The sequence below is a fragment of the Streptomyces sp. Ac-502 genome, from assembly GCF_045222935.1.
Classification (GTDB): Bacteria; Actinomycetota; Actinomycetes; order Streptomycetales; family Streptomycetaceae; genus Streptomyces; species Streptomyces monomycini.
In genome coordinates this window covers 8,941,802-9,056,035 of the sequence record NZ_JBHFFO010000001.1, presented here as the reverse complement: position 1 = coordinate 9,056,035, position 114,234 = coordinate 8,941,802, and the positions used below count along the sequence as shown (strand labels likewise).

The 114,234-nt window shown below is 73.2% G+C and carries 86 protein-coding genes and 14 pseudogenes (2 of these 100 only partly in view); 58 read left to right on the top strand and 42 right to left on the bottom strand.

Annotated features, from left to right (window positions below; all coding sequences use genetic code 11):
- The 7 genes and pseudogenes from ACEXOX_RS41245 to narI all read left to right on the top strand — a co-directional run.
- On the top strand, positions 1 to 604 hold the 3' portion of the coding sequence (locus tag ACEXOX_RS41245; protein ID WP_406525790.1) for a PLP-dependent aminotransferase family protein. 497 nt of this gene lie to the left of the window's left edge; 604 of the gene's 1,101 nt are visible here — the last part of the coding sequence; its start codon lies off the left edge, out of view; it ends in the stop codon at positions 602 to 604.
- Between the two features lie 66 nt (positions 605 to 670).
- Positions 671 to 906: pseudogene (locus tag ACEXOX_RS41240) on the top strand (coagulation factor 5/8 type domain-containing protein); the annotation flags it as partial.
- Positions 907 to 1,152: 246 nt separating this feature from the next.
- Complete coding sequence (locus ACEXOX_RS41235; RefSeq protein ID WP_406525789.1) at positions 1,153 to 1,641, top strand: acetoacetate decarboxylase family protein; 489 nt, start codon at positions 1,153 to 1,155, stop codon at positions 1,639 to 1,641.
- A 558-nt stretch (positions 1,642 to 2,199) separates the two neighbouring features.
- Positions 2,200 to 5,916, top strand: a complete 3,717-nt coding sequence (locus ACEXOX_RS41230) for a nitrate reductase subunit alpha (protein WP_406525788.1) — start codon at positions 2,200 to 2,202, stop codon at positions 5,914 to 5,916.
- Positions 5,916 to 7,517 (top strand): nitrate reductase subunit beta, encoded by a 1,602-nt coding sequence (gene narH / locus ACEXOX_RS41225; RefSeq protein WP_406525787.1) that lies wholly within the window; start codon positions 5,916 to 5,918, stop codon positions 7,515 to 7,517. The genes ACEXOX_RS41230 and narH overlap by 1 nt, the downstream gene beginning before the upstream one ends.
- The gene (gene narJ, locus ACEXOX_RS41220; protein WP_406525786.1) at positions 7,514 to 8,128 is read left to right on the top strand and encodes a nitrate reductase molybdenum cofactor assembly chaperone; all 615 of its coding nucleotides are present in this window, start codon (positions 7,514 to 7,516) and stop codon (positions 8,126 to 8,128) included. Before narH ends, narJ begins: the two co-directional genes overlap by 4 nt.
- Positions 8,125 to 8,799: pseudogene (gene narI / locus ACEXOX_RS41215) on the top strand (respiratory nitrate reductase subunit gamma); the annotation flags it as partial. The gene narJ and the pseudogene narI, both read left to right, overlap by 4 nt.
- A 209-nt stretch (positions 8,800 to 9,008) precedes the next feature.
- Here narI and ACEXOX_RS41210 read toward each other — a convergent pair.
- Positions 9,009 to 9,883, bottom strand: a pseudogene (locus ACEXOX_RS41210) (RNA polymerase sigma factor SigF).
- Between the two features lie 284 nt (positions 9,884 to 10,167).
- Here ACEXOX_RS41210 and ACEXOX_RS41205 point away from each other — a divergent pair.
- From ACEXOX_RS41205 to ACEXOX_RS41185, 5 genes are read left to right on the top strand one after another with little or no spacing between them, the layout of a single operon-like run.
- The gene (locus ACEXOX_RS41205; protein WP_406525785.1) at positions 10,168 to 11,052 is read left to right on the top strand and encodes an STAS domain-containing protein; all 885 of its coding nucleotides are present in this window, start codon (positions 10,168 to 10,170) and stop codon (positions 11,050 to 11,052) included.
- On the top strand, positions 11,049 to 11,459 hold the full coding sequence (locus ACEXOX_RS41200; RefSeq protein WP_406525784.1) for an STAS domain-containing protein: 411 nt from the start codon (positions 11,049 to 11,051) through the stop codon (positions 11,457 to 11,459). Before ACEXOX_RS41205 ends, ACEXOX_RS41200 begins: the two co-directional genes overlap by 4 nt.
- Entirely contained in the window at positions 11,443 to 11,931 is a 489-nt protein-coding gene (locus ACEXOX_RS41195; protein WP_406525783.1) for an ATP-binding protein, read from the top strand. Before ACEXOX_RS41200 ends, ACEXOX_RS41195 begins: the two co-directional genes overlap by 17 nt.
- Positions 11,932 to 11,945: 14 nt before the next feature.
- Positions 11,946 to 12,947, top strand: a complete 1,002-nt coding sequence (locus ACEXOX_RS41190) for a SpoIIE family protein phosphatase (RefSeq protein ID WP_406525782.1) — start codon at positions 11,946 to 11,948, stop codon at positions 12,945 to 12,947.
- Entirely contained in the window at positions 12,944 to 14,671 is a 1,728-nt protein-coding gene (locus ACEXOX_RS41185; RefSeq protein WP_406525781.1) for a PP2C family protein-serine/threonine phosphatase, read from the top strand. Before ACEXOX_RS41190 ends, ACEXOX_RS41185 begins: the two co-directional genes overlap by 4 nt.
- On the opposite strand, the gene ACEXOX_RS41180 is transcribed toward ACEXOX_RS41185, so the two are convergent.
- Positions 14,663 to 15,100, bottom strand: a complete 438-nt coding sequence (locus tag ACEXOX_RS41180) for an ATP-binding protein (RefSeq protein WP_406525780.1) — start codon at positions 15,098 to 15,100, stop codon at positions 14,663 to 14,665. The genes ACEXOX_RS41185 and ACEXOX_RS41180 overlap by 9 nt on opposite strands.
- A 312-nt stretch (positions 15,101 to 15,412) precedes the next feature.
- Between ACEXOX_RS41180 and ACEXOX_RS41175 the strand changes: the two genes are divergently transcribed.
- Positions 15,413 to 15,838 carry an SRPBCC family protein gene (locus ACEXOX_RS41175; protein ID WP_406525779.1) on the top strand — a complete coding sequence of 142 codons (426 nt, stop codon included), beginning with the start codon at positions 15,413 to 15,415 and terminating at the stop codon, positions 15,836 to 15,838.
- Between the two features lie 75 nt (positions 15,839 to 15,913).
- On the opposite strand, the gene ACEXOX_RS41170 is transcribed toward ACEXOX_RS41175, so the two are convergent.
- Together ACEXOX_RS41170 and ACEXOX_RS41165 are read right to left on the bottom strand one after the other, a co-directional pair.
- The gene (locus ACEXOX_RS41170; protein WP_406525778.1) at positions 15,914 to 16,330 is read right to left on the bottom strand and encodes an STAS domain-containing protein; all 417 of its coding nucleotides are present in this window, start codon (positions 16,328 to 16,330) and stop codon (positions 15,914 to 15,916) included.
- A gap of 184 nt (positions 16,331 to 16,514) precedes the next feature.
- On the bottom strand, positions 16,515 to 17,048 hold the full coding sequence (locus ACEXOX_RS41165) for a MarR family winged helix-turn-helix transcriptional regulator (protein ID WP_406525777.1): 534 nt from the start codon (positions 17,046 to 17,048) through the stop codon (positions 16,515 to 16,517).
- 81 nt (positions 17,049 to 17,129) lie between these two features.
- On the opposite strand from ACEXOX_RS41165, the gene ACEXOX_RS41160 reads away from it, so the two are divergent.
- The gene (locus ACEXOX_RS41160) at positions 17,130 to 18,338 is read left to right on the top strand and encodes a PP2C family protein-serine/threonine phosphatase (protein ID WP_406525776.1); all 1,209 of its coding nucleotides are present in this window, start codon (positions 17,130 to 17,132) and stop codon (positions 18,336 to 18,338) included.
- Between the two features lie 82 nt (positions 18,339 to 18,420).
- On the opposite strand, the gene ACEXOX_RS41155 is transcribed toward ACEXOX_RS41160, so the two are convergent.
- Positions 18,421 to 18,657 carry a hypothetical protein gene (locus tag ACEXOX_RS41155; RefSeq protein WP_406525775.1) on the bottom strand — a complete coding sequence of 79 codons (237 nt, stop codon included), beginning with the start codon at positions 18,655 to 18,657 and terminating at the stop codon, positions 18,421 to 18,423.
- A 335-nt stretch (positions 18,658 to 18,992) separates the two neighbouring features.
- Here ACEXOX_RS41155 and ACEXOX_RS41150 point away from each other — a divergent pair.
- A pseudogene (locus ACEXOX_RS41150) lies at positions 18,993 to 20,302 on the top strand (phytase).
- Between the two features lie 91 nt (positions 20,303 to 20,393).
- Positions 20,394 to 20,633 (top strand): annotated as a pseudogene (locus ACEXOX_RS41145) (DUF2252 family protein); the annotation flags it as partial.
- A 69-nt stretch (positions 20,634 to 20,702) separates the two neighbouring features.
- Here ACEXOX_RS41145 and ACEXOX_RS41140 read toward each other — a convergent pair.
- The 6 genes and pseudogenes from ACEXOX_RS41140 to ACEXOX_RS41115 form a co-directional block, all read right to left on the bottom strand.
- Positions 20,703 to 20,846 (bottom strand): hypothetical protein, encoded by a 144-nt coding sequence (locus tag ACEXOX_RS41140; RefSeq protein ID WP_406526709.1) that lies wholly within the window; start codon positions 20,844 to 20,846, stop codon positions 20,703 to 20,705.
- Between the two features lie 91 nt (positions 20,847 to 20,937).
- Complete coding sequence (locus ACEXOX_RS41135) at positions 20,938 to 21,165, bottom strand: helix-turn-helix domain-containing protein (protein WP_406525774.1); 228 nt, start codon at positions 21,163 to 21,165, stop codon at positions 20,938 to 20,940.
- Entirely contained in the window at positions 21,165 to 21,302 is a 138-nt protein-coding gene (locus ACEXOX_RS41130; RefSeq protein WP_406525773.1) for a hypothetical protein, read from the bottom strand. Before ACEXOX_RS41130 ends, ACEXOX_RS41135 begins: the two co-directional genes overlap by 1 nt.
- Before the next feature lie 80 nt (positions 21,303 to 21,382).
- Positions 21,383 to 21,661, bottom strand: a pseudogene (locus ACEXOX_RS41125) (DUF2975 domain-containing protein); the annotation flags it as partial.
- 60 nt (positions 21,662 to 21,721) lie between these two features.
- A complete protein-coding gene (locus tag ACEXOX_RS41120; RefSeq protein ID WP_406525772.1) occupies positions 21,722 to 22,504 on the bottom strand; it encodes a hypothetical protein in 783 nt (260 codons plus the stop codon).
- A 672-nt stretch (positions 22,505 to 23,176) separates the two neighbouring features.
- A complete protein-coding gene (locus ACEXOX_RS41115) occupies positions 23,177 to 23,893 on the bottom strand; it encodes a class I SAM-dependent methyltransferase (protein ID WP_406525771.1) in 717 nt (238 codons plus the stop codon).
- A 237-nt stretch (positions 23,894 to 24,130) separates the two neighbouring features.
- Between ACEXOX_RS41115 and ACEXOX_RS41110 the strand changes: the two are divergent.
- Positions 24,131 to 24,936: pseudogene (locus tag ACEXOX_RS41110) on the top strand (SDR family oxidoreductase).
- A 30-nt stretch (positions 24,937 to 24,966) separates the two neighbouring features.
- Here ACEXOX_RS41110 and ACEXOX_RS41105 read toward each other — a convergent pair.
- Entirely contained in the window at positions 24,967 to 25,953 is a 987-nt protein-coding gene (locus ACEXOX_RS41105; protein WP_406525770.1) for an alpha/beta fold hydrolase, read from the bottom strand.
- Positions 25,954 to 26,115: 162 nt separating this feature from the next.
- Complete coding sequence (locus ACEXOX_RS41100; RefSeq protein ID WP_406526637.1) at positions 26,116 to 28,518, bottom strand: HelD family protein; 2,403 nt, start codon at positions 28,516 to 28,518, stop codon at positions 26,116 to 26,118.
- A gap of 309 nt (positions 28,519 to 28,827) precedes the next feature.
- Between ACEXOX_RS41100 and ACEXOX_RS41095 the strand changes: the two genes are divergently transcribed.
- The 3 genes from ACEXOX_RS41095 to ACEXOX_RS41085 all read left to right on the top strand — a co-directional run bounded on the left by ACEXOX_RS41095 (position 28,828) and on the right by ACEXOX_RS41085 (position 32,133).
- Entirely contained in the window at positions 28,828 to 29,469 is a 642-nt protein-coding gene (locus ACEXOX_RS41095; RefSeq protein WP_406525769.1) for an ArsR/SmtB family transcription factor, read from the top strand.
- Positions 29,466 to 30,809, top strand: a complete 1,344-nt coding sequence (locus ACEXOX_RS41090) for an MFS transporter (RefSeq protein ID WP_406525768.1) — start codon at positions 29,466 to 29,468, stop codon at positions 30,807 to 30,809. Before ACEXOX_RS41095 ends, ACEXOX_RS41090 begins: the two co-directional genes overlap by 4 nt.
- A gap of 268 nt (positions 30,810 to 31,077) precedes the next feature.
- A complete protein-coding gene (locus ACEXOX_RS41085) occupies positions 31,078 to 32,133 on the top strand; it encodes a chitinase (RefSeq protein WP_406525767.1) in 1,056 nt (351 codons plus the stop codon).
- 94 nt (positions 32,134 to 32,227) lie between these two features.
- Here the strand turns inward: ACEXOX_RS41085 and ACEXOX_RS41080 are convergent, their stop codons facing one another.
- Positions 32,228 to 32,410: a hypothetical protein gene (locus ACEXOX_RS41080; protein WP_406525766.1), complete on the bottom strand. Its 183-nt coding sequence runs from the start codon at positions 32,408 to 32,410 to the stop codon at positions 32,228 to 32,230.
- 476 nt (positions 32,411 to 32,886) lie between these two features.
- On the opposite strand from ACEXOX_RS41080, the gene ACEXOX_RS41075 reads away from it, so the two are divergent.
- The 6 genes and pseudogenes from ACEXOX_RS41075 to ACEXOX_RS41050 all read left to right on the top strand — a co-directional run bounded on the left by ACEXOX_RS41075 (position 32,887) and on the right by ACEXOX_RS41050 (position 37,721).
- Positions 32,887 to 34,620 (top strand): ABC transporter permease, encoded by a 1,734-nt coding sequence (locus ACEXOX_RS41075; protein WP_406525765.1) that lies wholly within the window; start codon positions 32,887 to 32,889, stop codon positions 34,618 to 34,620.
- Positions 34,621 to 34,690: 70 nt separating this feature from the next.
- Positions 34,691 to 35,124 (top strand): annotated as a pseudogene (locus tag ACEXOX_RS41070) (ABC transporter ATP-binding protein); the annotation flags it as partial.
- Positions 35,113 to 36,000, top strand: coding sequence for an AAA-associated domain-containing protein (locus tag ACEXOX_RS41065; protein ID WP_406526636.1), 888 nt, complete (start codon positions 35,113 to 35,115; stop codon positions 35,998 to 36,000). The pseudogene ACEXOX_RS41070 and the gene ACEXOX_RS41065, both read left to right, overlap by 12 nt.
- A gap of 107 nt (positions 36,001 to 36,107) precedes the next feature.
- On the top strand, positions 36,108 to 36,362 hold the full coding sequence (locus ACEXOX_RS41060; protein WP_406525764.1) for a hypothetical protein: 255 nt from the start codon (positions 36,108 to 36,110) through the stop codon (positions 36,360 to 36,362).
- 53 nt (positions 36,363 to 36,415) lie between these two features.
- Complete coding sequence (locus tag ACEXOX_RS41055; RefSeq protein WP_406525763.1) at positions 36,416 to 37,318, top strand: endonuclease/exonuclease/phosphatase family protein; 903 nt, start codon at positions 36,416 to 36,418, stop codon at positions 37,316 to 37,318.
- 73 nt (positions 37,319 to 37,391) lie between these two features.
- Positions 37,392 to 37,721, top strand: a complete 330-nt coding sequence (locus tag ACEXOX_RS41050) for a DUF3140 domain-containing protein (RefSeq protein ID WP_361150507.1) — start codon at positions 37,392 to 37,394, stop codon at positions 37,719 to 37,721.
- A 92-nt stretch (positions 37,722 to 37,813) separates the two neighbouring features.
- Here ACEXOX_RS41050 and ACEXOX_RS41045 read toward each other — a convergent pair whose 3' ends face one another.
- Entirely contained in the window at positions 37,814 to 39,019 is a 1,206-nt protein-coding gene (locus ACEXOX_RS41045) for a helix-turn-helix domain-containing protein (protein ID WP_406525762.1), read from the bottom strand.
- 372 nt (positions 39,020 to 39,391) lie between these two features.
- On the opposite strand from ACEXOX_RS41045, the gene ACEXOX_RS41040 reads away from it, so the two are divergent.
- The 3 genes from ACEXOX_RS41040 (at position 39,392) to ACEXOX_RS41030 (ending at position 43,090) form a co-directional block, all read left to right on the top strand.
- The gene (locus ACEXOX_RS41040; RefSeq protein WP_406525761.1) at positions 39,392 to 40,462 is read left to right on the top strand and encodes an esterase/lipase family protein; all 1,071 of its coding nucleotides are present in this window, start codon (positions 39,392 to 39,394) and stop codon (positions 40,460 to 40,462) included.
- Positions 40,463 to 40,574: 112 nt separating this feature from the next.
- Positions 40,575 to 41,276 (top strand): ribonuclease H, encoded by a 702-nt coding sequence (locus tag ACEXOX_RS41035; RefSeq protein ID WP_406525760.1) that lies wholly within the window; start codon positions 40,575 to 40,577, stop codon positions 41,274 to 41,276.
- A gap of 440 nt (positions 41,277 to 41,716) precedes the next feature.
- Positions 41,717 to 43,090, top strand: coding sequence for a hypothetical protein (locus tag ACEXOX_RS41030; RefSeq protein ID WP_406525759.1), 1,374 nt, complete (start codon positions 41,717 to 41,719; stop codon positions 43,088 to 43,090).
- On the opposite strand, the gene ACEXOX_RS41025 is transcribed toward ACEXOX_RS41030, so the two are convergent.
- Both ACEXOX_RS41025 and ACEXOX_RS41020 read right to left on the bottom strand, forming a co-directional pair.
- A complete protein-coding gene (locus ACEXOX_RS41025) occupies positions 43,066 to 44,142 on the bottom strand; it encodes a helix-turn-helix domain-containing protein (protein ID WP_406525758.1) in 1,077 nt (358 codons plus the stop codon). The genes ACEXOX_RS41030 and ACEXOX_RS41025 overlap by 25 nt on opposite strands.
- A gap of 124 nt (positions 44,143 to 44,266) precedes the next feature.
- On the bottom strand, positions 44,267 to 44,800 hold the full coding sequence (locus ACEXOX_RS41020) for a 2,4'-dihydroxyacetophenone dioxygenase family protein (protein WP_406525757.1): 534 nt from the start codon (positions 44,798 to 44,800) through the stop codon (positions 44,267 to 44,269).
- Positions 44,801 to 45,048: 248 nt separating this feature from the next.
- On the opposite strand from ACEXOX_RS41020, the gene ACEXOX_RS41015 reads away from it, so the two are divergent.
- Complete coding sequence (locus ACEXOX_RS41015; RefSeq protein WP_406525756.1) at positions 45,049 to 45,465, top strand: SRPBCC family protein; 417 nt, start codon at positions 45,049 to 45,051, stop codon at positions 45,463 to 45,465.
- 116 nt (positions 45,466 to 45,581) lie between these two features.
- Here ACEXOX_RS41015 and ACEXOX_RS41010 read toward each other — a convergent pair whose 3' ends face one another.
- The gene (locus tag ACEXOX_RS41010; RefSeq protein ID WP_406525755.1) at positions 45,582 to 45,794 is read right to left on the bottom strand and encodes a hypothetical protein; all 213 of its coding nucleotides are present in this window, start codon (positions 45,792 to 45,794) and stop codon (positions 45,582 to 45,584) included.
- Between the two features lie 176 nt (positions 45,795 to 45,970).
- Here ACEXOX_RS41010 and ACEXOX_RS41005 point away from each other — a divergent pair, with 176 nt between their 5' ends.
- Entirely contained in the window at positions 45,971 to 46,357 is a 387-nt protein-coding gene (locus tag ACEXOX_RS41005) for a VOC family protein (protein ID WP_406525754.1), read from the top strand.
- A gap of 234 nt (positions 46,358 to 46,591) precedes the next feature.
- Here the strand turns inward: ACEXOX_RS41005 and ACEXOX_RS41000 are convergent, their stop codons facing one another.
- The gene (locus ACEXOX_RS41000; RefSeq protein ID WP_031000187.1) at positions 46,592 to 46,765 is read right to left on the bottom strand and encodes a CsbD family protein; all 174 of its coding nucleotides are present in this window, start codon (positions 46,763 to 46,765) and stop codon (positions 46,592 to 46,594) included.
- Between the two features lie 256 nt (positions 46,766 to 47,021).
- Between ACEXOX_RS41000 and ACEXOX_RS40995 the strand changes: the two genes are divergently transcribed.
- The 5 genes and pseudogenes from ACEXOX_RS40995 to ACEXOX_RS40975 all read left to right on the top strand — a co-directional run bounded on the left by ACEXOX_RS40995 (position 47,022) and on the right by ACEXOX_RS40975 (position 51,954).
- Positions 47,022 to 48,098 carry a type I phosphomannose isomerase catalytic subunit gene (locus tag ACEXOX_RS40995; RefSeq protein ID WP_406525753.1) on the top strand — a complete coding sequence of 359 codons (1,077 nt, stop codon included), beginning with the start codon at positions 47,022 to 47,024 and terminating at the stop codon, positions 48,096 to 48,098.
- Positions 48,099 to 48,594: 496 nt separating this feature from the next.
- Positions 48,595 to 49,482 (top strand): polyprenyl synthetase family protein, encoded by an 888-nt coding sequence (locus ACEXOX_RS40990; RefSeq protein WP_406525752.1) that lies wholly within the window; start codon positions 48,595 to 48,597, stop codon positions 49,480 to 49,482.
- A gap of 79 nt (positions 49,483 to 49,561) precedes the next feature.
- On the top strand, positions 49,562 to 50,461 hold the full coding sequence (locus tag ACEXOX_RS40985) for a UbiA family prenyltransferase (protein WP_406525751.1): 900 nt from the start codon (positions 49,562 to 49,564) through the stop codon (positions 50,459 to 50,461).
- Positions 50,462 to 50,507: 46 nt separating this feature from the next.
- A pseudogene (locus ACEXOX_RS40980) lies at positions 50,508 to 51,109 on the top strand (ATP-binding cassette domain-containing protein).
- Positions 51,106 to 51,954: a hypothetical protein gene (locus ACEXOX_RS40975; RefSeq protein WP_406525750.1), complete on the top strand. Its 849-nt coding sequence runs from the start codon at positions 51,106 to 51,108 to the stop codon at positions 51,952 to 51,954. The pseudogene ACEXOX_RS40980 and the gene ACEXOX_RS40975 overlap by 4 nt, the downstream one beginning before the upstream one ends.
- Here ACEXOX_RS40975 and shc read toward each other — a convergent pair.
- The 4 genes from shc to ACEXOX_RS40955 form a co-directional block, all read right to left on the bottom strand.
- On the bottom strand, positions 51,951 to 53,939 hold the full coding sequence (shc, locus tag ACEXOX_RS40970; protein WP_406525749.1) for a squalene--hopene cyclase: 1,989 nt from the start codon (positions 53,937 to 53,939) through the stop codon (positions 51,951 to 51,953). The genes ACEXOX_RS40975 and shc overlap by 4 nt on opposite strands.
- Positions 53,940 to 54,158: 219 nt before the next feature.
- On the bottom strand, positions 54,159 to 54,461 hold the full coding sequence (locus ACEXOX_RS40965; RefSeq protein WP_406525748.1) for a DUF2752 domain-containing protein: 303 nt from the start codon (positions 54,459 to 54,461) through the stop codon (positions 54,159 to 54,161).
- Positions 54,462 to 54,463: 2 nt separating this feature from the next.
- A complete protein-coding gene (locus ACEXOX_RS40960) occupies positions 54,464 to 54,874 on the bottom strand; it encodes a CD225/dispanin family protein (protein ID WP_406525747.1) in 411 nt (136 codons plus the stop codon).
- 201 nt (positions 54,875 to 55,075) lie between these two features.
- Positions 55,076 to 55,837 carry a hypothetical protein gene (locus tag ACEXOX_RS40955; RefSeq protein ID WP_406525746.1) on the bottom strand — a complete coding sequence of 254 codons (762 nt, stop codon included), beginning with the start codon at positions 55,835 to 55,837 and terminating at the stop codon, positions 55,076 to 55,078.
- A 195-nt stretch (positions 55,838 to 56,032) separates the two neighbouring features.
- On the opposite strand from ACEXOX_RS40955, the gene ACEXOX_RS40950 reads away from it, so the two are divergent.
- From ACEXOX_RS40950 to ACEXOX_RS40930, 5 genes and pseudogenes are all read left to right on the top strand, one after another.
- Positions 56,033 to 58,828 carry an AAA family ATPase gene (locus ACEXOX_RS40950; protein WP_406525745.1) on the top strand — a complete coding sequence of 932 codons (2,796 nt, stop codon included), beginning with the start codon at positions 56,033 to 56,035 and terminating at the stop codon, positions 58,826 to 58,828.
- A gap of 170 nt (positions 58,829 to 58,998) precedes the next feature.
- The gene (locus ACEXOX_RS40945) at positions 58,999 to 59,826 is read left to right on the top strand and encodes an ANTAR domain-containing protein (RefSeq protein ID WP_406525744.1); all 828 of its coding nucleotides are present in this window, start codon (positions 58,999 to 59,001) and stop codon (positions 59,824 to 59,826) included.
- A gap of 203 nt (positions 59,827 to 60,029) precedes the next feature.
- On the top strand, positions 60,030 to 60,644 hold the full coding sequence (locus tag ACEXOX_RS40940) for a GMC family oxidoreductase N-terminal domain-containing protein (protein ID WP_406525743.1): 615 nt from the start codon (positions 60,030 to 60,032) through the stop codon (positions 60,642 to 60,644).
- A 16-nt stretch (positions 60,645 to 60,660) separates the two neighbouring features.
- The gene (locus ACEXOX_RS40935) at positions 60,661 to 61,647 is read left to right on the top strand and encodes a GMC family oxidoreductase (protein WP_406526635.1); all 987 of its coding nucleotides are present in this window, start codon (positions 60,661 to 60,663) and stop codon (positions 61,645 to 61,647) included.
- Positions 61,648 to 61,809: 162 nt separating this feature from the next.
- Positions 61,810 to 63,270: pseudogene (locus tag ACEXOX_RS40930) on the top strand (peptide ligase PGM1-related protein); the annotation flags it as partial.
- A 138-nt stretch (positions 63,271 to 63,408) separates the two neighbouring features.
- Here the strand turns inward: ACEXOX_RS40930 and ACEXOX_RS40925 are convergent.
- Positions 63,409 to 64,317, bottom strand: coding sequence for a LysR family transcriptional regulator (locus tag ACEXOX_RS40925; protein ID WP_406525742.1), 909 nt, complete (start codon positions 64,315 to 64,317; stop codon positions 63,409 to 63,411).
- A 115-nt stretch (positions 64,318 to 64,432) separates the two neighbouring features.
- Between ACEXOX_RS40925 and ACEXOX_RS40920 the strand changes: the two genes are divergently transcribed.
- A complete protein-coding gene (locus ACEXOX_RS40920; protein WP_406525741.1) occupies positions 64,433 to 65,290 on the top strand; it encodes an EamA family transporter in 858 nt (285 codons plus the stop codon).
- Positions 65,291 to 65,322: 32 nt separating this feature from the next.
- Here ACEXOX_RS40920 and ACEXOX_RS40915 read toward each other — a convergent pair whose 3' ends face one another.
- Positions 65,323 to 67,311, bottom strand: a complete 1,989-nt coding sequence (locus tag ACEXOX_RS40915) for a sigma-54-dependent Fis family transcriptional regulator (RefSeq protein WP_406525740.1) — start codon at positions 67,309 to 67,311, stop codon at positions 65,323 to 65,325.
- A gap of 300 nt (positions 67,312 to 67,611) precedes the next feature.
- Between ACEXOX_RS40915 and ACEXOX_RS40910 the strand changes: the two genes are divergently transcribed.
- The gene (locus tag ACEXOX_RS40910) at positions 67,612 to 68,019 is read left to right on the top strand and encodes a hypothetical protein (protein WP_406525739.1); all 408 of its coding nucleotides are present in this window, start codon (positions 67,612 to 67,614) and stop codon (positions 68,017 to 68,019) included.
- Positions 68,020 to 68,092: 73 nt separating this feature from the next.
- Here ACEXOX_RS40910 and ACEXOX_RS40905 read toward each other — a convergent pair whose 3' ends face one another.
- Together ACEXOX_RS40905 and ACEXOX_RS40900 are read right to left on the bottom strand one after the other, a co-directional pair.
- Positions 68,093 to 68,251 carry a hypothetical protein gene (locus ACEXOX_RS40905; RefSeq protein WP_167745392.1) on the bottom strand — a complete coding sequence of 53 codons (159 nt, stop codon included), beginning with the start codon at positions 68,249 to 68,251 and terminating at the stop codon, positions 68,093 to 68,095.
- A 103-nt stretch (positions 68,252 to 68,354) separates the two neighbouring features.
- Positions 68,355 to 68,528 carry a DUF5133 domain-containing protein gene (locus ACEXOX_RS40900; protein ID WP_406526634.1) on the bottom strand — a complete coding sequence of 58 codons (174 nt, stop codon included), beginning with the start codon at positions 68,526 to 68,528 and terminating at the stop codon, positions 68,355 to 68,357.
- A 266-nt stretch (positions 68,529 to 68,794) separates the two neighbouring features.
- Here ACEXOX_RS40900 and ACEXOX_RS40895 point away from each other — a divergent pair.
- The 12 genes and pseudogenes from ACEXOX_RS40895 to ACEXOX_RS40840 all read left to right on the top strand — a co-directional run bounded on the left by ACEXOX_RS40895 (position 68,795) and on the right by ACEXOX_RS40840 (position 82,191).
- Positions 68,795 to 69,435, top strand: a pseudogene (locus ACEXOX_RS40895) (SDR family NAD(P)-dependent oxidoreductase).
- Positions 69,436 to 69,467: 32 nt separating this feature from the next.
- Entirely contained in the window at positions 69,468 to 70,784 is a 1,317-nt protein-coding gene (locus ACEXOX_RS40890; protein WP_406525738.1) for an erythromycin esterase family protein, read from the top strand.
- A gap of 255 nt (positions 70,785 to 71,039) precedes the next feature.
- Positions 71,040 to 72,173 carry a helix-turn-helix domain-containing protein gene (locus tag ACEXOX_RS40885; protein WP_406525737.1) on the top strand — a complete coding sequence of 378 codons (1,134 nt, stop codon included), beginning with the start codon at positions 71,040 to 71,042 and terminating at the stop codon, positions 72,171 to 72,173.
- 313 nt (positions 72,174 to 72,486) lie between these two features.
- The gene (locus ACEXOX_RS40880; RefSeq protein ID WP_030018608.1) at positions 72,487 to 73,248 is read left to right on the top strand and encodes a DeoR/GlpR family DNA-binding transcription regulator; all 762 of its coding nucleotides are present in this window, start codon (positions 72,487 to 72,489) and stop codon (positions 73,246 to 73,248) included.
- Positions 73,249 to 73,553: 305 nt separating this feature from the next.
- Positions 73,554 to 74,873 carry an ABC transporter substrate-binding protein gene (locus ACEXOX_RS40875; RefSeq protein WP_406525736.1) on the top strand — a complete coding sequence of 440 codons (1,320 nt, stop codon included), beginning with the start codon at positions 73,554 to 73,556 and terminating at the stop codon, positions 74,871 to 74,873.
- Positions 74,854 to 75,849, top strand: a complete 996-nt coding sequence (locus ACEXOX_RS40870; protein WP_406525735.1) for a carbohydrate ABC transporter permease — start codon at positions 74,854 to 74,856, stop codon at positions 75,847 to 75,849. The genes ACEXOX_RS40875 and ACEXOX_RS40870 overlap by 20 nt, the downstream gene beginning before the upstream one ends.
- Positions 75,846 to 76,712, top strand: coding sequence for a carbohydrate ABC transporter permease (locus ACEXOX_RS40865; RefSeq protein WP_406525734.1), 867 nt, complete (start codon positions 75,846 to 75,848; stop codon positions 76,710 to 76,712). Before ACEXOX_RS40870 ends, ACEXOX_RS40865 begins: the two co-directional genes overlap by 4 nt.
- A complete protein-coding gene (locus tag ACEXOX_RS40860; RefSeq protein WP_406525733.1) occupies positions 76,709 to 77,701 on the top strand; it encodes a zinc-dependent alcohol dehydrogenase family protein in 993 nt (330 codons plus the stop codon). Before ACEXOX_RS40865 ends, ACEXOX_RS40860 begins: the two co-directional genes overlap by 4 nt.
- A gap of 196 nt (positions 77,702 to 77,897) precedes the next feature.
- Positions 77,898 to 78,923, top strand: coding sequence for a GNAT family N-acetyltransferase (locus tag ACEXOX_RS40855; protein WP_406525732.1), 1,026 nt, complete (start codon positions 77,898 to 77,900; stop codon positions 78,921 to 78,923).
- Complete coding sequence (locus tag ACEXOX_RS40850; protein WP_406525731.1) at positions 78,920 to 80,239, top strand: extracellular solute-binding protein; 1,320 nt, start codon at positions 78,920 to 78,922, stop codon at positions 80,237 to 80,239. The genes ACEXOX_RS40855 and ACEXOX_RS40850 overlap by 4 nt, the downstream gene beginning before the upstream one ends.
- Positions 80,240 to 80,302: 63 nt before the next feature.
- Positions 80,303 to 81,322: a carbohydrate ABC transporter permease gene (locus ACEXOX_RS40845; RefSeq protein ID WP_406525730.1), complete on the top strand. Its 1,020-nt coding sequence runs from the start codon at positions 80,303 to 80,305 to the stop codon at positions 81,320 to 81,322.
- Complete coding sequence (locus tag ACEXOX_RS40840) at positions 81,319 to 82,191, top strand: carbohydrate ABC transporter permease (RefSeq protein ID WP_406525729.1); 873 nt, start codon at positions 81,319 to 81,321, stop codon at positions 82,189 to 82,191. Before ACEXOX_RS40845 ends, ACEXOX_RS40840 begins: the two co-directional genes overlap by 4 nt.
- Before the next feature lie 48 nt (positions 82,192 to 82,239).
- Here the strand turns inward: ACEXOX_RS40840 and ACEXOX_RS40835 are convergent, their stop codons facing one another.
- From ACEXOX_RS40835 to ACEXOX_RS40825, 3 genes are all read right to left on the bottom strand, one after another.
- A complete protein-coding gene (locus ACEXOX_RS40835; RefSeq protein WP_406525728.1) occupies positions 82,240 to 82,866 on the bottom strand; it encodes a ScbR family autoregulator-binding transcription factor in 627 nt (208 codons plus the stop codon).
- Between the two features lie 174 nt (positions 82,867 to 83,040).
- On the bottom strand, positions 83,041 to 83,433 hold the full coding sequence (locus ACEXOX_RS40830) for a hypothetical protein (protein ID WP_406525727.1): 393 nt from the start codon (positions 83,431 to 83,433) through the stop codon (positions 83,041 to 83,043).
- The gene (locus tag ACEXOX_RS40825; protein WP_406525726.1) at positions 83,379 to 89,645 is read right to left on the bottom strand and encodes a tetratricopeptide repeat protein; all 6,267 of its coding nucleotides are present in this window, start codon (positions 89,643 to 89,645) and stop codon (positions 83,379 to 83,381) included. The genes ACEXOX_RS40830 and ACEXOX_RS40825 overlap by 55 nt, the downstream gene beginning before the upstream one ends.
- Before the next feature lie 122 nt (positions 89,646 to 89,767).
- Between ACEXOX_RS40825 and ACEXOX_RS40820 the strand changes: the two genes are divergently transcribed.
- Together ACEXOX_RS40820 and ACEXOX_RS40815 are read left to right on the top strand one after the other, a co-directional pair.
- Positions 89,768 to 90,112, top strand: a complete 345-nt coding sequence (locus tag ACEXOX_RS40820) for a trypco2 family protein (RefSeq protein WP_406526633.1) — start codon at positions 89,768 to 89,770, stop codon at positions 90,110 to 90,112.
- A gap of 219 nt (positions 90,113 to 90,331) precedes the next feature.
- Positions 90,332 to 90,592, top strand: a complete 261-nt coding sequence (locus ACEXOX_RS40815; RefSeq protein ID WP_406525725.1) for a hypothetical protein — start codon at positions 90,332 to 90,334, stop codon at positions 90,590 to 90,592.
- A 110-nt stretch (positions 90,593 to 90,702) separates the two neighbouring features.
- Here the strand turns inward: ACEXOX_RS40815 and ACEXOX_RS40810 are convergent, their stop codons facing one another.
- From ACEXOX_RS40810 to ACEXOX_RS40765, 10 genes and pseudogenes are all read right to left on the bottom strand, one after another.
- On the bottom strand, positions 90,703 to 90,831 hold the full coding sequence (locus ACEXOX_RS40810; RefSeq protein ID WP_406525724.1) for a hypothetical protein: 129 nt from the start codon (positions 90,829 to 90,831) through the stop codon (positions 90,703 to 90,705).
- Between the two features lie 411 nt (positions 90,832 to 91,242).
- Positions 91,243 to 92,091 (bottom strand): SAM-dependent methyltransferase, encoded by an 849-nt coding sequence (locus ACEXOX_RS40805; RefSeq protein ID WP_406525723.1) that lies wholly within the window; start codon positions 92,089 to 92,091, stop codon positions 91,243 to 91,245.
- 1,023 nt (positions 92,092 to 93,114) lie between these two features.
- Positions 93,115 to 93,942, bottom strand: coding sequence for a SigB/SigF/SigG family RNA polymerase sigma factor (locus ACEXOX_RS40800; RefSeq protein ID WP_406525722.1), 828 nt, complete (start codon positions 93,940 to 93,942; stop codon positions 93,115 to 93,117).
- A gap of 281 nt (positions 93,943 to 94,223) precedes the next feature.
- The gene (locus ACEXOX_RS40795; protein WP_406525721.1) at positions 94,224 to 95,204 is read right to left on the bottom strand and encodes a hypothetical protein; all 981 of its coding nucleotides are present in this window, start codon (positions 95,202 to 95,204) and stop codon (positions 94,224 to 94,226) included.
- The gene (locus tag ACEXOX_RS40790) at positions 95,201 to 98,449 is read right to left on the bottom strand and encodes a hypothetical protein (protein ID WP_406525720.1); all 3,249 of its coding nucleotides are present in this window, start codon (positions 98,447 to 98,449) and stop codon (positions 95,201 to 95,203) included. Before ACEXOX_RS40790 ends, ACEXOX_RS40795 begins: the two co-directional genes overlap by 4 nt.
- Before the next feature lie 3 nt (positions 98,450 to 98,452).
- Positions 98,453 to 101,938 carry a hypothetical protein gene (locus ACEXOX_RS40785; protein WP_406525719.1) on the bottom strand — a complete coding sequence of 1,162 codons (3,486 nt, stop codon included), beginning with the start codon at positions 101,936 to 101,938 and terminating at the stop codon, positions 98,453 to 98,455.
- Entirely contained in the window at positions 101,926 to 102,156 is a 231-nt protein-coding gene (locus ACEXOX_RS40780) for a hypothetical protein (RefSeq protein ID WP_406525718.1), read from the bottom strand. The genes ACEXOX_RS40785 and ACEXOX_RS40780 overlap by 13 nt, the downstream gene beginning before the upstream one ends.
- A gap of 137 nt (positions 102,157 to 102,293) precedes the next feature.
- Positions 102,294 to 106,090: pseudogene (locus tag ACEXOX_RS40775) on the bottom strand (hypothetical protein).
- Between the two features lie 277 nt (positions 106,091 to 106,367).
- Positions 106,368 to 106,982 carry a hypothetical protein gene (locus tag ACEXOX_RS40770; protein ID WP_406525717.1) on the bottom strand — a complete coding sequence of 205 codons (615 nt, stop codon included), beginning with the start codon at positions 106,980 to 106,982 and terminating at the stop codon, positions 106,368 to 106,370.
- Between the two features lie 160 nt (positions 106,983 to 107,142).
- Positions 107,143 to 107,570: pseudogene (locus ACEXOX_RS40765) on the bottom strand (DUF3224 domain-containing protein).
- 103 nt (positions 107,571 to 107,673) lie between these two features.
- Between ACEXOX_RS40765 and ACEXOX_RS40760 the strand changes: the two are divergent.
- Positions 107,674 to 108,708, top strand: coding sequence for a helix-turn-helix transcriptional regulator (locus ACEXOX_RS40760; protein ID WP_406525716.1), 1,035 nt, complete (start codon positions 107,674 to 107,676; stop codon positions 108,706 to 108,708).
- Positions 108,709 to 108,771: 63 nt separating this feature from the next.
- On the opposite strand, the pseudogene ACEXOX_RS40755 reads toward ACEXOX_RS40760, so the two are convergent.
- Both ACEXOX_RS40755 and ACEXOX_RS40750 read right to left on the bottom strand, forming a co-directional pair.
- Positions 108,772 to 112,971 (bottom strand): annotated as a pseudogene (locus ACEXOX_RS40755) (amino acid adenylation domain-containing protein).
- A 328-nt stretch (positions 112,972 to 113,299) separates the two neighbouring features.
- On the bottom strand, positions 113,300 to 114,234 hold the 3' portion of the coding sequence (locus ACEXOX_RS40750; protein WP_406525715.1) for a threonine/serine dehydratase. It continues 22 nt past the right edge of the window; only the last 935 of its 957 coding nucleotides appear in the window; its start codon lies off the right edge, out of view; it ends in the stop codon at positions 113,300 to 113,302.

The window sequence follows — 114,234 nt, the reverse complement described above, 5'->3', positions numbered from 1 at the left end:
CGACTTCCTCATCCTGGAGGACATCCCCTACCGGGAGCTGCGGTACGGCGGCCAGGCTCCGGCCGGGTTCTTCGAGCTCGCGCCGGCCGGGCGGGTGCTCACGATGGGATCGCTGAGCAAGATCCTCAGCCCCGGCCTGCGCGTGGGGTACGTCATCGGCGAGCCCGAGACACTCGGCGCCCTGGCCGCGCTCGCCGAGGGCACGTACCTCTCTCCCGCCCCGCTGCTCCAGGCGGTCGCCGCGCAGGCTCTGGACGCGGGCCTGGCGCAGGAGAACGTGGCGGCCATCCGCGAGCTGCTCGGGCCCCGGCACGACGGTGCGGTCAAGGCCGTCCGCGAACTGCTGGGCGAGGACGCGCTCCTCGCCGTACCGCACGGCGGTTACTACGTGAGCGTGCACCTGCCCGTCGCCACGGACGAGGGCACGTTCCTCAAGGCCGCGGCCGCCGAGAGCCTGAAGCTGACCCGGGGCTCCGGCTTCTACCCGGGCGACGCGGCGCCGCCGGAGGGCAAGGTCTTCCTGCGGCTGCCGTTCCAGTCCTTCGAGCCGGACGAGTTCGCCGCCGGCGTCGAGCGGCTGGCCGCGGTGGCGTCCAAGGGCTGACCTGCGGATAGCGGTTCAGGGCCGCGGGCGGGAGGAGGACCGCCCGCGGCCTCGAACGGGCCCGCGCACGAGGGCTGGGGCCTGGGCAGCCACTGCTTCTACAAGGACGATCCGGCGATCGTCCAGGACCACGGTTTCGCCGCGCCGCGCAAGCCCGGGGCGAAGTTCCACGGTCGCTCATGGTCTTCCTCGGGGGCAAGGGCCAGCACGCCCATGTCGTCAACGACACCGGTGCCCCCGCCTCCGGCACGGGCACCGTCCCCTCGAAGGTGGTCTCGTACCCTGGCACCCGGGGTCCCTGACTCCGGGTGACCCGTCCGATCCCCGCTGAGTCCGACGCGTCCGGCCGAGTCCGACTGATGTCGACCGTCCTGGTCCGGGAGGAGACGAGAGCTGACGGTGACCGGTACCGATACCGGTGCCGCGCCGGGTCCGTACCCGCCGCCGCCCTGGCGCATGAGAGGCCACCTGTGGGGTGGTCTCTTCGCCACGGACGCGGCCCCGCGCCTTCCCCGGACCTCTCTCCTCTGACGGGCCGTTCGCTGGCCGTGTTCGTGATCCGGTACCGCGAGGGGACCCTCGGCTACGACGAGCTGATCGTGGGGACGCCCGCCCGTCGCGGCCGGCGGGCCGGTCTGTACGTGCACTGGATCTGGGTCGACGACGCGCAGTCGTTGTGGGGCGGGCGCCGTATCTGGGGAGTGCCCAAGCAACTGGCGGAGTTCCGCTGGGAGGGGTCGCGGGTCCGGGTGACCGACGGGCAGGGCCTCGTCGCCGCTCTGCGTCTGTCGGCCAAGGGCCCGTCGCTCCCCAGGCTTCCCCTGCCGATGACCGGCTTCGGGTCCCTCGACGGGGCGCGGACGGTCCTCACCGCACGGTTCACGGCTCGCCCGGGGGCCGCTTCGGTACGCGTGGAGGAGTGGCCGGCGCGGCTGCCCGCACTCCGCCACGGCGGCGCCCGCCCCGGTTTCCGCGCGGCCTCCTTCACCATGCTCATGCCCGCCCCCACGCTCCACCCCGTTCCGCCGGCCGCCTGAACCCACCGCATTCATCCGCTGGTCCGGCGGCGGAAGAAGGGCTCCGGGCGCGCACGGTAAGGGTTTACAGCTATCGGCAATCGGCCTCGGACAGTCGTTCGACGGACAGGAAGAAAGGGCGGTTGGCGAAGAGGAAAAAGGTAGCTGTGTCCGAAGCATCCTTAACGCTGCCGCATACCGGTGAATGCACGCGGCGGCGTAAAAGTCACCTGCACGGCGCCGGCGGACGGGCGGCCGGGGGCCGGTCCATCACGTGTCACCCCTGGACAACGGCGACATGGTTCGTACGGCGCCGCCGGGCGGACGGTTCCCGGAACGGCCGTGGATCACGGGAACCGTAATCGCCCTTGCGCGCCCTCCCCCTTTGTCGAACACGAGAACGTGTCACTCACGTATCCCCGCGGCAATCACGGCAAAGCACGGGGAAAATAACTTCCAGACCTGGCCAACTGGCGAAAAAGCGTCCCTCTTTCCGCCCGGCGCGGGAGGAATCTGGGGACGTTTCGTGGAGTGGCGTGCCGAGCGAGTCCGCCACACGGCCCCAGGAGGAGCCCTCGTATGTGGCGTGGCAGGGCGAAGGCGGAACGTGCCGCGGCGGACGCGGCCGAACGGCTGATGGCGGCCGGCCGGCTGTTGAGCCGGGCGCCGGTTTCGGAGGACGGGCGGGCGGTTTTCCGTACGGATCAGGGGGTGAATGACGCGCCTTACCGGGAACGGTGGGCCCACGACAAGGTGGTGCGTTCCACCCACGGGGTGAATTGCACGGGCTCCTGTTCCTGGCAGGTGTACGTCAAGGACGGGCTCATCACCTGGGAGACGCAGGCGACGGACTATCCGACGACGGGTCCGGACCGCCCGGAGTACGAGCCCCGGGGCTGCCCGCGCGGCGCGTCGTTCTCCTGGTACACCTACTCCCCCACCCGGGTGCGCCACCCGTACGCGCGCGGCGTGCTGGTGGAGATGTACCGGGAGGCGCGGGGCCGGCTCGGCGACCCGGTGGCGGCCTGGGCGGAGATCACCGGCGATCCGGAGCGGCGACGGCGCTACCAGCGGGCGCGCGGCAAGGGCGGGCTGGTGCGGATCGGCTGGGACGAGGCGCTGGAGATCGCGGCCGCCGCCCATGTGCACACCGTGCGGGAGCACGGTCCCGACCGGATCGCGGGGTTCTCCCCGATCCCGGCGATGTCGATGGCCTCGCACGCGGTCGGTGCCCGGTTCATGTCGCTGATCGGCGCGCCGATGCTCTCGTTCTACGACTGGTACGCGGATCTGCCGATCGCCTCGCCGCAGGTCTTCGGCGACCAGACCGACGTACCGGAATCGGGCGACTGGTGGGACGCGGCGTACCTGATGCTGTGGGGTTCCAACGTGCCGGTGACCCGTACGCCGGACGCGCACTGGATGGCGGAGGCCCGCTACCGCGGCCAGAAGGTCGTGGTCGTCTCCCCCGACTACGCGGACGCGACGAAGTTCGCCGACGAGTGGCTGCACCCGCATCCGGGCACGGACGGGGCACTGGCGATGGCGATGGGCCATGTGATCCTGCGCGAGTGCTTCGTGGACCGGAAGGTGCCGTACTTCACGGATTACGTGCAGCGGTTCACGGATCTGCCGTTCCTCGTCGGGCTGGAGGAGTACGGGGCGGGTGCGGAGGGGGTGACGAGCGAGGCCGGTGAGGAAGAGGCGACAAGTGCTGCGGTCCGGGTGGTGCCGGGCCCGTTCCTCACGGCGCAGGACGCCGGGCTGGCCGCGGACGCCGGAGCGGAGGCCCGGCGCTGGATGCCCGTCCTCGTCGACACGGCCACGGGCGACCCCGTCGTACCGGCCGGGACGCTGGGCGACCGCTGGCGCGCGGGCGGCGAAGGGCGCTGGAACCTGGACCTGGACGGGATCGATCCGCAGCTGAGTCTGTACGGGCGGCCGGACGCGACCGTCGCGCGGGTGGTGCTGCCGCGTTTCGACCAGGAGCGGGGCACGCTGGAGCGGGAGGTTCCGGCGCTGCGTGTCGGCGGGCGGCTGGTGACCACGGTCTTCGATCTGCTGCTGGCGCAGTACGGGGTGGGGCGCGCCGGTCTGGGCGGGCAGTGGCCCGGCTCGTACGAGGACGCGGAGGTGCCGTGCACCCCGGCGTGGCAGGAGACCCTCACATCGGTGCCGGCGCGGGCCGCGGTGCGGGCGGCGCGGGAGTTCGCGCGTACGGCGGAGCAGACCCGGGGCCGCTGCATGATCGTGATGGGCGCGGGCACCAACCACTGGTTCCACTCGGACACCATCTACCGGTCGTTCCTGTCCCTGCTGCTGCTGACGGGGTGCCAGGGCGTCAACGGCGGCGGCTGGGCGCACTACGTGGGCCAGGAGAAGGTGCGGCCGTACACGGGCTGGCAGCAGCTGTCCACGGCCGCCGACTGGGTACGCCCGTCACGGCAGATGGCCGGTACGCCGTACTGGTACCTGCACACCGGCCAGTGGCGGCACGACCGGGCCCCGGCCGACGCGCTCGCCTCCCCGGCCGGCCGGGGCCTGTTCGCCGGGCAGCACACCGCCGACCTGGTGGCCCGTTCGGTCCGCCGGGGGTGGATGCCGTCGTACCCCACCTTCGACGCCAATCCGCTGGACCTCGGCCGGCGGGTCCGCGCGGCCGGCGCCGACCCCGGCCGGTGGGTCGCGGACGAGCTGGACGCCGGCCGGCTCTCCTTCGCCTGCGAGGACCCCGACGCGCCGGCCAACTGGCCGCGCGTGCTGACGGTGTGGCGGGCCAACCTGATCGGTTCCTCGGCGAAGGGCAACGAGTACTTCCTGGGGCACCTGCTGGGGGCCGACGACAACGCGAGCGCGCAGGAGGTACCTCCGGAGGTACGCCCGCGGGACGTCACCTGGCGGGAGGAGGCGCCGCGCGGCAAGCTCGACCTGCTGCTGGCGCTGGACTTCCGTATGACGTCCACGACCTTGTTCGCCGATCTCGTGCTGCCGGCCGCGACCTGGTACGAGAAGCACGACCTGTCGAGCACGGACATGCATCCGTACGTGCACGCCTTCTCGCCCGCGATCAGCCCGCCCTGGCAGGCCCGTACCGACTTCGAGATCTTCCACGGGCTCGCCCGGGAAGTGAGCCGGCTGGCCGCCGGGCGCCTGGACACGGCCTACGACTTGGTGGCCACCGCCCTCCAGCACGACACGGCGGCCGGTGAGACGCCGCCCCCGGGGCCGACGGCGCCGCGCTACACGCTCGTGGAGCGGGACTACACCGCGCTCGCCGACCGGCTGGCGGCCCTCGGCCCGCTGCCGCGGGAACAGGGCATGACCGTCAAGGGCGTCACCGTACAGGCAGGGCCGGAGACGGACTGGCTCGCCAAGCGCTGCGGTACGGCGGCCGACGGCGCGGCGCGCGGCCTGCCGCTGCTCGACACCGACGTGAAGCTGTGCGAGGCGATCCTCGCCCTGTCCGGCACCACCAACGGCCGGCTGGCCGCCGAGGGTTTCCGCGCGCTCTCCGGGCGCTGCGGCACCGGCCGCGGACTGGAGGAGCTGGCCGCCTCGGTCGCCGAGCGGCGCATCGTCTTCGCCGACACCCAGGCCCGGCCTGTGCAGGTGTCGGCGAGCTTCGAGTGGTCGGGCAAGGAGGGGCCGGAGCGCCGGTACGCGCCGTTCACCGTCAACACCGAGCACCGTAAGCCCTGGCACACCCTCACCGGCCGCCAGCACTTCTACCTCGACCACGAGTGGATCGCCGAGTACGGCGAACAACTGCCCGTCTACCGGCCGCCGCTGGACCTGGCCGCGCTCGGCGAACAGCCGCGCCCCGGCGCGTCCGCCGAGCGGTCGGTGACCGTGCGCTACGTGACGCCGCACTCCAAGTGGTCCATCCACTCCGAGTACCAGGAGAACCTGCTCATGCAGACCCTGGCCCGCGGCGGCCCGGTGATCTGGATGAGTGTGGCGGACGCCGAGGCCGTCGGGGTGGCGGACAACGACTGGATCGAGGCGGTCAACGCCAACGGCGTGGTCGTGGCGCGAGCGGTCGTCTCGCACCGGATGCCGGCCGGCACGGTGTTCATGTACCACGTGCAGGAACGGCTGGTGAACGTGCCGCTGTCGCAGACCACCGGGCGGCGCGGCGGTGTCCACAACGCGCTGACCCGGCTCATGATCAAACCCACCCACCTCATCGGCGGCCACGCCCAGCTGTCCTTCGCCCCCAACTACTACGGTCCCACCGGCAACCAGCGCGACGCGGTCACCACCATCCGCCGCCGCTCCCAGGAGGTCAGCTACTGATGCGCGTCATGGCGCAGATCGCGATGGTCATGAACCTCGACAAGTGCATCGGCTGCCACACCTGCTCGGTCACCTGCAAACAGACCTGGACGAACCGTTCCGGCACCGAGTACGCGTGGTTCAACAACGTCGAGACCCGGCCCGGCCAGGGCTACCCGCGCGGCTACGAGGACCAGGACGTCTGGCAGGGCGGCTGGCAGCGCAAGCACGGCCGGCTGGTGCCGCGCAGCGGCGGCCGGGCCCGTCGGCTGGCCCGGCTGTTCGCCAACCCCCGGCTGCCCACGCTGGACGCGTACTACCAGCCGTGGACGTACGACTACGGCATCCTGACCGACGCGCCGCTCGGCGACGACGTGCCCACCGCGCCGCCCCGCTCCCTGACCGACGGCCGGCCCACCGCCGTCACCGGCGGCCCCAACTGGGACGACGACCTCGGGGGCGGGCCCGCGCACCTCGCCGGCGACCCCGTACTGAAGAAGATGAGCGACCGGGTGCGCCTGGAGTACGAGCAGGCGTTCATGTTCTACCTGCCGCGGATCTGCGAGCACTGCCTCAATCCGTCGTGCGTGGCCGTGTGCCCGTCCGGCGCCCTCTACAAGCGCATCGAGGACGGCATCGTCCTGGTGGACCAGGACCGCTGCCGCGGGTGGCGGATGTGTGTGACCGGCTGCCCGTACAAGAAGGTCTACTTCAACCACCGCACCGGCAAGGCCGAGAAGTGCACCCTGTGCTACCCGCGGCTGGAGGCGGGCGAGCCCACCGTGTGCTCCGAGACGTGCGTGGGGCGGCTGCGCTACCTCGGCGTCGTCCTCTACGACGCCGACCGGGTCGGCGAGGCCGCCGCCACCCCCGACGAGCGGGACCTGTACGAGGCCCAGCTCTCCTGCTTCCTCGACCCGTCCGACCCCGAGGTCGCCCGCGCCGCCGAGGCCTCCGGCATCCCGCACGACTGGGTCACCGCGGCCCGCGACTCCCCCACGTACGCACTGATCAGCACGTACCGGGTGGCGTTGCCGCTGCACCCGGAATACCGCACCATGCCGATGGTCTGGTACGTGCCCCCGCTGTCGCCGGTGGTGGAGTCGCTGACCGCCACCGGGCACGACGGTGAGGATCCGGCCAAACTTTTCGCCGCCATCGACGCGCTGCGGATTCCGCAGGAGTACCTGGCCCACCTGTTCACGGCGGGCGACACTGCGCCGGTGGAGGCGGCCCTGTGCCGGCTGGCCGCGATGCGGGCGCACATGCGGCGCGCCAACCTCGGCGAGGAGCCGGACCCGGCGATCGCCGCCTCGGCGGGCATGACCACCGCGTCGCTGGAGGCCATGTACCGGCTGCTGGCCGTGGCCAAGTACGAGGAGCGCTACGTCATCCCCACCGGCTACGCCGTCACCGGCCCCGATGCCACGGACGCCGGGTGCAGCCTGGAGGGCGCGGGGGCGCCGGGCATGTACGACCCGGAGGGCTTCCACGCCCCGCCCGCCGCGCCGCCCGGGGCGGAACACGCGGGCACCTCACTGCGGGACCGGGTGAACCTCTTGAACTGGAACGGCCGCGGTCGCCCCGCCGGCCTCTTCCCCCGCGGGCGAGGAGAGTCGTGAACGCTCCCCTCATCCACCAGGCCGCGTCTCTGCTCCTGTCCTACCCCGGGTCCGACTGGCCCGCCCGGCGCCGGAGCGTCGGCGCCGCCCTGCGGCCGGAGACGGACGGACCGGCCGCTCTCCTGCTGCGGTTCTGCACCCGCGTCCAGGACGTTCCCACGCTGGCCCTCGCCGCGCAGTACGTCGCCGCCTTCGACCGCAGCCCCCGCCGGACCCTGCACCTGACGTACTACACCGACGGCGACACCCGGCGGCGCGGTGCCGCCCTCGCCCGGATCAAGGCGCGCTACCGCGCCGAGGGCTGGCAGCCGGTCCCGGACGAACTGCCCGACCACCTGCCCCTGATGCTGGAGTTCGCCGCCCGCGTCCCGGCGGTCGGCCGCGCCCTGCTGCGCGAGCACCGGGCCGCACTGGAACTGCTGCGCCTCGCCCTGGAGGACCACCGCAGCCCCTACGGCGACGTCCTCGACGCCGTCTGCCGCACCCTGCCCGGGCCGCGTCCCGCCGACCGGGCCGCCGCCCGCCGCCTGGCCCGTACCGGGCCCCCACCCGTGGAGACCGTGGGCCTGGACCCGTTCCCCGGCCCCGAGCCCCGAGGAGCCCGCCGGTGAACCCCCTGCACACCGCGCTGTGGGGCGTGCTGCCCTACGTCGTCACGACCCTGCTCGTCGCGGGCACCGCCTGGCGCTACCGCTACGACCGCTTCGGCTTCACCAGCCACTCCAGCCAGCTGCACGAGAGCACGCTGCTGCGCATCGGTTCGCCGCTGTTCCACTACGGGCTGCTGTTCGTCGTCGCGGGCCACCTCGCCGGACTGCTGATCCCCGAGACGTTCACCGAACGCGTCCACATCCACGAGTGGCTCTACCACGCCAACGCCCTCGCGGTCGGCGGCGTGGCCGGGCTGGTCACCACGGCCGGCCTGGCCGTGCTGATCTACCGGCGGCTCCGTGTCCCCGCGGTGCGTGCCGCCACCCTGCGTACCGACCGGATCCTGCACCCGCTGCTCGTCGCGACCCTGCTCGCCGGGCTGGCCGCCACCGCCACGACCACCAGCGACCATCCGTACGACTACCGGCAGGGCGTCTCCCTCTGGTTCCGCTCGCTGTTCACCTTCAGCCCCGACGTGCCGGTCATGGCGCACGCGCCGCTGGTCTACCAGCTCCACGCCCTGCTGGGCATGGCGCTGTTCGCGCTGTGGCCCTTCAGCCGTCTCGTGCACGCCTTCACCGCGCCCGTCGGCCATCTGTTCCGCCCGTACATCGTCTACCGGTCGCGCGGTACGCGGGGAACGGCGTCGGCCGCGTCCGTCGGTGAGAGGGTGGACATCTGTCCGAAACGCGCCGGGACGATCGCACCGGTTCGGCGGGGACGAAGTGGGTACACCGTTCACAATGAGGCTTTTCACCCCCATTGCGGCGCGACCCGTCTGCCGGTACCGCGCTCCGGACGCAGGGCGCAGACCGGCGCCGACGGCCCGCCGGCGTACGGCTACTGCTCCAGCATCCCCTTGCGCAGCTGGTCCAGGGTCCGGGAGAGCAGCCGCGAGACGTGCATCTGGGAGATGCCCAGCTCGGCGCCGATCTGAGCCTGCGTCATCTCCTGGACGAAGCGCATCTCGATGATGCGGCGACGCCGGTCGTCCAGCTCGTGCAGGAGCGGGGCGAGCGCGTTCAGGTTCTCGACCAGCTCCATCGCCGGGTCGTCGTCGCCCATGACGTCGGCGATCGCGCGGCTGTCACCGGCCGCGCCGGAGCCGTCGCCGGTGCCGTCCAGCGAACCCGCCGTGTAGCCGTTGCTGGCGGCGATCGCGTCGACGACCTCGTCCTCACCGATCTTCAGATGGGCGGCCAGTTCGGCGGCGGTGGGCTCGCGGCCCAGGTCGGCGGAGAGCTTCTCGCCCGCCCTGGACACCTCGACCCGCAGTTCCTGGACCCGGCGGGGGACGTGCACGGCCCAGGTGGAGTCACGGAAGAAGCGCTTGATCTCACCCACGATGTACGGGACGGCGAAGGTGGAGAACTCGACCTCACGCGAGAGGTCGAACCGGTCGATCGCCTTGATCAGCCCGATGGTCCCGACTTGGATGATGTCTTCCGCGTGCCCGAGGTCCTGTCCCCGGCCGCGGAAGCGGGAGGCGGCGAACCGCACCAGTGAGAGATTCATCTCGATGAGGGTGTTGCGCGCGTACTGGTACTCGGCCGTCCCCTCCTCCAGCTCGGCCAGCCGGGTGAGGAACAGCTTCGACAGTGCCCGGGCGTCCCGGGGGCCACCTTGGTCGCGTCCGTGAGGCGGGGCAGCTCGGGCGCCCGCGGCCCCTGCTCCGTCCTCGTCGCCTCCGCTGCACTGTCCTGCACGGCAAGCATGGTCACGTCTTCACCCTTCACAGTACGTACGGTCAGGTGCACCTGCCCTGCTCTTAGGTGTTCAACCCTTGCCAGTGGGAAACAGTTGTCCATGAGGGGGGCGGACGGCCGGCCGAGGCGGGGCGGGTGGCGCGACGGCGGTGGTCCGGCCTTCAGGCCCCGGCCCGCTCTCGGTAACATTTGCCGGACGGCAATCGAAGATCGCGTGCGGTTGAATACGCACCGCACGGGCAGCACACGATGCGCGCTTGTGCTCCCGCCAATCACCGAGAAAGGACCATGGGGTGAGTTCCACCGAGGCCGCGGCACGCGAGCGTGTCATCGGCGCGCTGCGCGCAGAGACCGACTCCGTCTCCGACCGCTGGGTACAGCTGCAGCTGGCGCAGGAGGAGATGCGCGACATCGCCAGCGAGAGCGAACTGCGGGAGGAAGCGGACGCCTTGCTGGGCGCCCTCCTGCGGAGCCTGGAGAGTGACGTCCCGGCCAACCGGGTGGTGGCGACCGACCAACCGCTGCGCCAGGCCGTGATCGACCTCTCCATGCGCAGGGCCCGGAACGGCGCCATGCCGACCGTCACGTCGCTGGCCGTCCTCTCACTCAAGGAAGCTCTCCTGGAGGCGGTGCAGCGGCAGACCCGGAACACCGAGGAGCTGTTCACCACCGCCGTCCTGATAAACCGGCTGCTGGACAGCGCCGGGGCGCTCTCCTTCGAGACGTACGTGGAGGGCCGTGAAGAGATCATCCGACGGCAGAGCCGCCAGCTCCTGGAGGTGTCCACGCCGGTCGTCCGGCTGTGGCGCCAGGTCCTGGCCGTACCGCTGATCGGCACGCTCGACACGACCCGCACCCAGGTGGTGATGGAGAACCTCCTGGAGGCCATCCAGGAGCACGAGGCGCTGGTCGCCATCATCGACATCACCGGTGTGCCGACCGTGGACACCGCGGTCGCCCAGCACCTGATGCAGACCGTCAACGCGGTACGGCTGATGGGCGCGGACTGTGTGATCAGCGGCATCCGGCCGTCCATCGCGCAGACCATCGCGCAGCTCGGCATCGACCTGTCGACCATCCTGACCCGCACCACCCTCGCCGACGCGCTGGCCGCCGCCGTCAAACTCACCGACGAGGCGTCCGCCCATACGTCCGCGGGCGCACAGGAGCACCGGTGAACGCCCGGCCCACGGCCGGAGTGCCCATCCTCAGGCTGGGCGACGTCCTGGTCACCGGGCTGCTCAACGAACTGGACGACGCCACGGTGGTCGCCTTCACCGAGGAGCTGACCACCCGTATCACGGCCGACCGGGCCCGCGGGGTGCTCATCGACATCTCCCGCCTGGAGATCATCGACTCGTTCGTGGCACGGACGCTGATGGAACTCACCACCATGGCGCGGCTGCTGGGTGCCCGGGTGATCGTCGCGGGTATGCGTCCCCCGGTGGCCATGACCCTGGCCGAACTGGGACTGCGGCTGACCGGCGTGGAGACCGCCCTGAACACGGAACACGGCATGGCGGCCCTGGGCTGGCATCAGAGTCCCCGTCCCTCAGGAGAGGTTCTGCATGACGGGACCCGGTGAATACGGCGGTACCGGCGCCGCCGGTACCACGACGCTGACCGGTGACAGTGCCGGGCAGGTCGGCCTCCCGACCGAGCCCACGGTACTGCACGTGCGCAGCGAACAGGACCTGCTCGCGATCCGGCACGCGGTGCGCGACGCCACCCTCACGGTGGGCTTCAGCATCGTCGACCAGACGCGGGTGGTCACCGCCGCCAGCGAGCTGGCACGGAACGCCTACATCCACGGAGGGGGCGGCACGATACGGATCGAGTACCCGACCCGGCCCGGCGCGGTGGGCCTGCGGCTGACCGTCGGCGACTCCGGACCCGGTATCGCCGACATCGACGCGGCGCTCACCGACGGCTACACCACCGGCGCGGGTCTCGGGCACGGGCTGGGCGGCGCGCAGCGCCTGATGGACGAGTTCGAGATCCGTACCCGCGAGGGTGGCGGTACGACCGTGACCGCGACGCGGTGGGCCGACCGTTGACCCTCTCCCCTGCCGTGCACCACCCGACCGCGTACATCCCGGTCGACCACTACAGCGCCGTGCACCTGGCCGCCCAGGCCGCACGGTCGGTGGCGCAGCGCTGCGGGCTCCAGGGGGCGCTGCCCGACCAGGCCGCGGTGATCGCGTCCGAGTTGGGCAGCAACCTCGCCAAGCACGCGGTGGACGGGGCGCTGTACGTGCAGGCCCTGCCGCTGGGCAACGGCGTGGAGATCCTCGCCGCCGACCGGGGCCCCGGCATGCGGGAGTTCCAGCGCTGTCTGGCCGACGGGTACACCACGACCGAGACGCTCGGTGCCGGCATAGGCGGCGTCAACCGCATAGCGACCAGCTTCACCGTCCGGACCCACGAGCCCGGCGGCACCGTGGCCTGTGCCCGGCTGACGCCGCCCGAGGACGCGGACGCCGGGCGCCGGGCGATCGGCGCCGTCTGCCTGCCCGCCGAGCGCGAGGAGGTCAGCGGCGACGCGTGCACGGTCACCGAGACCGAGCACGGGCTGACCGCGATCGTGGTCGACGGCCTCGGGCACGGCCCCGAGGCGGCGGAGGCGGCGCAGCTCGCGCTGCGCAGCTTCGCCAGGGCGCCGGACCAGCCGCTGCCCGGGCTGATGACCACCGTCCACCGCGCGCTGCGGCGCAGCCGGGGCGCGGCCGTCGGGCTGCTGCGGCTGCACGCCGGACGCGCCCAGTACTGCGGCATCGGCAACGTACGGTGTCTGACCCTCTCGCAGCAGGACATCCGCAACCGCCACACCGGGCAGCCCGGTGTGGCGGGGCTGGAGATGCCGCAGCCGCTGGTCCGCGAGATCCCGTGGGAGCCGCGCCTGACCGCCCTCCTGCACACCGACGGCATCGACCACCGCTGGGCGTACAGCCCGGATCCCTTCGTCCTCCGGCTGCCCGCGCCGCTGCTGGCCACGGCCCTCGTGCACGGCCACCGCCGCAGCCGGGACGACGCGACCGTATTCACCGCCAACCTCCACCAGAGACTCCCGTGAGACGCCACACCTTCCATGCGCTGCCGCCGCTGCGCCACGCCGTACGCCGGCTGGGCGCGGCCAACGCCCTGCCCGTCGAGACCCGGGCGCGCCTCGTACTGTCCGTGAGCGCGCTGGCGGACACGGTGATACAGGCCGGGTACGGGGTCACGCTGGAGTCGTCCCGTACGTGTGCGACGGATCGTTCCTCCTCGGGCGGTTCCCCGGACGCGGGCTCCCGCGGTCCCGGCGGGGCCGCGGGGAGCGCCGCCGGTGGCACGGTCGGTCTTCAGGACGCCGAGGGGCCGGGTGCCGGTTCCCGCTGCGGTGGTTCCCGTGGCCGCGCTTCCGGGGACGGCGCTTCCCGTGACGGTGCTTCCCGCGACGGCCGTGGTCCCGGGAACAGGGCCGGGGCCGGTCAGCGGGACGATGCCGGGGCCGCGGCCGGGGTCCCCCGGGCCCGCTCGGGCAACGACGACACCGCGCCCGCCGCTGACCGGGGCACCGGGGAAGCCCCGGGCGCCTCGGGCGCTGCCGCAGGATCCGCCGCCCCACCGGCCGCGGACGCCCCGACCGGCTCCTCCGCCACCGGATCCGGGTTCCTCGCCGTCACGCTGCGCACTCCCGCCCCCGTGCTCACCCCGCCCGCCGGAGCCACCCTGCTGCTCCCGGCCGAGGTGTCACCCGACGCGGCCACCTGGCACGTACCGCTGCCGTCCGGGACACCGGAGGTCCGTATCCCCTCGGTACGCGGGCCGGGCAACGCGACGACGGGCGGCAGCGGCCGGCTGCGCGGCAGCGGCCCCGCTCCCCTGCCGACGGGCGCCTCCGACGGCAACGGGGACGGTACGGCGACCGATCCGGCCACCGAGAACCGCCTCCTGGAGGAGGAGCTGCGGGTGGCGCTGGCCCGGGTGGACTCCCTCGCCGCCGACCAGCGCCGGCTGACGCACGAGCTGGCCGAGACGAACAGCGGGGTCCTGGCCCTCTACGTGCAGCTGGAGGAGCGCGACGAACAACTGCGCACGGCCCACGGCCACATCCTGCGCGAGCTGGAGGACGCGCTGCGCCCGCCGCCGATCGCGGTGGACGGGCTGGAGCTCGCCGTCCATTACGCGCCGGCCGGTACCGACGCGCCCACCGGCGGGGACTTCTACGACTGGTTCACGCTGCCGGACGGGACGGTGCACATCACCGTCGTCGACGCGCTCGGACACGGCGTACGCAGTACGCGCAGCGCGCTGAACGTCACGCACGCCGTACGGACGCTCGCGCTGGAGGGCCACCCGCTGAAGTCCATCGTGGCCCGGACGGACGAGATCCTCGCTCCGCTCGACCCGGAGCTGATGGCCACGGTGCTGCTGGCCCGGATCGACCCGGCCGGCGGGGATCTGCTGCTCGCCAACGGCAGCCATCCGCCGGCGCTGGTCGTGCGGGCCGCCGGTGGGGAGGAGTATCTGGAGGTCCGGGGGCGCGGGGTGGGCTATCCGTTCCCCGGCAGCGAGCGGCTGCTGCACGCGAAGCTGGACGAGGGGGACCTGCTCGTCCTGTACACCGACGGGCTGACCGAGAGCCGCCGGGACCCCAGGGAGGGCGAACAGCGGCTGGCCGAGAGCGCGCGGCGGCACCGCGACCGGCCTGTCCGGGAGATCCCCGGCGCCATCGCCGAGGACATGCACACCGTCATCCTGCACTCCGACGACACGCTCGCCCTGGCCGTCCGGCTGTCGCCGCGCTCACCCTGAGCGCTTGCTCCGCCGGGCGACGACGGCGCTGACGGTCTTGCCCTGGGGGAAGGTCTCCACCGAGGTGGAGGCGGCGAGGCGGCGGACCATCGGCCAGCCGAAGCCGCCGCCCTCGCCCCGTACGTCCGGGTTCCGCTCGCACGGCGGCCGGGGGCTGGCGTCGGCCACGGCCACCGTGACGGTGTGGGGGCCGGCCGCCAGGCTCAGCGTGCAGGTGCGGGTGAGGGTGTGCCGGACGGCGTTGGTGACCAGCTCGGAGACGATCAGCACGACGGCGTCGGAGGCGTCCCGGTCCGGTGGCGGGCCCAGACTTTTCAGGAAGTCGCCGGCCACGTCCCGTGCGACGGCTGCCGCCTCGGGGGTGTTCTCCAGCGTCACCACCAGTGGTGGCGCAGCGGAAACCCTGTGCGGGGCCGTGGCGCTGCTCATCGGGCTCACCTCGTTTCCCATTGGACCGTAAGGCGTACAAGTAGGCAGCTTTCCCGCCGGATCACGGCGCAATCACCCCGGTGTACAGGGAACCGTACGTTCCCCATGGGGTGTTCACCGCCCCCGGCGGGCCACTCGTAAGCGCTGCCCAACAGACCGGGTACCCCGTCCGGAGCGGGGTACAAGGGAAACCTCGGTCCGGTTCACGACAGGGCCGGCCGGGAGCACCGGACATCCGTGGACACGGCCGTGCGCGGCCGCGGGGTCGGATGCCCGCTTACGACCGCTCATGAGATCAAGGAGGAATACTCCATGTCGTCCTCGCTGCTGGAGAGTGTGGACATCAAGGCTCCCGTCGCGGTGAGCTGGGCGCTGTGGTCGGACGTCACGCACTGGCCGAAGTTCCTGAGCCATGTGCGGATGGTCGAGCGCCTGGACGACACGCATTTCGTCTGGCAGCTCTCGCTGCCGGGCGCGGACAAGAATTTCGTGGCGGAACTCACAGAAGTCGCACCACAGGACCGCATCGCCTGGAAAACGACGGAGGGCGTCCATCACGCGGGCGTCGTCACCTTCCACCGGCTCAGTGACACATCGAGCCGTGTCACGCTGCAAATAGAGTACTCACCGGAAGGTTTCGTGGAACATCTGGGTTCCTTGACCAACCTGGATTCCACCCTCGCCAACTACGACCTCGGGGAATTCCGGAAACTCGCGGAAACCGCCGCGGCGGGCTGAACCGGGCGGGCCCGGCAGCCGCCCGGCGGCGCGTACGGCTCCACTCTCCCGCGCCGGCCACTCTCCCCGTGCCGGCTACGCCCCCGCGCCGGCCACGCCGTCGGCGGCCGCCGCCTCCGGCACCGTCTCGTACAGCGGGAGCACCCCGTCGAGGCCGGTCAGCTCGAAGAGGCGGCGCAGCCCCGGTGACGGGGCGGCCAGGCGCAGCCGGGTGCCGAGGACCGCGTGCTGCTGCAACAGCACGTTGACGGTCGTGGAGTCCGCGAAGTCCACCTGGGACAGGTCGACGACGACCGGCCGCGGCTCACCTCCGGCCGGCCCGGTCCCGTGCGCGTCGCCGCCCGTCGCGCGAAGGGCGTCTTCCAGGGGGGCGACGGTGTCGATGTCGAGCGGTCCGGTGACGGTGACGACCACCGCGTCCTCGGCACGGTGGCCCTCCCGCACCACGACCTGTGTCGGCCGGTCTGGGCTGGACTGTGACTGCACGGTCATCCTCGGCGGTTACGGGATCGGTGGCCGGATCCGGACTGCTGTCCGGCCGGATCGGATGATCAACAATAGAAGCGATTGTTGCCGTTTGACAATATTCCAGAAAGGCAACAATCTTGTCCCCGTCACTGAGCAACACGGCTCTGCCCGGAGTGACTTCGGATCGAGAAGCGGGGCCTGAATGACTTCACGCGGTGTCCGCGCTGTCCGCGCCGAACCTACGGCGCCCGGCGACCGGGCGGCCGCCCTTCGCCTCCTGGGCCGTGCGGTGCAAGGCCGCCGCCCTGCGGAACGCGGCCAGCCCGGACGCCAGATCGGCGACCTGCGCCGGGTCCATCCGCGCCACGATGGCCGCGACCTCGCCCGTACGCGCCGCCCGGTACTCCTCCAGGAAGGCCCGCCCGCGCAGGCTCAGCCGCAGCTCCACCTCCCGCCGGCTCGTCGCGCTTTGACATCGTTCGGCCAGGCCCAGGGCCTCCAGACGGTCGCAGAGGCGACTCACCGCGGGCGGTCGCGAGCCGAGCTCGTCGGCGAGAGCGCGCAGGTTAGTACCCTCGTGTTCCTCGATCACCAGAAGAGCCCGCAACTGGGACGTCGAGACCTGCGCCGAGCGTGCCGTCTCCTGACCGCGGCCCCACAGCACCTCCAACAACTCGGAGGCGGCAAGGGTGGCCTCGGTCACCTGCTCGCGTGCGTACGACTGGCCGGGGAAACGGGACACACGACCACTCTGTCACCCTCCGGCCGCCCGCGTCAGCCCGGCCATGTCGAAATCCACCGGAATAAGAATGTTTGAGAGCCCGTGACCCTGAGCTGTGATGTCGAAAGAGCGGTTCGCGCGGCGGCGCCGCACGCCTTGGTGGACGCGCTGCGCGCAGCGCTCGCCGCGGCCTACGGAGCAACGTCCGTGCATCTGTTCCTCGCGGACTACGGCGGTACGGTGCTCAGGCCGTTCTCCTCGCTCGGCGAGGACCCCACGGCCGCACTGTCCATCTCCAACACACCGGAGGGACGCGCCTTCGGCAGCCAGGAGCGGCACGAACGGCAGGCCGGACAGGACGGCGCCGTCGACCACCACCTGCCGGTGACGGTCCGCGGCGAACGCCTCGGCATCCTGACCGTCCGGCTGCCCGGCGAGCGCAACCTGCCCGGCGTCGCCGACGACCTGGCCCACGCGGCGGACCTGCTCGGCCACGAGATCTTCGTCGCCGAGCGCGACACCGACGTCTACCAGCGGGCCCGCCGTACGACCCGGCTCACCCTGGCCGCCGAGATGCAGTGGCAGCTGCTGCCCGCGCGCGCCTGCGTGGCCGAGGAGTACGCCATCGGCGCCCAGCTGGAGCCGGCCTACGCGATCCACGGCGACAACTACGACTGGGCCGCCGACGCGGACGAGCTGACGCTCGCCGTCACCAACGGCATGGGCACCGGCATCGAGGCGTCCCTGCTCTCCCACCTCGCGGTCAACGCGCTGCGCAACGCCCGCCGCGCGGGCATCGGCATCGCGGACCAGGCGGCCCTCGCCGACCAGGCCCTCTACGGGCAGTACCGCGGCTCCGCCTACGTCTCGACGCTGCTGCTCCGCTTCCAGCTCGCGACCGGCCGGGTGGAGGTCGTGGACGCCGGTTCGCCGCAGCTGTGGCGGCGCCGGGGCCGGACCATCGACCGCGTCCCCCTCGAACCGCAGCTGCCGCTCGGCATGTTCGAGGAGACGCAGTACGTGGCCCAGGAGTTCGAGGTGCTCCCCGGCGACCGGCTCCTCTTCGTCAGCGACGGCGTGTACGCGGCGGTCTCGCCGCCCGGCGAGGAGTACGGCGAGCACTCCCTCGCCCGTGCGATCCACGCCACCAGCCTGCTCCCCGCGGCCAGTGTCCCCCGGGCCGTCCTGCGCGACCTGGCCGAGCACCGCGACGCCGAGTCGATGGACGACGCGCTGGTGCTCTGCCTCGACTGGTTCGGCAAATCGGGGAACCGGGGCGGTGAGACGGGCCCGTTGAGGCGGGGGCGGTGAGACGGCGACGATCGCAGGGGCCGGGGCTTCTCCGTGTTCCGGCTCCCCGGATTTCCGGAGCCCCCGGCCCCCGCCCCTGCCCCTACTTCTTGATCCAGCCCTTCTTCACCAGGGCGTCGCACGTGGCCACCGGGTCCTTCTTCCCCTTGTACTGCTTCTTCACTTCCTTGAGGCAGTCGGCGTACGGGAACGGGGGCCCGCTCTGCTCCGCCCGGGGCTGAGCCGTCGCGGCCGCCTCGGCGGCCGCCCCGGTGAACAGCACACCGCTCGTCGCAACCGCCACAGCCAGGGCGAAGGTCGTCCGTCGCATGGTCGTCATCCCTCCTCGGGTCTCCTCGCGCCGGAACCCAGCGCTCCGGACGCGCGTGAGCCTTCCGGCAGCTCGTCGGGGACCAGCGGCGCGAAAGGACTCGACCCCGCCCAACGAGCCGACCCGCCACGGGAAACGCCGTCCGGCCCGTGGTCGCACCGTTTGCCACGGACACGGAATCCGTACGGGTGGACCACGCGGCGCGGCGGCCCTTGCGCGGCGGTCCGGCTCCGGCTGTTCACGCCCCGGAAGGGCGACGGAAACGTTACCTACTGGTAAGTGGTCACTCGCGGGCTCCAGACTCCCCGTGCTTCCCGCCCTCCCCACACCAAGGAGCTTTCCACGTGGTCACCTCCCGCAGCGCCCGGACGGCAACGCTCGCGCTCGCCACGGCGCTCACGGCGCTCGCCGCCGCGGCCGTGCCCTTCCCGGCCGCGGCCGCCCCGGCCGCGGCACCGCCCGCCGTCACCCCGCGGGCCGAGACCGAGGCCCTGCACGACGACGCGGCCGGCGGGGACGCCGACGCGGACGACCCGGCGATCTGGCGCGATGCCGCCGACCCGGACCGCAGTCTGGTGATCGCCACCGCGAAAAAGGGCGGCCTGCGGGTCTACGACCTCGACGCGCGCGAGGTGCAGTCCCTGCCCGCGCCCGCCGCACCCGGCCCGGGCCACGCGCCCGGCCGCTTCAACAACGTCGACCTGATATCCGGCCTGCGGCTGTCCACGGGCCGCGCCGACCTCGCGGTGACCAGCGACCGCGGCAGCGACCGGCTGCGCTTCTACCGCATCGACCGCGACCGGGCCGGCGGACCGCTCACCGACGTGACGGACCCCGCGGCCCCGCCCGTCTTCTCCGGCTCGCAGCAGGAGATCGACGGGCAGCGGACCGCTTACGGCCTCGCCACCTGGACCGACAAGGCCAGCGGCCGCTCGTACGCGCTGGTCAGCCGCCGTGAGCGGACGACCGTCGCGCTGGTGGAACTCGTCCCCGGCTCCGGCGGGACGGTCGGCTACCGCAAGGTCCGTACCCTGGACCTGCCCGCCGCCTTCCGCCTCCCGAACGGGAAGTCGTGGTCCCCCTGCGCCGAGCCCGGTGAACTGCCGCAGGTCGAGGGCATGGTGGTCGACCCGGACAACGGCACGCTGTACGCGGGCCAGGAGGACGTCGGCATCTGGCGGCTGCGCGCCGACCTGACCGGCACGCCGAAGCTCGTCGACAAGGTCCGCGAGTACGGCGTCCCGGCCACGTACGACGAGGCGACCGAGGAGTGCGTCGCGGGTGCCGACCCGGGCTACGGCGGCAAGCGGCTGACGGCCGACGTGGAGGGGCTGACGCTGGTCACCGAGCCCAAGGGTGACGGTTATCTGTTGGCGTCCAGCCAGGGCGACAACACCTTCGTGGCGTACGACCGGGAGATGTCCGACGACAACGAGTACGAGGGCGGTTTCCGCGTCACCGCGGCCTCTGCCACCCTCGACGGATCGGAGGAGTGCGACGGCGCCGCCGCGCTGGCGGCACCGCTGGGCGCCAGGTACCCGAAGGGTCTGCTCGTCGTGCAGGACGGCCACGACACCCCCGGGACGCCGAACGCCCCTCGACCGGCTTCAAGTTCGTGGACCTCCGGGACGTGCTGAAGGCTGTGGACGACTGATCCGTCCCCGGGCGGGCGCCGGCCTCCGGGCCGGTCCCCGGGCGCGGTTCACCCGCGGCGGACGAAGCGGGGCCCGCCGTGCGGCGGTGCGATGCGGCCATGGAGGCACACCACGGCGCCAAGTGCGCGCCGGGAGCTGTCCTGTTGCTCGTCCGGGGCGACGCGCCCCCTTCCTCCAGGCCGAGGAGGCGCAGGAATCGGCGCTCGCGCCGCTCGCGGGCCCGGCCCCCGGCGGGAACCAGGGGGACGGGCCGTCACCGAACAGCGGCTGATGCAGGCGGCCGGCGACATGTTCCTCGGCTGGGAGCGCGTCAAAGGGCCGGACGGGCGGCAGCGCGGCTTCTGCCTGCGCCAACTGCTCGGCTGGAAGGCCGCTTTCCAGGCCGACCCGACGGCGAGGTCAGTTCCGACGGTACGGGCGGTAGCCGCATCCGGCGCCGGACGGCCTCGGTACCGGCGGCAACGCGAGATCCAGCACATTGTCCCTGACCAGTTGCCGCACGACGCGTACCGCCAGCGGCCGGACGAGACGGATGTTCGCCATGGCCCCGCCCTCCCACGGCAGTTCGTTCCCGGCCCGCCCAGCCTCACAGCCGCCCGCCCGCCGCGAGTCGCCCGCCGGGGGTGGTGCTGCCCTAACTCCGCTTGTCCGCCTCCTCGTCCGGGACCCACCGCAGTACGTCGCCGGGCTGGCAGCCCAGGGTGCGGCAGATCGCGTCCAGCGTCGTGAACCGTACGGCCTTGGCGCGGCCGTTCTTCAGTACGGCGATGTTGGCGGGGGTGATGCCCACGGCGTCGGCGAATTCGCCGACGGACAGGTTGCGCCGGGCGAGCTGGACGTCGAGTTCGACGATGATCGCCATCAGACCACCTCGGCCATCTCACTCTGCAGGTCGGTCGCCTTGCGCAGCAGGCTCCGCAGGACGACGACGAGCATGGCGAACGCCGCTCCCACGCCGACGGCCACGGTCGCGGCGGCCAGTGCGCCGACGACGTCCATGCCGTCGTCGGGCGAGGGATCTCCGCCAGTCCCAGGTGCGCGGTGACGCCGGCCGCCAGCACGGTCGCCACGACCGAGGCGCCGATGATGGTGTCGACCCAGCGGAAGGCGCGCGTCGTGAAGATGGCGTCGCGTTCGACCATGGTCAGCAGCATCCAGACGGCGACGAGCGCGACCTGCACACAGGCGACACCGGCGATCGCCACCACCACGTAGGGCGTGGCGAACGCGGCGTACGGCGGGAAGCGGTCGACCTCGTCGGCGGCCGCCGACGGGATGACCACCGCCTGCCCGAAGAGACCGAACAGGAGGGCGGCGGCGATGCCCGCACGGAGTATGGCGATGAAGTAACGGTGCATCTATCGATTATCGATGGGTACCTATCGAAAATCAATCGATGAGACGGAAGTGATGGCCTGTCAGGATTCCGTACTGGTCGTCGTGCCGGTCGTCGCATCCCGTTCACCGTCGTCCAGGTGGACGGCCGGCGGCCGCTTCCCGTCCCGGACCGTGGCCCGCAGGCTCTCGGCGATACGGGAGTAGAAGACGCTCGCCAGGGCCCAGGTGCCGTCCAGGTGGCTGGCGTCGCGGGTACGGCGCAGGGCGATCAGCGCGCCGATGACGGAGCGGCCGGACAGCATGGCCCGTACCCGGCCGTCGCCCTCGTCCGTCAGCTCGTACGCGAAGCGGAAGTGCTCCTCGTCGGCGGCACAGACGGCGAGGAACTCCCACACCTCCCGGTGGCAGATCAGGGCGAGCGGCCCGGCCTGGGCCGCCTTCAGGAGGAGCACTCCGTGGTCGACGTCCTCCTGCGTCTCGTGGCGGCCGGGGGCGGCGTCGATCTTCTCGGCGAAGACGCCCGCACCGGACGCGCCCGCGTCCGCGTCCGTTTCCTCACCGTCCACGTCATCCTCGTCACCCACGTCGCCCTCCACGTCGCCGTCCATGTCGCCGTTCGTGAGAGGAGGGAAGGGCGGCTCTCGGCCGGTGTCGGCCAGGTCCGGGTCGGTCCACTCGGGCTCCGTCACCTCGGCCGGTTTCGCGCTTTCGGTGAGCAACTGCCGTACGTCGGCGACCTCCTGCCGCAGCAGCGCCACCTCGCTCCGGACGTCGTCCAGGCGCCGGCCCAGCCCGGCGACCTCCTTGGAGAGCCCCTTGCGGGCCATGAGCAGAGCCGTCATGTAGTCCTTGTTGCGCCCCACCGGCACCCCCGTACAGCACGTGTTCAGACGATGTAGGCGGGGAGCCTGCCCGGCTGGGCCGTGCGTCGATGCTTCCCAGGCGCAGCCGGTACGCACCCGCTGCACACCCGGCCGAAAAGACGCTGTCGGAGCAGCAACTACACGCCATGCGGATGTGCTTACGAGCGAACGGCGCACACGCGGGCGAGATCGCGGGGCTTTCGGAACGGCTGACCCCCGTGCGGGAAGGGGCCCCGACGGGGGTCAGCCGGACGGCGGCACTCAGGCGTCGTCGCGCAGAGCGATCCTCGAAATCACCGTCCACAGCGCCTTAGCGGCGACTGCGACGGCGAATCGTGAGGCCAGCTCCTTGGTCCACGACCTCTTCTCCTTCGCGGCCATCTTGCACCTTCCTCTACTCCAGGCGTCGCAGTGAAGCGGACGTGCCTTCACTGCCAGGGCGAGAAAGGGTGCTCGCCCTGCCCGGCGAAGGGACGCCGGGCCCCGCAACACCCCCTTTGCGTCGCGGGGCCCGGCTTCCCTTATGCGCCTGGAGTAACTAGGTGCATGGCTTCATCTTAGCCACGCGAGCAGTCAATCCGGCCCGGCGGGCAGGGAGTTCGTGGCGGTACCGGTGGTGACTCCCGTGTCGGGAAGCAGGCGGGTGGCCGGGCGGCCGGCTGCCGGGCCCGCTCAGCGGCCGAGGACCATCCACTGGGCCGGCAGGTCGATCCGTACGCCGTCCGCGCGGTGTTCGGTCATCACCAGGTCGATGACACCGCGGTCCAGCACCGGCAGGCCGAGGTCGCGGAAGAAGCCGGGGACGGCGTCGTCGTCCACGGCGGCGGGCGTCAGGCCGTGCGCGAAGATGCTGGCCAGCTTGGGAGGCGGGCCGTCGGCACCCTGGGCCGCGTGGGCCAGGACGTCCTTGGCGCCGGCCAGCAGTTCGACGACGAAGGCGCGGCCACGGTCGCCGATCAGGGTGGCGACCGCGGCGGCGATCGCCGGGCGGGCGTCGGGTTCGCTCTGGTGGATCACCGCGCGCAGGTAGACGTTGGTGTCGCCGATGCGCTGGTGCAGCCGCCGGACGGCGTCCTGGTCGGTGGCGTCCAACCGCTCGAACCGGGCGACGCCGCCGGTGTCGGCCCGCCGCGCGTGGGCGACGGCGGCCTCGGCGAGGTCCACACCGACGGCCGATGGGAAGTGCCGGGCCAGATGGCGGGTCTGGGTACCGGTGCCGCAGCCCAGGTCGACGACGGGCAGCGTGGCGTCGGCGAAGGGGGCGAGCAGTGGCAAGTGGTGCCCGGCGGCCAGTTCGGCGGCGCAGTCGAAGATGGCCGCGCCCGGAGCGTCCGACGTGTCGCGCCAGTAGCTCTCCCACGCTTGGCGGTACCGCTCCGACACGTCCATGCGACCTCCCGGCTCAGGGGATACGTTCCTGGCCCGGATTATCTCCGGCACCGCGGAACGACAAGCACCGCACAGCCGTCCCTGCCCCTCCCCTTCAGCCGAGAGACCGGGACCGGCGCCGAGGGTGGGTGCGGGGCACCCGGGCACGATCCGTCCTGGTGGCGGTGCGCGCCGTGGCCCAGCCTCTGGGGAGCAGGCGGTCGAGCCTGGCACAGCAGCTTCGAGAGGCAGCACAGCATGAACGCGAACACTCCCGCGCCCACGGACACCGCTCCGGCCCCGGGCACCGGCGGTCAGGACAGCGCGGACGCCGCCGTATCCGGCAAGGTCGTCCTGATCACCGGCGCGAGCAGCGGCATCGGCGAGGCCACCGCGCTGCGGCTGGCCACCGACGGGCACCGGGTCTTCCTCGGCGCCCGCCGCACCGAGCGGCTGGCGGAGCTGACCGGCCGGCTCACCGGCCAGGGCGGCTCGGCGGCGTACCGGCGCCTGGACGTGACCGACGCCGCCGACGTGCGGTCCTTCGTCGACGCGGCGCGCGCCACGTACGGACGGGTGGACGTCCTGGTCAACAACGCCGGTGTGATGCCGCTGTCACCCCTGGAGGCGCTGCGGACCGAGGAGTGGGACCGGATGCTCGACGTGAACGTCCGCGGCGTCCTCCACGGCATCGCCGCCGCGCTGCCCGTGATGCGGGCGCAGGGCGGCGGGCACTTCGTGAACATCGCCTCGGTCGGCGCGTACGAGGTGTCGCCGACCGCCGCGGTCTACTGCGCCACGAAGTTCGCGATGCGGGCCCTGTCCGAGGGGCTGCGGCAGGAGTCCGGGGAGACATCCGTGTCACCGTCGTCTCCCCCGGCGTCACCGAGTCCGAACTCGCGGACGGCATCGGCGATCCGTCGGCCCGGCAGGCGATGCGGGCCTACCGGGCGGTCGCCCTCCCGGCCGCCGCGGTCGCGGACGCCATCGCCTTCGCGGTCGGCCGGTCCGCGGACGTCGACGTGAACGAGCTGGTCGTACGGCCGACGGCGAGCGCCCAGTAGGGCTCCGGCAGCGCGGTCGCCGCCGGGCCGTCAGTTCAGCGAGCCGAGCCAGTCGACGAGGATGCGGTTGACCTCCTCGGGCCGTTCCTGCTGGATCCAGTGGCCGCAGTCCGTGAGCAGGTGACTGGCCGACAGGCCGGGGAGTGTGGTGGGGAACGCCTCGATGGCGTCGGCCAGCCAGGTCGTGGAAGCGTCGCGGTCGCCGCCGATGTAGAGCGAGGGCTGGGTGATCGGCGCGCCGTCCCAGGCGGCGAGGTCTTCCCAGTCGCGGTCGGCGTTGCGGTAGCGGTTGAGTCCGCCGGTGAGGCCCGTACGTTCGAACTCCGCCGCTCTCGTGTCGAGTTCGTCCTCGCTGAGCCAGGCCGGGCGGACCCCGCGGACGAACCGGTCGGACATCTTCCTGCCCGGCGGGACGAAGAAGCAGCTCGGGACGGCTTCGGGGCCCATGGTGTCGGCGGACAGACTGGCGTAGCAGCCCGCCAGCCAGCCGCGCACGTCCGGTTCGATCTCCGCTTCCGCGCGGCCCGGCCGCTGGAAGTAGCTGACGTAGACCTCTTCGTCACCGCCCATCATGGCGAAGGCGTCCGACGGCCGGACACCGTCGCGCGGCGCGTAGGGCACGCCCAGGAGTCCGACGGCGGTGAAGGTGTCGGGCTTGAGCAGCGCCGTGTTCGCGGCGATGGTGGCGCCCCAGTCGTGGCCGACGACGGTCGCGGTCCGCTCCCCCAGGGCGTGGACGACGGCGACGTTGTCGGCCACGTGTGCCGTCATCCGGTACGCCGCGGTGTCCGCGGGCTTCGAGGAGCGCCCGTAACCGCGCACGTCCATGGCGACCGCGCGGTAGCCGGCGGCGGCCAGGGCCGGGAGCTGGTGACGCCAGGAGCGCCAGGTTTCGGGGAAACCGTGGAGCAGCAGCACCAGGGGACCGCTGCCCTGCTCGACCACATGGATGCGCCCGCCGGGCACTTCGACCGTGCGGTGTTCGGCAGGGGGCGGTGTGTCGGTGTGCTGATGCATCGCGGGCTCCTCGCTTCGACGGTCCGGCGGCGCCGGTCTCCTGCGCCGCTGCCGTGATCATCCGCGACGGGTGGCCCTTCTTTCCAGGCTTTTTGCCGGTTCGGCAAACGAGGCGCGGTACGGGGGCGCCGCATCGGGTGTGCGGCGCCCCCGTACGTACGGTCAGCGGCCCGGGCCGGCCGCCTCGGGTTCCGTAACCGTCTCGGACTCCGTAGCCGCCTCGGGCTCCGTAGTCGCCTTCGCCAGGGACCGCAGCGCCGTCGGCAGCGCTCCGGTGTGTACCACGCCCAGTCGCTGCGTCGCCCTGGTGAGGGCGACGTACAGGTCGCTGGTCCCGAACTCGGCCGGTTCGACCACGAGTACGGTGTCGAACTCCAGGCCCTTGGCCTGCCGCGGGTCGAGCAGGACGACCGGGCGGGTCAGGTCGAGGTCGGCGCCGGTGGACACGTCCGGCAGGGCGGCGGAGAGCGTGGCGGCCAGGGCCGGGTGCCGGTCCCGCGGAGCGATGACCGCGAGCCGGCCCTCCCCGGGGCCGCCTGCCGCCGTACCGCCGTCGCCGCCCTCCCGTGCTTCCGCCGGGCGGGACCGGGCGCCGTCGGCCGTCTCCCGTACCACCGCTTCGGCGACCGCCCGCGGCAGGTCGCCGGGGGTGGTGCCGAGGGCCCAGGGCCGTACGCCGGTGGAGCGGATCGAGCGCGGCGGCTCGAAGGAGGCGTCCGCGGTGCGGGGCACCTCGGCCGCGACGTCCATGATCTCGCTCGGGGTGCGGTAGTTGACGCCCAGCCGGACCAGTTCCCAGCGGTCGTCCACGTACGGGGCGAGGATCGACTCCCAGGCGCCGCAGCCGCCCGGTTCCGCGGTCTGCGCCGGGTCGCCGACCAGCGTCATGGAACGGGTCGGGCAGCGGCGCATCAGCAGCCGCCACATCATCGCGGACAGTTCCTGCGCCTCGTCCACGATGATGTGGCCGAAGGCCCAGGTGCGGTCGGCCGCGGCCCGTTCGGCGGCGCTGCGGTGGTCGGCCTCCTCGTGGCGGTCGGCGAGCCGGTCCGCGTCGATGAGGTCGTGCGCGGCCAGTACCTCGGAATCCTCGTCGTCCTTGTCCTCGAACTCCTGGGTGCGGGAGCCGTAGGAGAGGTCCAGCACGCCTTGGGCGTACTTGATCCGCTCCTGGCGTTCCGCCTCCTGGGCGGCGCGGGCCGCGGAGTCGTCCTCGCCGAGGAGTTCGGCGGCCTCGTCCAGCAGCGGGATGTCGGCGGGGGTCCAGGCGTCCTCCTCCGGCCAGGGGCCGTGGTGGCCGTTGGTCCGGCGGATCGCGTCCGCGTCGGCGTCCGGGAGGTGGACGGGGTCGGCGAGGAAGTCGGCGACCAGTTGTTGCGGGGTGAGTTCCGGCCACAGCTCCTGGATCGCGGCGTGTACGTCGGGGCTGGCCGCGACCGCCTTGCCGAGCTGGGCGACGTCGTCCGGGCCGAGGAGGTTGGGACCGCCGTACGGGTCGGCGCCGATCCGGTCGGCCAGCTGGGCGGTGAGCGCGTCGATGACGTGGAAGGCGAAGTACGGGCGGGCGAGGTTGTGCGGCAGCCGGGTGGTGCGGGCGTGCTCCCGGGCGGCGGCCGCGATGTCCGCGTCCAGCAGCAGTTCGCCGTCCTCGTGGTCGATGACGCGGGCCGGGTCGGGCAGGGCCTGCCGGTCGCGGACGAACCGTGCCAGCGCGTCCGCCATCGCCGCCCCGCCCTTGACCTCGGCGGCACGTGCGGTGTCGGTGCCGGTCGCGGTCACGCCGGGGAACAGTTCGGCGGGCGTGGCGAGCAGGACGCCCGTCTCGCCGAGCGAGGGCAGCACCTCCTCGATGTAGCCGAGGAAGGCCGGATTGGGGCCGACGATCAGCACGGCGCGGCGGGCGAGGTGCTCGCGGTGCGCGTACAGCAGGTACGCGGCACGGTGCAGGGCGACGGCGGTCTTGCCGGTGCCGGGGCCGCCTTCCACGACCATGACGCCCTGGTGCGGGGCGCGGATGATCCGGTCCTGTTCGGCCTGGATGGTCTGCACGATGTCGTGCATCCGGCCGGTGCGGGCGGCGTCGAGGGCGGCCAGCAGCACGGCGTCCGCGTCGGAGCCCTCGTGGCCGGTGCGTTCGGCGTCGGTGAGGTCCAGGATCTCGTCGTGCAGGGCGGTGACCTGCCGCCCCTGGGTGGTGATGTGACGCCGGCGGCGCAGGCCCATGGGGGTGTGGCCGGTGGCGAGGTAGAAGGGGCGGGCGACGTCGGCCCGCCAGTCGACGACCATCGGCGTACGGTCGGCGTCGTCGCGGCGGATGCCGATACGGCCGATGTGGTGGTCGGCGCCGTCGCGGAACGCGAGGCGGCCGAAGCACAGGCCGTTCTCCCCCGCGTCGAGGGCGGCCAGCAGCCCGGACTGTTCGGCGACCGTCACATCGCGTTCCAGCCGTGCCTGGAAGTTGTTCCCCTCCAGCGGCAGCGCGCGCTGCACGGCGGACTCGGCCCCGGCCCGCAGTTCGGCGAGGCGCCCGTAGAGCAGGTCGGTGAATTCCTGCTCCTGCCGCAATTCCTCGTTTGACAATTCAGCTCCGCTCCGATACCGTGTTCTCTAGTGGCAAGTCATGTATTGAAGAATTACCAAGACATGCAAACGCCTAATATACGCAGAGATTCACCCCGGCCGTCAATACGGACCGGGGTTTTTTGTATGCGCACACCGGTATGCGCACACCGTGCGTGCGGGACACCGGCGCCCGCCGCCGCACGGCGCGGGACACGCCGCCCCGGCTGAGCGGGACCGTCACCCCTGGGACAACGTGCAGAGAGTTCTCTGCAACCCCTGTGCAGAGAACTCTCTGCAACCTATGCTGCCGCCATGTCCCACCAGCCCGAACGCACCCCCGAACGCGCCCTCGAACACTCCGGCGCCACCCGCTCCGCGCCCTCCCGCCCCGCCCGCCGCCTGGACGCCCGCAGTCTGCGCGGGCTCGCCCACCCGCTGCGGATGCGCATCTTCGAACTGCTCACCCTCGACGGCCCGGCCACCTCCGCCCGGCTCTCCGAACGCCTCGGGGAGAACACCGGCACCGTCAGCTGGCACCTGCGCCACCTCGCCGAACACGGCTTCATCGAGGAGGAGACCGGACGCGGCACCAAACGCGAGCGCTGGTGGAAACGGGTCGATGTCACCAATGACCTGAACACCGCCGACTTCCACGACGACCCCGATTCCCGTGGCGCCCTTTCCGTCTATCTCCATGAACTCGTGCAGCAGTACTTCAACCGGGTCACGGACTACGTCACCGAGGGCTGGGACCAGACCTGGCGGCAGGCCGGCACCGTCGCGGACTGGCACGACCTGCGGCTCTCCCCCGCCCAGCTCAAGGCGCTGAACGCGGAACTGTTCGAAGTCGTCGCGCGCCACACCCCCGCCCCGGACGCCGCCGCCGCGCCGGACGCGCTCCCCGTCGTCGTCCAGCTCCAGTCCTTCCCGCGCAGAGAGCGGGGCGAGACGTGAAGCGGAACACCGAGCGGCACGGCGGCCTGCTGCGCCGCCACCGCGACTTCCGGCTGCTGTGGTGCGGCGAGACCGCCGGCAAGTTCGGCGCCTCGGTGACCGGAGTGGCGATGCCGCTGGTCGCCGTGTCCACCCTGCACGCCGGGGCCTTCGAGGTGGGGATGCTGAGCGCCGCCGCCTGGCTGCCCTGGCTGGTCATCGGGCTGCCGGTGGGCGCCTGGGTGGACCGGCTGCGGCGCCGGCCGGTCATGCTGACCGCCGCCGCGGTCTCGTGCGTGCTGTTCGCCGGTGTGCCGGTGGCCGCGTGGTGCGGCTTGCTGAGTACGGGCCTGCTGCTGGCCGTCGCCCTGCTGACGGGTACGGCGACGGTGTTCTTCCAGACCGCCTACACCGCCTACCTGCCCAGCATCCTCGCCCCCGACGACCAGGCCGAGGGCAACGCCAAGCTGCACGGCAGCGCGTCCGCCGCGCAGGTCGCCGGTCAGGGCTCCGGCGGTCTGATCACGCAGGCGGCCGGGGCGGTGAACGGGATGTTCGCCCAGGCCGCGACCTTCCTCGTCGCGCTGCTGTGCCTGGCGGGCATCCGGCACCGCGAGCCTCGCGCCGAGCGGGCGGAGCGGCGCCCGGGAGCGCTCGTCGGCGAGGTCGGCGAAGGGCTGCGGCTGATCGCCGGTGATCCCTGGCTGCGTACGCTGACCCTGTTCGGCGCCGCCTCCAACCTGGCCCTGATGGGGTACCAGGCCGTTCTGGTGATCTTCCTCGTGCAGACCGTCGGCCTGTCCCCCGCGGTGGTCGGCGGCCTGGTCGCGGTGACCGGGGCCGGGGGTGTGGCGGGCGCCTTCCTCGCCCGCCGGGCCGCCGTGCGGGTGGGGACGGCCCGCGCGACGCTGCTGTTCGAGTTCGGCCTGGCGCTGTTCGCGCTGCTGATCCCGCTGACCACGGACGGCGCCGGGGTCGTGTTCTTCGTCGCGGGCGGCTGCTGCGTCTCGGCCGGGGTGGTGGCCGGGAACGTGATCAAGGCGGGCTTCCAGCAGCGCTACTGCCCGCCGCGGCTGCTCGGCCGGGTCACCGCCGGTTCGACCTTCCTCGGTTACGGCACGATCCCGCTCGGCGCGCTGCTCGGCGGTGCGCTCGGCTCCGCGCTCGGCCTGCGCGCGGCCGTCTGGATCACCACGGCGGGGATTCCGCTGGCCGCCGTGTTCCTGCTCTGCTCACCGCTCCGGCGGGTCCGTGACCTGCCGGCGTCCCGTCGGGAGCCGCGAGCCGAGGACAGAGGGGACAGCGGGGACGGCGGGTTGCCGGCCAGGGGCGACGGGGCGACGGCGCTGCCCAGGTCGTGACGTACGGGCGGCGCGCGTCCGCCCTCGTACCGCGTCCGCCCTCGTACCGCCCGCCTCCGTACCGCGCTCCACCGCGTACCGGGCGCACCTCCGTACCGAGTTGGTCCAGACCTATTGACGGTCTCCATGGGCCACCCTACGGTTCGGGCAACGCACCGTGCAGTGCCCCAATCACCCCCCGCGCACCACCAGCACCACGCGTTCCCTCCCCGCGCGCCACCGTTCCCCCTCCTCAGTCTCCCCGGCCACGGCCGGAAAGGAGCACCTCATGTTCGGTCGGGCGTCCCGCCTGCTCGGAATCGGCCTGGCGTCGGCCTGCGCCGTCTCACTGCTGACCGCCGCGGCGCCGGGCGCCGCACCACGGGAGACCACCTGCCCGGTCAAGTCCAGGCCCGCCGGCAAGGTGCTCCAGGGGTACTGGGAGAACTGGGACGGCGCGGCCAACGGCGTCCACCCGCCGTTCGGCTGGACCCCGATCACCGACCCCCGTATCGGCGCGCACGGCTACAACGTGCTCAACGCCGCCTTCCCCGTCATCCGCTCGGACGGCACGGTCCTGTGGGAGGACGGCATGGACGCGACCGTGAAGGTCGCGACGCCCGCCGAGATGTGCGAGGCCAAGGCGGCGGGCCAGACGATCCTGATGTCCATCGGCGGCGCGGCGGCCGGTATCGACCTCAGCTCCAGCAAGGTCGCCGACCGGTTCGTCGAGACGGTGGTGCCGATCCTGAAGAAGTACAACTTCGACGGCATCGACATCGACATCGAGACCGGTCTGACCGGCAGCGGCAACATCAACACGCTCTCGGCCTCACAGGCCAACCTGATCCGCATCATCGACGGCGTGCTCGCCAGGATGCCCGCGAACTTCGGTCTGACGATGGCTCCGGAGACCGCGTACGTCACCGGCGGCAGCGTGACCTACGGCTCGATCTGGGGCGCGTACCTGCCCATCGTGAAGAAGTACGCGGACAACGGCCGCCTCTGGTGGCTCAACATGCAGTACTACAACGGGAGCATGTACGGCTGCTCCGGCGACGCGTACTCCGCCGGCACCGTCCAGGGCTTCACGAAGCAGACGGACTGCCTGAACAAGGGGCTGGTCATCCAGGGCACGACCATCAAGGTCCCGTACGACAAGCAGGTCCCCGGCCTGCCGGCGCAGCCGGGCGCGGGCGGGGGCTACATGTCGCCGGGGCTGGTGAGCCAGGCGTGGAACACCTACCGGGGCGGGCTCAAGGGCCTGATGACCTGGTCGCTGAACTGGGACGGCTCGAAGGCGTGGTCGTTCGGCAACAACGTCAAGGCGCTGCAGGGACGCTGATCCCCGTACCGCGCCGGGCGGACGGTACGCGGGCGGGCCCGGTCACAGGCCGGGCCCGCCCGCGTGTCCGCTGGATCTCGTCCCTCCGGGACGCTCAGCTCTCGCCCTCCTGGGAAGGGTGCAGGCCCAGCATCTCCAGGAGCATCTTCAGCTCGTCGGCGTCACGGGCCTGGCCCGCCAGGGTCAGCCGGGCCTGCCGCCGTACGGTGTCCGCCTCGGTGTCCTCGGGGGCGGCCGGGTCGGTCTGGTTCTCGCTGCGGTGGTCTTCCTTAATCATCACCGCCATTGTCCCATCACCCGGCGGGACACCGGTGCCCCGGGGGCCGGTCCGGTCCTGGGCCGGGGCGACGGGGCCCGCACCGGCCCATTCTGAATACGCCTTCAGGAAATCCTGAAAGCCTCCTCAGGAAATACGGATTCCCTTTCACCGGTCCGCTGCCACGGGGCGGCCGGAGCCCGTTTCCTGAGGAGGCTTTCAGCTTTCCGGAATCTCGCGCGAGTTTTTGACCAGGCCACGCATTGCGTGCCATCATTCTTTTCGTTGCCGGCCGTCCGAGGCCGCCGCAGCCCTGTGCCGAAGAATTCGAGGAGGTGGTCGTTGTGCAGTACGGCGATCCTCCCAGTCCCGCTGGCCGCCGTCCCCGCTGACCGGGCCCGTACGGCCCGCGGCGTCCCTCTGCCGGGCAGTGCGTCCCGTGACGGCCCCCGCGCCGCCGCGCCGGCCTGCCCGCACGAATTCTCTCGGGTACCTCCATGACGAAACTCCGCCAGTTCCCGTCCGGCGGCGCGATACGCGCTGCCCGAATGCGCCCCGTGGACCTCTTCATTCTCTGCGGTGTCGTCGCACTCTTTTACCTCGTGGCCCGGGTCGGGGCCGGCACCGACCAGCCTTTCCGTCCGGGAAATCCGCCGGCCGTCTCCACCGATCCCGGAAATCTGCCGTACTACGCGGCGCGTTCCGTCCTGCGGATGTTCGCCGGACTGGTGCCCGCGGTGCTCTTCACCTTCGTGTTCGGCACCTGGGCCGCGCGGTCCCGGCGGGCCGCCAAGGTGATCGTCCCGGCGATCGACATCCTCCAGTCCGTACCGGTCCTGACCTTCCTCAGCATCACCGTCACCGGTTTCGTCGCCCTGTTCCCGCACTCCACGCTGGGCCTGGAGTGCGCCTCGGTCTTCGCCGTCTTCACCGCGCTGGTGTGGAACATGGCGCTGGCCTTCTACCAGTCGCTCGCCACCCAGCCCCGGGAGCTGGACGAGGCGGCCCGGCTGATGGGGCTCACCCGGTGGCAGCGGTTCTGGAAGCTGGACGTGCCCAGCGGCATGATCTCCCAGGTCTGGAACGGCATGATCAGCTTCGGTGCCGCCTGGTTCGCGCTCAGCGCCTCAGAGACGATCAGCGTCAACCACCGCGACAACGCCCTGCCCGGCATCGGCTCGTACGTGGCCCAGGCGCTGGACGACGGCGAAGGCGCCCGGGTCGCGCTGGCCGTCGTCGTGATGATCGTGACGGTGGTGTCGGTCAACTTCTTCTTCTGGCGGCCGCTGACGGCCTGGGCCGAGCGGTTCCGCACCGAGGAGTGCGAGATCGCCGAGCAGCCGCGCAGCTGGTTCCTGCAACTGCTGCGCCGCTCCACCCTGCCCGGCCACCTGGCGCGCGCCCTGCGCCCGGCCGGTGAGCGGCTGGACCGTGCCATGCGGGTGCTGGGCACCGGCCGCGGACGGCTGCGGCACGACGCCGCGCGCCGCAGGGCGGCCGACATCGCCTTCACCGTGCTCTACACCGCGGCCGTCGCGGCCATCGTGTGGAAGGCGTTCTCCTACGTACTGGCGCACGTGCCGCTGCCGGAGATCGGCCACGACGCGCTCCTGGCGCTGGTCACCTACGGCCGGGTGCTGCTGCTGGTCGCCTTCTCGACCGTGGTGTGGGTGCCCATCGGCGCGTGGATCGGGATGAACCCCAAGGTCAACCGGATCGCCCAGCCGGTCGTCCAGGTCCTGGCCTCCTTCCCGACCAACTTCGTCTTCCCGCTCGCGGTGGTGGTGCTGGGCGCCTCCGGCATCTCGCTGAACTGGGGCTGCATCGTCCTGATGGCGCTGGGCGCCCAGTGGTACGTGCTGTTCAACGTCATCGCGGGAGCCGGCGCCATCCCCGGCGACCTGCGCGAGGCCGCCGCCGACCTGGGGCTGCGCGGCTGGCTGCGCTGGCGGAAGCTGATCCTGCCGGCCGTCTTTCCCTCCTACGTCACCGGGGCGCTGACCGCGTCGGGCGGCGCCTGGAACGCCTCGATCCAGGCGGAGACCGTCAGTTACGGCACCACCACGCTCACCGCGTTCGGCATCGGCGCGTACATCCAGCAGGCCACCACCGACGGCGACTTCGCCCGCAACTTCCTCGGCGCCGTCCTGATGAGCGTCTACGTCGTCGTCATCAACCGGCTGTTCTGGCGGCGGCTGTACCGGTTCGCGATGAAGCGCTGCTCGCTGTAGCGGCGCCCGTAGCCCTGCCGCGCCCGGCCCACCGTCGCCCCCTTGACCACTTCCCCTTCGGAGCCTCACCATGAACACCTCCGTCATCAGCGTCCGCGACCTCCGCAAGACCTTCCCCGCCCCTTCCGGCGGCGTCCTGCCGGTCCTCGACGACGTGACCTTCGACCTGTACGAGGGCGAGGTCATCGCCCTGCTCGGCAAGTCCGGCTCGGGCAAGTCGACACTGCTGCGCCACGTCGCCGGGCTGCTCGCGCCCTCCGGCGGCACCGTCCACTACCGCGGGACGCCGGTCACCGGCCCGAACCCCGGTACGGCGATGCTGTTCCAGTCCTTCGCCCTGATGCCGTGGCTGACGGTGCAGCAGAACGTCGAACTCGGCCTCCAGGCCCGGGGGTGCACGCCGTCGAACGGCGGGGCCGGGCGCTGCGCGCCATCGACATGGTCGGCCTGGACGGCTTCGAGAACGCCTACCCCAAGGAGCTGTCCGGCGGGATGCGGCAGCGGGTCGGCTTCGCCCGCGCCCTGGTCGTCGAGCCGGACGTGCTGCTCATGGACGAGCCGTTCTCGGCCTTGGACGTCCTGACCGCGCAGACCCTCCGCAACGAGCTGCTGGACCTGCTCGCCCACCCCGACTCCCCCACCCGCACCGCGCTGCTGGTCACCCACTCCATCGAGGAGGCCGTCCAGCTCGCCGACCGGATCCTGGTGCTCGACACCGACCCGGGCCGCGTCAAGGCCGAGCTGCGCGTCGCCCTGCCGCGCCCCCGCGGCCGCCGCGATCCCGGCTTCGAGGCGCTGGTCGAGGACGCGTACGAAGCGCTGACCGGCCGGCGCACCGCGGCCGCGCCCGACGACGCGGTCGCCCAGGACCCGCTGCGGGTCGCCGGTCCGCTGCCGGACGTCTCCGTGGAAGCGCTGACCGGACTGCTGGAGTTCCTGGACACCCGCGGCGGTTCGCTGGACCTGGCGGCGCTGGGCGACGCGCTGTCGTACGAGGTCGACGACCTGATGCCGCTGGTCGAGGCGGCGCAGCTGCTCGGCTACGCCAAGGTCACCGCCAACCGGCTGCACCTCACGATGACCGGCCGCGGCTTCGCGCGCGCCGACATCCTGCCCCGCAAGCACCTGTTCGCGGCCGCCGCGCTCGCCAACGTCCCGCTCATCGCCACCATCCGCACGCTCCTGCTGGCTTCGGCGGGCGGCCGGCTGCGCGAGCCGTACCTGGTCGGCCGGCTCTGCGGCCACGTCCCCGAGCACGCCGCGCGCCGGCAGCTGGCCACGGCGGTCACCTGGGGCCGCTACGCCGAGCTGTACGAGTACGACGCCGACGACCGGGTCCTGCTGCTGCCCGCAGAGCACCGCCCCGCGAACGCCGCCTAGACGCCCGGACGCCCGGACCGCCAGGGCCGCCAGGGCCGCCAGGCGGTCGCGTCCCGGGCCGACGGGAGCTGTCATCCGCGAACGGTCCGTACCCGAGGAGAAGCACCATGCGTCAGCCCCATCCCCAGCGCAAGACCGCACCCGGCTCGTCCGGAAGCCCCGCCGGTGTGGCGGAGGGCATCCGCACCCTGCTCGCCGTGGCCGTCCTCCCGGCGGTGGTGGTGGCCGCCGTCGCCCTGTCCCCGCCGGCCGCCACCCGGCTGATCTGCGCGGGGCTCCTGGGGGCCGGCTGCACCGCCGTCGGGTTCGCCGTCGCGGGCTGGCGCTGCCTCTCGCGCCGTACGGACGGACGGCGTTGGTGAACCGGTGGCGGGGGCCGGTACGGCCATCCGGCGCCCGGCGGCCCGGCCTCCGGATGGCCGTACCGGCCCTGCTCCTCGCCGCTCTGCTGGCCTTCCCCGGCCTGCTGCCCAACACGCCCGGGCATCTGGGCAGTCTGGTCGAGACCGCGCTGCCCTGGTTCGGCGCCGCGGTCCCGGTCCTGCTCGGGTGGGCGGCGCTGCGCCGCTCCGCGGTGGGGGTGGCCGCGGCGCTGGTGCCCGCGGTGGTGTGGGCCTGTCAGTTCCTGCCGGGGTACCTTCCGGGAGGCGACGACGCGCGGGCCGACTTCCACGTCCTGACGTACAACGTCGGCGGCGAGCGCACCTCCCCCGCCGCCATCGCCCGGCAGGTGACCGGCACGGGCGCCGACGTGGTGGCGCTGGAGAAGGTCCCGGCGTCCGCCCTGCCCGCGTACGAGAAGGCGCTCGGCGCGGCCTACCCCCACCACACCACGGCGAACACCCTGGGCCTGTGGTCGCGTTACCCGGTGGGCGAGGTGACGCCCCTGGACCTGGGCGGCGCCTGGCCGCACGCGATACGGGCCCTGGTCCGCACCCCCGGAGGCGACACCGCCTTCTACGCGGTGCGCCTGCCGTCCGTACGGGTCCGTGCCGACGCGGGCTTCACCATAGGGGCGCGGGACCGCAGCGCGGCCGATCTGGCGTCCCGGATCGGCGCGGACCGGGCCGCGCGCGTGGTGCTCCTGGGCGACCTGAACGGCAGTCTGCGCGACCGGGGCCTGGCGCCGCTGGCCCGGCAGCTCGCCTCCACCCAGCGCGACGCCGGGCGAGGCCCGGGTTTCACCTGGCCCGCGGCGTTCCCGCTCGTCCGCATCGACCACGTCCTGGTACGCGGGCTGCGCACCACCGGGGCCACCGTGCTCCCGGACCGCCTGGGCAGCGACCACCGGCCGGTGCTGGTGGGGCTGCGTGGGTGAGCACGGGGTTTGTCCGGGCGGGGCACCGGACACCCAGTGTGCGTACGTTCGAAACGATCTCCAGGAGGCGTCCATGACAGCGCAGATCGACGACGGGCTGTGGGACGAGTTCCACAAGGCCGTCAACATGACCTCGCGTGAGCTGCGGGAATGGCTGAGCGTCGAGTCCGCGGGCGAGAACAGCGAGGAGGTGCCCGACCGGGCCGGGCGGCCCCTGGGGCGGCAGGTGCTGGAGATCCTGGGCAAGCGCCGTACCGACCTCACCGGGAGCGACGCCGAGGCGATGCGCCGCGTCGTGGAGATCGTCGGCAGCCAGCACCCGGAGGGCACGGACCCGAAGGCCGGCGGCGCGGACTGGCGGCACGGCCTGATGGACATCGGCCACGACCCGCTGAAGGAGTGAGCACCGGGCCGTACCGGCTGCACGGCGGGGCCGTACCGGGCGCTTGTCCCGTGCCGGACGGCGTACGTCCCGTACCGGGCGGCCCGTACGGCTCAGCCCCGTAGCGCCCGGGTGCGCAGTGCCAGCAGTGCCCCGAAGCGGAATCCGGGGTCGGCGAGCCGGCCGTCGAAGAGCGCGTCCAGCTGCCGCAGGCGCTTGCGTGCCGTCTGCGGGTGGATGCCGAGGGCCTGCGCGACCTCGGGGGCGGTACGGCCCCAGGACATCAGGAGCGCTTCGAGCGTTTCCGCCAGCCGTGCCGCCCGGCCCGCGGGCAGCCCGTCGAGGACACCGAGCATCCGGTCCTCCAGCAGGCGCCCGATGGGCGCGCCGCCGAGCAGGTGGACGTCGGCCAGCCGGTCGCCGACGATCACAAGCTCGCCGTCCGGCGCGCCCGTGTCCCGGTGATGGTTCAGCGCGAGCCGTACGCAGGCGAGGGACACCCAGGCGTCGTGCGGCGCGACGGACGGCCCGAGCGCCGCGGTGCGGCCGTGTACCGCGGCGCGTATCTCCGCGGTCCCGGCGGGGCCGCCGCCGGCCGGCTCCGGGAGGACCGCCACGAGGTCGGCGCCGCGCGGTACCACCAGCGCGTCCGGCCACGGCACGGTGCCGCGGCTGCCCGCCGCGCCGCGGACGACGAGGCAGGCGACCTTGGCGGGCAGCGGCCAGCGGGCCCGCGCCGCGAGGGTTCCGAGCGGTTCGCGCGGTGCGCCGTGCGGCTGTTCCAGCAGCGCCTGCGCCAGGGCCCGCCGGTTGCGCTGCACCTCGCCCTCCGCGTGGGCCTGGGCGGCGACGAAGCCCCTGACCGCTTCGTTGGACAGGGCGTTGATGTGGGTCAGTACGGCTTCGTGCAGCGGCAGGACGATCTCGGTGGGCAGCGACGCCGTACGGGCGATCTCGGCGTACCGGCGGCCGCCCACCCGCGCGCCGACCCGGAAGGCGGCCTGGAGGCCGTCCGTGGTGCGCCCGTTGCGGAACTCCACGCGCCCCAGGTGGCGGAAGTGCCGTACGTGGTGGTCCTGTGAGCTCTCCGGGGCCTCCGTCAGCTCCGCGAACTGGCGCATCGCGCGGCACACCGAAGCGACCAGGTCCCGGCCCACGGAGGAGTCGAGCGGGCGCCGGTAGGCGGGTACCTCCTGGCGGATGGCCTCGACCATCGACGCGGCGACGGCGTCGATCCGCGGCCGTAGCAACGCGCCGAACGCCGCGGGCAGTTCGTGCCAGGGGCCGCGCGCGAACGTGTCACCCGGCGGCTTGTGCATCGCGGGCCTCCTCCGGACCGTGGGCGGCGGGACACGCATGTCCCCGGGCCGGGATCGTGCCCTCTCCCGGCCCCGCCGGTCCAGCCTTGTGCGGGCAGCGCGCAGGCCGTACCCCCTCCGGGCCGCTGTCCGGACCACTGTGCGGAGGCTGCGGCGGCTGACCCGGTGCCGGACGAAAGTGTCACGCGGGTGACACCTTTCCCCTCTCCTCACCGCTTTCCCTGGTGCCACGGGCCGTACGGCGCGAATGTGGCCCCGACGTTACGCGCCGGTAGCCCCCGGGCGCCGCCCGCACCACGCGGTCCCGGTCCGGCGCCGTGGCGTCCGCCCTTGTGGCGCCCGTACCGAACCACGGCATGAGGAGAACAACTGATGCGCAGCAACGGGACCATGCGCGCAAGACACCGGCGACGGCCGATCGCCGCGCTGACCGGGCTCGCGGTGGCGGCCGGCCTGGTACTGGCCGGAGCGACCGCGGCACCCGCGACGGCACGGACGGCCGCCGAGGCGCCGGGCGGCCGGGCCGCGGCGACCACGCCGACCGCTCCGACCGCTCCGACCGCTCCGACCGCTCCAGCACCGGCAGGCCGAGCAGTGCCCGATACGGCCGCCTCGGGCACTTCCACGGCCGCCGACCCGGTCGGCCCGCCGCAGGGCAACTTCCTGTCCGCCTTCCTCTACTCCACGACCCGGCCCACCGCCCTGCCCACCGGCGCCGACGACTGGACGTGCAAGCCGGGCCGGGCGCACCCCCGTCCGGTCGTCCTCGTCCACGGCACCTTCGAGAACCGGTACGCCAACTGGGCCGCCCTCTCCCCCAAGCTCAAGGACGACGGGTACTGCGTTTTCGCCCTCAACTACGGCGGGACCACGGGCCCGGTGCTCGGTACCGGCGACATCGCCGCCTCGGCGGGGCAGCTCGCCGCGTTCGTCGACCGGGTGCGGGCGGCGACCGGCACGGACAAGGTCGACATCGTCGGACACTCGCAGGGCGGCATGATGCCGCGGCACTACATCAAGAACCTGGGCGGGGCGGCGAAGGTCGGCCGGCTGGTGGCTCTTGTCCCGTCCAACCACGGCACCTCGCTCCTCGGCCTCGGCCTGCTGGCCCGGCTGGTTCCCGGCGCGGACGTCGTCGTCGGCGCGGCCTGCCCCGCCTGCGAGCAGCAGATCGTCGGCTCGCGCTTCCTGAAAGAGCTGAACGCGGGCGGCGAGACCGATCCGGCCGTCGACTACACGGTGATCGCCACCTGGTACGACGAGGTCGTGACCCCGTACACCTCGGCGTTCCTGGCGCCCGCCCGCAACGTCAGCAACCAGACGATCCAGAGCCACTGTCTCGTCAACACCACCGCCCACATCAACATCACCTACGACCGGACGGCGACCCGCCTCGTCCAGAACGCCCTCGACCCGGCCCACGCGCAGCGCCCCACCTGCTGAGACGGTACGGCCCCGGCGGGCGGGCAGGCGGACGGCCGCTTGCCCGCCGGGGCTCCGGGGGCCGGACGGGCCGGTGGTCGGCACGGGCCGCGAAGGCTGGCAGTATCGAGGGATGGCAGAACAGATCACAGCCGCGTGCGACGGGGCGTCGAAAGGGAACCCCGGGCCCGCGGCCTGGGCATGGGTCGTCGGGGACGGCGCGGGGACGGTGGAGCGCTGGGCGGCCGGCCCGCTGGGGACCGCGACCAACAACGTGGCGGAACTGACCGCGCTGCGGGAGCTGTTGGCGGCCACCGACCCCGCCGTACCGCTCCAGGTGCGGATGGACTCGCAGTACGCGATGAAGGCGGTCACGACGTGGCTGCCGGGGTGGCGCAAGAAGGGCTGGAAGACCGCGGCGGGCAAGCCGGTGGCCAACCGTGACCTGATCGTCGGCATCGACGAGCTGCTCACCGGGCGGGCGGTGGAGTTCGTCTACGTACCGGCCCACCAGGTCGACGGCGACCCGCTGAACGCGGCGGCGGACGGCGCCGCCAGCGAGACCGCGCGCAGCCAGCAGGCCATCGGCAGCGCCCAGGGCTCCGCGCTCCCGGCGCCGGAACCGGCCGGTGCGGCCTCCGGCGGGCGGCCCCGGCAGTCGTCGGCCGCCCGCGTCCCGTCCGCGCGGGCGGACCGGAGCACGCGGCCGCGGGGCGGTTCCGTCAAGGCGCGGTTCCCGGGTCAGTGCCGGTGCGGACAGTCGTACGGCAAGGGCGAGACGATCGCGAAGAACCCGGACGGGTGGGGTCATCCCGCGTGCGCCGGAGCGGCCTGAGCGGCCGGACAGCACCGTACGCGCCGCCCCGCGGAACGCCCGCGGGGCGGCGGCGCATTCCGGCGGCGCACCCAGGCCGGAAAGGCGCGGGAACTGAGCGTTCCGGGGGATTTCCTGCACTCCCATTATCTCCCTAAAAGCTCATCTTATTTACCGACGAAAACGTTTCAGCACGAGCACAGCCCTCACCACGCATACCTCGTACGGGTGAAGTACGCGCCTGTTGGCGCCGACGTACTCCACCAGGACGGCTTATCAGTGGAATCCTTTCTGCCGTGATCAGGGAGCTGCCATTCGGGGAGCCCCATGACGCTGCAACCACCTCCCCCGCCCCGCGTCCGCACCGCGCCGCACCCCGGCGCCGCCGTGCGCGCGGGCCGGGGACGGAATTGCGGAAAGAGTGGCTGGTAGAATTGAAGTTTTCTCGGTGTACAGCCCTGGTGGCCGCGGCAGGGTCGTTGGCGGCCGCCCTCACGGTCGGCGCCCCGGCGGCGACGTCCCAGGAGCCGCCGCCGGCCGCCGCGGACTCGTCGCGCTACGCCCACGAGGGCGAGCAGCGGGCCTTCCAGCACGAGCAGCTCCCGCAGCGGGCCATGCCCGGCGGCAGGTCCAAGGGGGTCATCACCCCCATCGGTCACCAGGGTTTCCAGCTCCGGTACGACGGCTCGGACGGCGGACGCGTACTGGCGCTCGAACGGCGCCACCGCCAGCTGCGCCCCGCTTCCCTCACGTCCTGGCTGAACTCCCGTGCGCAGGCGGCGACCCACCTGTCGGGCTGCCCGACCAGGGTGCCGCTGAGCGGCGCGGACGGCTTCTGCTGGCAGCGCGGGTCGGCGGACGACCTGGGCTGGGCGTACGTTCCGCAGGGGCTCACCGGGTCCGGTGAGGCCGAGCCGCGCTCGGGCCGCTGGCAGGGGCGCAGCATCGTCGCCGCGAGCTGGGCGTCCAGCTACGACCACCCGAGCGCCCCGCGCAACCCCAGGAACCGCCCCTGGCGCGGCGCCAAGCTGGTCGACCACTTCATGAAGGTGTCCTTCACGGACGTCACCGACCGGGGGCGGCCTCGGTACCGCAGTGCCCTGCTCGTCACCCCGCAGGGCACGGGCGGGTTCACCGCTCTGAAGGGCCACGGCGACACCCTCTCCTGGTACGGCCCCTACCTCTTCCTGTACAGCAGCGAGCGGCTGCGCGTCTTCGACGTACGCCACCTGTGGGCCACCACCACGTCCTCCGGGCGCGTGGGGGTGAGCCGGGGCTCGGTGAGCGCCAACTGGCAGGCGGCGGCGCTGCCGCAGGTCGCGCAGTACTCCTTCGTCGGCCGTAACGGGTGCGGGAGCGGCCCGAACGAGACGCCGTGCTTCAGCGGCGCCTCCATCGACCACGGTTCGTCGTTCGCGCCGTCGCTGGTGACCGTCGAGACCAGCTCGCCGACCTCCCGTGTGGTGCGCTGGCCGCTGAGCCCGTCGTCCCACCTCCTGCGCTCCGACGGGCGTGGCCTGGTGCGGGCCAGTGCCGGGTACCGGGTTCCGCTGGCCGGTCCGCAGGGCGTCGTCCAGCACGACGAACGGTTCTACTTCACCGCGATGTGCCCGGACGCCCGCCGGGTGTTCGGTGAGCCGTACTGCCTGTACCGGGGCGACTCCGGCGGTGCCGTGCGGGTGTGGAGCCGTACCCCGGCGGCCGCCGAGAACCTGTCGTACTGGCCCGCCACCGAGCAGCTCTGGGTCTCCAACGAATCCCCGTACCGCAAGTACGTACGCCCCCGCCCCGAGCTGAACGGCCGCGTCGTCTACCACGTGTCCCTCGACGACTGACACCAGGCCGGGTCCGCGCCGGCCGGTGCGGGTCCGGCGCCCTCCGTGCGGTCAGTTCTCCGCGCGGAGGGCTTTTCCTGCCCGTCGCTCCGGGCACGGCGCGGCGGACGGACCTCTCCCGGTGTCCGGCCGAAGTGTTCGCGGAAGACCCGGGTGAAGTGCGGCTGGCTGGCGAATCCCCAGCGGTGGGCGATGTCCGCGACCGTCAGCCGGGCGGACGCGGGGTCGGCGAGCTGCTGCCGGGCCCGCTCCAGGCGGCGTTCGAGGATGTGGCGGGACGGGCTGCGGCCGGTCTGCCGGAAGTCGCGGCTCAGCTGGCGGGTGGAGATGCCGAGCGCGTCCGCGACGTGGGCGGCGCACAACCGGGGGTCGGCGAGGTGCCGGTCGATGTGGTCCCGGGCGAGCAGCAGCCGGGGGCCGTGGTCCGTACCGTCCGGGCCGCCGCGTACGGCCAGGCAGTGCAGCAGGTCCAGCACGCCGCGTTCGGCCGCTGCCGCGTCGCCGGGGTCCGGCCCGTCGAAGCGCCCGGACAGTACGGCTCCGAGGCGGCGCAGGAGCGGCGCCTCGGCCGCCGTGTCGCTGCTGAAGACCAGCGGCGCGGGCACGCCGCCGGGCAGGCACCGCTCGGTGAACACCTCGCGGGGCATGTCCACCAGGAGCTGGCGCATGGCGGTGGGGAATCCGAGCAGGTACGAGCGCCGGGTGTCGTACAGCACCAGGTCGCCGGCGGCGAGGGTGAAGCAGCCTCCGCTGTGCAGGAAGACCGCCTGGCCGGAGACGAGCAGCGAGGCGAAGACCGAGTCCTTGGGGGACGTCCGGCAGGTCTGCGGGCTGCGTTCGACGACGTGCTCGTTGCCCGTGATGTCGGCGAGCCGCAGACCGCCGAGTCCGGTGTTGGTCTGGGTGGCCAGCAGGCCGTCCTCGGAGTACGGGGAGCAGCGCAGGCCGACCAGGGCCCGCCGGTTGTACTCCTCCCACAGGCCCACCCGGTCCGCCGGGGCGACGGTCCGGGTCGACATGCGGGAGTAGCGGGCGGCGGAATGTCCGGGCACCTCCGCCTCCTTGCCGTGCGCGAGTGTCCGATGGCGTGGCCCCGGCCGGGCGGGCCGGGACCGGGAGGCGCAGCCTACTCCCGGGCGCCGCGCCCGGACACGGCCCGGGAGGGGCGGCGCCCGCTCAGCGGAACAGCCCGTCGACGTGATCGGCGCCGAGGCCCACCCGCTCGTAGTGGGCGCGGCACATCGCGATGTAGTCGTGCACGTCGAAGTAGCCGGTGGGGTCGCCGTTCTCGTCGAGCCAGACGAGCGGCCCCTTGACGATGAACAGGGTCTTCATGGGCTGGTCGCTCTCGTACGCGACCAGGGTGTGGCCCTCGCCCGGCGCCTCGTACACGAAGTCCCCGGCCGTCGCGGTCCAGGGCCGCTCCAGGTAGCCCCACTTGCCGGAGAGGGTGTAGGCGAACACCTCGTGCGGGTGGTAGTGCCGGTTGACCAGCCCGGCTTCCCTGGCGCACAGGATGTCGGACCAGGTGTTGTCCTTGACGTTGATCCACAACGGGCGGGAGCCCACGGTCTCGGTGAAGGGGGCGTAGTACCGGTCGTCGTCGGTGGCCGCGTCCGGGATGTACACCTCGGGCAGGGCGTCCGGCTGGAGGGAGTCCTTGATCGGCTGGAGGTTCTTCCAGAACTCGTCGCCTGGCTGCTCGGGCATGGCGTGCTCCGCGTTCCGTCCGGTCGGATGGGGTGGGTGGCCGGAAGTCAACCCGGCCACGGCCGCCCTGTCTTTCCCGGGGCGGACACCGCGCTTGCCTGTTGCCGCCGTCGGCGCCGCGACCGGTGACGGTGCGGCTGAAGGGCGGACCCGGTCCCAGCGAACGGGTGGTTGTGGGCCTTCGCACGCCGTGCGCGGGCACACGGTACGGAGGGGGACGGAAGGCTTGCGACGACGATGGGTTTGGCATGAGCGAATACGAGCGTTCCCGTACGATGCCCGCACTGCCCGAGCACGTGTTCGACCAGGCGAGTGTCGTGGGTCAACTCGACAGCTGGATGCCGCAGGGACTGCACGTGGAGGCGGCGGGCCTGCCGGCCGTGACCGTGCACGAGGACCGCACGGGCGAGGACGAGGCCGGTCTCTTCCGCGCCGAGCGGGACCAGATGCGGCTGGAGTGGGGCACCAGGGACAGCGGCAGCTACGCCGGCTGGCTCCAGGTCGCCGGCATCGGCAGCGGCGCCAGCGAGGTGACGGTCCACCTGTCCTTCTTCGAGGAGCAGCACGACCCCGGCGCCGACGCGGTCACCGACGAGCTGGACCGCAGCCTGGAGCGGCTGGACGAGTTGGTACGGCTGCGCATGGACGGCGGCGGCGCCGGCTGACGTACGCACGCGTGCGGGCACCGTGCCGTGCCCGCACGCCGTCGCCCGTCAGCGCTTGAGCTGGAAGGTCTCCCCCTGGTGCGCGCCGGCGGAGCAGGACGCCTTCTCGGACGCCGTCATCGGGCGGGCGACGTGGTGCAGTTGTGGAGCGAGTTGGAGACCTGCCGGAAGTCGCCCAGGTACGCCTTGCCGAGTACCGGCTCGTTGAAGGTGCACTTGCCTTCGCCGGAAGCACAGTCGGCTATCAGCTGTTTGCGGTCCGGTCCTCCGGCCGCCGCGGCGGGCACGGTCATCGCCGCGGCCAGGCCCGCGGCCGCCGCCGCGAGCACCAGCGCACGCCCCCGTACCGCACGGTGCGGTTCATCGCCATGTTCGGGACCTCGGACGCAGACCCGACGGCCGATCACACGGCCGGGCGCACCCGCTATCGTCCACTCCAACCCGCCGGCCAGCGGCGGACCGCACCGTGCGAGCCCCTTCCTCACCCAGGAGACGGACGAACCCCATGCGCGTCATCGCCTTCGACCACCTCGTCCTCAACGTCGCGGACGCCGAGCGCGCCCTCGGCTTCTACTGCGGCCCGCTCGGCCTCGAACCGGTACGCGTCGAGGAGTGGCGCGCGGGCAAGGTCCCGTTCCCCTCCGCCCGCGTGAGCCCGACGACCATCATCGACCTCGTCGAAGGGGACCGCGGCGAGTCCAACGTCGACCACATCTGCCTGGTCGTCGAACCGCTGGACTGGCAGGAAGTCGTCGACTCGGGCGTCTTCACGGTCGTGGACGGCCCCGGCCGTCGGTACGGCGCCCGGGGCGACGCGCAGTCCGTGTACGTCCTGGACCCGGACGGCAACACGGTCGAGCTGCGCTGGTACCCGCAGGACGCCGAGGCGTAGCGGCGACGGGTCGCAACGGGTTCGGGACGTGTCCGACGCGGTTACCGGACACGTCCCGAAAAAACGGGCCGGGCGATGGTCCGGCGGGAATTCCGCCGGGCCACCGCCCGGAACTCTGATGGGTATGCGCATACCCGCACGCTTTTCGGAGGGTCGCGCTGACAATCACCCAGGGGCACAAAGGGTCACATCGGAGCGGCTGCCCCGGAAAAGGGCAGGGTCACGCCGGTGATGTCACCGCTTGAAGGCGTCCTTGGCCTTCTCGCCCGCCTCGCGTATGTCGCCCTTGGCGCGTTCCGCGCGGCCCTCCGCCGTCATGCGTTCGTTGCCGACCGCACGGCCGACGTTCTCCTTGACCGCGCCCTTGGCGCGCTCGGCCTTCGTGGAAGTCTTCTTCTCGGCGGTCATGGTCGCGCTCCTTTTCGGTCGAGCCGTTTCCTTGACAGTCAGTCGCGTGCCCGTAGGCCCGACCGGTAAACAGCCCGATTTCATACGGGCGGAAATCCTCGCGCCGACGAAGGGCGGGATTCGGCCGGTCCGCGCCGGGCACCCGCCGCCATGCGCCACGCCGCGCCGCCGCGCCCGCCCGTACGACCGGCCCGGGGCGCGCCAGTGGTCGGCGTAATGAATCCGGACGCGCGGAAAGCAGGGGTGTACTCGAACGATGAACTGGTATCCGATGCGGCTGACCACACCGGTCAAGCAGCACGTCTTCGGCGGCCGGGCCGTGCCCGAACGGCTCGGCCGGACCGGGCTGCCCGACGGGCCGGTGGCGGAGACGTGGGAGGTCAGTGATGTCGAGGGGGAACACTCCCACGTCCTGAACGGGGCGCTGGCCGGTCACACCCTGCGGGAGCTGGCCCTGAGCCACCCCGACGAGCTGGTCGGGCGCGGCTGGCGCGGCTCCCGGTTCCCGCTGCTGACGAAGTTCATCGACGCGCACCGGCCCCTGCCGGTCCATCTGCACCCCGACGACACGGCGGCCCGTGAGCGGGAGGGCGAGCCGAACGGCAAGACGGAGGCGTGGCACATCCTGTACGCGCCGCCCGGCAGCACGGCGCTGGCCGGGGTACGGCCGGGCGTGGACCACGACCGGCTGCGGCAGGCGCTGCTCGACCAGGACTTCGACGCCGTGCTGCGGCGCCTGCCCGTACGCTCGGGCCAGACCCTGTACGTCCCGGGCGGCACCCCGCACAGCTTTGGCCCCGACACCCTCGTCTACGAGATCGAGCAGACCTCCGACCTGCAACAGCACGCGATGCGCCACCGGATGGAGGACGGCGCGCCGATCGACGACGCGCAGTGGCGCGCCAACGTCGAGGCGCTGCTGTGCGAGTGGAAGCCGGAGCACCGCCCGGACTTCCACGCCGGGCTGCGGCTGCCGGCGGAGGGCGGGGTGGAGCGCCGGATGCTGTGCGCCGGGCCGTACTTCGCGCTGGAGAACTGGCGTGTACGGGCGCCGGGCGACGCCGTGCCGGCGTTCGACACGTGCGTGGTGCTCAGCAACATCGGTGCGGCGACGGAGGTGACCTGCGGAGCGGTACGGGAGACCCTCGGCCCGGCCGAAACGCTTCTGCTGCCCGCCGCGACGGTCTCCGGCGTCCGTATCCACGGCCCCGCCGACGTGCTCCTCGGCTACCTCCCCGACCTGGAACACGACGTACGGGCCCCGCTGCGCGCGGCGGGCCACTCCCCCGAGGCGATCGCCGCGCTGGGCGAGGGGCTGGGCGCGACCGCCTGAACCTTTTTCCGCCAAACGGTTACTACAAATAGGTAAAAACCGGCCGTACAGGCATGATTTCCTTGGACTTCGGTGTACATCAACTAAGCCCACGTTTCGTTCGGAAGCACGGGCCGAAGTTGACCGAAGGATTGGATGAATGAACAAACAGCGCGTTCGGCCGGCCCAGACCCCGCCGGCTTCGGTCCTTTCGGGCCGTGCTCGCCGCAGCCACGGAGATCCGGGGGCCCGGCGACGGCCCGGCCCGGCCGGCAGCGGTCCGCACCTGGTCGGGCACCCGCCCGAGTCGGCCCTCGGAGCGGAGACGCGCCCTTCCGATGCGTACTGAGACGCTTCCGGTCGAGTCCGAGTTCTTCGCCCCCCGCGCCGCCATCGACGACCTGCTGTCCTCGTTCCTGACGGAGAGGGCGCAGGCCTCCGCGGTCCCCGGCCAGTCGGCGCTCGTCCTCCTGCTGCGCGACTTCATCGACGGGGGCAAGCGGGTCCGCCCGCTGCTGTGCGTGGCCGGTTGGCGGGCCGCGGGCGGCGAGGAGACCCCGCGCAGGCCGTCAGACTGGCCGCCTCCATCGAATTGGCGCACGCCTGCGCCCTCGTCCACGACGACATCATGGACGCGGCCGACAGCCGTCGCGGACGCCCCTCGGTCCACCGGCTGCTGGCCGACCGGCATCCGCTGCCGGAAATGGCGGACCGTTTCGGCACCAGTGGCGCCATTCTGGTGGGCGACCTCGCCCTCGTCTGGTCCGACGAACTGCTGCACACCACGCCCATGCCCGACGCCCACCGCGTCGCCGTACTGCGCATCGTCGACCTCGCGCGGGCCGAACTGATCGCAGGCCAGCACCTGGACCTGCTGACCACCGGCGACCTCGACGTGAGCATGGAGACGGCGCTGACCGTCGTCCGCTACAAGACCGCCAAGTACACCATCGAACGGCCCTTGCAGGTCGGCGCCGCCCTGGCCGGCGCGGGCCAGCAGGTCCTGGACGCCTGCAGCGCCTACGGTGTGCCCCTGGGCGAGGCGTTCCAGCTCCGGGACGACGTGCTCGGGGTGTTCGGCGACCCGGACCGGATGGGCAAGTCGCACCTGGACGACCTGCGTGAGGGCAAGTGCACCAGCCTCGTCGTCCGCGCGCTGCGGGCCGCCGCTCCCGCGCAGGCCGACCGGCTGCGCGCGCTGCTCGGCGACCCCGAGCTGGACGAGCCGGGCGCCGCGGAGGTCCGCGACATCCTCACGAGCACCGGAGCCCGGGCCGACGTCGAGCGGATGATCGCGGAACGGTACCGGCAGGCGCTGGACGTCCTGGACGTGGCGCCCTTCACCCGCAGCGCGGTGCGCACGCTCAGGGCCGTCGCGGAGGCGGCCGTCCACCGCACGGCATGAGTGCGGCGGCCCCGGCCGCCGACGGCACCGCCAGCCGAGCGGACCGGGAACCGCTGCCCGACCAGTACGGAGCCGCCCCATGACGACCCCGACGACGAGCGCACCCACGGCGGTGGCGCAGACCGTCTGGCGGGAGATCCGCCTGAGCTGGCTGTTCATCCGCGTCGACCGCTGGACCACGATCTTCCCCGGCACCTGCTTCGTCGCGGCGGCCACCGTGCACTCGCGGCTGTCCCTGCCCGGTGCCGGGGTCACCGTGGCTCTGGGAGCGGTGTACTTCTGGCTGTTCATCTACGAGCACACCCTGGCCAACCAGCTGGTCGGCGTCGAGGAGGACCGCCTCAACAAGCCTTTCCGGCCGCTGGTCACCGGTGAGAGCACCGTTCGGGGCGCCCAACTGCGCCTGATCGCCGTCCGGGTCGCCTTCCCCGTCTACGGCTACTGCCTGGGCGTCCTGAAATGGGCGCTGATGTGGCAGATCCTCTCCCTGCTTCAGCACGAGTACGGTTGGGGCCGCCACTGGCTGGGCAGGAACCTGTACGCCGGGATCGGGGTGATCGCCCAGTTGGCGGCCGCGTGGGAGATCGTCACCGGACTCACGCCGGACGCCTGGCGCTGGATCTGGACGCTGACGATCACGGTGACCTTCCTGATGTCCGTTCAGGACCTGCGCGACATGCACGGTGACCGCGCGGTCCGCCGCTCCACCATGCCGCTGGTCTTCGGCGAACTGCCCACCCGGATCTTCCTGTGCGCCGGTTTCGCCGTCGGCCCCGTGTTCATCCACCACTTCCTGATGGCGCCCGCCGGCCGGCACTGGTGGCTCGTGGCCACCGACGTCCTTCTCTGCGGCCTGAGCCTGCTCCTGGCGGCCAGGGTGCTGCTCCTGCGCGGCCCGGAGCAGGACCAGCGCAGCTACCGCCTGGTGGAGCAGTGGTACACCTTCGCCCTCGCCGCCTCGATCTACACACTTCGCTGACGAAAGGGCCCATGTGCCGTCAGAGGTCACGCAACGGCAGTCACGGCTGCGCATCGAGGGCGTCTGGAAGGCGTACGGCCGCAGGCAGGTGTTGTGCGGCGCCGACCTCGACGTACCACCCGGGGCCCTGGTCGGTGTGGTCGGCGAGAACGGCGCGGGCAAGAGCACGCTGCTGCGCATCGCGGTGGGGCAGCTGACACCCGACCGGGGCACGGTGGTGCGCGCCGGGGCGGTGGGGTACTGCCCGCAGCAGGCGGTGCTGAACGAGTCGTTCACCGTCCTGCAGCATCTGCGGCTGTTCCAGGTGGCCTACCGACTGCCGTCGCTGGCGCGGGCCCACGAGCTGATGGACGTACTGGGGTTCGCCCACTGCGGGCGCCGGCGGACGGGGAGCTCAGCGGAGGGACACGGCAGAAGCTGAACCTGCTGATCGCCCTGATGCACGATCCGCAGCTGCTGGTGCTGGACGAGCCGTACCAGGGCTTCGACTGGGACACCCACCAGCGCTTCTGGGCGCTGGCGGCCCGCCTGCGCGACGCGGGCCGCTCGATCGTCGTGGTCTCGCACCTGCTGCACGACCTGCACCACTTCGACGCGGTCCGCCACCTGCGCGAAGGCCGCCTGGAAACCGAGGAGACCGCCCGATGAGGCCGTACCCGGCGGCGTTCGCCGAGATGCTGCACTGCACGCTCCTCGGCCAGCTGCGCAACCGCATGGCCCTGCTCCTGGCGGTCGCCTTCATTCCCGGGTGGATCGCCGTGGCCCGCCTGTGCGCTTCGGACCAGGAGGTGCGTTTCCCCCTGGATTCCCTCGGCACGGAAGCCGCCGCGCAGGCGAGCCACGTCAGCCAGGTCGTCAACGCGCTCGCCGCCGTCACCCTGGTCACCGGTTTCGTGACGTTCATGGAGACGTTCAAGGCCGGGGAGGTGGATCGCCGGCTGCTGCTGGCCGGCTACCCCCGCGTCCCGATGCTGCTGGCGAAGGTCACCGCCGTCGCCCTCATCGCCGCTCTCCTGGCCCTGTACACCGTGGCCGTGCTCGGGACCTCGGTGTCCGTACGGCAGTTGGGCCCGGTGGCCCTCGGCCTCTGCGGCGCCGGCCTCGCGTACGGCGGCATCGGCCTGCTGCTGGGATCGCTGGTCCGTGGTGAGCTGGAGGGCTTCTTCCTCGTCATCATGCTCAGCCTGGTCGACACCGGCCTGCAGAACCCGGTCTTCACGGTGGTCGACCTGTCCGGTCTCGAAGTACTGCCCCTGTACGGCGCGAACCAGCTGACGCTGGCCGCCGCGTTCACCTCCGGCACCCCCTGGTCCCACAGCCTGCTTTCGCTCGCCTGGGCCGCCGCGACCAGCGCTTCGGCCCTGCTCGTCTTCCACCTCCGTACGCGCTCCCACTGCGCGGTGGGCGCCGCGGCCACCGGGGTGCCCGCACCGGTGACCGCGGCCGGTCCGCCGGAGGCGGCCGTGCGGGCCTCCCTGCGGCGGTCTCGTTAGCAGGCGTCCTCCGGATCGTGGTGCTGGGCGTAACGGCCCAGGGCCATGAGGGGGAAGACATGGCTGTAGGCCCCGTAGTGGCAGGCCACGGTCCCGGGCATGAGAGTGCCGGTGAACTGCGGCTCCTCCCAGGTACCCGCATCCGTCTGCCGACCGGTCAGCCAGCGGATCCCGGACCGCGCCTCGGCGCTGTCCCGCTCGCCCGCGGCGAGCAGCGCCAGCAGCGCCCAGGCGGTCTGCGAAGGGGTGGACACACCAAGGCCGACGCACGCCGGATCGGTGTACGCCGCCCAGTCCTCACCCCAGCCGCCGTCCTCGTTCTGCACGGACGACAGCCAGGCGACAGCGCGCCGGACGGCGGGGTGGTCCCGGGGGACCCCGGCGGCGACGAGGGCCGGGAGCACACAGCCGGTGCCGTACACATGATGCACTCCGAAGCGCCCGAACCACGCGCCGTTGTCCTCCTGCTGCCCGAGCAGCCAGCCCACGGCGTGCCGGGTGCGGGGATCACGCCGCATGCCGAGAGCTGCCAGCATCTCCACCACGTGGCCGGTGACATCGGCGACGGGCGGGTCGGCGCAGTACTCGCCGAAGTCGAAGAAGGGGAGCTTGCTGGGCAGGGTGCTGGTGTTGTCGGCGTCGAAGGCGCCCCATCCGCCGTTCCCGCTCTGCATACCGAGACTCCAGCGCACCGCCTTGCCCACCGCGTCGTCGACGCGTGGCCGGTCCGGATGGCCGATGCGGCGCAGCGCGAGGACCGCCTCGGCGGTGTCGTCGTTGTCGGGATAGTTCTGGTTCTCGAATTCGAAGGCCCAGCCTCCAGGAGCGAGGTGGGGCCGCCGTACGGCCCAGTCACCGGTCCGGCTGGTCTGCCGGGTGAGCAGCCAGTCGGCGGCCGCGACCAGCGCGGGATGGCCGGGGGCCAGCCCGGCGTCGAGCAGTGCGTTGGCGCACAGGCAGGTGTCCCAGACCGGGCTGTGCACGGTCTGCAGTCTCCGTACGCCGTCCTCGGGCCGCAAGGCGCATGCGTCCAGGTAGCCGATGGCGGCCTTGAGCACCGGGTGGTCCGACGGGTAACCGTGCAGGTGCAGAGCGAGAACCACCCATGTGGTGATCGGCGTGCACGCTCCCCAGCTGCCGTCCGCCTCCTGCCGGTCGACAAGCCAGCGGGCACACGCGTTCGTCGCGAGCCTGCGCACCGGGCGGGGCACGACTCTGCGGTACGCGCGCAGCACGGTGTTCGCGCGCTGGAAGACACCTGCCCAGCTGGTGACGGGCGTCGGCGTACGGGCGGCGGCGTCCGAGCCGTCGGACAGGGCGAGGAGTTCGTCGATGCCGAAGGAAGCCGGTCGCACGGGCCGGTGCGCGCTGATGACGCTGAGGGACACGAGCGCCTGGCGCATCGCGTAGCCGAAGGAATAGATGTTCATGGGCGCCCACTTGGGCAGGGCAATGATCTCCGGCGGGATCTCGGGCAGGTCGTCCCAGCTCCACAGGCCGAGCATGGCGAGCCAGATGCGGGGTTCCAGCTGAACGGCCCCGACGCCGCCCTGCTCGCGCACCCATGTCGCACACCGGGACATGTGCTCCTCGTCCGGTCCGTGCCCGGCGAGCCGCAGCGCCACGTACGCCTGCACGGTGGTGCCCAGGTGCCCCGCGCCGTCGAAGACCAGGGGCCAGGAGCCGTCCGCGCTCTGCTGCGAGCGGATCCACCGGCCGCTCGCGGCGGCCACCCGCTCGTCCAGGATGCCCAGCAGATGCCGCAGGAACAGGTCGTGGGCGTCGTAGCTCACGTCCGTGGTGAAGAGTTCCTTCCACCAGCCCTCGTTATGCTGCCGGGCCAGCAGGTGGTCCGTGGCCCGCAGCACCGCGCGCCGAGCCGCTTCCTCCGTCCCGTCGGACGGTGGGCGCGCGAAACTGATGCCCGCTTCCCCCGCCGGGTGCGGGCTCTTCTCTCCCGCCGCGTCGTCGGCCGTCGTCGTCATGGAACTCCTGCACCTCGCTGGTGGACCGGACACCAGGAAGCTGCCCGCATCTCCCGCGCGGGCGCACCAGGCGCGCGGGATATCACCTGTCTGCCGCTGTCAGCCCCACGGAGGGGTGTCCCGCACCTCCCCAGCCCTCGCGCACCGGTCATCCGCAGTTGCGCGGAACGCCCCGGAGGAACAGCACCCCCACGGCCGCCACGCCCGCCCACACCGAGGTCAGGACCGGCGGTCGACCGCGGACCGCGCGCAGCCGGAGAACAGGGCCAGGTGCAGGGCGGCGACGAAGAGCGCGTCGTGGGCCAGGGCGGCGGCCACGTCGCCCTGGGTGAGGTCGCGCAGCGCCCGTATGGTGCCGCAGCCGGGGCAGAGGAGGCCGGTCGCGGAGCGGAGGGGACAGCTGGGGTAGTGGCCCGGGGTTTCGGGATCGCGGACGGCCACGAGCACGGGCAGGGCGGCGAACAGCAGGGCGCCGGGCCAGGCTTCGCGCGTCCGGTGCCGGGCGCGGTCCGGCGCGGGCACGGTCAGTAGCCGCCGCCCGCGGCGTTGGAGAGGACGACGATGAGGCCGCCGACGAGGCCGATCCCGAGGCTGGTGAACGTCCACAGCTTGGCCTTCTTCGACGCCTGTTCGGCGCCGGCCCGGTCACCGGCGCCGGCCTTGGCGTTGACCTGGGTGGCGAAGACGATGGCCGCGATGCCGGTGGGCAGGAAGCAGAAGAGCGTCACCAGGATCGCCGGGATCAGACAGGTCTGGGGCGGCCTGGCGTACTGCTGGTGTCCGGGGCCGTACTGCGGCTGGTGCTGATGCTGGGACGGGTACTGGGGCTGGTACCGCGGCGGCGGTGGGGGCCCGTCGGGCGATGGCCGGGACGGTCCGGTCGAGGGTGTCTTGCCGCCCCAGTCCTCGCCGGGCGGACCTTGCGGATAGGCCATGACGGCCTCCTTGTCCAGTCGGTGCGTCGGCCCGTAGGGGCTGCCGGTGGTGCCGGTGGTTCCCGTGTGCCGGAGAGCCGCTGGCCGACGTGGCGTCGGCCCGGCCGGGCGGTGTCGTACGCATGACCACCCGCTGGCCCCGGACCTCGAACACGCCGGGCGGAACGGCGGCCCCCTGCTGCCCACCTCCCCCGCGTGCCCTCACGCGTCCCTGGTCAGCGCCTCCAGGACGCGCCGGGTCTTGCTCTCCTGTTCGAGGTCCGGCTCCAGGTCCAGCTGCCGCAGCAGGGCCAGCAGCGACGCCCGGACGACCTCGGAGCCCTCCGGCTCCACCCGCTCGGAGACCTCCAGCCAGTCCAGCGGCGGTCCGGTGGGCGGGGTCAGTGACCAGCGTTCGACGGTCAGTTCGTGGTGCCGGCGGCGGACGTCGCGCCAGCGCTGGGCGCGCACCGGCCCGTACACGGTCAGCTCCCGGAAGTCGACGGCGCGGTCCGCGCAGTCGGCGAGGAAGCGTTCCTGGGCGGTGGAGAAGGCGGTGTGCAGCGGGCGGTGCCCGGAGGCCACCGCGTCGATGTCCTGGCGGTCCCGGGTACGGGTGAGGGAGGCCGAGAGGACCTGGCGCTCCCCCGCCCAGTCGCTCTCCAGGCGGAGTTCGTCGTCACCGTGCCGGTGGTAGTCCAGCCAGTGGGCGGGGACGCGGGCCCGGCGGCAGGGCCGGAGTCTGGCCGTGGCGTCGCCCTTCTTCCCCTGGCGGGACCGCAGGCGCAGGATCACGCCGGCCTCCAGCAGCGGCAGTTCGCCCGGGTGGCGGTGGCGGGGGCCTTCGCAGAAGAAGACCTGGCACCAGACGCCCCCGTCGTCCGGTGCCAGAGCCTCGGCGGCCACCTCCGCCCGCGCGCCGGAGAACGTGGCCTTGATCTCGACCGTGTCCAGCCGAGGAACGGGCCCTGCGGAGCCTCTCATGACGCGCCCCCCGTTGTTCTCCGTGTCCGCGCGTGCCCCCACTCAACTCCTCGTACGGCATGGCCGCTTCGGGGAGGTCCCCACATGTGCCCGAAGAATGTGCGAGGCCCTTCAGGGGCGCTGCCCGGGGAGCATGATGGTCCCGGCGCCGGAGTACGGGCCGCACACGGGACATGCGAGCGCCCGGGGGGCGACATGGACGGCAGGCGACGGACCACCGGCTCGTCCCGGCTCCCCCGCCCGGCGGGCCCGGGCCTCGTGGGCCGCGGGCGCGAACGCCGTCTCCTCGACGACCTGCTGGCCGCCGGGGCGGACGGGGGCGCGGCGTTACTGCTGTGGGGCGAGCCCGGCGTGGGCAAGACGGCGCTGCTGGAGTACGCCGCCGAGCAGGCCGGGGACGCCGCGCTGCGGGCCCGGGGCATCGAGTCGGAGACGGTCCTGCCGTTCGCGGTGCTCGCCGACCTGTTGCTCCCGTTCGGTGTGGAATTCAGGGAACTCCCCGGGGTGCAGCGCGCGGCGCTGGAATCGTGCCTGGCCCTGTCGGGGGAGCCGCTGGCCAACCCGTACGCGGCCTGCATGGGCGCGCTGAACGTGCTGGCCGCGCTCGGCGAGAAGAAGCCGGTGGCGGTGCTCGTGGACGATCTGCAGTGGGTCGACCCGTCCTCCCAGCGGGTGCTGCTGTTCGTCGCGCGGCGGGTGGCGGGTGAGCGGGTGGCGCTCGCGTTCACCTCGCGCGAGGAGCCCGGCGAGCCGGGCGCGCCGCACAGCCTGCCGTCCGTCGAGGTGACGGGGCTGTCGCGGAGCGAGTGCGGGGAGCTGCTGCGGCGGGCGGGCGTCGTGACGGCGCCGGCGGTGGAGGCGGACCTGGTGAAGATCAGTGGTGGCAATCCGCTGGCCCTGCTGGAGGCCGCCCGCTCCCTCACCCCGGAACAGGCGCGGGGCGAGGAGCCGATGCACGACCCGCCGTCGCTGGGGCGGCATCTGGAGCGCGCCTGGTCGGCCCGGATCAACGCGCTCCCCGAGGCCACCCGGCAGGCCCTCACCGTACTCGCCGCGCACCGGTCGACCGCGCTGGCCGGGCTGTGCGAGGCGCTGGGGGTGCTCGGCCTGTCGCTGTCGGCCCTGTGCCCGGCCGAGGAGGACGGCCTGGTGACGTCGACCGGTGACGGGCTGGACTTCCGGCATCCGGTGCTGCGCCCGCTGGTGCTCGGGCGGGCGCCGCTGGCGCACCGGCTCGCCGCGTTCGGCGCCCTCGCGCAGGTCACGCGCGGCCCGCTGCACGCGTGGTACCGGGCGGCCGCCGCCACCGGCCCCGACGCTCAGGCCGCCGCCGCCCTGGCGGAGGCGGCGGAAGAGGCCCGCAGGCGCAGTGCGTTCGAGGAGTCGGCGCTGACCTGGCGGCGTGCTGCGGAGCTGACCGAAGACCGGGCAGCGCGCGCGGACCTGCTGCACCGCGCCGCGTCCGACGCCTTCCTGGGCGGCTCGGCGTCCAGTTCCCAGTGGTGCGAGGAAGCGCTGCGTACGACCACGGAGCCCTCCGTGCGCGCCGACATCGAGCTGCTGTTGGGGCGCATCCACACCTGGAACGGTGAGCCCGCGCGCGCCTACGAACTCCTCGCCGAGGCCGCGCGCACCGTCTGCCGCACCGATGCCGTACGGGCGTGTGTCCTGCTCGCCGAGGCAGTGGTGCCCGCCAGCATGGACGGCCGGGTGGCCGCCGCCGTGCGGACCGCCGAAGATTCGTTCCGCCTGGCCTCCGAGTCGGGGCCGGACCGCTGGCTGAGCATGGCCCTGCTCGGCTCGGCGCTGGCGGTCTCCGGGCAGATCGGCCGGGGCGTGGCCATGCTGGGCGCCGCCGACGGGCACTGCACGGGCGATCCCGTACGCAACCAGCAGTTGTACGCGCTGGCCGGGCAGGCGTGGAACTGGGTCGAGGACCGCGACCGCAGCCGCCGGCTGCTCAACTCCGCCGTGGAGTCGGCCCGCCGGCACAGCGCGCCCGGCGTCCTGCCGTTCACGCTGGCCGTACGCAGCGATCTGGAGGCCCGGGTCGGCCACTGGAACGCCGGGTACGGCGACGCCACCGAGGCCCTGCACTGGTCGGAGGAGCTGGGCCAGATCTCCTGCGTCGGCTACAGCCTGGCGTGTCTCGCCCGGCTGGACGCGCTGCGCGGCGACCGGGTGCGGTGCGAGGAGCAGGTCGGCCGGGCCCGGCGGGAGGTCGGCGGGTACGGCATCGGCTGTCTGGAGCGGCACCTGACCGCCGCGCTGGGGCTGGCCGCGCTGGCCCACGGTGACCACTGCGCCGCCGCCGACCAGCTGGAGCAGAGCTTCGCGATGGTCACCGCGCAGGGCGTGGGCAACCCGCTGGTCGTGCCGTGCGCGGCCGATCTCGTCGAGGCGCAGCTGCGGACGGGCAACACCGCCCGCGCCGGGGAGGTCGCGGACTGGCTGGAGGAACGGGCGCGGGCCACCGGGCTGGCGGCCGCGGAGGCCACCGCCGCCCGCTGCCGGGGTCTGCTGGCCGCGTCGTACGAAGCCGCGCGGGCCGCGTTCGCCACCGCGCTCGCGGCGCACGAGCGCATCCGGGAGCCGTTCGAGCAGGCCCGTACGCTGCTGTGCGAGGCGGAGTTGCTGCGCCGCTACCGCCACCCCGCCGCCGCCCGGGCCCCGCTCTCCTCGGCGCTGGCGCGCTTCGAGAGCCTGGGTGCGGTGCCGTGGGCGCGGCGGGCGGCCGGTGAGCTGGCGGCCACGGGTGCTCCGCCGACGGCACCGGCCGCGCCGGAGGGTGTCTGGGAGCAACTGACGCCGCAGGAGTTCCAGGTGGCCCGCGCGGTGGCCCGCGGCCTGAACAACACCGAGGCGGCGGTCTCCCTCTTCGTCTCCCGCAAGACGGTCGAGGCGCATCTCACGCGCGTCTACCGGAAACTGGGCGTCCGCTCCCGGACGGAGCTGACACGGCTGATGGCGTCCGGCGAACTGGTCGACTGACGCCCGTCCGCGCCGAGTGACCCTTACCACAAGGCGCCCGGAATGTCCGCCTCCTGCGGGGCGCCACCGGTGGATGGGTTAGGTTCGCAGAGATCGGGGTGCCGCCCGAGCAGCCCGCCGCTGACTGCTCGCGGCGCCCTGGGAACGGCTTCATCAGGGAGAGTATCGCCATGCAAGAGCCAATGGCCCCACCGCCGGCGGCGCACGGTCCCGACCCGGCCGCCATGCCGCCGGACGCCGACGGCGAGTCGCGGGAGATCGACCGGCTCCGCCGGGAAGTACGGGACTTGCGGGGCAAGCTGCTCGCCCATCCGCTGATATCCCACGCGCAGGGCCTGCTCCAGGAACGCTACCGGCTGCCGGACGCGGAGACCGCGTTCGAGCTGATGAAGCACTGCTCCCAGCAGCACAACCTGAAACTGCGCAACCTCGCGTCCGCCGTGGTCTCCGTCCCCCGTCCCGACGACGAGCGGGGCCTGTGGTTCCCCGGCCGGACCGGCCGGACGGCTCCCCCGCTGCGGTTCCTGCCCGGCCACCGCCCGGACAAGGTCAACCGCAGCACCGTCCTGAAGCAGGTGCTGCACCAGGCGCTGGCGTTCACCGAGGCGCCCATGGGGGATCTGCAGGTGGTGGAGTCCGCCGTCGGTCTCCGGATGGCGCACCATCGCGGGCTCAGCGAGGAGTTCCTCGACTTCTTCGCCGTGGTCGAGGACGGCACGTCCTGCTCCCTCGCCGCCCGGCGCCGGGTCCGCGTCGTCTCGGACATCGCCACCGATCCGGCGATCAGCGAACCGGCCCGCGAAATGATCCTCGCGGTCGGCAGCCGCACCGCGCACAGCATGCCGATGCTCTCGCCCGCGGGCCGTGTCGTCGGGGTGTTCTCCCTCCACCTCCCCGGCCGGGACAAGACCTCACGCGGGTGCAGGCCACCGCTCTGGAGGGGCTGGCCGCCCAGGCGGGCCGGTGGCTGGAGTGGCACCAGGACACGATTGTGCTGAACGCTCTGGAGGACCTGCACCGACGCGGCAGAGAACTACGGGCCGGACCGGCCCGGCGGCGCTCGGAATAGAAGATCGTTCCGGGCGGTTGGGGGTGGCGACGGCGAACTGCCCGACCGGTCCGGCCGTTTCGACGCGCCGGCCGCGGAACGGGTACGGGGACCGCCGGTCGCTCAGTACCCGGCTGCAAGGAGATGATGAGCATGAGCAACGCGCCCGGACACGGCAGCGCCACGACCGCCGCATTACCGCACCGGCCCGGCCTCGCCGACCACGTCGACGACGGCGCCGCCTTCGACTACATCGTGTGCGGCGCCGGTTCGGCCGGTTCCGTCCTGGCCGGCCGGCTCGCGGCCGACCCCGCCGTCACGGTGCTGCTCGTCGAGAGCGGCGGCGACGACGATGACGAGCGCGTGCGCAACCCCGACCTGTGGCCGGCCAACCTCGGCACCGAGCGGACCTGGGACCGCGTCACGGAGCCGAACCCGCACCTGAACGGCCGCCGGCTGGCCTACGCGACGGGCCGCGGCCTGGGCGGGGGCGGCGCCATCAACGCCGGTGTGTGGGCCCGCGGGCACCGGACCGACTGGGACTCCTACGCCGAGCTGACCGGCGACGCCGGGTGGGGCTACGCGCACGTGCTGGAGCTCTACCGGAAGATCGAGGACTGGCAGGGCACGCCCGACCCCGAACGCCGGGGCTCCGGGGGCCGATGCGCATCCAGCCGGCGCAGGACGTGCACCCGCTCTTCACCGCCTTCCTCGACGGCGCCGAGGCCACCGGCGTCTCCCGGTTCGACAGTGCCAACGGCGCCCTGATGGAGAAGGACGCCGGCTGCTCCGTACGGGACGAGAACTACCACGCGGGTGTCCGGCAGACCCCCTTCAGCCGCTATGTCGCCCCCTCCTGGGGCGGCCGAACCTCACGGTCCTGCCGCACGCGACGGTCTCCCGCGTGCTGCTCTCCGGGAGCCGGGCCTCCGGCGTCGAGTTCGTCCACGAGGGCAGGCCGGTACGCGTCCACGCGGCGCGGGAGGTGGTGCTGTCGCTCGGCGCGATCGGCACCCCGGCCGCCCTCATGCGGTCCGGGATCGGGGACGAGGCCGAACTGCGGTCCGCCGGTGTGCCGGTGGTCCAGCACCTGTCCGGCGTCGGCCGCAACCTCGACGACCACATACGCCTGCCCTGCGTGTGGGAGGCCGAGGACGTGCCGATGCCGGTGCCCACGCGCAGCCAGGCCGTCTGCTTCTGGGGCGACGACACGCGGCCGGGCGCGCCGGAGTTCGTCATGTACCTCTCGCCCGCGCCGTCCGTCTCCCCCGAGAGCGCGGCCCAGTACCCGCCGCCGGAACGGTGTTTCACCCTGATGCCCGCCATGCGCCTGCGCGGCGGCAGCCGTGGCCGGGTCCGCCTGGTGAGCTCGGACCCGCTGGCCGGACCGCGTATCGAGACGAATTTCTTCGCCGACCCCGACGACGTCCGCTCGGCCCTGGCCGCGGTCGCCATGGCCCGCGAGGTCGGCAACTCCGCAGCCCTCCGCCCGTTCGCCAAGCGGGAGGTGTCCCCCGCGTCCTCCACGGCGGACACGCTCGACCTGTTCCTGCGCAACGCCGTCGAGACGTACTGGCACCAGAGCGGCACGGCCCGGATGGGCCGGGACCGGGACGCCGTCGTGGACGCCCGGCTCCGGGTGCACGGCATCGACGGCCTCCGCGTCGCGGACGCCTCGGTGCTGCCCCATGTGACGGTCGCCAACACGATGGCTCCCTCCATGGTGGTCGGCGAACGGGCGGCAGAGATGATCACAGCCGACCAGGGCTGACCCCGGCAGGCGGCATCGGCCGACCGGGCCCGGCCCGGTCGGCCTCGCCGTCGTCCGCGTCCGTCCCTCGCCGTCCGCTGTTTGTCATGCTGACGCTCAAGGCCAGGACGTCGAGACGGCTGGAGGGGTGCCATCGTGGCACTGGACGCGGCGGACGGCGGCATGGATCCGGCGGGCGAGGCAGCCGCTTTCCGGGACCTGCGGGAGCGGCTGCGCGGTCCGTTCGGGAGTGACGGGGTGCGTGCGGGCGACGGGCCGCCCGGGGTCGTCGTGGTCGTGCCCAGCTTCACGCTCGACCAGGCCGGGATGGACAAGGTCCCCGGGATCATCCACTACGAGGAACGCCTGCTCGCCTTCCTGCACCTGCTCCGCGCCCCGCGCCGTCGTCTCGTGTACGTCACCAGCCTGCCGCTGCCCGAACCGCTGGTCGCCTACGCGCTCGGGCTGGTCCGTTCGCTGTCCGTCCCGGACGCCCGGCGCAGGCTCGTCCTCCTGGACTGCGGGGACGACCGCCCCGTCCCGCTCACGCAGAAGATGCTCGGGCGCCCGGACCTGATGGACCGCATCAGAAGCCTGGTGCGCGACCCGGAGGATGCCTGCCTGCTCGCCTTCAACGGCTCGCGGCACGAGCGGTCACTGGCCGTACGGCTCGGCGTGCCGCTGTACGCGTGCGACCCGGACCTGTCGCACCTGGGGACCAAGAGCGGCGCGCGCGCCTTGCTCACGTCCGCCGGTGTGCCCGTACCCCGCGGTATCGAGGGCGTACGGGACCGGGACGACCTGGTCACCGCGCTCACCGAACTCCGGGCGGCGCACCCGGACGTGGACCGCGCCATGATCAAACTCAATGACGGCTTCGGCGCCGGCGGCAACGCGATGTTCGCCTTCCGCGGGGCACCTCGGGGCAGCGGCGCCGGGCGCTGGATCCGGCGTGTCCTCCCGGACCGCATCGAGTTCGCCACTCCGCCCGACACCTGGGCGCACTACGCCGGGAAACTGGACGTCATGGGCGGTGTCGTGGAGGAGTTCCTGGACGGGGCCGAGGTCACCTCCCCGTCCGCCCAGGTGCACGCGTCGCCCTCCGGCGACGTGCGGGTGATCTCCACCCAGGACCAGCTCTTCGACGCCGCCCTGCGCCAGACGTACACCGGCTGCTCCTCCCCCGCCCGGGCGGACTACCGCCCGGAGCTGCGGGAACTGGCCCACCGGGCGGGCCGTGCCCTCGCCGCCGCGGGGACGGTCGGTATCGCCAGCGTCGACTTCGTCTCGGTACGCGGGACGTCCGGATTCCGGCACCACGCCGTGGAGATCAATCTGCGGATGGGCGGCGGCACCGCGCCCCTCATGTTCCTGCACGGCGCGACCGGCGGCGGCCACGACCCCCGCACCGGGCAATTCCTGTCCCCGGAGGGGGAACCGTGCTGTTACGTCGCCTCCGACCGCCTGCACCGGGACTCCTGCCGCTCGCTCACCCCGGAGCAGGTCCTCGCCGCCGCCTCCCGCGAAGGCCTGCTCTACCGGCACGACGACCGCCGGGGCGTCATCCTCCACATGCTGGGCGCCCTGCCCGGCTTCGGAAAGCTCGGTGCCGTCGCCGTCGACCGTACGGCCGAGGCGGCGCACGGGCGGTTCCGCCGGTTCGTCGCTCTGCTGGACTCCCTGGGGGCGCCGGGCGGCGACGGCCCGGGGGCGGGTGATCCGGACGTCCGTCAGCCGTCCAGGGCTGTCGTCCGGATCGTTCGTTCATGTCAGCCGTACAGATCAGTCGTCCAGGGCCCGGGCGGCACTCGCGCGAAGCGCCGCCAGTCCACGGGCGATGCTCTCCTGCTGGTGGCTGCCGCGCCGTACGCAGGTCAGTACGCGGCGCAGCGGCCGGGGGTCGCCGTGCACCGGTACGCGTACCACTCCCTCGTGCGCCGTGCAGGGGACCAGGCGCGGGACGAGGCAGACGCCGAGGCCGTGGGCGACCATCGCGAGGACGGCGTGCCAGGCGTCGGCATGGTGGGTCAGCCGCGGGGCGAAGCCCGCCGCCGTGCACAGGGCCCGGGTCAGCCGGTTCTGGTCGTGGTGGGCGGAGATCCAGTCCTCCCTGGCCGCGTCGGCCAGTTCGATGTGGTCCCGGGCGGCGAACGGGTGCCCGGCCGGGACCGCGAGGTCCTGGAACTCGTCGAGCAGCGGTTGCTGGTCGAACCGTTCGTCGTCCAGGGGCGGGCTGCCGGACAGCGGTGTCAGAACGGCGATGTCGATCTCTGAGGAGAGCAGTTGCCGGTAGCACTTGTCGGTGTCGGTCTCGGTGAGCAGCGCCCTGACGGGCCGGGGCTCGCGCAGCAACGCCTGCGCGGCGGGGGCCAGGAGGGAGCCCACACTGGTCGCGAAGCCGCCGACGCGCAGGGTGCGGTACGGTCCGGCGTCGTGCCGGCCGAGGTCGGCCCGTACCCGCTCCCACTGCGCGGTCAGCGCGTCGGCGTGGCTGAGCAGGACCCGGCCCGCCTCGGTCAGACGCAGCCGCCGGCCGTCGCGCTCCAGGAGGTCGGCGCCCACCTGCCGGGAGAGCTGGCGCAGTTGCTGGGAAACCGCGGACGGCGACAGGTTCAGTGCGCGCGCCGTGGCGGTCACCGTGGCCTGGGCGTGCAGGACGCGCAGCGTCTGGAGCAGCCGCAGATCAATCATGCGGTGATTCAACACGATGCCGTACGGAAATGTGCGATGGACCCGCACGATCACCGGGGCGCAGGCTGGCCGCATGGTGGTTCGGCGAAGCAGTACCGGGACGGAAGCGGCGCGAGTGCCTGCGGACGCCGCGCGAGCGCCGATGCTGATCCTCGGCAGTGTCGTCAGCGTGCAGTTCGGGCAGGCCCTCGGCAAAGGGCTGATCGGTGCGGCCGGCGGGCCGTGGAGCGCGGTCGCACTGCGGCTGTCCCTGGCCGCGGCGGTCCTCCTCGTGTGGCGGCGGCCCCGGCTGCCCGCCGCGCGCGGGGACCGCTTGCTGGTCCTCGCCTTCGGCACGTCGATCGCCGGTATGAACCTGGTCTACCCGGCCATGGCCCGCCTGCCGCTGGGGGTCGCCGTGACCCTCCAACTGTTGGTCCCGCTGGCGCTCGCGCTCGGTTCCGCGCGCCGGTGGCGCGAGGCTCTGTGGGGCGTGCTGGCGGTGGCCGGCGTCCTGCTGTTCTCGGCCCCGGGCCGGGCCGGTTCGCTGCCCCTGGCCGGTCTGGCCTTCGCGCTCGCGTCAGCGGCGTCCATGGGCACGTATCTGCTCCTGAGCCGACGGGTGGGCGCCCGCCTGCCCGGCGGCGGCCCGCTGGCGCTCGCGGTGACCTGGGCGGCCGTGCTCACCGTCCCCTGCGGCCTGCTGGAGGACGGCGGAGCGCGGCTGGGCCGTCCGCCGGTCCTCGCCGTGGCGCTCGGCGTGGCGGTCCTGTCCTCGGTGGTGCCCTACTCCCTGGAACTGGCGGCGCTGCGGCGGCTGCCGGTCCGGGTCGCGGGGGTGCTGCAGAGTTTGGAGCCGGTGGTGGCGGGCCTCGCCGGTCTGCTCCTGCTGGACGAGTGGCTCACGGCGGCACAGTGGGCCGCGATCGGCTGCATCGCGGCCGCGTCGGCCGGCGCGGTGGCCACCCGGCGGCCGGAGGCGGCGCAGCCGTGAGAGGGTGCCGGCTTCCGGTGGCGTGCACCGCATCAGCGGGCTCGCGCGGATGCCACGGTGACACCGTAGAGGCGGATCTTGCGGTAGATGGTGGCCCGGGAGATGCCCAGTTGCCGGGCCGCCACGTCGCGGTTGCCGGCGGCGTCGTGCAACGCCCTTACGATCGCGTCGCGTTCGGCGGCCTCCCAGGGAGTGAGAGTGCGGCGGCAGGAACTGTGGCACTCCGGTGCGAGGTCGTGCGGTTGCAGGTCGGCCTGCCGTCGCCCGCGCGCCGCCTGTTGGAGGACCCGGCTCAAGTGCCGTACGTTGCCCGGCCAGTCGCAGCGGGTGAGGACCTGCATCGCCGCCGGGGTGCAGGACACGGTGCCGCCGCGGTCGTGCCGGGCCAGCAGCGCGGGGACGAGGTCACGGATGTCCTCGGGCCGGTAACGCAGCGGCGCCACGGCCACGGTGCACGGGAAGACGGCGCTGTCCAGCGCCGGGGGCGCGGCGCCCGTCGGGGTGGCGGCCAGGGCGGGTCCCTGTCCGGGGGCCGTGTACAGGCCGACGACCCACGGGCCGGTACCGCGGCTGCGCCGCGCTCCGGTGAGCAGCGTCTCCAGCCGGGACATCAGGTCCCGGTTCACCGCTTCCAGGTGCTGGAGCACCACCGTGCCGTCCTCGTCCCGGAGTGCCTCTTCGGCGCGGGCCAGGAGGTCAGGGAGGTGCTGATGGGACGTCAGGTCCATGACGTACAGCCGTTTCCGGGGGCGTACCCAGTGGTGGGCGGCGCGCACCAGGGCCAGTTTGCCCACCCCGGCCTCGCCCACCACACGGGTCGGCAGCCGCTGCCGGCAGGCGGACGCGACGTCGCGGCTCGCGGAGCGCCAGGACGGCGAGCGGCCGGCCAGCGCCGGAAGGGGCGCCGGGGGCGGCTGCGAGCCGGTGCGCGCGCCGGGGGTACGGTCCGCCGTGGCGGGGGCCCCGCCCTCCCCCGTCGTCAGGCCGACGACACAGCCGATCGGCCGGTCGGGCGGGCCGATCAGGGTGCAGCGGACCCGTACGTCGGTGCCGGACGCCAGGCGCAGCGACACGTCCACGCGCTGCCGGCGGCTCGCCGCCGGTGCGGCCAGCAGGTCGGCGGCGAGCGCGCCCGCCTGGCGCAGGTCCTGCGGCTCCAGGAGGCGGACCGCCTCGGTGTTGGCCGTCCGCAGGGTGGGCGTCACCAGGAGCACCGGGCCGCTGGTGCGCCGGCCCGCGGCGAGGAACGCGTCCAGGGCGGCGCGCTCCTTGCCGGAGTACCGGTCCAGCAGCCGCTCCTCGATGTCGGCGGCGGCCTGCCGTACCACCGCGGCCATCAGCGGGGAGGCGTCCTGCCGCAGGCACGTCAGGTTGACGGCGCCTTCCTGCCGTCCGGTGAGCGGGTTGCGTACGGGGATGCCGGCGCACGCGGCGCGCTGCAAGGGCTCGGCGAAGTGCTCGGCGCCGAAGACGGTGCTCAGGCGTCGTTCGGCGAGTGCGGTGCCGATGCCGTTGGTGCCGACGGCCTCCTCCGCGTAGCTGAATCCGGGGGCGAGGTGCACCCGGTCCATCAGGCGCACGACAGCCGTGTCGCCGCCCCGGCGGTACAGGACCCGGGCCGCGGAGTCCGCGAGGACGACGCCGGCCGTGCAGTCGGCGAGGAGTTGCTCGACGCGGTCGAGGACCGGCGCCGCGGCGGACAGGAGGCGGCTGTCCCAGTCGATGTGCTGCTCCACGTGCGGGACGTGCAGGTGGTCGGAGTCCACCGCGTGCAGGCGGCAGCGTCTCCAGGAGGAGAGGACCGCTTCCCGGATCCGGGGGCGCGGCACGCCGGGGGCCGCCGCGCCCGAGGAGGGGTGGGAGGAAGCGGGCGGGCCGGCGGCAGCGGCGGAGCCGGCCGTGCCGCGCCCGTCCGGTCCGCGTGCCGCCGCGGACGTCTCCGGAGCACGGCTGAGCATCCGCTCTCGTGCCCGCATGACCGCCTGGTCGGGGGACTGCCGGAAATCCATGGTTGCAGACATGCCCCGGGGGCCGAACCGCGATCCCCGCGAGCGGCCTCAATCGCCCCACCGTGTGCGGCATTCCCCCGCTCCGGCCCGAAAGCCCGCCGCGATCAGGGGCGTTGCCGCCGTACCGTCTCAGAGTGAGACAACGCGGCCGGCGGCCGCGTGCTGTAATTCCGAGTGCGACCGGACGACTTCGAGCGCCGTACGAGGGCGGGACGCGACACCCGGCGCGCGGTCCCCGCACCGCTCCGGCGCGCACGGCCGGGGCGGCCGCGGCGGCCCGCCCGTACCCCGACAGACACCCGAGGACCGCCCATGCCGAGCTGGCCGCAGGAGCCGACCGTGACGCCGTGCTGGAACGGGCGTCCTCTTTCCGCCGACGTGCCCTCCGACGTGCCCTCTGGTGTGCCTTCCGGCGTTTCCCCTGATGTTCCTAGCGGCGCCCCCTCCGACGCGAGCCGGCGCTCGGACCCGTACGCGGTGCGGCTGACCGAGGCCAACCGCTCAGCCCTAGCCGACCTCTTCGCGTCGCTGGACATGCTGGAGAACCTGATCGGCCAGATCCGGGACCACGCGCACGACACCGTGGCGGGCGCCCACACCTGTCTCGCCCAGTCCCTGCACCATGTGCAGACCAGCCTGGCGACCGTGGAGGCACTCGACCAGTTGGCCCGCCGCCTGCAGCCCCGGCCGGCGCCGCCGCACGAGAGCGGCAGGGCCTGAGCGGAGCCGCGCCGGGGCGGGCCGTTCAGCGGTCAGCCGCCCCGGAGGAGGCGGCCCGTTCACCGGCCGGCGGTCAGTCCCGGCCCGCGCGGAGCTCGCTCCAGTCCAACAGTTCGTTGGCCTCGCGCTCCGTCTCCTTGGCCAGCTGGCGCACCTGCGCCAGGACGTCGCCGTGCTCCTCGATGAGGCTTTCGTAGATCGGTGGGCCGGCGGGCAGGCGGGCAGCGGTCATGTGGGGTCAGTCCTCGAACCATTCAGCCGCACCGTCCCCCGCCCGCGGCGGGAGTGCGTGTGCGGAAACTACAACGACGCCGGAACTGCGGGCGGAGCGCGAGTCAGGCGGTGAGGAGGGAGTCCTCCCGTACGCCTGTGCCGGGCAGCCGGTGCCTGGCCGCGACCAGTGCCGCATCAACATCCTTCGTTCCGGTGGAAACGCACAGCGAGTAGGCGAGATCTTCCATCCTCCCGCGCAGCTCAGGACTGCCGTCCTCAGCACGCAGCACCCGCAGTGTCTCTTACTGCTCGACGAGGTTACCCAACACCACCGGGTGCGCCAACAACATCGTTTTCCCCTTTCGTCACATGATCGCCTTCATGCATCGCGGCAGCTACCCGCCTCCCGGCACTCCATGCGTCACGGAGAAGGAGATACATCACACGCCTCACAGCACACCCCGCGTCCCGCGCGTCCCGCACACCGGACGCGCGGCACACGCGATGCCGGCAGCCGACGTACCGACAGCGACGCACCGGCGAAGGGAGCCCGGGCAGGCGCATCGATCTCTCCGGCCGGACGGCCGTGGTGACGGGTTCGTCCCAGGGCATCGGCCACGCCATCGCGACCGACCTCGCACGGTCGGGGGCGGACGTAGTGCTGACGGGGCGCCACTCCGGACGGCTCGACGAGGCCGCCGGACAACCGCGCGACGCGGTGCCCGGCGCCACCGTGGCCGGCGTCGCGTGCTCAGCGCCGTCCGGCTAATCCGGCTGTACCTGCCGGGCATGAAGGAACGCGGCTGGGGACGCGTGCGGAACATCGCCCGTGACTCCGCGGTCGTGGTGTCCGCCGAGATGATTCATCACGGGATGTCCAAGACGTCCCTGCTGGCCGTCGCGCGGGGCTTCGCCAAGGAGGCCGCCGGGACGGGCGTCACCGTCCATTCCGTGATCGCCGGGCCGACGCACACCGGCGGTGTCGAGGACTTCGTATATCAGTTGGTCGACCGCGATCTTCCGTGGGACGCTGCGCAGCGCGAGTTCATGCGGAAGCACCGCCCACAGCCGCTGCTGCGACGCCTCATCGCACCCGAGGAGATCGCCAACATGGCCGTCCACCTCGGTTCACCGCGGGCGTCGGCGACCACGGGCGGCGCGCTGCGCGTCGACGGCGGTTACGTGGACTCGATCCTGCCCTGACCCCACCGACCGCAGAGGAATGAACGCCCGAGATGCCCGAAACCCACCATGATCAGCACCAGGCGACCGACGGCGGCGCCGGGAGCCGGTTCGCCGGCCGGCTCCGCGAACGGACCACCGTGCTCCGCACCCTCGACCCCGAGGAGCCGCTGGACGACCTGGAGCCGCTGCGGGCGCTCATCGGTGACGCGCGGGTCGTCGCGCTCGGCGAGAACTCCCACTTCATCGAGGAGTTCGGCCTGGCACGCGAGCGGGTGCTGCGCTTCCTCGTGCAGCGCTGCGGTTTCACCGCCCTGGCCTTCGAGTTCGGTTTCAGCGAAGGCTTCGCGCTGGACGCGTGGGTCCAAGGGCAGGGCGTTGAGGAGGACTTCGCACGGCAGACCGCGGCGACCATTCCCATCGGGCTGTCGGGGCCGCTGCACTGGCTGCGCCGCTACAACCGGACCGCGACCCTGCCCGTACGGTTCACCGGTGTCGACGTCCCCGCGGCCGGGGGCTCCCTGCTCCCGGCCCTGGCGCCGCTCGCCGCATACCTCCGCGAGGTCGATCCGGACGGCCTGCCGCTCGTGCAGGACGCCATGAAGACCGCCGAACGGTTCGGCGCCACCTCCATGGCACTCGCCGCACCCGCCTGGTCCCAGCTGGGCACCGACGAGCAGGACGCCCTGTGCGCAACGCTGACCCGCCTGCGTATCCGGCTGCGCGCCATGGAACCGCTGTACGTCGAGCGCGGCGGCCGACGCGAGTACGACATCGCGCTGCACCGCGCCGAGGCGGCGTGCCACACCGACCACCAGTTCCGCGCCATGGCCGCGCTGTACGCGGGCGGCGGCTCACCGGCCGACACCTCGTCCCGTGAGGTGTTCATGGCCGACTCGGTCCGGTGGCTCCTGGACCGCTCGGCGCCCGGCACGCGCGTCGTGCTCCCCGCGCACAACGCCCACATCCAGCGGACGACGATCTCGTTCGACGGCCGTCTCACGGGGCTCCCCATGGGCCTGCACCTGAGCCACGCGCTGGGCGAGGACTACTTCGCCCTCGGCATGACCAGCGTGCGCGGCCGGACCGCCGAGATGCACCTGGACGAGAACACCGCCTTCGGCTTCCGCGTCGAGGACACCGCGCTCGGCACGCCGGAACCCGGCAGCGTCGAGGCGGCCTTCGAGGAGGCGGGGCTCGGTTCCGGCATCGGTCTCGCCGGACTGCGGGAACTGCGGGGCACGGACGGCTCCGGCGGTCCGGACCGCATCCGTATGCAGAGCGGCTATGTGCAGACCCCCGTGGCCGAAGCCTTCGACGGCATCCTGAGCGTCCCGGCCTCCACCGTGGTCGACGACCTCGGCCTCTGACCGCCGCCCACGGCCCGGCCGTCCCGGCCTGCCTCGATGCCGGGACAGCGGCCGGGCGCGGGCGGCACAGTGGAAACCGTTGGCCCGTGCGGGACTTGTCGGGGAGTGAGGCCGTATGACGTACCGGCTGGTGATGGCACGTGAGGCACGGAGCCGGCTGAACGCCCTGCGCCACGACGACGTCCGGGCGGCCCGGCTCGTCGGGGAGGCGGTCACCGCGCTCCTGGAGCAGGGTACGCGGCTGGGCCCTCCCTGGTGGTACCGGTCGGGGCGGCCCTACGGGCGGGCGAGCCGCGGGAGGCCCTGGACTATTGGTACCAGCGCCAGCTCACCCTGCTGCTGAAGGTGCGGCAGGCGGTGGCCGAGGTGGCCCTGTGCCACCGCCGACTCGACCACCGCATCACCGAGTTGACGAGACAGGCCCGGCGACTCGCCGACCAGGGGGCACAGGCCGCCGCGTCGGGCCAGAGGGATCTCGCCCAGCAGGCGCAGGACCGCTGGACGGCGGTGCGGCAGCAGCAGGTGCTGCTCGGCCAGTCGCGTGCCGACGTCCGCGAGCGGGAGGCCGCTCTGCTCGGGATCAGCCGCCGGGTGCAGAACCAGGTCGACATCTTCCGGTCCCGCAGAGCCGCGGTGGAGGCCGTCCAGCAGGCCGGGCGTGCCCAGCAGGACGTCCACGAGGCGTGCGGTGCGGCGGACGGGGAGACCGGCGCGGACGCGGCTTCGTGCGCCGCGGCGGACGGCGCGGTCGTCAGGGCCCGCCTCACGGCCCGCGACATGGTCGCCGAGGCCGAACGGCTGGAGCGTGCGCTCCAGGAGCCGCTGGGCGACCGGCCACCGAAGACGGAGCTGTACGAGCTGCGGCTCCGCGCACTGACGGGCCGGGATCTGCGGGTGCTGTGCACCGTCGAGACCGGGGAGGCCGACAGGGACGCCGGAGCCGCCGAGGCCGTGGTGCTGCTCGCCGTGGCCGCGGACCGTGCGCAGTGGTGGGAGTGGTACGAGTACGCCGTGCCGCTGGCCCGCGAGCGCCTGGCAAGACGGAAGTCGGCGGGCCGGGAGCCCGGCGCGGAGGACGAGACCTTCTGCGGCGGCCGGGGCCTCCTCCGCGGCTGGTACCCCGGCCGGGACGAGGAGCGGCATCGCGGCGCGGCGCTGCTCATGGCGCGGAACCGGGGGCGGCGGCTGGCGTCGGTACGCCGCCACCGGGGGCTGACGCAGGAGCAGCTCGCCGTGCGGATGGGCGTTCCGGCCGCGCGGGTGGCGGCGGTCGAGGAGGGCGGACCGGGCAGCGTCGAAGTGCACACCCTCGCTGCCTACGTGGCGGCCCTGAGCGGCCGGCTGGAGATCGTCGCGGATTTCGACACGGAGCGGCTGGTGCTGGGCTGAGCCCCCGGGCAGCCATGGGCGGCCTTGAGCGGTTCCCGGCGGTGCGTCACGGGCCGGATCGGGTGCGTCCGCGTACCGGGGCCGGAGTCCGTGTACCGGAGAACGGGCGCGCCGCGGAGGCGAACGGGCCGGGGCGCGCCGCCGTGGCCCGTGACGGCGGGGCACGAGCGGGCCGAAGCGGGCGGATTTTACGCCATGACGGGCATCGGAACGCGCCCTTCTGCTTGCTATAAACCTGGTGCCGGGCAGAAACGGGCAGGACGATGACCGAACGGAACGCCGTGGAACCGAGGGAACCGAGCAGGAGTGCGCCGTGAGAGCCGAGGAACGCCAGCACCGCATCCTCGTCCTGGCCCGCCAGGCGGGCCGGGTGGATGTCACGGACGTCGCCGGGGAGTTCGGGGTGGCGCGCGAGACCGTCCGGCGGGACCTGAGCGAGCTGGAGCGGCGCGGACTGGTCCGGCGCACCCACGGGGCCGCGTACCCGGTGGAGAGCGCGGGTTTCGAGACGACGCTGGCCCGGCGGGAGACCCAGCAGGTGGCGGAGAAGCGGCGGATCGCGGCGGCCGCGGCGCAGCTCGTCGGCGAGGCCGAGACCGTGTTCGTCGACGAGGGGTACACGCCGGAGCTGCTGGCGATGCTGCTGCCCACCGACCGGCCGCTGACGGTGGTGACCTCCTCGCTGCGCACCGCGTCGCTGGTCTCCGCGTCCGACACGACCACCGTGCTGCTGCTCGGCGGGCGGGTGCGGTCCGGCACCCAGGCGGCGGTGGGTTCCTGGGCCCGGGACATGCTCGCCGGGTTCGTCATCGACCTGGCGTTCCTCGGCGCGAACGGGGTGTCGCGGGAACACGGCCTGACCACTCCCGACCCGGCCGTCGCCGATGTGAAGGCGCAGGCCGTGCGGTCGTCGCGGCGGCGGGTGCTGATCGGGGTGCACAGCAAGTTCGGGGCGAGCAGTTTCTGCAAGTTCGCCGCCGTACGGGATCTGGACACGATCGTCACGGACACCGGGCTGTCCGCGCCTGAGGCCCATCGGTACACCCTGCTGGGCCCGCAGGTCCTGCGGGTCTGACGCCGGTACGCGCCACACGCACACCACACGCACACCACACGCACCACGCGCCGTACACGCACCCCGCGCGAGGAGCGCGCGCCGTCCCGTACAGGCGTGCGCTCCGGGCGCGCGGTCCGTCGTGCGCGCGGACCCGCGCCGTCGCGCGCCCCGGGCCGCACCTTCGGAGCGTTCCCGGCCTTTTCCCACAGCCCCCAGCAGAGAGGTGTCGAGCCGTGCGAGCACGATCTCCCGGAAGGACCGGCCGGCCACGGCGGTTCTTCCCACCGACCGGACGGCGTGGTCCGCTGGGCCTGGCGGCCGTCGTGACGGCCGTCTCCCTGGCCCTCGGGGGCTGTTACCGGGGCGCCGGCGCCCTGGGCAACGAGGGACGGGACACGATCAACGTCCTCATGGTGAACAACCCGCAGATGGCGGACCTGCAACGGCTGACCGCCGAGCACTTCACCAAGAACACCGGCATCAAGGTGAATTACACCGTGCTGCCCGAGGACGACCTGCGCGACAAGATGAGCCAGGACTTCTCCAGCCAGGCCGGCCAGTACGACGTGGCCAGCCTCAGCAACTACGAGACGCCCATCTACGCCCGCAACGGCTGGCTGACCCCACTCGGCGACCGGGCCGCGCGGGACACCGGGTACGACGAAGCCGACCTGCTCGCCCCCGTACGGAAGTCGCTGACCGCGGCCGACGGGAAGGTCTACGCGCAGCCGTTCTACGGGGAGTCGTCCTTCCTGATGTACCGCAAGGACGTGCTGCGGGACCTGGGGCTGACGATGCCCGCGAAACCCACCTGGAAGCAGGTCGCGGCGCTCGCCGCGAAGCTCGACGGCGCCCGCCCGGACATGAAGGGCATCTGCCTGCGCGGTCAGCCCGGCTGGGGGCAGCTCGCGGCGCCGCTGACCTCGGTCGTGAACACCTTCGGCGGCACCTGGTTCACCAAGGACTGGCAGGCCCGGGTCAACAGCCCGGAGTTCACCGCCGCCACCCGCTTCTACGTCGGCCTGCTGCGTACGCACGGGCAGGCGGGCGCCCCGCAGGCCGGGTACACCGAGTGCCTGAACGACATGCAGCAGGGCAAGGTCGCCATGTGGTACGACGCGACCGCCGGCGCCGGTTCGCTGGAGAGCGGTGATTCCAAGGTCGCCGGGAAGGTCGGTTACGCGCCCGCGCCGGTCGAGCGGACCGCGAGTTCGGGCTGGCTCTACACCTGGGCGTGGGGCGTGCAGAAGGCCAGCACCCATCAGGACGCGGCCTGGAAGTTCATCTCCTGGGCCTCCGGCAAGGAGTACGAGCGGCTGGTGGGCGAGCGGCTGGGCTGGTCGAAGGTGCCGGCCGGCAAGCGCGCCTCCACCTACCGCGACCCCGACTACCTGCGGCACAGCGGGGCGTTCGCCGCCGCGACGAAGAACGCGATCAGCTCGGCCCGGCCCGACGATCCCGGGGTGCAGCCGCGGCCCGCGCCCGGCATCCAGTTCGTCGGCATCCCCGAGTTCTCCGACCTGGGCACCAAGGTCTCCCACGAGGTCAGTTCGGCGATCGCGGGACGGCAGAGCGTGTCCGAGGCGCTCGACAAGAGCCAGCGGCTGGCAGAGGAGGTGGCCCGTGCCTACCAAGAGCGTTGAGACGCGCGACGAGCCCGGCGGCCGGAGCGACACCCGGCGGCCGAGCGGTGCGGCACGCCCCCGCGGGGGCGCGGGAACCGCCCGACGCGCCGCGGGCTGGGCCCGTCGCGCCCCGCTGCTGCCTGCCCTGGTCTTCCTGGTGGTGGTGACCCAACTGCCCTTCGTCGCCACCGTCGTCATCTCCTTCACCCGGTGGAACGCGCTGGCCCCCGACAACAAGGGCTTCGCGGCCCTCGACAACTACAAGGCCGTCTTCACCGATCCCGCGATGCGCTCGGCCATCTGGACCACGGTCCTGCTGACCGTGACCGTGGTCCTGGTCAGCCTCGTCCTGGGCCTCGGCCTCGCACTGCTGCTGGACCGCACGTTCTGGGGGCGCGGCGTCGTCCGTACGATGCTGATCACCCCGTTCCTGGTCGTGCCGGTCGCCGCCGCGCTGCTGTGGAAGCACGCGCTCTACAACGCCTCGTACGGCCTGATCAACGGCACGCTCACCTGGATATGGAAGCTGTTCGGCAGCGCCGACCCGCCGCAGCCGGACTGGATGACCGCCTCACCGCTGGCGGCCGTCGAGGTGTCGCTGATCTGGCAGTGGACGCCGTTCATGATGCTGATCCTGCTGGCCGGGTTGCAGAGCCGGCCCGCCGACGCGGTCGAGGCGGCCCGGGTCGACGGTGCCTCCGCCTTCGACGTGTTCCGCTACCTCACCCTCCCCCACCTGCGCCGCTACCTGGAACTGGCCGCCCTCCTCGGCACCGTCTACGTGGTGCAGAACTTCGACGCGGTGTTCACCATCACCTCGGGCGGCCTGGGCACCGCCAACCTCCCGTACACCATCTACCAGACCTTCTACCAGGCCCACGACTACGGACGGGCCTCCGCGCAAGGCGTCGTGGTCGTCGTCTGCTCCCTGCTGGTGGCGACGTTCGCGCTGCGCACCGTCTCGTCCCTGCTCCGTGAGGAGGTCACCCGATGAGCGCGAGCACGGTACGGGGTACCGCACCCGCCGAACGGCGACGGCGGCGCACCGGAAGTCTGCTGGGCCTGGCGGCCTGGCTCTGCGGCATCGCCTTCTTCCTGCCGGTGGCGTGGATGGTTCTCACCTCCTTCCACAGCGAGACGGACGCGGCGACCAACCCGCCGGGCGTCGGCGCCGGACTGACGCTGCACGGCTACCGCGAGTTCTTCGGGGCGGGCACCGGCATCAGCCCCTGGCCGCCGCTGATCAACTCCCTGACGGCCTCGGTCGCCTCCACCCTGCTGGTGCTGGCGCTCGCCGTCCCGGCGGCGTACGCGCTCTCCATCAAGCCGGTGCGCAAGTGGAGCGACGTGCTGTTCTTCTTCCTGTCCACCAAGATGCTGCCGCTGGTGGCCGGGCTGCTGCCGGTCTACCTGATCGCGCAGAACACCCGGATGCTGGACAGCATCTGGCTGCTCGTCATCCTGTACACCTCGATGAACCTGCCGATCGCGGTGTGGATGATGCGGTCCTTCCTGGCCGAGGTGCCGGTGGAGATGCTGGAGGCGGCCTCCATCGACGGTGCCGGGCTGCCGACGACGCTGGTGCGCATCGTCGCGCCGGTCGCGCTGCCCGGCATCGCGGCCACCGCGCTGATCTCGTTCATCTTCAGCTGGAACGAACTGCTGTTCGCCCGGGTGCTCACCGGCATCGTCGCCGGGACCTCACCGGTCTTCCTGACCGGGTTCGTGACCAGCCAGGGCCTGTTCCTGGCCAAGGTGTGCGCCGCCGCCACCGTCATCTCCCTGCCGGTGCTCGCCGCCGGATTCGCCGCCCAGGACAAGCTCGTCCAGGGCCTCTCGCTAGGAGCCGTGAAATGAAGGCCGCAGTCATCAGCGCCCCGGGCCGGGTCGAGGTCACCACCGTCGCCGATCCGGCGCCCGGGCCGCGGGAAGTCGTCGTGGACGTCGCGGGCTGCGGGCTGTGCGGTACCGATCTGCACATCCTCCAGGGCGAGTTCGCGCCGACGCTGCCCGTGGTGCCCGGACACGAGTTCGCCGGCACGGTCGTCGCCACCGGGGCCGAGGTCACCGGGCCGGCCGAGGGCGACCGGGTCGCCGTCGACCCCTCCCTGTACTGCTACGCGTGCCACTACTGCCGCATCGGCCGCAACAACCTGTGCGAACGGTGGGCCGCCATCGGGGTGACCACGGCCGGCGGCGCCGCCGAGTTCGCCGTCGTGCCGGCCGCGAACTGCGTCAAGCTGCCCGAGCACGTACGGACCGAGGACGCGGCGCTCATCGAACCGCTGTCCTGCGCCGTACGGGGCTACGACATCCTGCGCTCGCAGCAGCTCGGCACCCATGTGCTGATCTACGGGTCCGGCACCATGGGGCTGATGATGCTCGAACTGGCCAAGCGCACCGGGGCGGCGGGCGTCGACGTCGTCGACGTCAATCCGCAGCGGCTGGCCACCGCGCGGCAGCTCGGCTGCGGCGACGCGGCGGTCTCCGCCGACGAGCTGGACCGGCCGCGCGGCTGGGACGTGGTCATCGACGCCACCGGTAACGAGCGCGCCATCCAGGACGCGCTGGGCCGCGTCGGCAAGGGCGGTACGTTCCTCCAGTTCGGTGTCTCCGACTACGCGGCGCGCGCCGTGATCGAGCCGTACCGGATCTACAACCAGGAGATCACCATCACCGGTTCGATGGCGGTCCTGCACAGCTACGAACGGGCCGCCGAACTCTTCGCCGCGGGCGTCCTGGACCCGGACGTCTTCATCAGCGACCGGCTGCCCCTGGACCGGTACGCGGAGGCGCTGGACCGCTTCAAGGCGGGCCAGGGCCGGAAGATCCTGGTCACGCCCTGATCCGGGTCGTGCCCTGATCCTGGCCACGTCCTGAACCTGGGCACGCCCTGATCCGGGGCCGGCCGGCGCGCAGGCCCCTCGCCGGGGCCCCGGAGCGGGCCAACCGGGGGATTGACGGGGACCGATCGCCGTCGGCGCGCACGTCTTGAAGCCCGGGGTGCGGAAGGTGTTGGAGCCTGGACGCGAGGCCGGGACCATGGGCCTGGGACCCGTCAGGGACGCGGACGAGAGGACGCCGATGGACCACGCCACGCCGCACGCGGGCGCGGGGCACGTCCGCGCGTTCGCCCCCGGGGACGTGGCCCCGCTCGTCGCCGCGTGGGCCCGCGGCGCTCCGTACGACCCCGTGACGCCGGAACGTTTCCGCCTTCAGGTGCTGCTCGACCCGAACTTCGATCCGGCGGGTCTGCACGTGGCCGTGCGGGACGGTGCGGTGGTCGGGGCCGCGTACGGGGTGCGCCGGACCGTCCCGACGGCCGGCGGCGATCTGGAACCGGAGCAGGGCTGGGTCCCGTTCTTCTTCGTGGACCCGGCCGTCCGCCGTGCCGGGCTCGGGCGCCGGCTGCTCACCGGGGTGCTCGACTGGCTCGCCGGGCACGGCCGTACCCGGGTGGACTTCGCCTCGTACACACCGCACTACTTCCTGCCCGGCCTGGACCGTGCCGCCTACCCGGACGCCGCCCGGCTGCTGGCGAAGCTGGGTTTCCGGCCCCGGGGCGAGGCCGTCGCGATGGATCTCGGGCTGGTCGGCCACCGGATGCCCGACGCGGTGCGCGAGCGGGCCGCCGCGCTGACCGCCGAGGGCTACCGCTTCGGCACGCCGCGGGACGACGATCTGGTGGGGCTGCTGCGGCTGGCCGGGGACGAGTTCGGCCCCGACTGGCCGTGGGCGATCCGCCGCGCCCTGGAGGGCGGGGCGCCGCTGGACCGCATCGTGACGGCGCACGACCCGTCGGGCCGGGTCGTGGGCTGGGCGATGCACGGGGCGTACGAGGGGCTGGCCGAACGGTTCGGGCCGTTCGGGGTGCGGGCGGACCAGCGCGGCACCGGCCTGGGCAAGGTACTGCTGCACCTGACGCTGGAGCGGATGCGGGCGGCGGGCGCGCACGGCGCGTGGTTCCTGTGGACGGGCGAGCGGAGCCCGGCCGGGCGGCTGTACAGGTCGGCGGGGTTCGTCACGACCCGTACGTTCGAGATCCTACGGCGGGAGGGACGGCCATGAGGCGGCGCCGGGTGCTGGCGGGGCTGGCGGGAGCGGCGGTGACCGCGGCGGGCTGCGGCGCCCCGGACCGGAGCGGGAGCGGCCGCCCCGGCGACCCGGTCGTGCTGACGCTGCTGTCGCACTATGCGACGGAGCCGCTGAAGTCGGCGCTGCAACGGGCGGTCGACTCCTGGAACGCCGGGCACGACCGGGTGCACGTGCGGACCACGGCGGTCCGTTTCCAGGATCTGCTGACCACCTTGATGGTCCGGCAGGCCGCGGGGCAGGGCGCGGACATCATCCACCCGTACAGTCTGTGGGCCGGGCAGCTGGCGCAGGCCGGGGTGGTGCGGCCGGCGCCGCCCGAAGACGCCGCCCGCATCGATCGTGGCTTCGCCCGCGCCGCGGTCCGGGCGGCCTCGGTGCGCGGCCGGATCATCGGCTATCCCACGGAGGTGCAGTCCTACGCGCTGTACTACAACAAGCGGCTGCTGCGCGCGGCCGGGGTGGACGGGCCGCCGCGCACCTGGCGGGAGCTGGAGGAGACCGCGTACCGGACCGCGCGGCGCGACCGGCACGGCAACACGCTCGTACAGGGTTTCGGGCTGTCGCGGACCGACGACGCGACCGTGGTGAACCAGACGCTGGCGCTGCTGGCCTCCCGCGGCGGATCGTTCCTCCAGGCGGACGGCGCACGCAGTGCCCTCGACTCCCCCGCCGGCCGGGCCGTCTTCGCGCTGGAGCGCCGGCTGATCGACCGGGGCGCGAGCGACCCCGGCATCGACCTGATGAAGGCTTTCCCCGCGGGGCGGGTGGCGATGGCGGTCAGCGGCGGCTGGTGGACCGGCAGCCTGAAGCAGACCATGGGACGGGACTACCGCGATGTCGCGGTGGCGCCGGTCCCGGGGCCCGCGCCCGGCAACCGGGGCACGGTCACCACCGGCTTCCTGCTGGGCGTCAACGCCAAGAGCCGGTATCCGCGGGAGGCCTGGGAGTTCCTGCGCTGGCTGAACGACGAGGTGGTGCCGGCCGGCCCGCGGGCGGGCCGGGCCGCCGCGGTGCGCGCCACCCGTATGAGCGTCCTGCAGATGTCGGTCGGCACGATGACCGGGCGCAGCCGCGACATGCGGGGGCTGCTGGCCGCCGGCGGCGACCCGAACCTGGGCCCGTTCGTCGACGCGCTGGACTACGCCACGCCGGAGCCGAACGGGCCGCGCGCGCAGAAGGCGAAGGCGCTGTTGCGCAAGAACATCGAGCAGATGTGGACCGGCCGCCTGTCACCGGACGACGCTGTCCGCAACGCCGTACACCAGGTCGACCAGGAGCTCTCCCGCTGACCCCACGCCCCGCCCCTCGGGCCCCCACCCGTCGGCCCGCCCGTCCCGAAAGGCTGGTGCTGCATGGCGACTACGGTCGGAAGCGCGGACGAGGACGGGGGCGGCGGGAGGGCCGGCACCGACGCCCTGCGCCGCGGTGACGAGGACGGCGGGCGGGAGGCCGTACGGGCGGCCGGCAGCCGCGCCCGCGCCGCCGCGCACCGGCGCCGCCGTCGGCAGACCGTCGTCGCCTATCTCTTCCTCACGCCCAGTCTGCTCTTCTTCGCGGTCTTCCTCGTCCTGCCCCTGCTCTTCGCGGTGCTGCTGTCGCTGTCCCGCTGGGCGGGCTTCGATCTCGCCGACATACGGCCGGTGGGCACGGAAAACTTCGCCGCCCTCTTCGCCCGCGGCTCGTCCTTCCTGACGCCGGTCCTGAGCAACACGCTGCTGTACGCGCTGGGCACCGTCGTCCTGGCGCTGACCGGCGCCGTACTGGTCGCCCACTGCATCACCAACCTGCGCTTCCAGGGCCTGTGGCGGACGCTGTACTTCCTGCCGATCGTCACCACCGTGGTCGCGGTCGGCAATGTGTGGAAGTACATGTACGAGCCGGGCGGCCTGGTCAACGGGGTGCTCAACGCGCTCGGCCTGCGCTCCGTGGCCTTCCTCCAGGACCCGGCGACGGCGCTGCCGTCGATCGTGGTGGTCCAGGCGTGGGCCTCCCTCGGCTCCGCGATCCTCGTCCTCACCGCGGGCCTGAAGGCGATCCCGCGCTCCTACTACGAGGCGGCGGAGCTGGACGGGGCCGGGCAGTTCACCGTCTTCACGCGCATCACGCTGCCGCTGCTGCGGCCGTCGCTGCTGTTCGTGTGCGTGACCCAGTTCATCACCGGGCTCCAGTCGTTCGCGCTGATCATCGTGATGACCGGCGAGGGCGGGCCGGGCGACGCGACCAGTGTCGCCGCCCTGGAGATGTACCAGCGGGCGTTCAAGTACGGGGACTGGGGTTCGGCGAGCGCGGCGGCCCTCGTGCTGTTCGTCCTGATCCTGGTGATCACTTTGGTGCAGTTGTGGCTGTTCCGGCGGAAGGGAGAGGACGCGTGAGACGGCGCAGGCGCTTCCCGTGGCTGTCGTACCTGCTGGTGGGTGTGGGCGCGGTGGTGACGGTCGTACCGTTCCTGGACATGCTGCTGACCTCGTTCAAGGGGGCGGGCGAGTACGGCAGGCTCCCGTACCGCTTCCTTCCGGAAGCCTTCGAGCTGTCCAACTACCGGGAGGCGTTCGTCCGGCTCGATCTGCCGCTGCTGTTCCGCAACAGCGTCGTGGCCACCGCCGTGATCACCGGTTCGGTGCTGCTGACGTCCTCCCTGGCGGGGTACGCCCTGGCCAAGCTGCGCTTTCCCGGCCGGGACCTGATCTTCCGGCTGGTGCTGGCGACGATGATGTTCCCGCCGTTCGTCTTCTTCATCCCGCACTTCCTGATCCTCGTGCACTGGCCGCTGGCGGGCGGCAACGGACTGCTCGGGGACGGCGGCGCGGGGCTGACGGTCAGCCTCGCCGCGCTGGTCATGCCGTTCCTGGTGTCCGGGTTCGGGATCTTCCTGATGCGGCAGTTCATCGTCTCCGTACCGGACGAGATGCTGGAGGCGGCCCGGATCGACGGTGCCGGGGAGTTCACGGTGTGGTGGCGCATCGTCGTACCGCAGACCAAGCCGGTGGCCGTGACCCTCGCGCTGCTCACCTTCGTGGGCGCCTGGAACGAGTACATCTGGGCGCTGCTGGTATCGACCGCGAATCCCCGTCTGATGACGCTGCCCGTGGGCATCCAGACCTTGCAGAGCTATCTGGATCCGAACCGCATGGTGCCCGTCATGATGGCCGGGCTCATGATGAGTGTGCTGCCCGTGCTTCTTCTGTTCCTCCTGTTGCAGAAGTACTACATCAGGGGTGTCATGCTCAGCGGCCTCAAGTAGGGCGGTGGCCGCGGTGCCGGGCGGTCAGGGGGTCAGGCGGCCGGGCGGTCAGGCGACCGTGCCGTCCTGCTGCTCCTCGAAGGTGAGCAGCGGCCGGAGGGCGGGTACGGCGATCCCCGGCAGCAGGTACCGCCACAGGGTGGTGATCCGCTGGTGCAGGTCGGCCCGGCCGGTGGAGATCTGCGACAGCAGCTGGGTGCCGGAATAGGAGCTGACCAGCACCCAGGCCAGCTCGTCCACGTCCACCTCCGGCAGCAGCTCCCCCTTGTCCCGGGCGGCGCTCAGCTGACCGGCGAACTCCTGCACCCAGTACTGGTACGGAGCGTCGTCCTGGACACCGAACTCGCCCTGTTCGATCGCCAGCCGCACCCCGGCCCGCAGCGCCGGATTGGTCTGCAGCTGCCCGGCGAGGTACAGCGTGGTGTCGATCAGCCGTTGCAGGCCGTCCTCCCCGGACGGCAGCTCCAGTCCGTCTCCCTGCTCGACCATCACGGCATGCGCGAGCGCCATCTTGGACGGGAAGTGGAAATACATGCCGCCCTGGGTGACCCCCGCCCGCTTCATGATCTTGCTGACACTCGCGCCGCTGAATCCGAACTCGTCGAACACCTCGGAAGCCGCCCGGAGAATAGCCTCTCGGGTCTTGACCGCCCGTTCCTGCACTGACCGCACCATTTCCCTCGGCAAACACGTGAATGGTACGAAGAAAACGCGAACCCTGCCGCATCGGTACCGGCCCCGCCCGGAAGAAAGATCATTACGGGGGACCCCGGCCGGCGACGGCGGTGCCGCGGTCCAACTGCGCACGGCGCGCAGACGGCCGCCGCCGCGGCGCCCGCCGCCGGACCGTCAGTCGCCGGGGTCGCCGCACAGGTGATCCAATGCGAACGCCCCGGCCCGGTCCTGCATCAGCCGTTCGGCCTCCAACTGCACCAGCAGCTTCTTCAGGAAGCCGGGGTCCCGCGGGTCCTGCAAGAACTCCAGTACGGCCCGCTGGAACGCGCCCCGCAAGGTCGACGGCATGGCGTCGGACGCGTCGAAACAGATCTCGTCCGCCGCGTCGAAGAGTTTCTGCACCGCGGCGGTGCCGGCCGAGAGCCGGCCCCCGCCCGTGCTCCGGTCGGGGAACAGCGGGCGCTCCTCCGGTTTCGCCGTCCGGGCCCACACGTCACGGGCCGGCTGCGAGGTCAGCTCCCGCAGCAGGTCCCAGGCGGCGTCGCTCGGCCGGAAGACGGCCGCCATGTCGCCGGAGACCTCGAACGCCCGGGGCCGGCCGGCAGCCCGGGGACGAACGTTCGGGTGGGGGCGGGCAGCACGTCGTCGCCGTAGTGCCGGCGGATGAAGGACCCCTGGTGCTCCAGGGTGCACTTGCCGCTGTTCAGGAGTCCGTACCGGCCGCCGCCCAGGCTCTCGAATTCGGTTGATATCGCCTCTTCGGCTGCTTTGGGCCCGTCCTGTGCGAGCACGTCCCGCCACGCCTGCCACGCCGACCTCACCTGCGGACTGGTCCAGGGCAGCTTGCCGGTGGCCCAGTCCTCGTACACGTTCGCGCCGTACTTCTGGAGCAGCAGGTCCTCGATCCAGTCCGTACCCGGCCAGCCGGACGTGGCGCCCGACGCCATGCCCAGGCACCAGCGGGGGTTCTCGGCCGCCTTGAGGTCGCCGGGGCGGCTCCAGACGATGCTCTTGAGGTCCACCCGCACCGGCACCCAGTACGAATGCCGCCGCCGCTCCCCCGTCGCGTCCTCCAGCGTGATCTGCTGCGCCCACGGCCCCAGCGCCGATCCCGCCACGTCGTCCGCCAGTATCTTGGCGTCGCCGTCGCGCGCGTACTCGGCCAGCTCGCCCAGGCCGTTGAGGATCGCCACGTCGGGTGGTGTCTTCGTGCGCAGCTGGGCCGACAGGGTCTCCCGCAGGGAGCGGGTGCCCTCGTACTCGTACGACTGTCCCGTGCGTCTGCCGATCTCCTTCAGCATCCCGACGAACGGAGTCTCCTCGCCGTCCGTCCAGGGGCCCAGGACCACCACCGTCCGGTCCTGCCCGGTGGAGCAGCCCGCCGACGCCAGGGCGGTCGTGATCAGCAGGCAGCAGGCCAGGGCCGGGCGCAGCAGCCGGCGCGTGCTTCTCATGCCTTCCCCCAGTCGATCTTCCAGTGTTCCCTGCCGTACCGGCGGAGCGTGAGGCCGCAGCCCACGGCACCCGCCGCGCCGACGGACAGGGCCAGTACGGACGCCCGCGCCCACCCGTCCGGGTGGGTGCCACGCAGCCTCTCGGCGAGTGCGGCGTCCGCCCGGTCGATCGCGGCGTCGGGCCCGCGCGACGAGCCGGCCTGCCGCGTGCCGTCGCCGGACGGGCGGGGCACGGTGATCTGTCCGATCCGTGACACGGAACGCTCCACGTCCCGCTGGGCCCGCTGCTGTGCGGCGACACCGGACGACAGCACCACGAGCACCAGCAGGACGGGCAGTGCGTACAGCACCAGCAGTGGGCCGCGGACCCGCAGGCCGGCCCGTACGAAGTCGAGCAGGCCGACGAAGACGAAGACGAGGAGCAGCGTGGCCGGCAGCGCGACCGAGGCCGTGACGGCGAGCACGGTGTGGCGGTCTCCTCGGTCGGTCACGGCGGCGCGCAGGTCCTTCTCCAGGACGTCGATGCGCTGGAGCACGGCGGTCGGGCCGGTGCGCAGCAGATCTGCCGCGTAGTCCATGCCCGCCTTGCGCAGCGGCGCGCTGTCGTGGTGACCGCCGGCCCAGTCGATCCAGCCGTCGTAGGCGCTGACCAGGCCCGACACCACGCGGACCACCTGCTCCTGCGCCCTGCTCAGCGCTCCGGTCTGCACGGTGTTGTTGAGGCTCTGCGACGCCTTGGTCACCAGGGACGGATAGCGCTCGCCGAGCCCGACGAGGGCGGTCTGCGGCGGGGGGTCGTCGTCGCCGGTGCCGAGCCGCTGTTCGGCCTCCTGCTGCGCGAGGACCAGCGACACCCGGGCGTGCGCCAGCTCGACCAGCGCGGGGGCGTAGCGGTCGCGCAGCTCTTCGGTACGGCGGTGGACGTCGAAGTACGCCGTCCCCGCGAGGGCGAGCACCGTGAACATCAGGGCGGGCAGCAGCACCATGCGACTGAACAGGAACTTCCCGGTGGGCCGCAGCGCGCCGCCCGCGTCGCGGCCGGCCGACCAGTGCCACAGCGCACGGCCCGGTCCCCGCCACCTCCCGCGGTCCCCGGACCGCGCGCCGGAGTCCTTCCCGCCGTGCTCGGCGGGCCGGGCGTCGGCGGGTGCGGGGCCCGCGGGTCCTGGATCGCCCCGGCCGGGCCGTCGCGGGCCTGGCCGGGGGCCGTCGTCGTGATTCATCCCGGCCCCTCGGTCGTGGTGTCCTCGTACGTCTGGAGGCCCCTGCCGTCGAGCCGGAAACGCTTCCAGCGGTCCCGTCGGCGGGGGACTGGTCACCGCGCCGATGCCAGGTGCCCATGGGGCGGGTGTGGTACGAGTTGTCGAGCAGCGCCTTGGCCAGGTCCCGGTCACGGGCCCGTTCGGCGGGCGGCATCTGGTCCAGGAGCCGCCGGTAGCAGGCGGCGAGCTGCTCGCGCAGTACGTCTTCCGTCGGCGGGACGGGGATCTTCTCGGCCTGGATGTCGGGTTCCGCGCAGAACGCGTCCAGCGGGCCGGGCCGGGCGCCGGCGGGCGCCGCCGTCACGAGCAGGAGCAGCAGCTCCTGGAGGTCGGCGCGGAGCCGGTCCTGGGCGTGCCGGTCGGTCAGCCCCTCCTTCCGGGTGAGCCGGTGCAGAGCAACCCAGGCCTGCCGGGCCGCGGCGACGGTCGGCGGGCTGCCGTCGGCGGGCGGGGCGGCGAGGATGCGGACCATGGCCGTACGGGCGGCGGTGCGGTGCCGCGAGTCGGCGGGCACGGCTTCGAGGCAGTCGAGGGCGAGCTGGGGCTTGCCGGTGGCCAGGTGGATGCGGGCCAGGCCGAAGGCGGCGCCGCCGAGGGCGTGGTTGCGGTGCCACACCGCGCCGTACAGGGCCACGGCCTCCTTGGGGTCGGCCAGGACCTCGTGGCAGTAGCCGAGGGCCAGTTTCGGCGCGTACTCCCCCGGGATCGCCTCGTTGACCAGGTCGAAGCAGGCCCGCGCGGCGTCCACCCGGTCGTGCACGAGGTGCAGCAGCCCCTCGTGCCAGTACAGCCGCCAGTCGAACTCGGCCAGTTCGCCGACGGAGGTACGGGCCCGGGCCAGCTCCGCCTCGGCGGCGGCCCGCTCGGAGACGGCCTCCTCCGGGTGGTCGCGGGCGATCTCCAGATGGAGCCGGCAGTGCAGCAGCGCCTTCTCCGGGGACTCTTTCCAGGCGTCGCTGAGCTGGAGCAGGCCGACCGGGTCGTCGTAGGAGGTGCGGTGGAGTTCCGTCCAGTTGCCGTCGGCCACACTCGGCTTGGGCACCGGCAGGCCGAGGGCGACCTCGGCGGGGAACGGCGGCTCCGCCCGCAGCGCCCGTTTGACGTTGCCGCCCGTCCGCCACTGGCCGAGCGGCGGGGCCTTGCCCAGTTCGCCGTCGAGCGCCGCGGGCACCGGGGCGAAGAGCGCCGACGGCTCGAAGGCCGCCTCCTCACCGAGCCGCAGCGAGCGCAGCTCCCGCAGGACGCCGCGGAGCTGGACGGACATCTCCCGGGCCGTGGCGAAGCGCTCCTCCGGCAGCTCGCCCGTGGCACGGTTCAGCACCCTCCGCAGCGACTGGGTGCCGAGCCCCGGGGGTGCCTCGGGCACCCGGACGACCAGTTCCTCCAGCACGGCGCCGGCCGCGAACAGATCGCCCGCGACGGTCAGTCCGGCGGCCCCGTGCGCCTCGGGCGCCGGGTACGTGACGGGTCCCGAGGTGCCGATCGGCCGTACGCCGGCCACGTCGACGAGCTTGATGCCGGCACCGCAGTGGATCACGTTCGTGAGCGAGAGGTCGCCGTAGACCAGCCCGCGCTCCTCGTGCAGGTAGGTGAGCGCGTCCAGGACGAGCAGTCCGTAGGCCGCGATGAACTCGTACACCCGGTGGTCGTGGAAGGGCTCGACGCGCTTCTCGATCTGTTCGGCGACCCACCGCAGCGGCGCTCCGTCGGCGAACTCCATCACGATGAAGCTGAGCTGGTCCTCCGAGGATCCCGGCCCCTTGGCGTAGTTGAAGACCTTGATGATCGACGGGTGGTTGAGGCCGACCAGCCGCAGGCGCTCCTGCACGGCGTTCCGCACCGCCTGCTCGTCGTCGGGGTCGTGCACCCCTTTGAGCGCCACGGGCCGGCCGGCCAGCATCCGGTCGCGGGCGAGGTAGACCTGTCCGTAGCTGCCCTGGCCGAGACGGCCGACGACCTGGTACTGCTGGTGCAACTGCTGGCCGCGGACGAGAGCGTTCCGCCGCGCGGGAGCGGTCATCGGCGCGGGAGCGGTCATCGGCGCGGGAGCGGTCATCGGCGCCAGGGCCGTCTCCGGTGTGGTGTCCGGCGGGCGGTACGGACGGTACGCGCCGGGTGCCTGCTCGGGGGCCACCGGCGGGGGCGGGTCCGCCGTCGGCAGGGACGAGTCCGGCACCGGTACGGGCGGACCCGACACCGGCGGGGGCGGGTCCGGCGGAGGTTCCGGCTCGACAAGGGCGTCCGGGTCGCCGACGGTGACGTGCGGCAGGTCGGTCAGCCCGTCGCCGGGCGGAAGGACGACGTACCCCCGCGGCGCGCGGGGCCGGTCGAGACGTTGCAGTGCCTCTTCGACATCGATGCCGACACGGAACAGCTGGTACGCGGCGTCCGCGCTGTTGCGCAGGGTGCCGCCCTGGCGCAGCGCCGCCAGCCGGCCGGCGAGCCGGGGCTGAACCGGTACGTGCCCGTCGGCGGCCGCCGACTGCCTCGTCCGCGGCCGTCGGTGCCGGCTCTCCAGGTCCGCCAGGACGTTCAGCCGCGCGGCGACGGCCTTCTCGTGGCGGTCGGCCCAGCCTTCGTCGAGGAGTTCACCGACGACGCGGGCCAGCAGGGACGAGCACGGGCCGCGGAAGACGAGCAGCAGCCGGCTGTGGCCGCGCGCCAGCAGCGCGTGCAGCAGCGCCATGATCTCGCCGTCGGACGACCGGACCCGGTCGACGGAGAGGAAGGCGGCGGACAGGGGCGGGGCCTGCTCGGCGATCCGCGCGGTCATGGCGTCGGTGGTGTCGGGCGGCTCCGCCCTCTCGGGCACCCCCGCCCGGGCCGCGGTACGGCGGACCAGCTTCTCGGCCGTCCAGCCCGTCGCGTCCAGGGCCAGGTCGATCGAGCCGGCCCGCGGCTCCGCCGCACGGCCGCGCCGCAGCGACCACGGGCCGCGCTCCCGGTCGGCCAGGACGAGCGCCGAGTGCAGGACGGACCGGGCCTCCGCGTCGCCGTCGGCGACGAAGGCCAGCTCCACGGGCTCCGCGGTCCCGGCCTGGCAGCCGCGTCCCAGGGTGGGCGCGCCCCGGCTCCCGTCCGGATACGCCGACGTCTCCCGCCGCGCTCCGGTGTACGGGTCCTTGCCCGTACCGGCCCGGGCACCGGAACCCGAACCGGCCCGGGTCCCGGAATCCGTACCGGCCCGGGCCCCGAGGTTCGTACCGGCCCGGCTGCCGGGGACGGTACCGGCAGCCCGTCCCGCTGCGCTCTCCCGGCACGTGCCCTTGCCCGTGCCGACGCCGGTGGCCGGGCCCCCGGCGGGTCCGCCGTCGCCGAGCCAGCGGGCGATCCAGCGGCCCAGCCCGAGCGCCTGGTCCCGGTCGGCCGCGCCGGGGACGAGCCGGATGGAGCCCGACACGGCGCGGGCTCCGGTGGCGTGCAGCTTGATCTGCTCGTCGGCCAGGTGCCCCAGGACCGTATCGGTCGGGATCATGTACGCGTGGCTGGAGGGCACCGGGAACTGCACCGTGCCGTGCTGGTGCACCAGGATGCCGATGACGCCCCGCGTACGGGCGTGCACCACCCCGCTGCCGCTGAAGCCGTGCCGGACCACGTAGGGCGCCGTCTCCGGGTCGAGCTGCACCCACTCGGGGCAGCGGCCCGGCCCGCCGCGCCCCATGAGCCGGGCGGTGATGTGCTCGCCGCCCGGGAGGTCCTTGGGATATCCGACGGTGTGCACCCGCTCACCCAGCGCCGGGACCTGCCGGTGCAGCACGGCGGGCTCCACCGACGGCTCCTCGGCCAGCCGCAGCAGCGCGATGTCGGCGCCGAACTGCGCGGTGGGCGGGCGCAGATGACGGGTGAGCACCTGCGCGGCGACCGGCCGGTGCCCCGCCGGCAGGGCAGCGGGAAATTCCGCGTACACGTCGGGCAGCGGCACCGGCGGGCCGGCCGGACGGCCGCCGGCCGTGGCGGGCCGGCGGGCGGCCAGGACGACATGCGCGCAGGTGAGCACCAGCCCGCCGGGCAGCAGCACGCCCGCGCCGAGCGGCGGGGCGTCCCGGTGTCCCCCTTGGAACAACCGGACCCGCCAACATCCGTCGCCTGAGTAGTGGTTGGAAGTTCCCCCGAGCTCCCTCATACTCCGAAACGATAGCCGCGGGCAGTGACAACCGCTCCCCGCCGTGTGACGAAAGGGCCGTGATGGGTGCGAACGGCGGGCCGGGCGGACGGGGCGGGGACGAGGGCGCGGAGGCCGCCGGTCTGGCCGACGTCATCGGCCGCATCCGGGAGGAGTTGGAGACGGCGCAGCGCGAGGGTGAGCGCAGCAGGCTCCGGTTCCTGGTGGACCGCGTCAACGTGGAGTTCGCCGTGCAGGTCCGCCGTGAGGGTTCCGGCAGGGGCGGCCTGCGGATCGGTGTGGTCACCGCCGAGGCCGGCGGGGCGCTGTCCCGCGAGAGCACCCACCGCATCGAGATCGAACTCAAGCCGCACGACCGGGACGCTCCTCCCGAGGGACCGGGCATCAGCGTGGGCGGGCCTTCGTAACGTCGCCTCCCGCCGAGGCGGCCCCCGGGGACGGACACCGGTACGGACGGACGGCAGGCAGGTGGCGGCACCCGCCGTCCAGCGGCGGGGCCGCAGGCCCGGCCGTCACCGTACGCGGCGGTAGCTCCGCCCGGGCAACCCGTTCGCCGGTTCCCGCGTGCGGCGCGCGCCGGGCCGGGTGAGAGTCGACTCACACATCCCCCTCTCAGAGGAGAGACCATGCGTCGCACCGCGATAACCGCCGTCGGCATCATCGCCGCCGGATTCCTCGCCGCCACTCCCGCGGCAGCCGCCACCGCCGGTGGCGGGGGCAAGCACCTGCACCACCACACCGCCAGCCACTACCAGGCCGCCTACCAGCAGGCCGTGAACGCCGGCGGGCCGGACGGCGTGACCATCGGCGAGTCCGGAGCCGTCTCGCACAAGAAGGTCAGCGACCTGGAGAAGCACAAGCACTTCTACCACCACTGGGTGCGCTGACCGCTCGCCACCCGGTTCCCACCACGCGTTCTCCCGCCGCACCGGCCCGCAGCCCTTCGTCGCCCGCCTGGCGCGAAGGGCTGCGCCGTGCGGGCCGGGCGCCTCCGCGTTCACCGGTCCACCGGTCCACCGGTCCACCGGTCCACCGGCAGGGATTCCACCCCGTACGCGGCGTTCAGCGGCGTGAAACGCAGGTCGACGAGAGGAACGCGCAGCCGGAGGCCCGGCAGCCGCCGCATGTCGCCTGGAAGACTGTCCCGAAGGCCCCCACCGACAGGTGACGGATCAGCTCCTCGGCCGCGCCGGCGAGTTCGTCGTCGCTCAGGCCGGTTCCGTGCGCGGTGACCAGGTGGCCGGGGACGTTGTCGCCGGGTGTGGCGCGGGCCGCCTCGACCAGCGCCCGCAGGTAGACGTGCAGGCGCCGGAACGCGCCTGGTCACCGGGCCCAGTTCGGCGGAGTCCTCCGGTGCGCCGCCGTAGACGGTGAAGCGGGCGCCGGTGCCGATGGTGTCCGGGTAGTTGAGGATCGCCGCTTCCCTGGCACGCCACTCGGTGCGGTTCCCCACCGCTACCTCCAGGCCGGCCGCGGCGCAGGCCCTGACCACTCCCGAACCGATCACACGGCCCCGACCACGGTCACGTCCGCCATGTCAGTGCTCCGTCCTGGTGAAGGTCATGAGGATGGCGCCGACCTCGGGAGCCTCGGCCCAGCCGCTGAAAGCCGCGAGGAGGCGGCCGGCCTGTTCGGCCCCCAGCGTGTCCGTCAGGCGGGTGCCGGCCTTCTCCAGCCGAGCCAGCAGCCTGCTGGAGGAGCCCCGTACGCTCTCGGTGAGATCCGAGAGTTCGGTGATGTGCAGCCCGGCCTGCCGGGCCGCCGCCAGGTGCACGTGCGGCGGGTCCAGCGACACCGCGTTCAGCAGGCTGAGGTAGGGGCCGATGCGGTCCAGCAGTTCCCGGGTCGTCCGTCCGCGTACGTACGGGGTCTCGACGACCAGCCGGCCGCCCGGCCGCAGTACCCTGGCGAGCACCCCGTACAGCTCCGCGACGTCGAAGTGCGGCGTGCTCTCGAAGGCCAGTGCCGCGTCGAAGGAGGCGTCCTCGAACGGCGGCCGCAGCGCGTCCGCGTGCTGGAAGCGCACCGCGTGGCCCAGCCCCAGCTGCTGGGCGTACGCGGCCGCGGCACGCAGCGCCCGGTCGTCGGTGTCGATGCCGACGACGCTCGCGCCCGAGGTCTGTGCGAGCCGTACCGCGGGGCGTCCGTTGCCGCACCCCACGTCCAGGACCCGGCTGCCTCTGGCGGCCCCGAGCCGGGACAGGACCCGTTCGGTCAGCCGCCCGGTGGCCTCCTCGACGGAGGCCGGGTCGTCGGCGCCGTGCCACAGACCGAAATGCCGGTCGGGTCCGGCGTCGGCTTCCTCTTCGAGGACGGTGAGCATGGCGTAGGTGCGCTCGATCTCCCGGTGGGAAAAGACTCCGGTCCAACTCGGTTCGGCGGTCATGTGAAACACCCTCCGTCGCGGTCTGTACCGCATACGGACCGGCGGGACCGGACCTGCTGTCGTCCCCCTTCTGCCTCCCGGTGCCGGCCCATGGACAGGAAAAGGAAGTGCGAGCGGCCGCGCGGGCATTGCGGTTCCCGCGGCGACAGGAAGTGCGGCGGTACGAAATCCACGCGATGCCGCGAGTGCGCCCGGAAATCCCGCATCCGGCTGCAAGAGTTGCCGAGGGCCGGGCAGCCGTCAAGCAACGGTTCTGGCCACCCGGACGGCATCCGCCGAACGCCCCGGCGGACCACCGCCGGGGCACCCGGCGGAACCATTCGATCGGGCCGGGAAACGACTGGTTGGGGACGCCCCTCGGCGGCACCGCGGCACTGCCGTCTTTCCGGTGAGTCGCCGCGCCGGGCGGGCCCGGGCGCGGCACAGGCACGGAAAGCACCGCACGCCCGGGGCGCCGGGGAAGAAAGGTCGCGGGCAGGGCTTCGAATACCGTGATGGAGATTCCGTGGACACACCCCGAACCCGTGGATCACCCTTTTCCGAGCCGTACGGGCTCACCGTCGGCCCGGAATACGAACAGTTCCGCAGCCGCCCCGTACTGACGTGGATCCGCCCGCCGCACGGTGACCACGCCGCGTACACAAACCGCTCACCGTGGCCGTCCTCTGCCCGCTGATCGGCATCCCCGAGGAGCATCTCGCGGTCTTTCTCTCCGCGTCCCGCGCATTCTCGTACTCCGCGGGCTTTCAGGTACGGGTCAGCGGCCCCGACACCTGGCTGATGCGGTCCTCGGCGCCTCCCTGGAACAGAGGTCACGACAGGCCACGAAATACTCTTCACGGCTGATGCGGCCGTCGTTGTTGTCGGTGTCGATGCTCCGGGCACCGACCCGGGCGTCGCGGATGGAGAGACAGCGGCTCGACGTCCCGGCGGTCGCCGAGCGCCCTCGGGGACACCCGGCGGCCGCCGGCACCGGCCACGGCGCGAAACCGTCGCAGCGGCCGGTCCGCAGGCCCCGCGCACTCAGGCGGCGGCCCGGAACTCCGGCTCCGCGTTGTTCCGCTCGACCTCCGCCCGGACCCGGGCCAGGGCCCGGCTGATCAGCCGGGAGACGTGCATCTGGGACAGGCCCAGTTCGGCGGCGATGGCGCTCTGCGTCATGTCCTTGAAGAACCGCAGGTAGAGGATGCGGCGTTCGCGTTCGGGCAGCCGGGCCAGCGCGGGCTTGACCGTCTCGCGGTCCTCGATGAGGCCGAAGCGGCCGTCGGCCGTGCCGAGGGTGTCCATGAGCGTGTAGTCGTCGTTGTCGCCGCTGCGGTCCAGGGCCACGTCCAGCGACAGGGACCGGTAGGTCTCCAGCGCCTCCAGCCCGAGCACCACGTCGTCCTCCGGGAGCCGGGCGTGCTCGGCGATCTGCGCCACGGTCGGCGACCGGCCGTCCAGGGTCGTGCTCAGCTCCCGTACGGCCTTGCGGACCTTGTTGCGCAGCTCCTGGGTGCGCCGGGGCACGTGCACGTCCCACGTGTGGTCACGGAAGTGCCGCTTGAGCTCGCCCGTGATGGTGGGGATGGCGAACTGCTCGAAAGCGTCGGCACGCTCGGGGTCGAAGCGGTCGACCGCCTTGACCAGGCCGAGGGCGGCGACCTGCTTGAGGTCGTCCAGCTGCTCGCCGCGCTCGCGCAGCCGCACGGCCTGCCGGTGGGCCAGCGGCAGCCACGCGGTGATCACACGCTGGCGCAGCCGCTCCTTCTTGGGCCCGTCCGGCAGCGTGACGAGCAGCCGGAGTTCCTCGCTGGTGTCGGGGTCGTCGTGACGGCGCCCGTGGCGGCGCGCGATCATGGTGGTGGCCATCGCCGGCTCTCCTTAGACGCTTGTGGGCGGTTCGCAGGCAGATGAGTGGCCACTCACCGGAAATCGGCAGACTGGCCCCTCTGGGACGGGGTGCCTGCGGTTCCGAAGCACTGACGCTCTTGTGTCCCGGCGTCGGTGCCTCACACACCGGGACCGGAATTTTTTCCCACCGCTTCTTGCCCTGGGGGCAAGAGCGCAGGCCGACGCCCCCGTTGCCCCGGATCAGGCACCGGGACGACAGGGGCGACAGGCGGGCCGGACGGGCGGGCGGGCGACGGCCCCTACTCCTCCAGCACCACCCGCCCGAACACCGTCGTCGTCAGCCCGAAGAAATCCGCGTGGACCAGGCGCCGGGCCACCGGACGGGTGACACCGTGCGCGGTGAGGGTGCCGGTGGCCGTCGTACGGTCGGTGAAGCAGGTCTCGGACTCCTCGACGAGGAGCCGGTACAGGCTCGGGGACGGGAACCGGGAGGGCGGCGGGGTCAGTTCGCCGGTCCAGGCGAAGCCGGTGCCGTCGGGGGTGCAGGTCAGCTCGGCCGTGGCGTCGGTCGCCGTCCAGTCCAGGTCACTGCCGGAGCGGGCCCGCTGCTGCACGGTGGCGGTGACGCGGCGACTGGCCGCCATGCCGTCCCGTCCCGGCCCGGCGAACTCCCCCGCGTCGTTGGCGGCGGCCGGGCCGCGCAGCCCGACGCGGATCCGGCCGTCGGCCGTCATCGCGGCGGTGACGGTACGGTCGGGCATCAGCTGGACGAACTCCCCGGTGACCGCTTTCGACAGGTGCAGGGGATCGACGGCGTACGGCTGGTAGCGGGCGAAGACCGGCCGCAGGTAGGGAAAGTAGGCGGGGCTGTCGGCCAGGTCGCCGAGGTCCACGTCGATGTCGCAGGTCCAGAGGCCCAGCTGTGCGTCGTACTCCGGCACGTACGCGGCGACCGTGACCGCCGCCGGCGCGCCGCCGACGGTCTCGGCGAGCAGCCGTCCCGTGGCGGTCACCGCGGCGTTCGGGAAGTTGGCGGGGCGCAGGCGCGGCAGGACGGAGTCGTTCGCCCATACGGGGTCGGTGCCGCAGCGGGTGACCAGTTCGGCCGGGAGCCTGCTGCCGGGGTCGAGGACGACGGCGAGGAGTTCGTCGTCCCCCGAACTGAACCAGGGGCGGCGGAGGTGGACGCGTACGCCCGCGCTCCGGCGGGTCCTGGTCACCCGGTGCGCTTCGGTGTCCACCGTGCGTTCCCAGGTGAAGGTGGGGACGGTGTGGCTCACTTCGGGCGGCTCGGGGCGGCGGGTGGCGGCACCGGCCAGCCCCGCCCGGTGGGTCCGGCGGCGGCCGGGCCCCGGCTGGTGATCAGCTCGGGGCGGTCGGTGATCACCGGATGGAAGTACTCGCGGAAGCGGGTGGTCGCGGTCGGCGTGTAGGTGACGTTGCGGTGCCGGGTGTCGCGGAAGTCGTGCCGTACGCCGTCGAAGGCGCGGGTGTCCCGGAAGCGGTCGGTGGTGAGGTCGCCCACGTGGTCGTAGCCGGTCACGCGGCGGGGCGCGGACTCCTTGACGTCGTCGAGCCACTCCTCCCAGGTCGCGTCGAGGTCGATCCGGCCGGTGCTCCTGGCGTGCAGGGTCAGCGTGCCGGAGACCAGCGCGGAGGTCTCCCCGGCCGTACGGCGGAAGCGCAGACCGGCCAGGGACGGCGGGGCCAGCGGCTTCTCGACGGCGTGCACGAGGGTGAGTTCCGTCCACGGCGTGATCATCCAGTTCTCGCCGGCCGCCGACGCGGCCGTCAGGCCCCGCTGCTGCTCCGGGGTCAGGCGCCGCGGGTCGTTCCACAGGGGCGAGGCGGTCAGCAGCCGCCAGACGCGGAACAGCGGGAGGTCCGCCTCCGCGATCCGGCAGCTCATCCGGACGGTCACCACCTCCGCCTTCGGCACGTACACGGTCAGGACGCCGCCCACCGGCGGGTCCGGCGGGCGGTCCCCCTCCACGATCCGCAGCCGCAGCGGCCGTGCCTGGGGCCAGGTGCCGGTGAAGTCGTAGGTGCGGTGGGGGTCGGCGCCGGTGCCCGGCAGTCCGCGCAGGGCGATGCCGCGGGCGGGGACGTCGGGCAGGTACGGGAGCAGGAGCCGTTCGGCGTCGTGGACGACGTACTCGCCGGTGCGCAGGCCGTCGCCGCGTGCCACCGGCAGTTCGGTCAGGGGTGAGGTGTCGTGCGGGCTGTGCTTGGCGACGTGGATCTCCTTCGCGGCCTTCAGGTCGCGGGTGACGCGGGGATCCTCGGGGAGGCTGACAACCGTATCGAGGTAGCTGCCCGCCTCGCGGGACGCCGCGGCGAAGTACTGGCGGCGCAGGGCCTCGGACTTGCCGGGGCCGAAGGCGGCGTCGTACACGCCGTGCTGCTCGGCCATCTGGAGCGCGCTCTTGGGCGGGCTGAGGTGCCGCTCGTCGAAGGCGCGGTAGCGGCGGTCGAGGCCGTCGGCGGGCGAGTTCTTCCCGTGGTCGGGGACCTGCGGGTTGCGGAGATCGGCCCATTCCCCGGGCGACAGCGGCCGTCCGTCCTCGTCGACGGTGCTGCGGATGACCAGGTGCGGTTCCGACTCGCCTTCCAGGAACGGCCACCTCGGCACGATCACGGGCGGCGGTACGGGTTCCCAGCGGCCGTACGTGACGGGCTCGGTGGCGGTGCCCTCCACGGCGGGCGCCCCGGGCCCGAGGCTGTTGCCCGCGAGATCGACCAGGCGGGCGCGCAGCCGGTACGTACGGCCGTAGCGCAGTGCGGGCAGCGTGCCGGAGGTCGGCCGGAAGGTGGCGGCGAGCGGGAAGCGGTCGGAGATTTCGGGTGCGGGCACCTGAGGCCGGTTGTCGGCGCCGAGGGTCCGGCCGGGCGGCGGAGCGGCCAGGCTCCAGCCGTGCCAGCCGAACAGCGCCTGGTGGACGTAGAGCTGGTGGTCGGCGGCGCGGTCGCGGGTGACGGCGGACGCCTTGACGTGCCCCTCGTCGGGCGCGGCGGTGAGCGGTACGGCCGGTGCGCCGGGCCGCCTGATCGCGTACTCCCCCGTCCGCGCGCACAGCGGGTACCAGGCGGTGACGCGCCCGGTCCGCTCGTCCGCCACGCCGACGTCCACGCGCAGGCCGCGGACGAGGTGCGCGGCGTCCAGGACCGCGGCGGCGACGGGCTGCCCGCCGGGGCCGACGCCCGCCGTGTGCCGCGCGTCGGCCTCCATCTGGTCGGCCAGGGTCCGGTCGCGGTCGTCGTGGACGACGGTCAGGCCCGCGCCGTGCAGGGCCGGTACGGCGGTGGGGTCGGCGGCGACGGCCGTGCCCGGTTCGCCCGTACCGCTGAGGTACTGGTCGATGACGCGGGAGAACTCGACGAACTTCATCGCGGCGCCGTCGAGGTCCAGGTCGGTGGTGTGCACGGTGTCGGCGCCCAGCCTGAGCATCCGGTGGCCGTGGAAGCCGTCGTCGGCGGCGTACGGTTCGAAGCGCCGGCCGGGGACGTACCTCAGCGCCGTCCAGGGACGCAGCGTCTCGTCGGCGTTCAGGTGTTCCTGGGCGGCCGTGAAGGTCACCCGGGCCTGCCAGCGGTCGGCGAGGCCGGCCGGGGGTGTGACGAGCAGGTCGAGGGCGAGGCCGAAGCGGCGCAGGAGTTCGGGGTAGTCGGCGAGGAGGGCGCACGCGGTGTGGAAGTCGAAGTCCGGCGCCTGCGGGGGCGGTTCGGCCTCGGACGCGGCCTGGGACGGTACGGCGGCGGAGGCCGCAGGGCGTGCGGCCCGGTCGTAGAAGCGGTACATCTCGGCGAGTCCGAGCAGCGCGCTGTCCTGCGTGTAGTCGCGTGCGGCGCGGTCCATGTGCCGGGGGCGGTACGGGTTCGGGTCGGCGGTGGCGTCCTGCCGTCCGGCGGGCGGGGCGCCGAGGAGGCCGTCGAGCCGGGGGTAGGTGGTGCCGACCTGGCCGGAGAAGGCCCGGATGGTGCGGGTCAGGACGTCGGTGAGGTCGCTGCCCTGGGGGTGGTCCCAGTCGGCGGCGGGCCCCTGCGCCTCCAGGGGCGCCGCGAGGTTCAGCTCGCTGCCTTCGGCCGGCGGGTTCGCCCGGCGGTCGGCCGTCGCGCTCACCGCCGCCTCGTACAGCGCCGTGACCTGGTCGTGCACCGCCCCGGCGGGGAACGAGCGCAGCACCGGGAGCGGTGCCGCCGTGGCGGTGAAGGCACCGGAGGGCGCGTGGACGACCGTGTCGGGCTTGAACAGCTCGGTCCACAGCGCGCTGTCGGCCGGCGGGAAGCGCCCGGTCTGGACCGTGGCGGGGACGAGGACGCCCGGCCCGGTGGTGCCGGGCGCGCGGAAGGCGACCTGGAGCGCGGGCGCGTACTTGCGCAGGGTGTCCGGCCAGTCGCGGAAGCCCTGGAAGGCGTCGAGGCGGGTGCCGCCGGTGAGGCGGGGGCTGACCAGCACCGTCAGCCGCAGCGTGCCGTCGGCGGCCGGGCCGTCGGGCAGTACGGTCCACCGGATCGTCTCGGGCATGGCTCAGCTCACTTCCGCGAAGGCGGTGCAGTACTCGGTGACGGGGTCGCGCCGGGCGCCGGTGGCCGGGTCGGTGTAGGGCGCCATCATCTCGGCGTACGTAGGCGGCCGGGGTGGCTCCTGCGCCGCGGCCCCCGCGCCGCCGAGCGGGGCGGGGGGCGGCCCGCTGCCCACGAAGCGCTTCTCGCACTCGATCGTGACCGACTGCGACCAGAAGCCGATGTGCACGCTGACCGAGATCCTGGCCCGTCCGTAGACGGTTCCGGTCGCGGTGTCGAAGGTGAGGTCGAGGTAGATCTCGATGGAGGCGGAGACGATGCCGAGGACGTCGACCTCGCCGCGGGCCCGGAAGTAGCCGGTCAGCCGGGACTCCCCGGTCTGCAGTTCCAGGCGGAAGTAGATGCCCGCCATGACGGACAGGCTGCCGCTGGCCACGCCGAAGTTGAGCGAGACGGCGGCGCCGAATTCGAGGCACGCCTCCAGGACGGCCACCCGCTGGGGTGTCAGGACGATGCCGAAGAAACCGCCGCCGCCGAGCAGCGAGACGGTGAGCCGGAAGGGCGCCTGCCGGCTGCAGAAGGAGAAGCCGATCTCCAGTGACCGGCCGAGGAAAGGCAGGTCGAGGTAGGCGTCCAGGCGCAGGTTCTCCAGGCTGAACACGCCGATGGCCAGGTTCGGCAGCGGGAGCCCGTACCGGGCGACGATGCCGGAGGGCGTGACCTGGATGCCCGGCGGGTCGCTGAAGCCGTCCACCGGGATGAGCTTGCGCAGCGTCTGGACGAAGGAGAGCGGGCCGATGAAGTCGACGCTCTTGAGGACGACGTCGATGTCGGGTTTGCGGCCGGCCCGGGCGGTGAAGCGGACGTGCCGGAAGCTCAGCCGCAGCGCGTTGAACTTCGGCACGAGGATCAGGGCGAAGTTCTCCAGGCTGCAACTGACGTCGGCACCGACGCTCAGATCCCGGCGCAGGGAGCCGCGCAGGTCCACGACGAGGGACAGCCGTCCGTCGGCGTCCGGCAGGAAGACCGGTGAGCCGTCCAGGAGGACGGGCTGGATGTCCGGGTTCCACTCCAGGCGCGCGTTGACGGTCTCCGGCAGCCGGAAGCCGTTGGCGGCCTGCTGGACGGCGTCGCGCAGCGCCACGACCTCTCCGGCGGCCCGGGTCCAGGTCGCGATCTGCTGCTGGACGCGGGTGAGCAGGGCCCGTACGCCCGGGTCGGCACCGGCGGGCAGAGTGTTCAGCAGGTTGGTCAGCGCGGTGGCGAAGGCGGTGAAGGCCGCGTCGACCTGCTGCATCGTGATCGGCCCGGTGCGGCCTGCGAGTCCCTGGGCCACGAAGTCGCCGACGACGGTGACGAACTTCTCCGCCGTGTCGGCGACCTGCCGGGCGGCGGGCGGATAGCGGTCGAGTTCGTGGGTGAGCAGCTGCCGGGCACGGCCGAGGTCGGAGAGGAAGCCGGTGACCGCGCTGACCGTCTCGGTGAAGAAGTTGGGCACCTTCAAGGCCTTGCCGAGCCCGTCCACACCCTTGATCACCTCGGCCAGCGGCACCACGCCCAGCAGGCTCGGGCCGACCGCGTCGAGGACGTCCAGCGGGCGGAAGAACTCCTCCGGGCGGAAGGTTCCGTCGGCGATGAGCTGGAGCGGGTCCTCGCCGCCGACGGCCGGGACGCCCGAGACCGGTCCGGTCAGACGGGACAGTCCGGACACGATCATGCTGGGCGCGGTGAGGCCGCCGGACCGGTCGCTCTGCCGGCCGAAGTCCATTCGCAGCGGCCGGCTCTCGGGAGTGAGCAGGCTGAGGAAGACCTGCCCCGCGTTGGCCTTGCGGACCGGGCCGCCGACGGTGTCGAAGCCGGACAGGGCGTACCGCTTCGCATAGGCGACGGGCACCGTGGCGTCCGTACCGCTGAGCCGTCCGACGGCGGGCACGACCGCCTGTGCCCAGCGCAGTTGCGGCAGGAACTGCGCGTTCTTCGACACGGCCGGGTCGCCCGGCGCCGGGTCGGCCAGCGCGGGCGGCGCCGCCATGCCCCACACCATCCGGGCCACGTCGAGCCGGGTGTCGTCGGGCCGCAGGACGGGCGCGAGCGCCACCGACTGGCCGAGGAGGTCGGCGCTGGCCTCGACCGGGTGCTCCGCCGCCGCGGCGCCGGGCGCGGCCGCGGCGGTCGGCGGGTCGCGGTCCAGCGCGTTGTACTCGGCGACGGCCGCGGCGAGTCCGGCGCCGGTGGCCAGCGTCTCGTCGAGGAAGAGCAGCGGCGTACGGAACTCGACGGCGTTCCCGCCGTGGTCGACCGCGGTGACCTTGAAGTGGAACGGCTGCTCCGCGGGGGTCGCGGGGAAGAACTTGCGCCGGTCGGCGGGCGGTACGAGGTTCGGGGTCTCCACGGTGTCCAGACGCACGCTGGTGAAGGGGAACAGCACGTTCGCCAGGTCGCTGGTGGGCTCGGGACCGGTGGGCAGCGCGGTCTTCGGGTCGTACGTGCGCAGCGGCTGCCGCACCACGACGAACTCCCGCTGGATCAGGTAGGCGGCCCGGGAGTCGTCGAACTTCCGCTCGGTGACGCGGACATACACCGCCTTGTGCCCGAAGGGGCAGAGGAATCCCTCGCGCATCACCCGGACGTAGTGGTCGCGTCCCATGGTGGCCCGGTGGCGCCATTCGGAGAGCGAGACGCCGCGCGGCCGTCGCGGCCAGGAGCCGAGGCCGTCCAGCCAGCCGCCGGCCGTGGAGAGCATCAGCAGCCGTACGGACACGGGCTGCGGCACGTACGGGCTGCCGTCGGGCTCGAGCAGGCCCGCGCCGGTGGTGAGGTCGACGATGTCCCGCCGGTCGTCCGGCTCCAGCGCCTGCCGGAAGGCGTACGGCGCGCCCGGGTCGCCGCCGCGCTCGCGGTTCCACACCGCGCGGACCGTCCCGGCGTCGAGCCGGGTGTGCCAGAGCGGGACGCGGGCGCCCGGCTCGGGCGCCGGAATCCTGCCCCGGTGGATCCACCTGCCCTTCTGCGAGGGCGACAGGTACAGCCGGTAGGGAAGTTCGATGCCGGTACGGGGGCGGGCCGGGTCGGCGAGCGGGTCCTGCGGCCCGGCCGCCACGGCCGGTGCTCCCGCTTCCGTTCCCTCCGATACGGCCGGTACCGCGGCTTCCGTTTCCGCCGCCGCCTCGCCCCCCGCCGTCGCACCCGCCGCTTCCGCGAGGGCGCGCGAGGTCTCGGGGCCGAAGCGGGCGGTGAGTTCGGTCGTCGTCCGCAGAAGCCGCACGAGTGCCATGGCGCGGGCCGCGGCGTCCTGCCCGTCCGGTGTGACGGGCGGCGGCCGGAACACCGGTGCCACGGGAGCCGGCGTGTCCGGTTCGCGTGCCGCGTCCACGACGCGCAGCGGGAGCCTGCGCATGGCGTCGAGCAGTCCGTCCTCGGTGAACGGCACCGCGTCCCGCGGGCCCACCTCGAAGACGAGGACGCTCCGGCCGCTGATCAGGGAGCCCACCGGCAGGTCGCGGGACTCCCCGGCACTTCGTCGCTGAAGGCCTGTTCCACCGCGTGCTGCGGTCCGAAGGTGACCGCGATCCAGCCGTCCGCCTGCGCGTTCGCGCGGACCAGCCGCCGGTCCCCGCCGGTCCCTTCCACCGTCAGCCCGGCGAAACCGAACGACAGGTCCAGCAGGTCGGTGCCGCGCAGCAGGCGCAGCGCTGCCGGAGTGCTCATGACGCCCCCTAGCTCTGCGCGCCGGGCGGGCCCTCCCGTCCCTCGCGCGCAGCCCCGCCTACCTCCTACCTCCAACGGAGCCCCCGCACCAGACGGTACGCAGCACTCCAACAGGGGCACATGTGTTCGGGGTTGCCTCAGGACGTCCCGCACACCTTGCGGGGCGCCTCGTCCGGCAGGTACGCGGCGTGTTCCGCGCGCGTCAGCTCGCGGTTGACGGCGCGGCAGATTCTCTTGACGGACTCGGCAGGGCCGGGCAGGGACACCTCCCGCAGGCGTACCACTCCGTCGCTGCTGCCGGTGGCCAGCGAGCGGCCGTCGGGGCTGAACGCCACCGACCGTACGAGGCCGGTCTGGCCCGCGTAGGTGGCGCGGGCCTGGCCGGTGGCCACGTCCCACAGCCGTACGCTGCCGGTGTCGCGCCCGCTGGCGGCCAGGGTCAGGCCGTCGGGGGTGAACGCCACCGCGCCCAGCGCGCCGATGGTGTGCCCGGTGATGGTGGTACGGGCCTTGCCGGTGACCACATCCCACAGCCGTACCGACCCGTCTGCGCCGCCGCCGGCCAGGGTACGGCCGTCCGGACTGAACGCGACCACTCCGGCGTTGCCCCGGGGGCCGGTCAGCACGTTCCGGGCCCGGCCGGTGGCCACGTCCCACAGCCGTACGGGGCCGTCCCGGCTCCCGCTCGCCAGGGTCCGGCCGTCCCGGCTGAAGGCGACCGAAGTGGCCGGATCGGTACGGGACACGGACAGGGTCCGGCTCCGGTGGCTGCGGGTGTCCCACAGCAACACCGCTCCGGACCCGTCGGTACCGGCCAAGGTCCGGCCGTCCGGACCGAAGGCCACCGCTTCCCCGTGAACCGCGCCAGTGTGGCGAGGAGTCTGCCGGTGGCCACGTCCCAGATGCGCAGGCCGGTGTGTCGGCCGGTGGTGGCGAGGGTGCGGCCGTCGGGGCTGAACGCCACCGCGCGGACGCGGTCGCTCCCGCCGCTGCCGGACCGGCGGCCGAGCGTCCGGATCCCGCGCGTGCCCAGGTCCCAGACGCGTACGGTGCCGTCGTCACTGCCGCTGGCCAGCGTACGGCCGCCCCGGCCGTACGCCACGGCGCCCACCGGCCCGGAGTGGCCGGTCAGAGTGGTGAGCACGTCACCGAGGGCGGTGTTCCACAGCCGGACCGTGCCGTCGTCGCTGCCGCTGGCCATCGTGTGCCCGTCCGGGCTGAACGCCACCGAGCTGACGCGGCGCGCGTGGCCGGGGAGGGTGCCGAGATTCGCGCCGGTGGCCACGTCCCACAGCCGTACGGTGCCGTCGTCGCTGCCGCCGCCCAGGATGCGGCCGGACGGGCCGAAGACCATGGTGAGCACGTACCCGGCGGGTCCGGCGAGGGTGGTGCGGACCTTGCCTGCGGCCATGTCCCACAACTTGATGGCGGCCTCGTTGCTGCCGTAGATGGCCAGCGTGCGCCCGTCCGGGCCGAACGCGACCGCTCTGTTGCTGCCCGCGGGCGATTCGAGCCGGGCGCGGGCGGCGCCGGTGGCCGTGTCCCACAGGCGTACGGTCCCGTCCAGGCTGCCGGTGGCCACCGAGCGTCCGTCGGGCGCGAAGGCCACCGAGACGACCTTCCCGGTGTGACCGCGCAGCGTCGCGGTGAGCGCGCCGGTGGCCGCGTTCCACAGGCGCACGGTGCCGTCGGTGCCGCCGGCGGCCAGGGTGCGGCCGTCCCGGCTGAAGGCCGTGGTCGCCACCGGGCCGCCGTGCCCGCCGAACGTCGCGCGGGTACGGCCGGTGGCCACGTCCCACAGCCGCCAGACTCCGTCACTGGTGCTGCCCGCCAGCGTGCGCCCGTCGGCGCTGAAGGACAGGGCGGCGAGGGTCTCTGCGGGCGCGGGGAGGGTGGCGCGGGCCGTTCCGGCAGGCACGTTCCACAGACGTACGGTGGCATCGCGCCCACCGCCGGTGGCAAGGGTGCGCCCGTCGGGGCTGAACGCGACCGCCCGCACCCCGCCGGAGTGCGCGTCGAGCCGGCGCCGCAGCGGCACGTCCACAGCGCTGAACAGCCCCGCGACGGCTTCCTTGGTGGGGGCGGTCCGGTAGGCGTGAACCGCCAGAAGGGAGGACAGGTCCGGCCAGTCCCCCATGAGGGCGGAGGACTGGGCGGCGAGCTGCCGCGACAGGGAGATCCGCTGGGCGGCCACCGCCGCGTCGCGCTGCCGTTCACTGGTACGGAACTGGTCCCAGGCGACCAGCCCGGCGGCGAGGGCGAGGGCGAGGAGGACGGACAGGGTGGCGGCGGACTGGCGCAGCCGGCGGGTGGTCCGGGCGGCGGCGCGGCGTTCACGGTCGCGCGCCGCGAGGCTGGCGGTGAGGAAAGCGCGCTCCAGGGGGTGAGTTCGTCAGGAGTGTCGGCAGAGGACGACGCGGGACCGGGCGCCTCCTGCGGGCCGGGCGCCTCCTGCGGAGCGAACGCCTCCGCCGGGCCGCGCGCCTCCTCCGCGGCGAACGCCTCCTCGGCGGCGTCCAGACGGGTGCCCCGGTACAACGCCCCCGGATCGCGGTCGAGTTCGTCCCACAGCCCGGCCGCCTCCGTCAGCCGCCGGTGCACGATCAGGCGTCCGCGGTCCTCCTCGATCCAGCCGCGCAGCCGCGGCCAGGACGTGATCAGCGCTTCGTGGGCCAGGTCCACGGTGTCCTGGTCCACCGTGATCAGACGGGCCCTGGCCAGCTGTTCGACGACCTGGGCGGCGGCGGGGTCACCGGCGTCCAGCTCCCCCTGGCCGCGGGCGGCGGGTGTCCGCCGACCCTTCGCCCGGGGTGATCAGGCGCAGCAGCATCCGGCGGGCCGTCCCGGCCTGCTGCGGCGAGAGCCGGCCGTAGAGCTGTTCGGCGGTCTGGGCGACCGCGCCGTGGACGCCGCCCGCTGCCTCGTACGCCTGGAGCGTCAGGGTACGGCCACGGCGCCGCCGCCAGGTCTCCAGCAGGACGTGCGAGAGCAGGGGCAGACTGCCGGGCTCCTCGGCCATCTCCTCGACGAGGCGGGCGGTCAGCGACCGCTCCACGATCAGGCCCTCGGCGGCCGCGGGCTTGACGATCGCCTCCCGCAGTTCCTGCGGTGTCATCGGGCCGATGGGCAGGCTCGCCTCGTGGATCACACCGGCCAGTTCCCGGTGCGCCAGGCACCTCCCGTAGAAATCCGCCCGTACGCCCAGCACCACCCGCAGGTGGCTCGCGGCGTCGTGGGCCGTCAGCACGCGTCGGATGAACGCGTTCCGTTCGTCGGGGTCCGCGCAGAGGGTGAAGACCTCCTCGAACTGGTCCACCACGAGCCAGGTGTCCCCCGGCGTCCCGGCCGGGGCGAACAGCCGCCCGGCGTCGCGCTCGGGGTGGGCGCCGGGGGTGAGGACGCGGATCGCGGCGGGCGGGGGAAAGCCGAGCGGCGGGTCGGCGGCGGGCTGCCGCAGGCGGGCGATGAGCCCGGCGCGCAGCAGGGAGGACTTTCCGCTGCCGGACGGGCCGAACACGGCGACGACCCGGCGTTCCCGCACCCGTCGGAGAAGTTCCTCGGTGAGCCGCCGACGGCCGAAGTAGCGTGCGTGGTCGTCCGGTTCGAAACGGGCCAGGCCGCGGTAGGGCGCGACGGCGCCGTCCTCCTCCGCGTCGAGGACGCGGGCCGCGTCCTCCCGTACGGCTTCGTGCCAGCGCCGCTGCCAGTGCCCGGTGTCCCCGCCGCACGCCGTCACATACGCCAGCGCCACCGGGAGGGACGGCAGCTTCTCCCCCGCCGCCGCCTGGGAGAGTACGGCGGCCGAGTAGGCCGCCCGCTCCGCCATGGCCCGGTAGGTCGGACTGCCCGCCTCCAGGCGCAGCTTGCGCAGTTCGTACGCGAACCGCTGTACCGGACCCGCCCCGGGGTCCACGGGCTTTTCGCGACGCCCCATACGGCCTCCGCGCCGAGCTGACCGAGGAGCGCCACGGTACGGAGGCCGGTGGGACCCCACAAGGCCGGTTTCCGGCCGTGCGGGCATTGATTGGCCGCACGGAAAGGGGCTGCCAATCAATGCCCGGTGCGGTGAAGTGAGCTGTACCCGCGCCGGTCCGCGGTGCCCGCGTCCGCACCCTCCGGCGTCGACGGGACCGGGCCGGCGCAGCACCGCACCGCTGTGCGGCCGGGGGTGGACGGGCATCCTCACGGGGGTGGGATGCCCGGCACCCGGATCACGTCAGCCGCATACCGTGGGCGGTGACGATCGCGTCGTAGTCACCCTTGAGGCCGCCCTCACCCACGTAGCAGCGGAATCCGCTGGGCTTGTCGAGCGGCACCAGCTGCACCGCCGGAGCCTTGTCGCAGCGCAGCGACCTGGCCGCCTTGCCCCCGTACATCCCGTACTGCTGCCACGCCCGGGCCCGCATCCCTTCGGCGGTCAGCACGCCGCCCTTGGTGGGCGTGGCCGTGTACTGCATCAGGATGAAGCCGCCCTTGGTCTCGACGCGGAAGGGCACGTCGACTCCCATGTACTTCACGGTGCAGGTGAACGTCTGGGGCTGGTCACCCACCTCTTTGGTGTCACAGGAGCTGCTGGTCGGCTTGGACACCGCTCCGCCCATGGAGAGCACCCGGCTCTCCAGGTCGTACTTGATCTGCTCCAGCACCGGCGCCTCCTTGCCGGGCGCCGGGTGCTGGGGAGCGGCCTTCTCGGGCGGCGCGGCCGTCGGGCTGGGCACCGGCGTGCCCTTGGCGGACGCCGGTTCCCCGGACGATCCGCAGGCACTGGCCGCCGAGACCACCAGGGCCACCGTCGCCGCCGTACGTATCCATTTGTTGCGCTGCACTGCTGCTTCCCCGTCTTCCCCGTTGCGCGCGGGCCGCTGGACGCGGCCCGCACACCTTGTTCCTCGAACGACCGATCTTAGGACGCGCGCGGAGCGGCGGAGGGAGCGGGTCCGCAGGGGGCGCGGGCCGCGCCCGGTCTGTCTCAGCCAAAGTCGCACCTCAGCCGAAGTCGTAGTCGAAGGTGTACGGAACGGACGGGCTGCCCTGCTCGGCCGTGAACTCCCCTGTACCGCGCAGCCCGGCCAGCTCCCCGGTGGCCGAACCCGGCACGACCTCGAACGTGCAGTGCACACTCCCCTGTCGTCGAACGAGCCGCGCTCCTCCACGGCGAAGGCGCCCTGCCGCCCGTCGACGGTGCCCGTCAGCAGCTCCATCCCGGTGAACGTGCCGGTCTTCTCGGTGATGTAGACGATGGTGTACTCGCAGGTCGTCCGGGTTGCCGCGATACCCCCGGCGAAGGTGTTGACGACGGCGGCGTGGGCCAGGCGCGAAAAGGTGTCTTCCTCGCCAAGGGCGCGCTCCTGCCAGTCGGCGTAGGTGAAGTGCCCGGTGGTGCGGGTGCGTGCGGCGCTGGTCTGGGCGGCCATGGTGGTCCTTCCGTCCGGCCGCGCGGTGCGGTCCGCGCGGCGTGCCCGAAGTCTGGCCGCCGTACCTGACACCTTCTGTCAGGTACGGCGCGACAATGACCCCATGCGCGCCGACCGCCTGCTCTCCCTCCTCCTGCTGCTCCAGAACCGCGGCCGGATGACCGCGGCCGAGCTGGCCGCCGAACTGGAGGTGTCCCTGCGGACGGTCTACCGGGACGTCGAGGCGCTGGGCGCCGCGGGCGTCCCGGTCCGCTCCGAACGCGGCCCGGACGGCGGCTACTCGCTCATGAACGGCTACCGCACCCGGCTGACCGGGCTGAACGACGCCGAGGCGGAGTCCCTGTTCCTGGCCGGCGTGCCGGGAGCCGCGCGGGAACTGGGCCTGGGCGCGGGCCTGGCGACGGCCCAGCTGAAGCTTCAGGCCGCGCTGCCGCCCGGCCTGGCGGAGCGGACCCGCCGCCTCCAGAACTGCTTCCACCTGGACGCCGCAGCCTGGTTCCGGCACTCGGACCCCGTACCCCACCTGGCGACCGTGGCCCGCGCCGTCTGGGAACAGCGGACGCTGCACGTCCGTTACCGGGCGTGGGACGGCCGTGAGGCGCACCGGGAACTGCGCCCGCTCGGCCTCGTCCTGAAGAGCGGCATCTGGTACGCGGTGGCCTGGACGGACGGCCCGCCACCGGGCGACACCGCCCCACCGGACGGCACTGCCCCGGGGGCCGACGGCACCGCCGTACGGACCAGGACCTACCGCATCTCCCGCCTCGTGAGCGCCGAGACGACGGACACGCCCTTCGAGCGGCCGGCCGGCTTCGACCTGGCCGCCTGCTGGGAGGCGTCCTCCCAGCGCTTGGAGGCCAGGTTGCACCATGCGACGGCACGGCTACGGATCTCCCCGCGCGCCCAACGGATGCTGCCCATGCAGTTCGGCGCGGCCGGCAGCCGGGCCCTGGAGGCCGCCGGGCCACCGGACCGCGAGGGCTGGGTGCTGGTGGACCTCCCGGTCGAGGCACCGGCCGTCGCGGTCGGCGACCTCCTCCGGCTGGGCACGGAGGCCGAGGTGCTGGGCCCGCCAGGCCTCCGCGCCGCCGTCGCCCGCGCGGCGTCCGAACTGGCGGCACGCTACGCGGCGCCATGACCTCACCACCGGGCGCGGCACCTCGGCCCGGCAGTCGCGCGGGGCGGCCGTGGCCGGCCCGCCTCACCCCCGCGCCCCCGGACCGGGCACCGCCACCGTCGCTTCCAGACGCGCGGCCACCTCCCGCCCGATCCGGCCCAGCGGTTCCGCCTGGGTCATGGCGTGGTGGGTGCAGGTGACGTCGTGGTTCTCGATGTGGCCGGTGACCAGGTGGCGCCAGGCCTCGGCGGTCGGCGCGTGGGCGGGCTTGCCCTCGGTGGCGTGGAAGTACAGCAGGTCGCCGTCGAAGATGCCCTCGGAGAAGGTCGGCAGCAGCTTCACCGAGTTGGTGAACACCTCGGTGACGGCGGTGAGCCGGTCCTCGCCGAGCGCCGGGTGCCGCTTGAGCGAGTCCAGGAGTTCGTCGCCGCCGCCCTGACCGCGCAGCACCGCCGCCACGCCCGGCACGGTCAGCGGCCGTGCGAACCGGTCGGGGTCGTGCCCGGCCGCCTCCAGGAGCAGGGCGAGGATGTCGTGCTCCGTCACGGCGGAATCCGTCGTGCCGTGCGGGTCGATGGGGCACGAGTCGAGCATGGCCAGCAGCGCCACCCGCTCGCCCCTGGCCTGGAGCCGGACCGCGATGGCGTGCGCGAGCGCGCCGCCGAGCGACCAGCCCAGCAGGTGGTACGGCCCGGCGGGCTGTACGGCGCGGAGCTGCCCGACGTAGTCGGCGACCATCTCCTCGAAGGTGGCGGGCAGCGCCGCGCGCCGCTCCAGTCCGCCGGCCTGGAGCCCGTACACCGGGACGTCCGGGTCCAGGTGGCGCAGCAGCCCGGCGTAGCACCAGCTCAGGCCGCCGGAGGGGTGGACGCAGAAGAGCGGGGGCGGCTTCCCCGGGTGCGCAGCGGCAGCAGGGCCTCGAACCCGTCCGAACCGCCGCCGGTACGCAGCACTTTGACGAGTTCGGCGACGGTGGGTGCTTCGAACAGCGCGCGGATGGACAGCTCGGTGCCCAGGGCGGAGCGGATACGGCTGATGAGCTTGGCCGCCAGCAGGGAGTGTCCGCCGAGGGCGAAGAAGTCGTCGTCCACGTCGACCTGCCGTACTCCGAGGACCTCGGCGAACAGCGTGCACAGCACCTTCTCCTGCGGGCTGCGCGGCTGCCGTCCGTTGCAGGCGGCGGGGGCCTCCGGCGCGGGCAGGGCGGCGCGGTCCAGCTTGCCGTTGGCGGTCAGCGGCAGGTGGTCCAGGAGGACGAAGGCGCCGGGGACCATGTACTCGGGCAGGCGGGCGGACGCCCAGGCACGCAGGATGTCCGCGTCGACCGGTGCGGGCGCGGCGGTACCGGAACCGGAGCGGCGTGAGGCGGGGACACGGCCGGGCGCGGTGCGGGCGGCCGGGCGCTGGGGGGCGACGGGCACGACGTACGCGGCCAGGCGCCGGTCGCCGGGGGTGTCCTCCCGTACGGTGACCACCGCGTGGGCGACGCCCGGGTGGCGGGCCAGCGCCGTCTCGACCTCGCCGGGCTCGATGCGGAAGCCGCGTACCTTGACCTGCCCGTCGGCGCGGCCGAGGTATTCGAGGACGCCGTCGGGCGTCCAGCGCGCCCGGTCGCCGGTCCGGTACATGCGCGACCCCGGCGCGCCGCAGGTGCAGGGCACCCCGGGGTCGCCGCAGGTACCGGCGGCCGATCCGCTGCCCGCGTGGGCGAACGGGTTGGCGACGAACCGCTCCGCGGTCAGCGCGGGCCGGTGGAGGTAGCCGCGGGCGATCTGGTCACCGGCCAGGTACAGCTCCCCGGTACCCCGGCCGGCACGGGGTTGAGCGCGGCGTCGAGCACGTACGCCTGCACGTTGCGTCCCGGCCGTCCGATGACGGGCTGCTCCCCCTGGCCGGCGATGCGGCAGTACACGGCGTCGACGGTGCACTCGGTCGGCCCGTAGTAGTTGTACGCGGTGGTGCCGGGCAGGGCGCGCAGCGTCTCCCAGAGGGCGGCGTCGACGGCCTCGCCGCCGACCATGAGGATCCGGGGCCGGTGCCGTTCGCCGGTGAACAGTCCGGCGGCGATCAGCTGGTGCAGGTAGGTGGGGGTGAGGTCGAGGAAGTCGATGCGCCGGTCGGCGATGTAGTCGACGAGGGCGGGCGGGTCGAGCCGTACGGCGTCCTCGACCAGGTGGAGTTCATGGCCGGCGGCCAGGAACAGCGGGCCCTCCCAGGCGGTGTCGAAGGAGAACGCGGCGGTCAGCGCGGTCCGCAGGCGGCGCCGGGCGGCGGCCGTCTCCGGGTCGATCAGCTCGGCCCGGTGGTCGAAGAACAGGTTCGTCAGCTGGCGGTGTTCCACGACGACGCCCTTGGGCTGCCCGGTGGAGCCGGAGGTGTAGCTGACGTACGCCGGGTGGCCCGGTGCCAGCGGGGTCACCCGGTCGGCGTCGGTGGGGTCGGTGTCCGGACAAAAATCCAGCTCCCGTGCGGCGGCCGGGGTGTCGAGGCACCAGGTGGCGGCGGTGCCGGGCAGGTGCCCGGCGGCCGCCGCCGTGGTGAGGACGCAGACCGGGCGGGTGTCGGCGAGCAGGAAGCGGATCCGCTCGGCGGGCAGCTCCGGGTCGACGGGGACGTACGCGGCGCCCGTCTTGAGGACCGCCAGCAGGCCGGCGAGGTGGTCGGCGGTGCGCGGCAGGGCCAGCGCCACGAACGTCTCGGGCCCGGCACCGCGTCCGATCAGTGCGTGCGCCAGCCGGTTGGCCCGGGAGTTCAGCGCGGCGTACGAGAGAGTGGTGGCGCCGCACACCAGGGCGGTGGCGTCGGGCGTGCGGCGGGCCTGCTCCTCGAAGAGCGCGGGCAGCGTGGTGGCCGGCACCGTACGGGCGGTGTCGTTCCATCCGGTGGTCACCCGGCGGCGCTCGGCGGCGGGCAGCAGGTCGATGCCGCCGACGGGCTGTTCGGGGTCGATGCCGGCCAGGGTGTCCAGCAGGGCCAGGAAGCGGCGCTGGTGGGCGGCGGTGGCCTCGGCGTCGTACAGGTCCGGGTCGGCCTGGAAGTCGATGCGCAGGCAGCCGTCGTCGGTCCGCTCGTAGACGTTGACGCCGAGGCCGGTGACCGGGCCGTTGGAGAGGTTGTGCAGGGTGGCCGGGTGCCGTCCGAAGGCCAGCTCCGGGTCGTAGCCCATGATGTTGATGCCCCAGTCGCCGAGCGGGCCGCCGGTGTGCGCGGCGCCCATCTCCTGGACGAGGTACGGCGACGGGTAGCGCTGGTGGCGCAGCAGGCCGCGGGCCTGCTCGGAGGTGCGCCGCAGCAGCTCGCGCACGGTCGTGTACGGCTCCAGTCCGACCTGGAGCGGCAGCACGTTGGCGACCATGCACGGCGTGCTGCGCGGTACGGCGCCGACGCGGCCGGTCACGGTCAGGTCCAGCGTCACCTCGGTGGACCCGCTCATGCGGTGCACGTACAGCGCGAGCGCGGCCATCGCCACCACGGGCAGTCCTGACCGGGCCTGCCGGGCCAGGGAGCGCAGTCCGTCGGCGGCGGGCGCGGGAGGTGGCCGGTCTCGCGCACGAAGCGGTGCGGGACGGCGGCCAGCCGGCTGGCGAGACCGGTCCCGGCGGTCCGGCCGGCGAAGCGCTCGGCCCAGAACGCGCGGTCCCTGGCGAACCGTTCGGAGGCGTGGTACTCGGCCTCGTCGGCCAGCAGCTCCTCCAGGGTGCCCAGGCTGCTGGGCGGGCACTCCTCGCCCGCCTCCAGAGCGCTGTAGATCTCGGCGACTCGCCGGATCAGGAGCGAGAAGCCGTAGCCGTCCAGGACGATGTGGTGCAGTGCCATGTACAGCACGCAGTGGTCGTCGGGCAGCAGCAGCACGGCGAAGCTGAACAGCGGGGCGCGGCGCAGGTCGACGGGCTTGCGCAGGTCGGCCCACATCCATTCCTTCGCGCGGGTCCACGGGTCGGCCGGCGCGACCACCCGGGCCGGGCCGGGCAGCGGTCCCGCGGGGCGGCCCGCCGCCTCCCGCAGGTCGACGACGGGCAGCGGCCAGTCGTCCGCGAGGTCGGGGATCTGCCAGACGCCGCCGTCCTCGTCGGTCTCGAACCGGACCCGTACGGCGTCGATGCCGGCCACGGCGCGGCGCACCGCGGCGTCCAGCACGGCCAGGTCGACCGGGCCGTGGATGTCCACGTACTCCGCGGCGCGGTAGATCGGGTTCTCCGCGTCCAGCTGCTGGGAGAACCACATCCCCGTCTGCGCGACGGTCAGCGGCAATCGGCGACCGCGGTGGCCTGGCTTCCTGTTCATGCTTGCCGTCTCCTGACGAAGGTGCTGGTGTACGGCGGCGACCGGGCCGTGGCGGGGGCCGTGCGACCGGTCGCGACTCACGCGCCGTAAAGGGCCAACGAGCACCACACGACGGGTGTATCGGTTCGTCGGCAAATCTCTTTGGACAGGTGTACGGAGACGGGGGCGGCGCGCGCGCCGCGGACCGCCCGGGGAACCGCTGACGCGCAGCTCACCGGCGGAACAACGAGGGCGGGGCCGGGCGGTTCCGGGGCCCGGACGGCTTCCCGGCGACCGGCCCGGCAGTCATGCGTACGTCGAATACGTGCGCCAGAACGGGCCGCCCGGGTCACTCACCGGGACGTACGAGGTCCGACGGGTCGGTGTTCGCGCCGCACACCACGACACACACCCGCTCCCCCGGCGCGGGCCGGTACGCACCGGACCGGAGGGCGGCGAGGGCGGCCGCCGTGCCGTGCTCGACCGCCAGTCTGCGGTCGTCCCACAGGCCCCGGCGCGCGGCCACGATCTCCTCGTCCGGGACCAGCAGCGAGACCGCCTCCGTCCGCCGCGCCCAGTCCAGCGCCATCCGGCTGGCGCGGCGGGCGCCCAGCGAGTCAGCGGCGACGGAGTCGACCGGGACGTCTACGACCCGGCCCGCCTCGATCGCCGCGTTCAGCGCCCGGCAGTTCTCCGGCTCGACGGCCACGACCCGTACGCCGTGGTGGTGCGCGGCCGCGGCGACCCCGCTGAACAGGCCACCGCCGCCGACCGCGACCACGACCGTGTCCAGGCCGGGCAGCGCGGCCCGGATCTCCTCCAGCAGGGTGCCGGCCCCGGCCGCGATCAGCGGGTGGTCGTACGCGTGTGCCGCCAACGCCCCGGTGCGCGCGACGTGTTCCTCGGACGCCACCAGCGCGGCGGCGTACTCGGTGCCCGCCTGGTGCACATCGGCGCCGAGCCGGCGCAGCCGGGCGACCTTGACCGGCGGCGCGGTCTCCGGCAGGAACACCGTCGCCGGGACGCCGTGGCGGCCCGCCGCCCAGGCGCAGGCCAGCCCGGCGTTGCCCCCGGAGGCGATGACCACCCCGGCCTCGGGCAGGGTGCCGGCCTCCCGGTGCGCGGCGACGAAGTTGGCCGCGCCGCGGGCCTTGAAGGACCCGGTGTGCTGGGTGAACTCGTAGGCTAGCCAGCCCTCGCCGGGTCCGAACCCGCCCGGGTCGGCCGGTGCGACGGTGACCGGCCGCACGTCTCCGGCGATCCGGCCGGCCGCCGCCTGTACGT

What these genes read in the sequence shown, in the direction of transcription:
- ACEXOX_RS41230 (WP_406525788.1), top strand. Translation starts at nt 2,200, where the DNA reads ATGTGGCGTGGCAGGGCGAAGGCGGAACGTGCCGCGGCGGACGCGGCC.
- narH (WP_406525787.1), top strand. Translation starts at nt 5,916, where the DNA reads ATGCGCGTCATGGCGCAGATCGCGATGGTCATGAACCTCGACAAGTGC.
- ACEXOX_RS41195 (WP_406525783.1), top strand. Translation starts at nt 11,443, where the DNA reads ATGACGGGACCCGGTGAATACGGCGGTACCGGCGCCGCCGGTACCACG.
- ACEXOX_RS41180 (WP_406525780.1), bottom strand. Translation starts at nt 15,100, where the DNA reads ATGAGCAGCGCCACGGCCCCGCACAGGGTTTCCGCTGCGCCACCACTG.
- ACEXOX_RS41175 (WP_406525779.1), top strand. Translation starts at nt 15,413, where the DNA reads ATGTCGTCCTCGCTGCTGGAGAGTGTGGACATCAAGGCTCCCGTCGCG.
- ACEXOX_RS41170 (WP_406525778.1), bottom strand. Translation starts at nt 16,330, where the DNA reads ATGACCGTGCAGTCACAGTCCAGCCCAGACCGGCCGACACAGGTCGTG.
- ACEXOX_RS41155 (WP_406525775.1), bottom strand. Translation starts at nt 18,657, where the DNA reads ATGACGACCATGCGACGGACGACCTTCGCCCTGGCTGTGGCGGTTGCG.
- ACEXOX_RS41140 (WP_406526709.1), bottom strand. Translation starts at nt 20,846, where the DNA reads ATGGCGAACATCCGTCTCGTCCGGCCGCTGGCGGTACGCGTCGTGCGG.
- ACEXOX_RS41135 (WP_406525774.1), bottom strand. Translation starts at nt 21,165, where the DNA reads ATGGCGATCATCGTCGAACTCGACGTCCAGCTCGCCCGGCGCAACCTG.
- ACEXOX_RS41130 (WP_406525773.1), bottom strand. Translation starts at nt 21,302, where the DNA reads ATGGACGTCGTCGGCGCACTGGCCGCCGCGACCGTGGCCGTCGGCGTG.
- ACEXOX_RS41115 (WP_406525771.1), bottom strand. Translation starts at nt 23,893, where the DNA reads ATGGACGTGTCGGAGCGGTACCGCCAAGCGTGGGAGAGCTACTGGCGC.
- ACEXOX_RS41105 (WP_406525770.1), bottom strand. Translation starts at nt 25,953, where the DNA reads ATGCATCAGCACACCGACACACCGCCCCCTGCCGAACACCGCACGGTC.
- ACEXOX_RS41095 (WP_406525769.1), top strand. Translation starts at nt 28,828, where the DNA reads ATGTCCCACCAGCCCGAACGCACCCCCGAACGCGCCCTCGAACACTCC.
- ACEXOX_RS41085 (WP_406525767.1), top strand. Translation starts at nt 31,078, where the DNA reads ATGTTCGGTCGGGCGTCCCGCCTGCTCGGAATCGGCCTGGCGTCGGCC.
- ACEXOX_RS41080 (WP_406525766.1), bottom strand. Translation starts at nt 32,410, where the DNA reads ATGATTAAGGAAGACCACCGCAGCGAGAACCAGACCGACCCGGCCGCC.
- ACEXOX_RS41075 (WP_406525765.1), top strand. Translation starts at nt 32,887, where the DNA reads ATGACGAAACTCCGCCAGTTCCCGTCCGGCGGCGCGATACGCGCTGCC.
- ACEXOX_RS41065 (WP_406526636.1), top strand. Translation starts at nt 35,113, where the DNA reads ATGCGGCAGCGGGTCGGCTTCGCCCGCGCCCTGGTCGTCGAGCCGGAC.
- ACEXOX_RS41060 (WP_406525764.1), top strand. Translation starts at nt 36,108, where the DNA reads ATGCGTCAGCCCCATCCCCAGCGCAAGACCGCACCCGGCTCGTCCGGA.
- ACEXOX_RS41055 (WP_406525763.1), top strand. Translation starts at nt 36,416, where the DNA reads ATGGCCGTACCGGCCCTGCTCCTCGCCGCTCTGCTGGCCTTCCCCGGC.
- ACEXOX_RS41050 (WP_361150507.1), top strand. Translation starts at nt 37,392, where the DNA reads ATGACAGCGCAGATCGACGACGGGCTGTGGGACGAGTTCCACAAGGCC.
- ACEXOX_RS41045 (WP_406525762.1), bottom strand. Translation starts at nt 39,019, where the DNA reads ATGCACAAGCCGCCGGGTGACACGTTCGCGCGCGGCCCCTGGCACGAA.
- ACEXOX_RS41040 (WP_406525761.1), top strand. Translation starts at nt 39,392, where the DNA reads ATGCGCAGCAACGGGACCATGCGCGCAAGACACCGGCGACGGCCGATC.
- ACEXOX_RS41035 (WP_406525760.1), top strand. Translation starts at nt 40,575, where the DNA reads ATGGCAGAACAGATCACAGCCGCGTGCGACGGGGCGTCGAAAGGGAAC.
- ACEXOX_RS41020 (WP_406525757.1), bottom strand. Translation starts at nt 44,800, where the DNA reads ATGCCCGAGCAGCCAGGCGACGAGTTCTGGAAGAACCTCCAGCCGATC.
- ACEXOX_RS41015 (WP_406525756.1), top strand. Translation starts at nt 45,049, where the DNA reads ATGAGCGAATACGAGCGTTCCCGTACGATGCCCGCACTGCCCGAGCAC.
- ACEXOX_RS41005 (WP_406525754.1), top strand. Translation starts at nt 45,971, where the DNA reads ATGCGCGTCATCGCCTTCGACCACCTCGTCCTCAACGTCGCGGACGCC.
- ACEXOX_RS41000 (WP_031000187.1), bottom strand. Translation starts at nt 46,765, where the DNA reads ATGACCGCCGAGAAGAAGACTTCCACGAAGGCCGAGCGCGCCAAGGGC.
- ACEXOX_RS40995 (WP_406525753.1), top strand. Translation starts at nt 47,022, where the DNA reads ATGAACTGGTATCCGATGCGGCTGACCACACCGGTCAAGCAGCACGTC.
- ACEXOX_RS40985 (WP_406525751.1), top strand. Translation starts at nt 49,562, where the DNA reads ATGACGACCCCGACGACGAGCGCACCCACGGCGGTGGCGCAGACCGTC.
- ACEXOX_RS40975 (WP_406525750.1), top strand. Translation starts at nt 51,106, where the DNA reads ATGAGGCCGTACCCGGCGGCGTTCGCCGAGATGCTGCACTGCACGCTC.
- shc (WP_406525749.1), bottom strand. Translation starts at nt 53,939, where the DNA reads ATGACGACGACGGCCGACGACGCGGCGGGAGAGAAGAGCCCGCACCCG.
- ACEXOX_RS40960 (WP_406525747.1), bottom strand. Translation starts at nt 54,874, where the DNA reads ATGGCCTATCCGCAAGGTCCGCCCGGCGAGGACTGGGGCGGCAAGACA.
- ACEXOX_RS40955 (WP_406525746.1), bottom strand. Translation starts at nt 55,837, where the DNA reads ATGAGAGGCTCCGCAGGGCCCGTTCCTCGGCTGGACACGGTCGAGATC.
- ACEXOX_RS40950 (WP_406525745.1), top strand. Translation starts at nt 56,033, where the DNA reads ATGGACGGCAGGCGACGGACCACCGGCTCGTCCCGGCTCCCCCGCCCG.
- ACEXOX_RS40945 (WP_406525744.1), top strand. Translation starts at nt 58,999, where the DNA reads ATGCAAGAGCCAATGGCCCCACCGCCGGCGGCGCACGGTCCCGACCCG.
- ACEXOX_RS40940 (WP_406525743.1), top strand. Translation starts at nt 60,030, where the DNA reads ATGAGCAACGCGCCCGGACACGGCAGCGCCACGACCGCCGCATTACCG.
- ACEXOX_RS40925 (WP_406525742.1), bottom strand. Translation starts at nt 64,317, where the DNA reads ATGATTGATCTGCGGCTGCTCCAGACGCTGCGCGTCCTGCACGCCCAG.
- ACEXOX_RS40915 (WP_406525740.1), bottom strand. Translation starts at nt 67,311, where the DNA reads ATGTCTGCAACCATGGATTTCCGGCAGTCCCCCGACCAGGCGGTCATG.
- ACEXOX_RS40910 (WP_406525739.1), top strand. Translation starts at nt 67,612, where the DNA reads ATGCCGAGCTGGCCGCAGGAGCCGACCGTGACGCCGTGCTGGAACGGG.
- ACEXOX_RS40905 (WP_167745392.1), bottom strand. Translation starts at nt 68,251, where the DNA reads ATGACCGCTGCCCGCCTGCCCGCCGGCCCACCGATCTACGAAAGCCTC.
- ACEXOX_RS40890 (WP_406525738.1), top strand. Translation starts at nt 69,468, where the DNA reads ATGCCCGAAACCCACCATGATCAGCACCAGGCGACCGACGGCGGCGCC.
- ACEXOX_RS40865 (WP_406525734.1), top strand. Translation starts at nt 75,846, where the DNA reads ATGAGCGCGAGCACGGTACGGGGTACCGCACCCGCCGAACGGCGACGG.
- ACEXOX_RS40860 (WP_406525733.1), top strand. Translation starts at nt 76,709, where the DNA reads ATGAAGGCCGCAGTCATCAGCGCCCCGGGCCGGGTCGAGGTCACCACC.
- ACEXOX_RS40855 (WP_406525732.1), top strand. Translation starts at nt 77,898, where the DNA reads ATGGGCCTGGGACCCGTCAGGGACGCGGACGAGAGGACGCCGATGGAC.
- ACEXOX_RS40850 (WP_406525731.1), top strand. Translation starts at nt 78,920, where the DNA reads ATGAGGCGGCGCCGGGTGCTGGCGGGGCTGGCGGGAGCGGCGGTGACC.
- ACEXOX_RS40845 (WP_406525730.1), top strand. Translation starts at nt 80,303, where the DNA reads ATGGCGACTACGGTCGGAAGCGCGGACGAGGACGGGGGCGGCGGGAGG.
- ACEXOX_RS40835 (WP_406525728.1), bottom strand. Translation starts at nt 82,866, where the DNA reads ATGGTGCGGTCAGTGCAGGAACGGGCGGTCAAGACCCGAGAGGCTATT.
- ACEXOX_RS40830 (WP_406525727.1), bottom strand. Translation starts at nt 83,433, where the DNA reads ATGGCGGCCGTCTTCCGGCCGAGCGACGCCGCCTGGGACCTGCTGCGG.
- ACEXOX_RS40820 (WP_406526633.1), top strand. Translation starts at nt 89,768, where the DNA reads ATGGGTGCGAACGGCGGGCCGGGCGGACGGGGCGGGGACGAGGGCGCG.
- ACEXOX_RS40815 (WP_406525725.1), top strand. Translation starts at nt 90,332, where the DNA reads ATGCGTCGCACCGCGATAACCGCCGTCGGCATCATCGCCGCCGGATTC.
- ACEXOX_RS40810 (WP_406525724.1), bottom strand. Translation starts at nt 90,831, where the DNA reads ATGCGGCGGCTGCCGGGCCTCCGGCTGCGCGTTCCTCTCGTCGACCTG.
- ACEXOX_RS40805 (WP_406525723.1), bottom strand. Translation starts at nt 92,091, where the DNA reads ATGACCGCCGAACCGAGTTGGACCGGAGTCTTTTCCCACCGGGAGATC.
- ACEXOX_RS40800 (WP_406525722.1), bottom strand. Translation starts at nt 93,942, where the DNA reads ATGGCCACCACCATGATCGCGCGCCGCCACGGGCGCCGTCACGACGAC.
- ACEXOX_RS40790 (WP_406525720.1), bottom strand. Translation starts at nt 98,449, where the DNA reads ATGCCCGAGACGATCCGGTGGACCGTACTGCCCGACGGCCCGGCCGCC.
- ACEXOX_RS40780 (WP_406525718.1), bottom strand. Translation starts at nt 102,156, where the DNA reads ATGAGCACTCCGGCAGCGCTGCGCCTGCTGCGCGGCACCGACCTGCTG.
- ACEXOX_RS40760 (WP_406525716.1), top strand. Translation starts at nt 107,674, where the DNA reads ATGCGCGCCGACCGCCTGCTCTCCCTCCTCCTGCTGCTCCAGAACCGC.